This window comes from Streptomyces sp. CA-111067 (genome assembly GCF_050956065.1).
Classification (GTDB): Bacteria; Actinomycetota; Actinomycetes; order Streptomycetales; family Streptomycetaceae; genus Actinacidiphila.
In genome coordinates, this window is record NZ_CP192103.1 from 4,706,551 (window position 1) to 4,821,893 (window position 115,343).

A 115,343-nucleotide genomic window follows, 5' to 3' on the forward strand; every position below is an offset into this window, starting at 1 on the left:
AGATCTCGTCGGTCGAGACGTTGTCGCCGGTCTTGAGCAGCACGGGCGCGTCGAGGGCGTCCGGCAGCGGGTCGAGGTCGGGCAGCGCGGAGATGCCCGGGCCGCGGTCGAGCGTCACCCGCCGCGCCTCGTCCGGGGGCAGCGGCGCCTCCAGCATCGCGTCGTTCGCCGGCTCGCGGCGCAGCCCCCGTACGGCGGGCGCCTCCACGAGACCGGCCTCCTTCGCCCACTCCCGCGGGTCGGTGATGGCGCCGGTCAGCGCCGAGGCCGTCGCCGTCTCCGGGGAGCACAGCCAGACGGCGTCGTCCTCGGTGCCCGAGCGGCCGGGGAAGTTGCGCGGGAACGTGCGCAGCGAGTTGCGGCCGGCGGCCGGGGCCTGGCCCATGCCGATGCAGCCGAGGCAGCCGGCCTGGTGGATGCGCGCGCCCGCGGCGATCAGCTCGAACAGCGCGCCTGACCTGGTCAGGTCCTGGAGGGTGTCGCGGGATGTCGGGTTCACGTCGAAGCTGACGCCGGCCGGGGTCTGCCGGCCGGAGACCATCGCGGCGGTCATCGCGAAGTCCCGCAGCCCCGGGTTGGCGGACGAGCCGATCACCACCTGCCCGCACGGCTCCCCGGCCACCTCGCGCACCGGGACGACGTTGCCCGGCGACGTCGGCCGCGCGATCAGCGGTTCCAGCGCCGACAGGTCGATCTCGTCGGTCAGGTCGTACGTGACGTCCTCGGCGGCGGCGACCGGCCGGAAGGCGTCCTCGCGGCCCTCGCTGCGCAGGAAGTCCCGGACGGCCTCGTCGGCGGGGAAGACGCTGGTGGTGGCGCCCAGCTCGGCGCCCATGTTGGCGATCACGTGCCGGTCCATGGCGGTGAGCGCGGCCAGGCCGGGGCCGTGGTACTCGATCACCTTGTTGACGCCGCCCTTGACGCCGTGCCGGCGCAGCATTTCCAGGACGACGTCCTTCGCGCTGACCCAGTCGGGCAGCTCGCCGGTCAGCCGGACGCCCCAGATCTCCGGCATCGTGATCCGCAGCGGGCGGCCGGCCATGGCGAGCGCCACCTCCAGGCCGCCGGTGCCGACCGCGAACATGCCCAGCGAGCCGGCGGCGCAGGTGTGCGAGTCGGAGCCGGCCAGCGTCTTGCCGGGCACGCCGAAGTGCTGCATGTGCACGGGGTGCGAGACGCCGTTGCCCGGCTTGGAGTACCAGACGCCGAAGCGGTGGGCGGCCGAGCGGAGGAAGGCGTGGTCCTCGGCGTTGCGCTCGTCGGTCTGGATGATGTTGTGATCGACGTACTGGGCGCTGAGCTCGGTACGGACCCGGTCGAGGCCGATGGCCTCCAGCTCCTGCATGACGAGGGTGCCGGTGGCGTCCTGGGTGAGGGTCTGGTCGATCCGCAGACCGATCTCCTCGCCCGGTTCCATCCGGCCCTCGAGGAGGTGGTCGGCGATCAGGCGGTGGGCGACGCTTCCGTTGGTGGCCGGGGGGTGGGGGGTCTGGGGCGTGGCTTCGGGCGTGGCCTTGGGCGTGGCCTTGGGCGTGGCTTTGGACGTGGCTTCGGGCATCGGTACCTCCGCGCGCTGTCGGCAGCACACTGCGCGTACCCGAGGTGGGGGAGGTCACACGGGGGCGGCCGTGGTGACGGGCCGCCGGGGCCGGGCGGAGCTGGGCCGGGGGCGCCCCCGGGGGCTCCCGGCTGGTGGCTCGTGGCTCGCGGCTCAGCCGAGGCGGCGGGCGAGGCGGCGGGCCGCCGGTACACGGGTGAGCGCCGCGTAGCAGGCCAGCCCGGCCGCGGCGCCCATGCCGGCGCCGAACGCGACCGGCGGGATCAGGTCCGTGACGGCCGCGTTCCGCAGCGAACCCGCGTCCCACCGGGACAGCCGCTGCACCACTCCGGCCACCGCCGCCGCGCCGACCAGCACGCCGACGGCCGATTTGACCCGCCCCGAGAGCCGCGGCACCCGCTCGCCGGCCCCTTCCTCGTCCGCCTTGTCCGCCGCCTGGCGCAGGGCCCGCGGCACGTACCAGGCGAGCACGCCGAGCCCGGCGACCGAGCAGCCGGCCTGGAGCAGATAGAACAGCGGATGTCCGTTGACCGTCCGGTCGAGCACGGGCAGCAGCCGCACCCCGACCCGCCCGCCGTGCGTGAACGCGTCCCACGCCACATGCGTGGCCGCGCCGATCACCGCGGACAGCACGAACCACCCCACCGCCCCGGCATCCCGGCGCCGCCCGGACGGCGCCGTCAAGGCGTCGGCGGCATCGGCCCACCGCCCCGGCAGCAGCGCGACCAGCGGCTCCCGCAGCAGCCAGTGCCACCCGCCGACGAGCACGGCCGCGATCCCCACGTCAGCGGTCGCCACCCCCCACAAGCTGTGCGTGAAGGTCCCGTACTGATAGGTTCCGCGCACGATCGAGTCCGTGAAAAACGGCACGTCCGGCGCCATCGACCCGGCCACCAGCGCCCCCCCGACAAGCCGCCCCCGCCCCCGCCCGTCACGCAGCAGCGGCAGTACGACAGCAGGATGACTCAAAGTAAACGGCACCCCCCTATTCTCCCCACCCGCCCCCACCCGCGCGCCCCGCCGTCAGCCGAGCTTGTCCATCTGCGCGTGGACGATGTCATCGGGGATGACCGGGGTGGCCGTCGGATTGAGGGACGCGAAGGTCACCACGGTGGCACCCCTCCGGACCACCAGGACACCCAGCGGAATCACCAGACTCCGGCCGCCGTCGGCGACCTCGCTCGCCTCGAAGGCGAGGGTCTCGTCACCGACACCGGGAGCTGTGCGCTGATAGGGGCTGTGGTACTCAAGGCCGTCGCCGGGATGGGACGCGGACGGGCGGATCGCCGCGGTCGTGCACCGGGACAGGGCGGCGCGCAGCTCGGTCATCACCTGTTGGGCGTCGTCGGCCCGGTACGACGACAGGCCGACGCTCGCGTGCCGGCCCATCGCGTCGGAGGCATACACGACATCCTCCTCGACCTGGGCCGAGACACTGTGCAGGCTGCGCGACTCGGCGGCCGCGTAGATCGGCCGGCACTCCGACGGCGTGACGGCGCGGTACACCGCGAGCGGGCCGGGACCCACCGGGGCGCCCTTGCCCACGATGTCGGAAACGCGGTATCCGGGCAGGTCCCGGGCGTTCAACGCCAGCCGGTCGAGATCCCGCTGGCCGAGCACCTTCGCGGTCTCGCCCGGTGTCGCCGAGGCTGACGGCGTGGCGGGCGCGGCCTTCATGCGGACCGGGATGCTGCCGTCGTCGTCCGCGCCGCACGCGGCGGTCAGAGCCACTACGGACATGGCACCCACGGCCGCGACGCCTCGTACTGCGGCAGCACTGAAACCCATGATCCCCCACCCCCGACGCCCGGCCCCCGGGGACGTCCACAGAAGAAGCCCCGGGCCGCGCAACGGAGCCTTGACCGCACGGGATCCTAGCGGACGTACCACCGGGCCGGCCCGGCGCCGGCAGGTCGCGTCTCCGTTGCGGGTCAGTGGCCGCGGGTCAGCCATTCCTGGACGTGGGGGGACTCCGACGCGATCGTCGTCGGTTCGCCGTGGCCTGTGCGGACGGTGGTCTGCGGGGGGAGGGTCAGGAGGCGGGTGGTGATCGAGGTGATGATCGTCGGGAAGTCGCTGAAGGAGCGGCCTGTCGCGCCGGGGCCGCCGGCGAAGAGGGTGTCGCCGGTGAAGACCGTGGCGAGGGCGGGGGCGTAGAAGCTGACCGCGCCGGGGCTGTGGCCGGGGGTGTGCAGCACCGTCAGCTCCGTGCCCGCCACCGACAGCCGCTGGCCGTCGTGGAGTTCGGCGTCGGGTGCGCGGTCGGGGTGGGTGAGCTGCCACAGCTCCGTGTCCGCCGGGTGCAGGAGGACGGGGGCGCCGGTGCGGGCGGCGAGGGCGGGGGCCGCGTCGATGTGGTCGTCGTGGGCGTGGGTGCAGAGGACGGCGACCAGGCGGCGGTCGCCGAGCGCCTCGGCGATGGCCTCGGCGTCGTGGGCCGCGTCGATGACCACGGCCTCGCGGTCGTCGCCGACGATCCAGACGTTGTTGTCCACCTCCCAGGTGCCGCCGTCCAGGGAGAACGTTCCCGAGGTGACGAGGTGCTCGACGCGCGCGGCGGGGGTGGACGTCATCGGGCCGCCCCCGTCATCCCCGTGGCCGCCGTACCCGTCATGTGCTGCTGCGCCATCGCAACGCGTCCTTCCGTCGCTCGCCGGACCGGCCGGCTCTGATCGGGTCCCGGCCCCCGGTCCGTCTGATCCGGTCGTGACGATACGGGGTCGGTACGGGCCGCGGCCCGTCCGCCGCTCCCTGCCGTGCGGAGCCGCCCGCCCCGGCTGAAGATGGACATATCTGTATATCGACGGCCGGACGTCCCCCCTCCGGCCCGCGAAAGGCGGCGCGCCATGACCGAACACCTCGGCGAGGTACCGGGAGTACCGGGGCCCGGCAGTCCGCTCGCCGCACTCAGGAAGTCCGCCTGGCAGGTGCTCCTGGTCGCGTCGATCGTCGCGATCGTGCTGGGGATCTGGGTGCTCGCCTGGCCGAGCGAGACGCTCCGGGTGGTCGGCGTGCTGTTCGGCATCTACCTGGTGATCAGCGGTGTGCTCCAGCTCGCCGCCGCCTTCGGGCCGCACGTGCCGGGCGCGATGCGGGCGCTGCAGTTCGTCACCGGCGCGCTGAGCGTCCTGCTGGGACTGATCTGCTTCCGCGGCGCGGCCGAATCGCTGCTCCTGCTGGCGCTGTGGATCGGGTTCGGCTGGCTGATGCGCGGGCTGATGATGCTCGGGATCGCGCTGTACACGGAAGGGATGCCGGGGCGGGGATGGCAGGCGTTCTTCGGCGGGATCACGCTCGTCGCGGGTGTGGTGATGATCGTGCTGCCGTTCCACTCGCTGGCCGTGCTGACGCTCATCACCGGGCTGTGGCTGCTCGTGCTCGGCGTCGCCGAGCTGATCCACGCGTTCCACCTGCGCTCGCTGGCGAACCGGCGGCCGCCGGCTCCGCCGCACGCGCCCGTGTCGATGCCTTGAACGTTCACTCGTTCGAGGCGCCCGGCTCGTTCGAGGCGCCCGGCTCCTCCGAAGCGCCCGGCTCCTTCGAGGCGGCCAGTTCCTTCGCCGCCCAGTTGGCCCACTCCTCGTACATGGTGAACAGCCGCAGCCCGTACTCCAGGGCCAGCCGGCCGTTGACCGTCACCATGCCGTCCTCCTCCCAGTCCACCGTGTCCTTCAGTTCCTGGAGGCGGGTGTGGGTGGCGGCGGCCTGCTCGGCGAGGCCGGTCAGGTAGCCGCGGGCCTGCTCGGGGGTGAGCACGCTCAGGAAGAAGACCCGCAGCACGGCGTCGTTGTTGCGGACCCGCTTGGGCTCGGTCTCGGTCAGCCACCTGCGCAGCTCGGCCAGGCCGGCGTCGGTGATCGTGTACTCCTTGCGCCCGCGCGGGCCCTCGGCGGCGACGTCGATCAGGCCGGCCGCGTCCAGCCGGGCGAGCTCGCCGTACACCTGGCTCTGGGTTGCGGGCCAGACGTTCGCCAGCGAGGTGTTGAAGCGCTTCATCAGGTCGTAGCCGCTGGCGGGCTTGTCGACGAGGAGGCCGAGGACGGCGTGGCGGAGACTCATACCGCCATTCTACCCTCCATGTTTGACATGTCGGTGTGTGAGGTTCTATTTTTCACCGGTCTTCATTGGAATATCGGGCCGCGGGACGACGTACGACCCGCCCGGAGCGGGTGTACGACCGCCGGAGCGTAGGGGAACCGCCAGGTCATGAGCACGATGAGCCGAACGACCCAGGAGCAGGTCGACGAACGCGCGACGGGACGGCTGTTCGGGCTGGCCGACGGGGTGTTCGCCATCGCCATCACCCTGCTGGCGCTCGACCTGCGGGTGCCGGACCTCGGCGAGCACCCCACCGACCACGTGCTCCGGCACGCGCTCGCCGACCAGCGCGGCCGCTACCTGGCCTTCCTGCTCAGCTTCTACGTGATCGCCAGCTACTGGCGGCGGCACAACACCGAGATGCGCACGGCGCGGGCCGGCCACCCGGCACTCGTGGGGCGCACGCTCCCGCTGCTGCTCGTGGTGTGCGCGCTGCCCTTCGCGGCGAACCTGCTCGGCACGTACGGTGGCCGGGACGGCATCGCGATCGTCGTCTACGCCGCCCTCAACCTCTTCGCTGTGATCGCGCTGCTCCGGATCCGCCGGGAGGTGCGGCGGCACCGGCTGTCCCCGGAGACGGGGCCGGCGGCCGACGATCTGGAGCTGTGGATCGACGTGGTCGCGCTGGTGCTGGCCTTGCCGGTGGGGTACGTGTTCCGGCCGCACGGGCCGGTGGCGCTGGTGGTGCTGATGTTCCTGAGCGGGGTGGTGGGCTCGTACACGACGCGGAGGCGCCGGCGGGCGGGGATCGGGGGGTAGGGGGGTAGGACGTGATGAGCGGGTCGGCGTCGCCGGAGTTGTTCGGGCGGTGCGAGCGGGAGGCGGGGGAACTCTTCGACGGGCGGATGGGGGAGGAAGAGTTCCGGGCGCGGCTGGAGGGTTCGAGTGCCGCGTGGGGGATGGACTTCGCGCTGTTCGCGGGGCGGGTGAAGGGGGTGATCGCGATCGCGCTCTTCCGCGCCTGTCGGGAGCGGGGCGCGGGGGCGGGTGGTGAGGCCGCCGGGGTGGCGCTGGCCTGTTTACGGGAGCTGGGCCCCGTCGAACTCTTCGGCGTGCTGCCGGCGGAGGTCGTCGAATCGTCCCCCGTCATCAGGCAGTTGCGGATCTACTCGATGGGGCTGACGGGCAAGTCCGCCGTTCTGTGGGAGCGGTTGGCGGCGACCGCTCGGAACGTTCTCGATCCGGACGTGGTCTTTCCGACCGAGGAGGACCTGCTGCGGGAGGCGGCCGAGGGGGCGTCCGGGGATACTTGGACCTTCGTTCGGGTCGGCGGAAGGGGTGCGGGCGTGGGTGGGAGTGCGCTACTGGTCATGGACGTCCAGCGGGATGTCGTGGACATCGTCGGTGACCGTTCGGGATACCTTCAGCGGCTGCGGGGGGCGATCGACGGGGCCCGGGCGGCCGGGATCCCGGTGATCTACGTGGTCATGCGGCTCACTGCCGGTGATCCCCCGGTCAGCGCGCGCAGCAAGGTCGGCACCAACGTGGTGCAGGCCGGACTCTTCACCGAGGGCGCCCCCGGCACGGAGATCCACCCCGAGATCGCACCCGAGCCCGGTGAGGTGGTGGTCGTCAAGCGGCGGGCGAGCGCTTTCTCGGGCAGTGACCTGGATCTGGTGCTTCGGGCGCGGGATATCGACCGGGTTGTGCTTGCGGGGATCGCGACGAGTGCGGTGGTGCTTTCGACTGCGTGTCGCGCGATTGACATGGACCTCGGGCTCACGGTGCTGGTGGATGGGTGTCTCGACACGGACGCGGAGTTGCACCGGGTGATCACGGAGAACCTGTTCCCCCTGTGGGGGAACGCCCTCACCATCGACGAGTGGCTCGCCTCAATCGCCCCGTGAGCGGGGCGGGCCTCTCGGAAGGGTCGCGTCGTCGGCTGCGGGCCCGCTGTGGCTTGTCGCGCAGTTCCCCGCGCCCCTTGAAAAGCGCTCCGCTCGCCTCGGGTATTACCCGGCGAACCGGGCCCCGATAGGGGCGCGGGGAACTGCGCGCGCAACCACGAGCGGCGGTCAGCCGACGATGCAACCTCAGGGGGCAGCCTCTCAGGGGCGCGGGGAACTGCGCGACGAGCCACCGCCGGGCCGCAGGTCGGGGGATACGGGGCGGGACCCGGGCCGGGGCCGCTTACCCGCTCAGCTCGCCGCAGGCGTTATGTGAGGGATATCGTGCCCGACGCCTTCAACCCTCCCGACGTGACCGTCAGCGTCACCTCGCCCCGGCGCACAGCCGTCACGCTCGGCGCAGCCGTCAGATCCAGGATCGCCAGCGTCCGCGAACGACGCCGCGCCGACCTCACCTCCGCCTGCGATCGGCAGATCGCCACCCCCGCGTCGCCGGACCACGTCACCGTCGCCGGGAAGCGCAGCGGAAAACGCAGGCCGAACTCGCTGGTGATGCCCGTCGCGGCCGGTGCCGCGCTCGCGCCGACCGCGAGCTGGGGCGGGACCGCCAGGTCGATTCCGTCGATCAGGGGGCGGCTCTCCGCCTGGAGCCAGTCGCGCGTCTCGGGGCTCGGCGCGCCGGGGCGCACCCGAGCCGGGTGCGGGTCGACTCCGATGTGCATCCAGCCGAAGAAGCCGCCCTGGTCGGGGGAGCTGTAGGGGGTCTTGCCGACCGCCGGCGTGGTGACGTCGAGCACGCCGTCGGTGCGGGTCACCGACGCCGTGTGGGCGTGGCCGGTGAACAGCGCGACGGGCTTGCCTGAGGTCTCGCGGAAGTCGGCGAGCCAGCGCTTGAAGAGCCCGGCCTCCAACTGGTCGGAGAGCTGGGACGCGCCCGCCCCGGACGGGTCCACGAGCGGGTGGTGGAACGACACCACCACCCCCGTCACCGACCGGTCCTTCGCCGCCTTCGCCAACTCCGCCTGGAGCAGCGGCACCTGGTCCCAGTCCGAGGTCCGCATGTCCCCGGTGTGCGAGTCGAGCAGGATGAACCGGGTGCCCTTGTGGTCGAACACCTGCCGGTTGGGGCGGCCGGTCACGGACAGGAACGCGTCGAGGCCGCCGGTCGCCGACAGGCCGGCCTCGTGGTTGCCGGGCGTCCAGTAGACCGGCAGGCCGGCCGGTACGTGGTCGGCCAGCAGCCCGTCGGCGAGTTCGAAGTCCTCCGGGTTGTTGTTGTCCACGAAGTCGCCGTTGATGAGGATGAAGTCCGGCTTGCCGGCGACGACTTGGCCGAGCGCGGCCACCGCCTGCCGGCCGGAGAACGAGTCGAGGCCGGCCGCCGCGCTGATGTGCAGATCGGACAGCACCGCGAACGTCCAGCGCCGGCCGGGCAGTTCGCCCTGCTCGACGACGTACGGGTCGGGCTGCGGCGGCTCCGCGGCGTCCGGCTGCTGCCCGACCTGGGCGGCGAGCCCGTCGAAGTCCAGCTGCCCGGCGTTCTTGTTGGTCTGCGAGGTCTCGGCGAGGTAGATCCTGGCCAGCGTGACGGGTTCGGAGAAGCCGTCGGGGATGTCGCCGACGACCCGCCGCCAGCCCGTCCAGTCCACGACGGTGGCGAAGGTGAACGGCACGTTGGTGGTGCCCTGCGAGGAGAGCATCGCGCGCAGCCAGTGGTTCTGGCCGTCGCCGTTGACCCACAGCGCGAGCTTCTTCGTGCCGGTGGGCAGCGTGATGGGGCCGGGTCCTGCCACCGCGTAGGCCGCCGAGGTGCTGGCCTGGCCGGTGAAGTCGTAGGTCAGCCGCAGCGCGTGGTTATCGGCGGCGGCGCCGGGACGGTCGGCGGCGGCGATCACCGAGACCGAGGCCGTACCCCGCGCGGAGGTCGCCGTCCAGGTCTCGCCGGGCTCGAACTCGGCCAGGGACACGTCGATCAGGCCGACCGACACCGGCAGCTTCGCCGTCACGCCCTGCACGGTCGCGGTGACGGTCGCCGCCTTGCCGCCGGCGTCCGCGCCGCCGGTGAGCGTGAAGCCGGACCTGGCCGCCGTCACCGTCAACACGGCCTTGTCGTAGTCGAGTCGGACGTCACGCGGCGCGACCGGGGCGTCGAAGCCGTCCGCGTCCTTCCCGATCAGCGATACGGTCGCCGACGCGCCCGGGTCGATGGTCACCGCCCGCTGCGAGAAGGCGAGTTGGTGCAGGTCGCCGAGCACCCGCAGCTCGTGCTCGCCGGACGCGGAGCCGGAACGGGCCCGCAGCACACCGGCGCCGGGCCGGTCGGCGCGGAAGACCCCGTCGCGCTCGCGGCCCAACGAGCCAGGCGAGGCTGACCACTTGACGTGCCGCTCGTCGGTCGCGGCCGGCGACCAGCTCTCGTCGTAGCCGGCGACGCCGAGGTCCACGGTCAGGCCCGGCACCACCCGGTCGGCGCCCGGCCGCACGTCCAGCCCGCGCACCCGCCCGGAGCCCTTCCGGCCGAACAGCCCGACACCGTCAGGCACCGGCCGCTCCGCACCGTCCGAGGGCGTGTTGACGACGCTGACCCCGACATCGCCGGCCCGCCGCGCGACCAGTTCGGTGGAGCCGCCGCCGTCGAGCATCAACGCGTCGGTGACGCCGAGGCGTACGAGCAGCGTGGCCATGTCGTCGAAGCTGAGCCCGGCGGAGAAGTTGGCCGAGCCGTCCACCGCGACGAGCAGCAGCCGGTGGCCGCCGTCCAGCCAGCCGATGGCCGTACGGGGCTTGGGCGCGTCGTTGCCGGTGCTCGGCGGGAAGTCGATCGCCGTGCCGTTCTTGACCAGCACGGAGCCGCTGCCAAGTGCCGTACGCAGGGCGGTCGGTGCGTCGGTCTGCGGGGCGAACGTCACGCTGACGGCGTCGCCCGGCTTCGTACCGGCCAGCGCGGAGGCGGCGGCGCCGCGGCCGATCACCACCCAGCCGTCGCCGGGCACGGCGGTGTCGGTGAGCTGCGCGTTGACGGCGGTCACCCGGCCGCCGGACACCACCAACTCCGTGTACGGGCCCGGGTCCTGGAGCAGCGTGCGCTGCCCGGCTCCCCACAGCGGGGTGAAGACGGCGACGCCGTCGGCGGGCGTGACAGGGGAGTTGAGGGCGGCGAGCGGCTTCCGCGCACCCGCGACCGTGACGGTGCCGGTGAGCATCAGGTCCGCGAGCCGGGCGACCCGGTCGGCGCCGATCGAGGCGACCGTGGACGGCTGGTTGGTCCCCTTGCGCAGCTGCCCGTGCTGGAGCTCCGGGCCCTCGGCCGCGTACGTCTCGGTGATGTCGAAGTAGTCGCCGTTGACGGCGGCGACGGCCTGCTGCCCGTCGGCCGCCTGCGCCAGCGGACGCGCCTGGCTGACCTGGCCGGTGATCAGGTCCACCCCGACCGACGCGTCGCCGAGATCCGCGTTGAGCACGTGCACGCGCGTCCAGCCGGTGCGGCCGAAGGTGTCGAACGAGGTGAGCACGATCCCGGGCGCGACCGGGCGGTCCACCCGGTCGCTCTCGACCGACTCACCGGGCACGGTCACCTGGTAGGAGGGGGTCGGGTAGCCGGGGAAGCGGGGGCCGCGGGTCGTCGTCGCGGGGGCGTCCGCCGGTCTGGGCCGGCCGGTGGTGGTGCCGGTGCCCGTGTCGGCGACCGCCGTTCCGCCGGTGGCGGCGAGCCCGGCGGCGACCGCGCCGACGATGAGGCCGCGCCGGGTGATGTCCGGGGTGCTGGGGTTGTCCGTGGTACTCGGTGCCGTGTCTACCGCGTTGTCCATGGCGCTATTTTCCTGATGTTCCATGGTCGATGACGGTAGTTTCCGTGGACGACGCGGAGGTGAACCCCGTGGTGAGTACAGATGTCGTGCGGTGGGGGCGGGTCTGGCGGGGTTTGGCGGGCGGTGGGAGGCGGTGGCGGGCGGGAAGCCGGGGCGGCTGGGGCGGAGAATCGGGGCCGCCCGTTTCGGGACCCGCGGGCGTAGCCTGGTGTGGGCCGCACGAATCGCCCCCAGGGAGGTCACCATGTTCAACCTCATGGACGAGTTGTTCGTGCCGAGCCGCAAGCACACCGAGGACGAGCGCAACCGGCTGGCGCTGACCCGTGAGGACGAGGGCAGCAGCGATCCCGCGCGCGGGCCGATAGATTTCGCGTCCGGGCGGGTGACGGTACGGCCGCCGCGCGGTGCGGAAGCGCCGGTGGCGGACGAGGCGGAGGGTACGGCGGAGGCGTAGGTGCAGGCGGGGTTCAGCTCCGCGGCGCCACCGCGGCCGCGATGACCGTCGCCACCACCTTGTGGACGGCCTCCGCGTCCGGCGGAGCGCTCTCCCGGTCCGCGAACAGCAGGTGCCCCGTGCCGACGAGGGTGGGCGCGAGGGTGTTGACGTCGGTGTCGGCCGCGATCCGGCCCAGGTCCCGTTCCGCCGTGAGGTAGCCGGCGATCATCGCGGTGGCCTCCATCAGCAGCGGGACGCCGGTGGGCGTGGTCTGCCGCAGCCGGGCGCGCAGTTCGTCCCGCGAGATGACCAGGCCGACGATCGCGATCGCGACGGACGCGAAGAGGGTCGTCAGGGCTTCGGTGAGGTGGCCGGCGACGGTGCCGGTCCCGGCGCGGGCGCGGAGGGCGGCGGACTGGGCGCCGATCCGGGCGATGCGGTCCTGGACGAGCTCGGCCAGGAAGGCGTCGAAGTCGGCGAAGTGCTTGTGCAGGACGCCTTTGGCGCAGCCGGCTTCCGTGGTGACCGCGCGGCTGGTCAGCGCGCTCGGGCCGTCCCTGAGCAGGACGCGCTCGGCGGCGTCGAAGAGCTGCTCGCGCGGGTCGCGCAGGGCTACTCCGGTGGGCAAGGTGGCAACTCCCCGTTGACGAGTGGGCGACCGCCCACTCATAGTGGGCAGATGACCACTCTACCGCCGGGCGGCCCGGGCGATCCCGGCGCGCGCCCCGTTGCCGAGTCGTTCGGTTCCGCGCCCGAGCGCTACGACCGGGCCAGGCCGCGCTACCCCGAGGCGCTGGCGGGGCGGGTCCTCGCGGGGTGTCCCGGAAGGGACGTGCTGGACGTGGGGATCGGGACGGGCATCGTGGCCCGGCTCTTCCGGGCGGCCGGCTGCCGGGTGCTCGGCGTCGACGCGGACCCGCGGATGGCGGCTTACGCGCGGGGCGAGGGGTTCGAGGCGTCGGCGTCGAGGTTCGAGGACTGGGACCCGGCGGGGCGGCAGTTCGACGCGGTGGTGTCCGGCCAGACCTGGCACTGGCTCGACCCGGTCGCCGGGGCCGCGCAGGCGGCGCGGGTGCTCAGGCCCGGCGGGCGGCTCGCGGTCTTCTGGAACGCGGATCGGCCTCCGGCCGGGTTGGCGGCGGCGTTCGGCGAGGCATACGGCCGGTTGCTGCCCGAATCGCTGTCTGCGCGGAGGTGGACGACGGCCTCGTCGGTGGCCGGTTACGCGCGGCTCGCCGCGAAGGCGGCGGAGGGGATGCGGGGGGTGGGGGGTTTCGAGGAGCCGGAGGAGTGGCGCTTTGCGTGGCAGCGGCCGTACACCCGTGAGGAGTGGCTGGACCAGGTCCCCACCACGGGGGACCACACGCGTTTCCCGCCCGAACGCGTGGCCGACTTGCTCGGGGCGCTCGGCGCCGCGATCGACGCGGCGGGCGGGACGTTCACGATGCGCTACACGACGGTGGCCACCACGGCTACGCGCACGCTCCCGCGAGCATGAGGTTCTAGCCGGTTGCCCACCGGCCGGGGGCCCGGCAACTGCCGCAAGTGGCTGCGCAGTCGGCCGCCTGCGGGCGCGCTCTGGCTGGTGGCGCAGTTCCCCGCGCCCCTTTGGGGCGCCCCCTGGCCGGGGGCAGCCAGCCCATCGCCGGCCGGGGGCCCGGCAACTGCCGCATGTGGCAGAGGGAGTCGGGTGGGGGGACCTCAGGGGGAGCCGGGAAAGCAACAGATTTGGACAGTGTGGCACCGGAGGCTCCCGGGAAAGGAAACAAATATTGACGCAACCAATCAGCGCGCGTAACTTCCGTCCTCGTAGCCCCCCACAGCGCTCAACTCCCCGCTCCCACCCCCCATCCAGGAGCACACATGCGCCGCATCCGTTCCTCCGCCGCGAGAGCCTTCCTGGGCGCCGCGGCTGTCCTCGGGCTCCTTCTCGGTGCCTTTCTCACGCTTCCGGGGGCCGCGCAGGCCGCCGGGTCGCAGCCTTGCGACATCTATGCCGCGGCCGGGACTCCCTGCGTGGCCGCGCACAGCACCACCCGTGCACTCTTCTCGTCGTACAACGGGCCGCTCTACCAGGTCACCCGCGCCTCGAACGGGGGCACCGCCGACATCGGGGTGCTCGCCGCGGGCGGGTACGCCAACGCCGCGCAGCAGGACTCGTTCTGCGCGGACACCACGTGCCGGATCAGCAAGGTCTACGACCAGACCTCGCGGCACAACGACCTCTACCCCGGGCCCGCGGGCACGGCCGGCGGGGTCGATCGCGGGGCGGACGCCGCCGAGTTGGCGGTCACGGCCGGCGGGCACAAGGTCTACGGGATCTGGATCTCGCCGGGCGTCGGCTACCGCTCGCACGGCGCCGCCTCGGGCGCCGCGGTGAACGGGCAGCCTGAGGGCGCCTACATGGTGGCCAGCGGCACCCACGTCGGCTCCGACTGCTGCTTCGACTACGGCAACGCCGAGAGCACCCCGGCCGACACCGGCAACGGCCACATGGACGCCGTGAGCATCGCCACCACCTGCTACTTCGCGCCGTGCAACGGCTCGGGCCCCTGGGTCGAGGCCGACATGGAGAACGGCATGTTCCAGGGCGACAACGGCTCCAACACCGCCAACGCCGGCAACAAGAGCGCGTTCGTGACGGCCGTGCTGAAGAACAACGGGCAGACGACGTACGCGCTCAAGGGCGGCAACTCCCAGTCCGGCGGCCTGTCCACGTGGTGGAACGGCGGGCTGCCGACCAGAGGCGGCTACCGTCCGATGCACCAGGAGGGCGGCATCATCCTGGGCACCGGCGGCGACAACAGCAACCGGAACATGGGCACGTGGTTCGAGGGCGTGATGGTGGCCGGCTACCCGACGGACGCCGCCGAGAACGCGGTGCAGGCCAACGTCGTCTCGGTCGGCTACTCCGGCGAGACCAACGTCCCCAACGGCCCGCAGGGCACCATCACCGGCCCCGGCAACCAGTGCGTGGACGTCGCCGCCGACGACACCGGCGGCAACGGCTCGGCCGTCCAGCTGTGGAACTGCCAGTCCTACGCCGAGGACCAGTTCTGGACGCACCACACCAACGGCTCGCTCAGCACGATCGGGCGCTGCCTCGACATCAACGGCAACGGCACCGCGGCCGGCACCCAGGTCGAGCTGTGGGACTGCAACGGTGTCGGCGGCCAGGTCTGGCAACAGCGGTCCGACGGTTCGCTGTTCAACCCGCAGTCGGGACGCTGCCTGGACTCGCCGAGCGGCGCCACCGGCAACGGCACCCGGTTGCAGATCTGGGACTGCAACGGCTCCGCGGCCCAGAAGTTCACCCTGCACTGAGCCCCCGCGGGGGACCTGAGTCCGGCTGACGCCGGCGCCGTTCGATCAACCGGCGCCGGCGTCAGCCGTGTTCGCTGCCGCGCTGTCAGCGGGGCGAGCGCTGGATCAGCTCGTACGTCGCCGAGGTGGCCTCGCCGACGATCAGCTCGTAGCTGCCCACCGACCAGAACCGGCCGGTCGAGCCGATCGGCGCCAGGCCCGTCACGTCGTAGGACTGGGTGACGCCGCCGGGCACGGTGTCGCCCGGCACGGACGTCCACACGCCGTGCCGCAGCCGCCAGTAGACGGCCGGGCCCTCGTAGCCGTTCGGGTCGCCCGAGACCCAGACCGTGCCCTTGCCGTCGCCGCTGATCACACTGGAGCCGAGGTCGAGCCGCGGCCCGGTGGCGTCCAGCCAGCCGTGGCCGTCCCAGTGCAGCACCCGGGTCTGCTGCGGGGTGTCCTCGGTGGCCGTGGTGACCGCGGTGGCCCACACGCTGCGCGCCGACTCCTGGTACACGTCGGTCAGTTGGAGCCCGGTTCCGGTCGGCGAGACGTCCTGCCAGGCGTGGCCGTCCCAGTGCAGGGCCACCGGGCGGGAGGTCAGCCCGCTCACGGTCTGCCCCACCGCCCAGGCGTCGGTGGCCGAACGGGCCTGTACGGAGCTGACGAAGGTGCCGGCCGGCAGCGCCGTGCTCGTCCAGGTGCCGCCGGAGTACGCGGCGACGGCGGAGTCGGTGGCCACCCACAACGTGCCGGGTACGGCCGCGAGTTCGGCGAAGCCGTAGATCTGCCCGTCGGGCAGCGCGGGCAGCTCGACGTTCTTCCAGCGGGTGCCGTCGTAGTGCGCGAGCGTCTCGCGGGTCTGGTCCCAGCCGTACGCCCACACGTCGTGCGCCGAGGCCGCGCTGACCGCCTCCCAGGTGGCGGTCGCCGGGACGCCCGGGGTGGCCTGCCGCCGCCACGCGGTGCCGTTCCAGTGCAGGATGACGCCCTGCGTGGCGCCGCCGTCCACGGTCTGGATGCCGACCGCCCAGGCGGCGTCCGGGCCGGCCGTGGTGACGTCGAACAGGTCGGCGGTGCTGGTCAGTTGGCCGGCCCGCACGGTGTGCCAGGCCGGGGCCGCCGCCGGTGCCGCGCCGGCTCGTGCGGTGTGGGCCGCCGGTGCGGCGACCGCGGCCGGAACGCCGGCGGCGGCGGTCGCGGTGACGACGGCGGCGACGGTCAACGTACTGAGATGAAAACCCGCTCGCATGGTCAAGTCCCCCTTCTCGGCGGGGGAGACCCCAAGATCCCGTGCCCCACCCGCGACTGATCCCGCCCCTTAGACCAGCCGCCGAGCGGAACGGTTGTGCGTCAGTCGGTCGGGTACCAGGTTGCCGCGTTCGGCAGACACAGGGTGCCGACGGGCTTCACGATGGTGACAGGAGAGACCATTGCCTAATACCTCCGTGCGGAAGGAACGTGCGCGAGCTGACCGCCGTCTTGCCGGCGGGGCGGCCGGTTCGCCCGGTCGCACGGCGCAGCCTGAGCCAGGGATCTGAGCGTTTTCTCAATGACTTCTCAATGACCCGGCTGGGGCGCCTGAACGCCCAGGTCAGCGGCTCGACGCCGAGGCGACTCGCGCCCCGGCCCCTCAGCAGGCGCTGCCCGTCGCCAGCCGGGCCCGGATCCTGCCGGCCTCGGCGTCGCCGAGTTTCTCGAAGAACTCCGCGGCCCGCGACCATGCCTCGCGCGCCGCGGCCTCGTCACCGGCCGCCAGGTGCGTCTCACCCAGCCTGACCAGCGTCTCCGCGGCCCCGTGCAGGTCGTCGCAGCCGCGGAACAGCTCCACCGCCCGCTGGAAGCCGGCCACCGCGCCGGCCGGGTCGTCCTTGCAGCGCAGCACGTAGGCCACGCTGTCCCAGGCGTGCGCCTCGCCCTGGGCGTATCCGAGTCCCGCCAGGATCCGCTGGGCCTGCCGGCAGTCCGCGAGCGCCGCGTCGTACGCCCCGGTCTGGGCGCGCAGCCAGCCCGCGTTGTTCAGCGCCCTGGCCTCCGCGACGCGGTCGCCGGCCTGCCGGAACAGGTCGAGCGCGTGCAGGGTGTGGCGCAGCGCCTCTTCAGGCTGCTCGCCCAACTGCCCGACCAGGCCCATCAGTACGTGTGCCTGGAGCACCGGTTCGCCGAGGTCCTTGTGCAGCTCGATCGCCTGCTGGAAGTGCTCGACGGCCTGCCGTTCGCGTCCGCACCGGTGGTGCGCGCGGGCGATGCTGTTGTGGCAGCGGGCCTCGGCGAGCCGGTCGCCGAGCCGTACCGCCGCGTCCAGCGCCACCATGTGCACCCGGACGATCTCCTCCCACAGGCCGCGGCGCTGCATGAACTCCGCGAAGGCCCACGGCAGTTGCCAGGCGTGCCGGTCGAGTCCCGCCTCGGTGGCCGCCGTCAGCAGGGCGGGCAGCGCCACCGACTCCTCGGCGTACCAGCGCAGTCCCTCCGCCGGGTCGGTGAACCGCTCGACCAGGGCGCCTGGTTCGGGCGCGTCGAGGTCGAGGCTGTCGCGGTGCGGGTAGCACAGGTCGTTGGCGGCGCACGCCGAGTGCAGGTAGTAGTCGAGCAGCCGGCTCACCGCCGCGTGCCGGACCGCCGGGCCGTCGGCGGCCTGCCCCTGCTCGGCCGCGTACGCGTGCAGCAGCCCGTGCAGGTACAGCCGTCCCGGCGGCCGGATCTCGACCAGATTGGCGCCGTCGAGCTGCGCGGCCTGCTCCCGGGTGCGGCCGGCCGTCCAGCCGGCCAGGCTCGCGGCAGCCGCCAGCGGCAGGTCGGGAGCCGGGTGCTGGCCCAGGCGGCGGAACAGCAGCGCGGCCGGCTCCGACAGCTCCCGGTAGGAGCGCCAGAACACCCGGCGCAGGTCGATCGACGGGTCGCTGTGGGCGAACGGTTCCAGGTCCGTGCCCGACTGCTCCAAGTCGTCGGCGACCTCGGCCAGTTGCAGGTCGGTGCGGCGGGACAGCCGGGCCGCGACGATCGCCAGCGCCAGCGGGAGCCGGCCGCAGCGCTCGATGATCCGCTCGGCCGCGGCCGGTTCGGCCGCCAGCCGCCCCTTGTCCAGCCAGGCCGCGAGCAGTTGGTGGGCGTCCTCGGCCGTGAGGACGTCCATCTGCACCAGGTACGCGCCCGCCGAGATCGCCAGGCCCGACAGCTCGGAGCGGCTGGTGACCAGCGTCAGGCAGCGCGCTCCCGTCGCGAGCAGCGGCCGCACCTGGCCGGCACCGTGCGCGTTGTCGAGCACGACCAGCACCCGGCGCGCGGCCAGCATGCTGCGGTAGAGCCCGAGTTGGGCGTCCAGCCCGGAGGGCACCTTGTTCTCGGGGACGCCGAGCGCGCCGAGGAACCGGGACAGGACCACGCCCGCGTCATCGGGGTCGACGGTGCTGAGGTCGGCGTAGAGCTGGCCGCCGGGGAAGCGGTCGCGGCGCAGGTGCGCCCAGTGCAGCGCCAGCGAGGACTTGCCCACCCCGGGCGGCCCGGATATCGCGCAGACCGCCGCCGGGCCGGGCCGGTCGTCGGCGCCGATCGCGGCCAGCCGGCCGAGCTCCGCCTCCCGCCCGACGAAGTGCCGCGAGACCATGGGCAGTTGGAGCGGTACGGGGCGGGCAGCGCCGGTGGCCGGCTCGCCCGAGCGCAGCAGCATCCGGTGCACTCGGCGCAGCGACGTACCCGGCTCGACCCCCAACTCCCGTGCCAGCGTGCGGCGTACCTGCGCGAAGTGGGTCAGCGCCTCCGCCGTACGGCCCCTGGCGTGCAGCGCCTCGATCAGCGCGGCCGACACCAACTCGTCGAGCGGGTACTCCTCGGCCAGCGGCGACAGCGCCGACACCACGGCCGCGGCGTCCCGGTCGCCCACCGCCCGCGCCCAGTCGAGCAGCGCCTCCTTGCGCTCGTCGCGCAGCCGGCGGCCGGCCCGCTCCGCCCACTCGCCGGGCAGCCCGGTCAGCGGATCGCCGCGCCACAGCGACAGGGCCTCCGCCAGGCCCGGCGCCGGATCGGCCGCGGACATCGCCGACTTGGCCAGGCGGCGGAACCGCAGCACGTCCACCGCGGACTCGTCCACGTCCAGCAGATAGCCGCCGAGCCTGCGGACGACGTCGCCGTCGCCGTCCAGCACCTCGCGGCGGATCCGGGTGATCACCGTGTACAGGGTGCGGCGGGCGCCGGCCGGCACCTGCTCGCCCCAGACCCTGGACAGCAGCGACTCCACCGGCACCACCCGGCCGACCTCCCAGGCCAGCGCGGTCAGCGCGAGCGCGACCTGAGGCGGGCCGACCGGCCGGCTCTGCCCCGAACGCTCCACTTCCACCGGCCCGAGCAACCGGATCAGCACAGCGGCCACCCCCTTGCGTGTGGGCCACCGAGCGTAACGCGCCGTGCCTGGCGGGCAGCGCGCGGTACCCGGAACGCGGAGGTGCGGGTCAGTTCTGGGTCGCGAAGACGATCAGGTTGTCCACGGGGTGGCCGTTCGCGTCGAACGCGCCGTCGCAGGTGATCAGCCGCAGGGCGTGGGCCGGGGTCGGCCCGTAGACCTGCTGGGTCGGGAACGCCTGCTTGCTGACGCTCTCGGTGGAGGTGACGGTGAAGTGCGAGGACTCGCCGCGGGCGTCCGTCACGGTGATGTCCGCGCCCTTGGAGATGTCCTTGAGGTCATGGAACACGGCGCGGCCGTACCGGGTGGAGTTGTGCCCGATGATCACGGCGGGCCCCGGCTGCCCCGGCATCGGCCCGCCGGTGTACCAGCCGGCGGTCATCCCCTTGTCGGGGGGCGGCACTTCGACGGTGCCGTCGGATTGGAGGCCGAGGCGCATGAGGGAGGCGGAGATGTGGATGGAGGGGATGACGATTTTCGCGGGGGCGGCGGGGGGAGCCGACGCGGTCGACGCGTCGGGGGCGGCGGGGGTGGCCGGGGTGGTGCCGGCCGGCACCGTGGCGGGCACCGTGGCCGCGGTGGTGGCGGTGCCCGAGGTGGAGGAGCAGCTCGCCAGCGCGGCGAGGGTGGCGGGTACGAGCAGAAGGACGGCGGTGGCTCGCCGTGCGGCGGGCTTGAAAGGTGACACGGCTGGCTCCGGTACGGCTAGTCGAAGATCAACGGGCCCGCGATCGCACCGCCCCACCGGCCGGTGGGTTGGGCTGCGACCGCAGCCCGTTGCGGTGGGTGGGCTTGTGCGGGCCCGCTGTGGCTGAGCGCGCAGTTCCCCGCGCCCCTTTAAAACGCGGTCCGCTCGCGTCGGGCGTTGCTGGCGCGGCTTGGCGTGCGGTCCGCTCGCGCGGTGGGCGCCGCCACGGGGGCGGGCGGCACCCACCTGTCGGTGGGTTGGGCTGCGACCGCAGCCGTTTGCGGTGGGTGGGCTTGTGCGGGTCCGCTGTGGTTGGCGGCGCAGTTCCCCGCGCCCCTTTACATGCGGTCCGCTCGCGCGAGAGGGGTTTCGCTGACGGTTGGCGTCAACGGGCGCCCCTTACATGCGGTCCGCTCGCGTCGGGCGTTGCTGGCGCGGCTTGGCGTGCTTTCCGCTCGCGCGAGAGGCGTTTCGCTGACGGTTGGCGTCAACGGGTGCCCCGTCAGGGGCGCGGGGAACTGCGCGACCAGCCCCCACCGGGCGGTGGGTCGCGGGCGACCGCAACCTGTTGCGGTGTTGGGGCCGTCCGGCGCCGGCGGCCGGTGGCCCCAACTGCGGTCGCGCGCCCCCCACGGCGAGTGGGTCAGTTCGCCTCGTGGGCGGTGGAGCGGCGGCGGAGGACGATCGTGCCCGCTCCGGCCAGGAGCAGGGCGGCGGCGGAGGAGGCGATCAGGGTTGACGTCGTGTTGCTGCTGCCGCCGCCCTGGGTCGCGGGGGCCTCGCCCGCGGCCACCGGGCCGCGGGGCATCGTCTTGGTCGGGGCTGCGCCCTTCGCGGCCTTCGCGGCCTGCGCGGCCCGGTCGGCCGCGGCCTTCTTCTCGGCGACGGCCTTGTCGCGGGGGGAGGACGCGGCGGCGGACGCCGTGGGAGTGGGCTTCGGGGTCGAGTCGGCGACGGCCACTGCGGCCGGGAGCAGCATCGTGCCGGCCGCGACGGCGGTGAGGACGGCGAAGCGGAGGCGGAGGTGGCGGGACATGTGAGGCTCCAGTTCCAGCCCGGCCGGTGGTACCTGTCTGCCGGGTGGCAGCAGGCTCCGGGCGTGCTCCCAGACTGGCAACGACCTGTGAGGAACCTGTTAGGAAGTCATAGTGATCGCATCATCCGTGGGGCGGGTGTGACGACCCGGCCGCCTCCGGCCCGTCCTCAACTTCCCCCGGGCGCCCCGCCGTCGGCAGCCGCAGCGTGAAAACGGAACCCTCGCCCACCGTGCTGGTGACCCCCGCCGTCCCGCCGTGCGCCTCGGCGAGCTTCAGCACGATCGGGAGGCCGAGGCCGCTGCCTCCCGTGCTGCGCGTCCGGGACTTGTCGGCGCGCCAGAAGCGGTCGAAGACGTGCGGCAGGTCCTGCGCGGAGATGCCGCTGCCCGTGTCGGCGACCTCGAGCACGATCTCGCCCGGCGGCCCCGCGGCCCGCGCGCGAAGCGTCACCGTCCCGCCGGGGGGCGTGTGGCGCAGGGCGTTGGAGACCAGGTTGCTCACGGCCTGCCGCAGCCGCACCGGGTCCGCGTCGAACGTGTCGAACTCCGCCGGCCACGCGCCCCCTTCGGGCGGCCCGGCGACCACCAGCGTGACGCCGGCCGTCTCCGCCCGGCCCTGGTGCGCCGCGGCGACCTGGCCGAGCAGCTCGTCCACCCGCACCGGCTCCAGGTGCAGCCGCAGCGCGCCCGCCTCCGCCGCCGCCAGGTCCTGGAGGTCGTCGATGATGTGCTGCAACTGCACCGCCTCTTCGAGCAGCGACGCGACGAACGCCGGGTCGGGCTCGGCGAGTCCGTCCTGTGCCGCCTCCAGCCAGCCGCGGATGTTGCTCAGCGGCGTACGCAACTCGTGGGCCACGTCGCTGACCATCACCTTGCGCTGCTCCTCCAGCCGCGAGCGGTGCAGCGCCATGTCGTTGAAGGTGGCCGCCAGCCGGCCGATCTCGTTGTCCGCGCCGACCGGCACCGGCTCGGAGGCCAGCCCGTCCCGCATCCGCTGGGCCGCGCCGGTGAGCGCGTGCAGCGGGCGGACCAGCCGTACCCCGGCGATCACCGAGGCGCCGACCGTGAGGACCAGCACCAGCGCCGTGACCCCGGCGATCCGGGCGGTGTTGGACGGCGACAGGTCGAATCCGGGCACGCTGACCGCGCCCGGCGAGTCGATGAACAGCAGGGCGGGCGCGGCCACGTACGCGGTCAACTGCTCGCGCCGGGCGCTGTCCACGCAGGAGCCGATGGCCCGGTCGTCGGCGCTGTTGAGGGCCTTGGGCAGCGGCGCGGTCAGCGGTTTGCCCGCGTCACTGGGCGACCGCTCCTTCTCCTGGGCAGCCTTGGCCTCCGCGGCCTTCTTCGCGGCGGCGGCGGACCGGTTCTGGGCGGCCTGCTCGTCGGCGGCCCGCTTCTTCTCGGCGCGGGCGGCGCTGATGTCTCTCGTGCCGGACGTGGGGGCGGCGGCGGGATCGCCGGACGGGTACGGGTACGGATACGGCGTCGGACTGGCGGTGGCCGGCTCCCCGCCCGTCGCGGGGCTCTGGCCGGCCCGCGTCGCGTACCCGCGGTCCCAGGACAGATCCGGGTTGAGCTTGAGCTTCACCGCCGGGCGCCCCTGCCGCTTCAGGCAGGCGTCGGCCAGCTGGTCGAGCGCGCCGAGCGCCTTCTTCTCGGTCGCGGTGGGCGCGTCCGCGCCGGTGTCGCGGCACTTCTCCTCGGTCAGGGTGTCGGTGGAGTCGCCGACGAACTGCACCCGGGGCCGGCCGCTCGGGCCGATGGCGACGTCCGCCGCGATGCCCAGACTGCTGAGGCAGCTCACGCTCCGGTCGGCGGCCTTGCGCAGTTGCGCGACCTCGCTCGCGGGCAGCTGGAACGGGCCGACCGCCCGCGGATCGACCCGGTCCGCGCCGGCCTCGGCGGCGTCCGGCACCAGGGCGGTGTCGACGGACAGCGGATCGACGACCGCGGCGGACTGCGCGGGCAGCGGGGTGGTGGCGGACCCGCCGGACGATCCGGCCGATCCGGTGGCGGAGTCGAAGATCGGGCGGCGGTCCTGGGTGGTGAGGGCGATCCGGCGGCCGGACTGCCGGGCCAGGTTCCGTACGGTGTCGCCGACGCCGTCCCAGTCGGGGTGGGTGGCCGCGTAGCCCATCAGGGCGTTGTAGATCTCGGCGTCGGCGCTCAGGGTCTGGCCCTGCTCCTGGTGGATCGCGCCGGTGGTGGTCTGCACGGCGAGCCAGGCGGTGGCGGCGACGGAGCAGGACGCGACGAGGGCGGAGACGATCAGGAGGCGGCCGAGGAGGCTCTTGCGGAGCGGCATCCGGGCGCGGCGGGGGGTCTTGGCGGGGCGGGGGCTCCGGGGCGGGCCGGGTGTGCGGGCCGGGCGCGGTGTCCAGGTCCGGCGCGGTGTGCCGGCCGGGCGGTCAGGGCGTCGCACGGCGTATGTTCTTCGCGTCGCTCTTGGCCGGGTCGGTCAGCTTGTAGCCGACGCCGAACACGGTGATCAGCCGGGCCGGCCGCCGCGGGGTCCGTTCGATCTTCTTGCGCAGGTGCATGACGTGCACGTCGACGCTGCGGTCGCTGATGTACTTCTCGAAGCCGTGCAGCTCCTCCAGCAGGCGCTGCCGGGTGAAGACCCGGTCCGGCTCGGTCGCCATCGCCGCCAGGATCCGGAACTCGCCCGGCGTGCAGACCACGGGCGTGCCGTCCACTGACACCTCGTGCCTGGCCGGATCGACGCTCAGCGCGCCGACCGACAGCGGGCCGTCCTCGTCGGCGACGGCCTGGACGGGTTCGGGAGCGGGGGCCGCCGGCGGGCGGCGGCGGCGCAGCAGCGTACGGACCCGGGCCATCAGCTCCCGCGGGCTGAACGGCTTGGTCATGTAGTCGTCGGCGCCGAGGTCGAGGCCGAGCAGCAGGTCGTCCTCGGTGCTGCGGGCGGTGAGGATCAGCACGGGCACCTCGCGGCGCTCGGCGCGCAGGATCCGCACGACGTCCAGGCCGTCGGCTCTGGGCATCATCACGTCGAGGACGAGCAGGTCGGGCTCCGCCCGCCGCACCCCCTCCAGCGCCGCCATGCCGTCCTCGACGACGGTGACGGTGTGGCCCTCGTGCTCCAGGTAGCGGCGGACCAGTTCGGCCTGCTTGGCGTCGTCTTCAGCGACCATGATGTCTGCGCACACACCCTGAGGGTAGCCAGCGCGGGGTGCGGCGCCAGGGGCGTTCGGGGCACTTGGTGTGCCTGTTGCGCCCGGGGCGGCGGTCACACGTAGTCGTCCAGCCGGGCCACGGTGAAGCCCTGCGCGGCGATCGACTTCAGCATGATCCCCACCATCTTCGTCATCGACTCGCCCTTGAGCTGGGACGGTCCGCGGAAGTGCGCGAGGACGATGTCGCCGGGGTGGAACTTCTTGGTCGGGTCCTGGAACGTGACCCGCTTGATCTGCATGGTCTCCCGCCACAGGATGGCCGCGCGCAGGCCGCCGCAGGATTTCGCGGCGGCGAGGGTGGCGGCGTTCCAGTCGCCGTACGGGGGGCGGAACAGGCCGGGGCGGACGCCGTACTCGTGCGTCAGCTTGGCCTGCTGCGTGCAGATCTCGGCGCGCTGGCCCGCCGCCGAGTCGGTGGGGAGGTCGGCGTGGGTGAGGGTGTGGTCCTGTATGGAGTTGCCGAGGGCCTGGAGCGGCTTGAAGTAGCCGTAGTCGCTCTTGATGATGTCGTCGGTCAGGAACATCGTGAACGGGATGTCCAGGTCGCGCATCATCGCGACGAAGCGGGGGTCTTTCTCGGCGCCGTCGTCGAACGTGACGAAGACGATCTTCTGGGTGGTGGGTATCCGGCTGACGACCGGCATCAGCCCGGGGCCGGTGCGGACGGGTTTGACGGCGGGCGGGTGGGGCGGCAGCGGGAGGAGGGGCACGCCCCATTTGTGGAACGCGGCGGCCCGGTCGGCCCCCGGGGCCTTGGCCGCGTGCGTCGCGGCGGGCCGGACGGGGGCGGGCGAGCCGGTCGGCGGACCGGCGGCCGCGCTCGACCCGGAGCACCCGGTGGCGGCGGCCATCACCAGCCCGGCTGCCGCCGAGGCCGCCAGGACGGCCCTGGCCCACTTCCCGGGCCCTGATCTCACGCGCATCACGTCTCGTCCCGCCTCACCGCTCGCCGGCGACCGCCGGGGTTCACCTGGGATGATGCGGATCCGGTTCCCGGGGTTCCCTCTGCGACCGCAACCGGTCGCGGCGGTCGGGCTTGTGCGGGTCCGCTGTGGTTGGCGGCGCAGTTCCCCGCGCCCCTAAAAGCGGTCCGTTCGCGTCCGGCGTGAGGAATGCGCCCCGACAGGGGCGCGGGGAACTGCGCGACCGGCCACGACGGGGGCGGGTGCCGGGGGCGGCCGGATGGGGCTGGGCGGGGGCTCGCCTGTAGGGCGTTCTGTTCGCGTCCGGCGTGAGGAATGCGTCCCGACAGGGGCGCGGGGAACTGCGCGACCGGCCACGACGGGGGCGGGTGCCGGGGGCGGCCGGATGGGGCTGGGCGGGGGCTCGCCTGTAGGGCGTTCTGTTCGCGTCCGGCGTGGGGAATGCGCCCCGATAGGGGCGCGGGGAACTGCGCGACAAGCCACGACGGGGCCGAGGGCCGGGGGCGGCCGGATGGGGCTGGGCGGTGGGGGCCCCGGCCGCCGCGTTACAGAGGGGTGCTCGCCTGTTTGAGGGACTGGCGGAGCCAGCGTTGGGCGGGGTCGGCGTCGAGGCGGGCGTGCCAGAGGAGCCTGACGTCCAGCTCGGGGAGGGGAGCGGGGATCTCGAACCACCGGATGGCGAGCGTCCGGCTGTACTGCTCGGCCAGGCGCCGGGGGACCAGGCCCACGTACGGGCTGGACGCGACCAGCAGCGTGGCCAGGGCGAAAGCGGGGACCACCGCCGCCACCCGGCGTTGCAGGCCGGCCGCGGCCAGAGCGTCGTCCAGCGGGCCCCTGGTGCGCCCCCGGCGGGAGGCCGACACGTGGGGGTGACGGCACAGCTCCCGCAGGCTCGGGCGGCGGTGGCGGCCGAGCGGGCTGTCCGCGCGGACGATCCCGACGACCCGCTCCCGGTACAGCAGCGCCGAGCGGATGTCGGGCGCGACCACGTCGTTGACCCCGATGTCCAGGTCAACCGACCCGTCGCGCAGCGCCTCCACGCTCTCGTCGCCCTCGCCGACGAACCGCAGCACCACCCCGGGCGCGACCGCCGCCGTCGCCTCGACGGCCGCCACCGCCAGCGTCGCCGCGACCCCGTCGTTGATCCGGATGCTGAAGGTCCGTTCGAGGTCCCCGACGCTGACCTCCCGATCCGCGCTGATCAGCGCGGACGCCTCCTCCAGCAGCGACCGCACCCGCGGCGCCGTGCGCAGCGCGAACGGCGTCGGCGCCATCCCGCGCCCGGCCCGCACCAGGATCGGGTCGCCCATGGCCCGCCGCAGGCGGCCGAGTGCGCGGCTGGTCGCCGGGACCGACAGGTGCAGCCGCTCGGACGCGGCCGTGACGCTGCCGTCCTGGAGCAGCGCGTCGAACACGCGCAGCAGGTTGAGGTCGAGCTGATCCGCGGCAGGCATAATTGCATCCTACGCAATAACTCCTTGCCAAAGTTGCGTGGCGCGAACAGGTAAGCCGAACCTAACGTCGTCGGCATGGCTACCAACGACCTGATCCGCGCCCCCGCCGTGCGCGACGAGCCCCCGCCCGCCCCGCACCGCGCCCTCCTCGCGCTGATGTGCGCCTGCGTCGTCCTCGTCGTCGGCATGGTCGCCGCGATCAACCTCGCCGTCCCGATGCTCGCGGCCAGCGCCCTGCATCCGTCCGCGTCGGCACTGGTCTGGATCGTGGACACCTACGTGATCTTCTTCGCGTGCCTGGTGATCCCCGGCGGCGCCGCCGGCGACCGCTTCGGCCGCAAGGGCGTGCTGCTGGCCGGCCTCGGGCTGTTCGCGGCCGGCGCGATGCTGTCCGCGGTCGCGCCGGACGTGCCGCTGCTGCTGGTCGGCCGGGCCGTGACCGGGGCCGGGGCCGCCGCCGTCCTGCCCAACACCCTCGCCGTCCTGCTGCACGCGGTGCCGGCCGCCCGCAAGGGCCCGACGATCGCGGTGTGGGCGTCGATGACCGGCATCGGCGGCGTCATCGGCAACGTCGGCGGCGGCGCGGTGCTGTCCGGCGGCTCGTGGCGCTGGCTGTTCGCCGCCGCCGTGCCGATCGCGCTGCTGCTCGCCGCGCTGACGGCCCGGATCGTGCCGGTGTCCGCGCGGCACGACCGCCGGCTCGATCCCGTCGGCGCGCTGCTGCTCGTCGGCGCCTGCGTGGCGCTGCTGCTCGGCATCGTGCAGGGCCCCGAACAGGGCTGGGGCAGCCCGCTGGTGATCGGCGGCTTCGCCGGCTCGGCCGCGCTGTTCGCGGCCTGGACGCTGGTCGAACTGCGCGTCGAGCACCCGCTGTTGGACCCCCGGCTGTTCCGCGTCCCGGCGCTGCGCAGCGCCTGCCTGGGCATGACGGCGATCTTCTTCGGGATGTTCGCGCTGTTCTACGTCAACGCCTCGTTCCTGCAGTACGGCAAGGGCTTCAGCGTGCTGCGGACGGGTCTGGGGATCATCCCGCTGACCGTCCCGATCATCCTCGGCGGCCGGTACGTCGGACACCTGGTGCGGCGGATCGGCATGGACGCCACGATCGCGCTGGCCTTCGCCTTCGTCGGCTGCGGGCTGCTCGGCCTGTCCACCGTCGGCGCGCACACGCCCTACCCCGGATACGCGGGCTGGCTGGTGCTGACCGGCATCGGCGTGACGCTGTCGCTGCCGACGCTCTCCGGTGCGATCTCCGGCGCGCTGCCGTCCGCGCAGGCCGGCGTCGGGGCCGGACTCCAGTCCACCACACGGGAGTTCGGCAGCGCGCTGGGCGTCGCGGTGATCGGTACGGTGCTCACCGCGCGGTTCGTCGCCGCGCTGCCGCCGGACCTCCGCAGCGGCCACCACCACCCGCACACCGTGGCGCAGGCGCTCGCCACCACCCCGCCCGGCCGCGCCCACGACATCGTCACCGCGTTCGTCTCGGGCGCGGACAGCGCGCTGCGGGCGATCGGCGTGACCGTCCTGGTCCTCGGCGCCCTCGTCCTGCTCCAGTCGCTGCTGTCCCGGCGCGGCGCCGGAACCCCGGCCGACGCCGCCAACTGACCACCCCCGTAAGCCCTCACGCTCACCAGAAGGAAGACAGACATGCGGATCTTCGTCACCGGAGCCACCGGCTGGATCGGCTCGACCGTCGTGGACCAGCTGCTCGACGCCGGGCACGACGTCACCGGTCTTGCCCGTTCCGCCGCCTCCGCCACCGCACTTGAGGCCAAAGGCGCGGCGGCGCTGCGCGGCGACCTCGACGACCTCGACGGGATCAGGGCCGGCGCCGCCGCCGCGGAGGCCGTCGTGCACCTCGCCAACAAGCACGACTTCGCCAGCCCGGCGCTCAACAACAAGGCCGAGCGGGGCGCCGTGCAGGCCATCGGCGACGAACTCGCCGGTTCCGACCGGCCGTTCGTGCTCGCCGCCGCCATGTTCCGGCTCGCGCCGGGCCGGGTGGCCACCGAGCAGGACCGGTCACCGTTCCACGGGATCGACTCGATGCGCGGCGGCAGCGAGAACCTGGCGCTGGAGTTCGCGGAGCGCGGCGTCCACACGATCGTCACGCGGTTCGCGCCGACCGTGCACGGCGACGGCGACAACGGGTTCACGGCCGCGCTGGTGGCCACCGCCCGCGCCAAGGGCGTCTCTGCGTACATCGGCGACGGCGCCAACCGGTGGGCGGCGGTCCACCGTCTCGACGCCGGGCGGATCGTCCAACTCGCCCTCGACAAGCGGCTGTCGGCCGGCACCGTGCTGCACGCCGCCGCCGAGACCGGCGTCCCGACCCGCGAGATCGCCGAGGCGATCGGCCGCGGCCTCGGCATTCCGGTTGCCTCCGTCCCGGCCGACCGGGCGGCCGAGCACTTCGGCTGGCTGAGCCGGTTCTACGAGACGGACATGGCCGCGGCCTCCGAGGCCACCCGCGCGGTGCTCGGCTGGACACCGGGCGGACCGACGCTGGCCGGGGACCTCGGAAGCGGGTGCTACTACCGCTGAACGGGGCCGGCGTCGCGCGTCAACTACCGCCGGACGGGGGCGGATCGGCGGGGCCGGCGTCGGCAAATGTCGGTAAAGCAACGGCCCCGTTGCGGCAAAGTGCGGGTTCCGCTGCCATCTCGCCGTTTCCGGGACGGCCCGCCTCCCGGTGCGGGACACTGACGGCGTTTCCAGGGGGCGAGTGGCAACGGGTCGCGCCGGACCGAGTCCGGCTGCGCGGCCCGTGAGGGGGCGGGGTGCGGACTCCGATAAGTGATCCGCTGATGGTGGGGCCGTACCGGATCGTCGGCCGGCTCGCCTCCGGCGGCATGGGCTGGGTGTACCTCGGCAGGTCCGCCAGCGGGCGGGCGCTCGCGGTGAAGGTGGTGCGGCCGGAGATCGCGTCCGACCCGCAGTTCCGCGGCCGGTTCGCCCGCGAGGTCGACGCCGCCCGCGCGGTCAGCGGCGCGTTCACCGCGCCCGTCGTCGACGCCGACCCGACCGGCGACCCGCCGTGGCTCGCGACGCTCTACGTGCCCGCGCCCTCGCTCGCCGACGCGGTACGGGCCGACGGGCCGCTGCCCGAACCCGCCGTGCGGGCGCTCGCGGCCGGGCTGATCGAGGCGTTACAGGCGATCCACGCGGTCGGCGTCGTGCACCGGGACCTCAAGCCCGCCAACGTGCTGCTGGCCGAGGACGGGCCCCGGGTCATCGACTTCGGCATCTCGCTGTTCGGCGCCCCCAGCACGATGACGCAGGTGGGGACGGTGATGGGCACGCCGCCCTTCATGTCGCCCGAGCAGTGCGCGAGCCGGCCGGCCGGGCCGTCGAGCGATGTGTTCTCGCTCGGCGCGGTGCTCGCCTACGCCGCGAGCGGGGTGCCGCCGTTCGGGTCGGGCGCCGGGGTGATGTACCGGATCAGCCATGAACTGCCCGTCCTTGACGGGGTTCCGGCCGGGCTGCGCGGGCTGGTCGAGAGCTGCCTCGCAAAGCGGGCGGAGGAACGGCCGGGGCTCGCCCGGCTGCTGGAGCAGATCGTCGGCCCGGACGGGGAAGACGAGCCCGCCACCGTCACCGGACCCGTTGCCTCTGAACAGCCGTGGCCCGCGCCCGAGTTCGGCACCCAGTGGCCGCCGCCGACCGTCGTGGACGACATCCGGCAGCGCAACGAGGACCTGGCGGCCCGGGTCGACACCCGCTCCTCGGCGGCGGCGGTGCCGTCCTATCTGCTGCTGCACGCCCGGACGCTGCTCGACGCGGGGCTGACCGACGCCATGGTCGCCGGGGCGGTGCGCCGTGTCTGACCCCGAGGCCGCAGCCGACGAGCAGCTCGAACTCGGCCCCGACTGGCGGACGCTGGTCAACTCCTGGGCGCAGCAGGGCGGTTATCCGGCGACCGGCGACGAGGACTCGCTGTCCCTGGAGTTCGACCTGCCGGCCACCGGCCGCCGGATCACCATCCGCTTCATGACGGCCAGGGACCTGCTGGTCGCCTTCATGACCGACGGCAACACCCTGCGCCCCGACCAACTGGCGATCGGCGCCGCCGCGTCGAACGCGTGGAACACCGAGCAGCTGCTCCCGATGCTGTCGGTCTGGGACGTGCGCGGGCCGAGCCCGTGTCTGGCCGGGGTCTGCGTCCTGCCGCTCACCTGCCGGATGTCACGGCGGGAGTTCGGCGTGCTGGCCGACAGGTGGGCCGAGCACGCACGCCAGATGTTCACCCGGTGCCACCGGGTGTTCCAGCTCTAGCCGGAGGGGCCCCACGTGTCATCCGATACGGCACACCGCTCGTCCGACCCGGCACGCCGGGGCCGCCGCCGCCCGGTCGCCGTGACCATCGCGGCCATCGCGGCCACCGGGCTGGCCGGGCTGCTGGCGTTCGGCCTGGCGGCGGCCGGTCCCGCCGCGGCCGACACCTCGCCGCGCCCCGCCACGACGACGACCGCCTGCCCGCAGACGCCGACCCCGACCCCGACGCCCAAAGCCGGCGCCACCACCCCGCAGTCGTCCTCGAACACGATCACCGTGGTCAAAGTGTCCGGCAGCAAGGAGAGTTCGAGCGGGAAGGACGGAAAGAAGAAGACCGCCTCGCCGAGCCCCTGCCCGGGCACGTCCACAGGCGGCGGCCACGGCTGGCTGGTCCCCGGCGCGATCGCCGCCGGCCTGCTGGTGCTGTGCACAGCGCTCGGCACCGCGATCCGCCGCTCCGGCCGCACCTCGCACCCGCCGGCCCACACCCCGGCCGCCGTCCCGTACGCCCACCGCGCGTCGGCGGGCCCGGCGACCAGGCGCCCGCCGGCCCCGACTCCGGCCCCGACCACGGCCGAAGCCCCCGTCCCGCCCCCGCGCCGTACCGCCGCCACCCCGCGCCCGCCCGGCCTGCGCCCCGCCACCGTCAGCACCCATCTTCACCCCCAGGGCTACGTCGCCATCGACGACTGCCTCTACCGGGCGACCTGGGCGGAACCCGGTGAACTCCCGCCAGGCCCGGGCGAGTCCGTCGCCGTGGCGCACCCCGATCCGCACGACGACTCGCGGGACCCCGGCGTCCTGCTCGCCTTCCCCGCCGACCCGCCAGCTCCAGGGAGACACCATGCGCGATGACACCCACCCCAGAACCGTCCTGAACAACCCGCAGGCCGCGGCGATGCCGCAGCAGTACGCCGACATCGAGATCGAGAACAACGCGCAGCGGCTGCCGCTGGTGCTGTGCCTGGACACCTCGCACTCCATGTCGGGCGCCCCGATCGCCTCGCTCAACGAGGCGCTGCGCGCCTGGACCAGGGAGCTGCACGACGACGTGGCCCTCAGCTACAGCGTCGAGGTCGCCGTGCTGACCTTCGGGGACAACGGCGTGAACGCGTGGCAGGGCCCGACGGTGCTGCCGCCGAACAGCCCGGTCAGCCCGTTCGTGCCCGCCCACCGGTTCCAGCCGCCGCAGTTGAGGGCGGCCGGGGTGACCCAGATGGCCGAGGCGCTGGAGCTGGCGATGCAGGTGGTGGCGGCCCGCAAGGCCGAACTGCGGCAACTCGGCCTCCAGTACTACCGTCCGCAGGTGTGCCTGGTCACCGACGGGCTGCCGACCGACGCCACCGGGCACCTCAGCGACAGCTGGCAGCAGGTGGTGCCGGTGGTCACCGAGGCGCAGCAGGCCAGGCGGTTCCGGCTCTACGCGATCGGCGTCGGCAGCATCACCGACCGCGGCGAGGCCGTACTGCGGGCTTTCGCACCGACGTTCAACGCCCGCCTGCAGGGGTTCCCGTTCCGCGAGCTGCTCCAGATGATGTCGGCCAGCGCCAACGCCGAGCAACGCGGCGCGGGGGACGAGGTCTTCGAGAAGATCTTCAGCCAGTTCAAGACACAGCGCCCCGCCTGGGAAGCCTGAACCACCGCTGGTCCGAGGGACTTTGGGGGACGACGATGGCAGGTATCACATCCACCGCCGGGCGGTCCGGCGTGACGGCCGGGCCCTGGCGGGTGCACGGCGTCAGCGTCGAGGGCTACCGGCACCGGCGGACCGGCACGCCCTGCCAGGACGCCTGGCGGCACGAGGTGTCGGGCCCGCCCGGCGCACGGGTGACAGTGCTCGCGGTCGCGGACGGCGCAGGCAGCCGCTCGCGCTCCGACGAAGGCTCCGCGCTCGCCGTCCAGTTGGCCGTCGAGTGCTTCGCGCGCCGCGCGGCCGGCTGGCCGCAGACCACCGCCGGGGTGCGGGACGGGCTGCGGGACGGATTCCTCGACATCCGCGCCGAGTTCCTGCGCAGAACCGGGGACGAGGCGGCGGAGTTCGCGACCACGCTCACCGTCGTGGTGCTCGCGCCCGACTGGACCGGGCACCTCAGCGTCGGCGACGGCTTCGCGGTGCTGCGGGCCGGATCGGTGGACGGGGTACGGCAGTTCCACCTGCTGCCGCAGCCGGCGGCGGCCAGCGAGTACAGCAACGAGACGGTGTTCCTGACCTCCGCGGAGGCCGACCGGTGGATCCGGGTGGACTGCGTACGCGACCCCGGCGTCGACGGGGTGCTGCTGTCCACCGACGGCCTCGCGCAGATCGCGCTGACCTGGGCCGACGGCGCCCCGCAGCAGCCCAGCCAGTCCTTCGTGACGGCCGTCCTGCAGAGCCTGGACGCGCCGGGCGCCGACCCCGACCAGGACCACGAGGCGCTGGCGGCGCTGCTGCGCTCGGACCGGCTGACCCAGGTCAACGCCGACGACAAGACGCTGCTGCGGGCGGTGCGGCCGTGAGCGGGCGGCGGATCCTGCTGAACGGGCGGCCGGCCGAGCTGTCCGAGCAGCCGCTCAAGAGCGGCGGCGAGGCCGCGGTGTTCACCGTGGCCGGTGACGACGGCGTCGTGGTCAAGCTCTACCGGGACACCCCAGGACCCGAGCAGGAGCGGCGACTTGAGCGGATGCTGCTGATGAACCCGCTCGGCGGCCGGCCGGTCGGGTCGTCCCAGCCGTCCGAGCTGGCCTGGCCCACCGCGTCGGCCCGCGGCCTGGACGGGGACTTCCTCGGCTACGCGATGCGGCGGTTCGGCGAACCCCAACACGTGCGGCTGATCGGGCTGTTCACCCGGGCGCAGCGGCTGCGGCTGTTCCCCGAGCACGCGGACTGGCGGTTCCTGCTCGGGGTGTGCTGGAACCTGGCGTTCATGACCGCGCGGATGCACGCGGAGGATCTGGTCGTCGGGGACTTCTCCAGCAACAACGTGGTGGTGGACGGCAACGGCTACGTCACCTTCCTCGACTGCGACTCGATCGCGTTCACCGACCCCACGACGCGGGAGTCGTTCCCGTGCCTGATGCAGACCGCCGACTACTGCGCCCCCGAACGGCAGAAGGGCGGCCCGGCGACCGCCGCCACCGACGACTTCGCGCTCGCGGTGCTCGTGTACCAGCTGCTCACGGTGGGCAACCACCCCTTCGGGGGCGTGCCGCACGACAGCGACTCGCAGGCGACGGTCAAGGACAACATCGCGGCGAGCTGCTCGTACGTGGTCCAGCCCGAGCGGCTGATCGTCCCGCGCGGCGCGCTCGACCCGGCGGTGCTGCCGCCCCCGCTGCTGACCCTGGCCCGGGCGGCGTTCGGCCCCGGCGTGCTCGACCCGGCCGCCCGCCCGTCCGCCGAGCAGTGGCTGCGCGCCCTGGACCAGGAACGCGCCCGAGTCCGCCGCTGCCCGGCGCGGCCGCACCACGCTTACGGCTCCCACTTGGACGGGTGCCCCTGGTGCGAACGGGAGCGGCGCACCGGCCAGGACGATTTCAACCTGCCGGTACCCCCGCCGCCCCCGCGGCCCCCGGCTGCCCCGGTGCGGGCGCACCAAGGCCGTACGGCGCTGATCGCGGTGGTGGTTCTGCTGCTGATCGTGATCCTCCTCGTGGTGGCAAGCTGACGCGACCTGCCGCGTCGCCCGGGCCGCACGTTGCTCCCGGCCCGCAAGGGCGCTCTCCAGGGGCGCGGGGCTGTGTCTGATGTGCGGCTCCGCCGCGTGGGCGCGACTTACCCCGGCATCACCAGGGGCGCGGGACTGTATTCGATTTGCGGCTGCCGCCGCGTGGGCGCGACTTACCCCGGCATCACCAGGGGCGCGGGGAACTGCGCCACCAGCCCACCGCCGGCCTGGGGGCACCCCCGGCCGAAGGTTGGGGGAGGTCGGGAAACAACAGGACCAGCCCCTTCGGGCCGGTGGTAAGGCGCGCCACCGTCGTGGCTTGTCGCGCAGTTCCCCGCGCCCCTGGTGATGCCGGGGTAAATCACTCGATTGGCTCACGCGAATGTCCCGCGCGGCGGGAAGCGCGGAGGGTGGGGGGCATGCGTCCGCATACCTTCAGGCGGGTGCCGTATGCGGCGGCACTGGCCTTCCTCGCGACCTGCTCGGCGCCCCTGCACCCGGCGCACGGGCCGGACACCGAGCGCCTGCACGCCGTGTCGCTGCGCCCGGCGCTCATCACGCGGGCGGCCTGGCACGCGGACCAGAAGGACGTACGCGGCGGCCTGCTCTACGACGCCTCGGCCACCGCCGTGTTCGTGCACCACACCGACAACCCCAACGCGTACACCTGCGGCACCGACGTGCCGGCCATGCTGCTCGCGCTCGAACAGCGGCACATCGCGCTGGGCTGGGACGACCTCGGCTACAACTTCGTCGTCGACCGGTGCGGCGGCATCTACGAGGGCCGCACCGGCAGCGCCGACCGTGACGTGCGCGGCGCGCACACCGAGGGCTTCAACGCCGGCACCGTCGGCATCGCCGCCCTCGGCACGTTCGGGCCCGGGCAGATCCCGCCGCGCCCGATGCTCCAGTCGATCGCGGCCATAGCGGCCTGGAAGCTCGCCCCCGGCGTCAACCCGCTGGGCCAGGTCAGGCTGGTGTCGAGCAGCGACGACAGCCGGTACCCGAAGGGCACGGCCGTGCAGATGAACGTGATCTCCGGCCACCGTGACGCGTACCAGACCGACTGCCCCGGCCAGTCCCTCTACGACGACCTGCCGTGGATCCGGCAGACCGCCGCCCGGCTGCGCGAACAGGCCGCCCGGGACGGCTGAGAAAGCGGACCGGACCGTTCCGGTGGCGGTCGGATGAACAGCAGGTGGGGCCGGGTTTCCGCGTGTGCCGGGAGGGGCTACGCTGCCCTTCCAGCGCTCCGCCGTCTGCGGATGCTGCTCATGACCTGTGGGGGGTCCACACGATGCGCATGACGCGCACTCGGCGGCGTGCCGTAATCGGCGCCACCGCCATCATCATGTCCGCGAGCCTCGCCGTCGCCGTCGCGCCGGCCGCCTTCGCGGACTCGAATCCCGGCTCGGTGTACCAGGTCGTCACCAACGACGACGGCACCGTGAGCTTCTACACCACCGGTGAAGTCCAGGACGGCTCGGTGGAGTTGAGCGTCCGGGCGTCCACCGCCGACGACGCGCCCGTCCTGGCCACGGTCGACGCGTCCGGCTTCACCGGCACGCACACCACCGACGCCCTCGAGCTGCCGTCCGGCACCGCGTACGGCGACTACCCGATTGACGTCAACTGGAAGCTGAGCGACGGCACCCAGGAGCACACTGCCCACCTCGGCTCGCTCAACTACCGCAAGCACGCGTCGGTCGAGGACGTGACGACCGACCGGACGAGCACCGACTTCACCCACCGCACCGTCACCATCGGCGGCAAGGTGAACGTCCTCGACCCGGCCACCGGGAAGAACACCCCGGCCGGCGCGGGCGTCACCGTCCGGCTGGTCTGGTGGGACGACGTGTCCCCGGCCTCCCGGGTGTCGCGCACCGCCACCGTCGACACCGACGGCGGCGGCGGCTTCACATTCCCGGTGACGCCCGGCGGCACCCTGATCAACGGTTCCGCGCAGGTGGTCGGCACGTCCGACACCATCCCGACGCGGACCGCGGGGACGGTGCCCGACGTCGACGTCAGCTCGGACTCGTACTCGATCGCCGTCACGTCGACCCCGGCCACCGTGCACAAGGGCCAGTCGATCACCGTCAAGGGCAAGGTGTCGCGGTACGACTCCGCCAACGGCACCTACGACCTGCCGTTCGCCGGCGCCCCGGTGGTGACCACCTCGGTGGACCCGGACAACTACGCCTACACCGTCCCGCACCGGCTGACCGGCGCCACCACGGCCGCCGACGGCAGCTTCTCGTACCAGATCACGGCCAACATGACGACGACGCTGCACACGTACCTGGCGCCGTCGCCGTACCTGCCGTACATCAACGAGAAGCAGAACACCGTCAACGTGCCCACGGCGACGAGCGTGACGCTGCCGGCGTTCTCGATCGACGAGTACGGGCTGGTGAAGACCACCGGGCGGCTGACGGGGAACTCCTCCAACCAGTCGCTGTGGCTGCAGTACTCGCCGAACGGCAAGTCCAACTGGAAGAACCTGTCGCACATCACGACGGGCTACACCACGTCCACGTACACCTCGTTCTTCATGCAGGCGTACGGCTACACCGACGGCTACTACCGGGTGATCCACTTCGAGAGCCCGCAGCTGCTCGGCTACGCGCAGCCCGCGCACCGGCTCAACCGGATCGACACGCAGATGTCGATCGCGGCCAGCACCACCCGGCCGGCCGGCGCCAACTCGAAGATCACCTTCACCGGTGTCACGATCGCCATGTCGTCCAAGGGCTGGATCCACTACAACCACGCGCACGTGGTGCTGGTGTACCGCCCCAAGGGCGACACGCAGTGGTACTGGGTCCAGAAGGGCTACACCAACTCCGCGGGCAAGTACAGCTTCACCACTCCCGCGTACGGCGACGGCACCTGGGGCACGTACCTGGACACCGACGCGCACCACTTCTACAGCCAGTCCAAGAACGTGAACGAGGACGTCCGTTGACGTCCCGGATTACGTCCCGGACGGCGGACCGGATGGCGTCTCGGATGACGTCTCGGGTCTGAACACCCGTTCCTGAACGGCCGATACGGCCGCCCCGGCGCGAACTTCCGCCGCCGGGGCGGCCGTCGGCGTTTCCGGGCCTGGCGTTTGCAGGGCCCGTGCCGGGCCGGTCAGCCGCTGACGACGACCTGCCATACGATGGCCAGCCGGGGCGCCTCCAGCAGCACCCAGTGCGCGTACATGCCCGGCATCACCTCCGCGCGCAGCCCGACGCCGTCCGGCGTCCCGACCCCGACCGCGGACGCGTCCGCCAGCCGGTCGAGCGCCTCATGGATCTGCTGCTGCCGCTCGGCCCCGTACGTGCCGAGCTCCATCGCGACCTCAGCCGTGGTCGTCACCCGTACCCCGCTCACCGGCCCACCTCTTCCGTCCGCTTCCGTCCGCCGCGGTCGCCGCCGCGCCCGTCTCCTCCACCGTTGTCTCCCGGACCCGCCTGCCCGCGAACCGCCGGGACAGACCCGCTGGTCGGCGCGGGCGGGCCAGGTGGGGGAATTCCCGGATGCGCCGGGCGATGGCGGGCAGGCTCCTGCACGACGAGACCCATGAGGAGGCGTCCGTGCCGGAGACCGAAGCGCCCGAGGAGGCAGACAGGAGCGAGGCGACCAGTCCGCCGCTGGACGGCGCCGCCGCCGCGCAGGCCGAGAGCGACGACGGCGGCGCGCCGCGGCCCCCGTACCGGGCTCACGCGTCCCGCGACGGTGAGCAGTGGCACTTGACGGTCAGCGGGCTGGACGACCACCCCGACCGCGGCGAGGTGGACGCGGTCGTCATCACGGTCACCCCGGACTCGCCGGACTCTCAGGACCCCCAGGACTCGCCGGACGGCTTCCCGGCCGCCGAGCTCGACCGCACCCTTGACCAGTGCGGCTTCGCCCGCGACGGCGAGTGGACCCGCGCGGACGGCCGGTGGACGGCCGGCTGCCGTCAGCCCGACATCCACGCCGCGCCGCCGGCCCCGCCGCTGCCGTCCGAGTGACGTACGGGTGACGTTCGAGCGACGTCCGCGTGAGGTGCGAGTGGGGTCCGCTCAGCCCGTCGAGGCGGCCGGGCCGCTCTGCGCGAGCAGGGTCGTGACCAGGGCGCGGAGGCCCGCCGGGTAGGTGTCGCGAACCGCCAGCGCGTGCCAGCGGGGGCCGATCGCCGCCAGGTGCGGGACCTGGGAAGGGTCGAAGGAGTCGCGGAACGCCGGCCGGTCCTTGGCCGGGCGGCGGCGGGCGGAGTGCGCGCGGACCAGGATCTCGCCCACCGTGAAGTACCAGACGCTGCGGAAGAGGTCCACGGACTGCTCGGGCGTGCAGCCGTGGTCGTCCGCCCCGGCGATGATCGCCTCGACCATCCACAGCGCCGACTCGTCCAGCAGCCCGACGAAGCCGTCGGTGGTCAGCACCTCCGCCGCCCACGGCCAGTCCGCGAGCGCGTCGTGCATCGCGGTCGCGGCGAGCACGATCCGGTCGGCCGGGTCGGCGGGCAGGACCGGGCGCTCCAGCAGGTCGATGTGGTGGTTGAGGACCTGGATCAGCAGGTCGTCCTTGTCCTGGATGTGGTGGTAGAGCGTCGTCGCGCCGATGCCGATCTCGGCGGCGAGCCGCCGGATCGTGAGCTTCTCCCAGCCGTCGCGGTCGATGAGCAGCCGGGCCGCGGTGAGGATCGCGTCCCGCGAGGTGACGGGAGGCCGCCCGGTACGGCCGCCGGGCGCGGGCGGGCGGGATTGCGGGCGGTCGGACGGTCGGGCGGGCGGTCGGGGCATGGCCCCCATCATGCCGCGACGGCGGGGCTGCGGGGCTGCGGGGTTCGCGGTATGCCGGCGGGGGTGCGGGGTTCGCGGTGTGCCGCGCGGGCGGCGGTGCGGGGTTCCGGGACTGCGGGGTTCGCGGATGTGCCGGCGGGGGCTCGGGGTTCGCGGTATGCCGGCGGGGCTGCGGGGTTCGCGGTGTGCCGCGCGGGCGGGAGCGCGGGGTTCGCGGTGTGCCGCGCACGCCCGGCCGCCCCGGCGTGCGGCGGCCTTGCCGGCGTCCGGCCACCTGTTGTGCGGGCCTTCGTCGGCGTCCGGCCACCCCCTTCTCCACCCGTGTGCCGCCGACCCCCGCCCCTATCGGCGTGGACGAGCGACTGCTACCGGTGCTACTTTCGGAACATGTTCCGAAAGTCGAGACGAAAGAGCGGGTCGCGTGATGACGAATAGTTCTGGTGGGCCGGCGGTGCGGCCGGGTGAGGAGCCGGCGGTGCCGCCGCCGGACGGGTCGGCGGTGCGGCCGGGGCGCACCCTGGCCGTGGTGGCCGTCGTGCAGTTCATGGTGTCGCTGGACCTGTCCGTCGTGAACGTCGGACTCCCGCGGATCGCCGCCGGCCTCGGCTTCGGCCCGGTCGGCCTGACCTGGGTGATCCACGCCTACGCCCTCACCTTCGGCGGGCTGCTGCTGCTCGGCGGCAAGGCCGCCGACCGCTACGGCCGCAAGCGGGTGCTGCTGCTCGGGCTCGGCCTCTTCGGCCTCGCCTCGCTGGCCGGCGGCCTCGCGCAGGAACCCGGCCAGCTGGTCGCCGCCCGCGCGGTCCAGGGCATCGGCGCCGCCTCGCTCGCGCCGGCCGCGCTGGCCCTGCTGACCACGGCCTTCCCCAGCGGCCGGCCGCGGGTCCGCGCCTTCGGCGTGTGGAGCGCGATGAACGCGGCCGGCGGGGCGCTCGGCGTCGTGATCGGCGGTCTGCTCACGCAGTACGCCAGCTGGCGCTGGGTGATGTTCGTGAACGTGCCGATGGCGGCGGGGGCGCTGGCGCTGGCCTGGCGCGGGGTCGCCGACCGGCCGCGCACCCGTGACGCCGGTGCCGCGCGCGGCGGGCGGCCCGACGTGCTCGGCGCCGTCCTGGCCACCGGCGGCATGACGCTGCTGGTGTTCGGCGTCGTCCGCACCGACCAGCACGGGTGGACCTCGGCGGTCACCCTGGCGACGCTCGCCGTCGCCGTCGTGCTGCTGGCCTCGTTCCTGTACGTCGAACGGACCACCGCGCGCGAACCGCTGATCCGGCTCGGCCTGTTCGCCAACCGGTCGGTCGCCGCGGCGAACGGCTACAACCTGCTGGTCGGCGCGGCCATGACGCCGGCGTTCTACTTCGTGTCCCTGTACCTGCAACGTGTGCTCGGCAAGGGGCCCGCGGTGACCGGTGTGATGTTCCTGCCGTTCACGTTCGCCCTGATCGCGGGCTCGGTGCTCGCCGTCAAGCTCGGCTACCGGCTGCCGCCGCGCACGCTGCTCATCGCCGGCGGGCTGCTGACGGCGGTCGGCCTCGGCTGGTTCGGCCTGATCAGCTCCGACGGCTCATTCGCCGCGGACATCCTCGGCCCCTCGATCATCGGCGGCGCCGGCTTCGGCCTCTGCCTCGGCCCGGTCGTCTCCATCGCCACGGCCGGGGTGGCCCCGCACGAGACGGGCACGGCGTCCGGCCTGCTCAACAGCTCCCGCCAGATCGGCGCGTCGCTGGGCCTGGCCGCACTGGGCACGGCGGCCCAGCACCGCACCGGCTCGCTCACCACGCCGGCCACGCTCAACGCGGGCTACGGCCTGGGTCTGACGCTGGGAGCGGCGCTCCTGGTGGCCGCGGTCCTCATCGCCGCAACGGTGCTCCGCGGCACCCGCCCGCAGATCCCCGCCCCGACCCAATCCGGGCAACGGGACCTGCTCCCGGCGAGCGACTAACCCCCCGGGGGTGTGGGGCTGTCGTTGGTGTGCGGCTCCGCCGCGCGAGCGTGTTGCCCCGGCCGGGTTGCGCCCCGTAGGGGCGCGGGGAACTGCGCCACCAGCCACAGCGCGCCTGCAGGCGGCCGACCGCCTAGCCACTTCCGGTAGTGCCGGACCACCCGGCCGGTGGTGGGCTGGTCGCGCAGTTCCCCGCGCCCCTGGGGAAGCCGGGGTAAGTGGCGCCCGCGCGGCGGAGCCGCATGTCAGATACAGTCCCGCGCCCCTGGGGAAGCCGGGGTAAGTGGCGCCCGCGCGGCGGAGCCGCATGTCAGATACAGTCCCGCGCCCCTGGTGATGCCGGGGCACATCGCGCCCGCGCGGCGGAGCCGCATATCGGCAGCAGTCCCGCGCCCCTGGGGAAGCCGGGGCACATCGCGCTCACGCGGCGGAGCCGCATATCGGCAGCTGTCCCGCGCCCCGGGGGAAGCCGGGGCGCAGCCCGTCGGCGGGGCCGGGTCACGGGGTGAGGATGACCTTGCCGGCCGCGGTGCCGGACTCCGCGAGGCGGATCGCCTCGGGGGCGGCCGTCAGGGGGAACGTCGCTGCGATCTGGGGGGTGACCTCGCCGCGGGTCACCGCGGTGAAGACGTGGGTGAGGTCGGTGCGGAGGCGGGAGCGGAAGCGGGGCTTTGAGAAGGCGCGGCCGGCCCAGACGTTGAAGAAGTAGGCGCTGCGGCGGTTGGGGAGGGCGTTCCAGAGCCAGATCCTGGCCAGGAGCTTGAACACCGGCCACTGCTTCGAACCCGCGTCATCGCGCGTCGCCGCGCTCCCGTACGACACGAGCGTCCCGCCGGGCGCGAGCAGCCGCCAGGAGTCGGTGATGCCGCGACCGCCGACGTGGTCGAACACCGCGTCCACCCCGCCGGGGGCGAGCGCGCGGACCTGCGCGGGGATGTCGCCGGTGCGGTAGTCCACCGGGCTGACGCCCCGTTCGCGCAAAGCATCGTGATGCCGGGCCGACGCCGTACCGATCACCTTCACGCCCGCCGCCTGCGCCAGCTGCACCAGGACCGAGCCGACCCCACCGTTCGCACCGTGCACCAGGATCGTCTGCCCCGCCCGCACCCGCGCCTTGCGGTGCAGCATCTGCCACGCGGTGATGCCGTTGACCACCACGGTCTCGGCCTCCGCCGCGCCGATCCCGTCCGGCACCGGCACCGTGTCGGCCGCCTCGACCAGCACGTGGCTGGCCCAGCCGCCGACCTTGACCAGCGCGGCGACCCGCTGCCCGGCCAGCGCGGGGTCCACGTCCTCGCCGGTCGCCAGCACCGTGCCGACCAGGTCGTAGCCGGGCACGAAGGGGAACGGCGGCTGGTCGTAGTAGCGCCCGCGGCGCATCTGCTGCTCGGCGAACGAGACCCCGGTGGCCTCCGTCCTGATCAGCACCTGGCCCGGTCCCGCGGTGGGGACGGCCCCGTGCCGGATCTGGAGCCCCTCCGGCTCCACCGTGCCCGGCAGGACGACCTCGGTCAGTTCCTCGGTGACGGTCCGGGTGTTCATGGCGACCTCCGCTGGCTAGCTGTTATTGCGTTCGTTAGAAGTTATAACTCCATCGCTCTGTGAGAGTCAATAGCTCGCGTGATAGCCTCTAACTCGCTGGACCGAAGGTGGTCATCCCGGTGGGGAAAGGTGCAGGTCATGGCGGAGACGGCGACCCCGCGCGAGCGCTACCGCACGCAGGTGCGGGCGGAGGTCAAGGAGCGGGCCTGGGAGCAGATCGCCTCGGCGGGGGCGTCCGCGCTCTCGCTCAACGCGATCGCGAAGCAGATGGGCATGAGCGGCCCGGCGCTCTACCGGTACTTCGCCGGCCGCGACGAGCTGATCACCGAGCTGATCCGGGACGCGTACCGCAGCCTGGCCGACACTTTCGTCGCCGCCGCGGCCTCAGCGGCAGATCCGGCCCCAGCCCCGTCCGGCCCCGACCCCGTCCCCGACCCGGGCCCGTCCGCCCCTGTCCCGGGTCCGTCCGCTCCTGTCCCGGACCCGTCCGGCGCCGGCCCCGCCTCCGTCCCGGGCCCCGCCGGGACCGACCCCGGCGCCGTCCTTACCGCCCTCGCGCGCTCGCTCCGCGCCTGGGCCCTCGCCGACCCGCACCGCTACTTCCTCATCTACGGCACGCCCGTCCCCGGGTACCACGCGCCCGAGGACATCACCGGGATCGCCCGCGAGATCATGACGTCGCTGCTCGACGCCGTCGTCGGCCTGCCCGCCACCGCACCCGCGACCCCGTTCGCCGTCCACCTCGAAACCCACCGCCCGTGGGCCGAGGGGCACCCCGCGCCGGCGTCAGCGCTGCACCGGGCCCTGACCTTCTGGACCAGGCTGCACGGCGTCCTGTCCCTTGAGCTTGCGGGCCACTTCACCGGTATGGGGTTCGACCCCGGGCTGCTCTACGCCGCCGAGCTGGACGCCCTGCTCACGGGGGCTGAGACGGTCTAGCGGGCCTCCGGCCCAGGTTCCGTGCGCCTTCGCCGTACCGCCGCCGGGCGTGCCCGCCTCCGGCACGGGTGCCGCCGAGTGCCGCAGGCAGGAGACGACCACCACGACGGGCCACAGCGCCTGCGCGCAGGTCAGCACCCGTTCGGCCACCCCGGCGGCCCCGTTGACCTGGATCTCGACCAGGAACCAGGCGGAGCCGGCCACCATCAGCGCGGCCGCCGCCAGCGACGGCACCGGCCGCAGCCCCCACGGCCCGTTCCCGCTCCGGCTGGACGCCAGGATCGGCCACATCGTCATCAGCGAGAATCCGACGGCGACCACGGTGCCGTGCGAGAGCGAACCGCCGGTCAGCGGCGCCGGCACCCACGCCAGCACCATCGCCGCGATCCCGGCGGCGCCGAGCGCCACCCGTCCGGCGGGTTTGGCGGCCCGCAGGCCCCAGGCGGTCGCCAGGTAGCACACGCCCAGTGCGATCAGCGTCGCGGTCAGCGCCCAGTAGGCAGCGGTGTTGCCCGCCGCCAGCACGCTGATCGTCTGCCGGACGGGGTTGTAGGTCGGCCCCTCAACCACCGTCGCGATCGTCGAACCACCGATCAGCAGGACAGGAGCGCAGCTGGACGAGATCACGGCCCACCACGAAACAGGTCCCATTACTCCACGGTAAATCGGCTCGGCCGCGCTTTCCTGCTGACCGGGTCCGGCCGGGGTGCGGCCCCGGAAAACCGCCGGGCCCGCCCACCGAAGTGGACGGGCCCGGTTGCATACGTGCTCAGGTCGCGGAATCCGCGCAGGTCAGCGCGTCAGCACAGGCCAGCGGCAGGTCAGCGGACGCGAATCGTCACCGTCACGGTCTTCAGGACCGCCGGCAGCTTCGTCGTGTCGACCTTCAGGATCTCGCCGCTGTCGGTCGCACCGGTCGGCGGCAGCACCTTCTGGTGGACGGTCCACTTGCCGTCGGGGTCCACGGCGATCGTGTCGATGCCGAAGTCGTCGTCGTTCGACAGGTAGACCGTCTTGCCGGCGTCCGTCGTGGCGACGCCCTCGACCTTGTCGTGCGCGAAGAACGTGCCGCTCGGGTCGAGCTGGCTGACCAGCGTCCCGACGTTCAGATACGGCTGCTTCTGCGCGACGTTCACGCCGGCGGCGGTCAGCGCGGCGAGCGCGTCGTTGGTGCCGTCCTTGCCGACGAACGCCTCGGGCGACTTGCCGCCGATGGTCAGGCCGCTGACGTCGGTGGCGCCGTTGGTGTCGACCTCGTAGAGGTTCTTCTGCGCGAACGGCTGGTAGTTGCCGTCCCGTTCGTCGATCAGGAACTTCGTGCTGCTCAGCGCGGTGATCTCGCTGTTGGCGTCACCGGTGTCGTCCGGGTCGTCCAGCAGGTAGAGGTACTGCTTCGCCTGGTACGTGCGGAGGTTGATCGTCACGATCCGGGTCGGCGAGGTGTTGCCGGCCTTGCTGCTCAGGTCCGGCTGCTGGAGCGCGGCCTGCATGACGCCCACCAGGGTCGACCCGTCGGGCGTGATGGTCAGGCCCTCCATGCCCTTGTTCGTCAGGCGGTTGGCGAGCTCGGCAGGCAGGTACCCGAGGATCTTGTGATAGGCGTTGTCGGGGCTGTCCCGGTAGGGGGTCAGCCGGCCCAACTCGTAGCCGTCCCGGTCGAAGTGCGTGATGTACGGGCCGTACTCGTCCGACACCCAGAACGTTCCGTCGGGCTGGGCGACCAGGCCCTCGGAGTCGTAGCCGTACGGGTCGCGCTGCACCGGCACGGGGGTGCCGCCGTTGGCGTTCGTCGCGTTGACGTCGTCGATCGTCTCTTTGGTGTCGTGCGGCGGACGGCCGCTGTACGGGACGCCGCCGAGCCCCTTCGGGCCCTTCAGGGTGACCTTCTTGACCAGCTCGGCCTTGCCGCCGACGAGCTTGAACTCGCCGATCTGCGGGGTGAATCCGAGCATCATCTCGGACTTGTTCCCGTCGGGCGCGTCCGCGTTCGGGCCGCGGTCGGTGAGGCCGTAGAAGTAGCCGGAGTGGCCGGGCACCGGGGCGAGCGAGGAGCCGTAGCCCTCACCGGAGATCTGCGTGGTGGTGCCGCCGGGGCCGGCGACCTTCCCGAGCGGGGGCAGCGGGGCCCCGTTGGACTGCGCGTCCTTGAACAGCTGGACGGCGTCGGTCGTGGTGTACGTGAAGGTGTCCGTGCCCTTGAAGCCGGACGCCGGGGTGTACGTGAACGAGCCGTCCGCGTCGACCGTCGCGGTGCCGTGCGACGGGTCGGTGTGCCGTACGACCGCGGTGGCGCCGCGGTCGTTGCGCATCACGTTGCCGGTCACGGTGCCGTGCCCGGAGAAGGAGTCGGCGCTCGCGCCGAAGTCGTGCGTGGGCGCGGACAGCCACCCGTGTGCCTGCGCGACGGCGGTCCCCGCGCCGACCACGGCGAAGGAGGCGACGATCGCGACGGCGATGCGGCTGCGCTTGCGCGAGAAGGGTCGTGAAGTCATAGCCCTGAACTTGACGTTCCATGATGAACGCCGCACCGCGCCTTGGTGAACGCTCGCCACGAACCAGCGCCTGTTTCCACCACTTCGGGTGGGGGCGTTTCGCGTGATCGGGGTGGGGCGGCTGGGGTCCCAGCGGTGGCCCTGCGGGCGGCTGGGCAGGGAGGTCGGGGGTCCGGGGGCGGCCCGGCGGCCTCGGCCGGGGGCGCCGGCTGCCGGTGGGGCTTGCCGGGTGGCCCGGCGGGGGTGGGGCTTGCCGGGTGGCCCGGCGGGGCAGGGGGTGGGGGTCGGGGCCAGGGGGCAGGGTCTGCCGGGCGGCCCCGGCGGGGCGCGGCGTCTGCCGGCGGGGCTTGCGGGGCGGCCCGGCGCGGCGAGCCCGGTGGGGGCGGGGTCTGCCGCGGCCAGGCCGGGGTGGCGTCTGCCGGGGCGGGCCGGGCTGGCTGCCGGTCGTGACGGGCGGGTCAGTCTTTGCGGCGGTAGGACGTTCCGCCGATCAGGAACAGCAGGAGGCCGACTGAGAAGGCCATGATCACCAGGGCGGTGCCGATCGTCTCCAGTGCTCGCATCGTGACGTCCTCCTCACCGGGCGCGGCGGGCGGCGGGCCGGGGGCGGCCCGGGGTCGCGCGGTCCTTGTGATCACCGTCTCACGGCTGCGGGGAGTCGGCAGATCGGCGGCTGACGTGGGGGTTGGTCCGCGGGGCGGGCCGGGCCGGGGCAGCGGGTCGCGGGTCGCCCGGGGGCCGGGTGCGGGGCGTGCCGGGGGCCTGCCGCGGGGCGGGGACCGGGAATCGTAACGACTGCGGTACCAGTGTGCGACAGCCTGTCCGCATTGCCCGGCTCGCCCGTAGGTTGTGCCGCATGCCGAGAACCGTGCGGCTCAGTCCGCTGCTTGAGGAGCACTCCCGGGCGCTGGGAGTGGACCTGGTGTTCTTCATCGTCCTGTACGGGGTGGTGGTGTTCGGTACGGGGTCCGAGGCGCGCGGGCCGGGCGCGTTCGCCGTGATCGGGGCGGTGGTGGTCTTCCACTGGCTCCAGATGCGCTTCCTGGTGAAACTGCGGTTCGACGAGGACGGGATCACGGTGGTGCGGGTGCCGCGCCGCCGGCGGGTGCTGTGGTCCGACATCGCCGGCCTCGTCTACACCGAGCGGGGCTCAAGTGCCCCGAACTCGGGCACCACTTACCAGCTCCGGCTGGTGCTGCGGGGCCAAGAGCCGCCGCTCGGGCGGTTCTTGACCAAGGTGCAGCGGCAGGATCTCAGCCGGGGCCCGTTGCTGATGGCGCTGCCGTCCCTCGACGACGACGGCGAGACGAAGGGTGACCACCGACGGCGGCTGGTGCTGCGGGAGTTGGCGGAGCACGGCTTCCCGGCGCCCGAGCCGAGGGCGTGGGAGTTCCGCACCCCGCTGTTCAGCCCGAGGGCGCTGACCGCGTCCATCGCGATGGACATGCGCGGGGCGCGGGCCGTTGCCGTACAGCACGGGACGGACGTGTCCGCGGAGCAGCGGACGCTGCTCGACAGCACCCTGCCGGAGCTGGCCGTCGCCCACGGCGGAGCGGAAAGCGCGCTGCGCGAACCGGACTTCACCAGCTTCTTCTTCGAGGGGCCGGAGAAGCGTGCACACGCCGGCGCCTTCCTGACCGCCGCCCGGGCGGCCGTGCCCGCGCAGTGGCAGGTCTCGGAGGGCACGCTGCCGCAGCAGCCCGGGGCGGACGGGGCGCGGGCCGAGGCCGGCGCCGTCGGGGACGCGCGGTGAGCCGGCCGGCGCCCCGGTGGGCCTGGGGTTTCGTGGCCGGCGGCGTGGCCGCGTTCCTGGGCCTGGTCACGCACTGGTACAGCACGGTGCCGCCGGGCTCGGCGGGTTGGGACAGCACCGGTCACAGCTACGGGGCCTTCTCCGTGGAGTGGCTGGGCGCGGCCGGCCCGGTGTTCATGCTGCTCGAAGCGGGCCGCTGGTTCGGCGCGCTGAGGGAGTGGTGGCGGGTCCCGGCCCTCGCCGACTGGCGCCGCGGCCGCACCGCACCCGCCGACCCCGAACCCGGCGAGGGAGCCGGCCCCGGCGCGCTGATCGGCCTCGCCTCCCTGGCCCTGCTGGGCATCTGCCGCGCGGCCGTCCCCACCCATCACGTCCTCATCACCTTCGGCGGCACGGGCTCGGGCCGCCGGAACATCAGCTACGCCGTCCACGTCGACTTCGGCTTCTGGTGCATGCTGGCGGCGTGCGCGCTTTTCGTGGTGAGCGGGTCGATCGGCTGGTTCACAAGAGAACGCATCTTCCTCCCCGGCGGCCCGGCCGCCCCGGGCCAGACAGCACTCGGCCCGCTGGGCCCGGGCCCAGCGGGGGACGGCCGGGCGTGACGGGTCGGGCGGTTCCGCTGGCGGCGGCGTGAGGGGTACGCCGGGGGGTCGGACCCCGGCCCCGGCTGTCGGCGCTGCGGCCAACTAGCCCCCGCCGCACGGCGGTTGTGCGGGTCCTGCCGCCGACCGGCGTTGGCCCGGGCCGCCGGGGTCGTTCGCGTGGCCCGGGTGCGTTCAGTCCTCGCCGCCGACCAGGGCTGGCCCGGGCCGCGCCCCGCCGCGTTCAGCCCTCGTCGCCGCCGCGATGGCCCCTGCGGGCGTCGTGGTCGAAGATGCCCAGCGTCTCGCACGGGCCGCCCTCCGCGCCGATCGCGTGGGGCAGCATCGTCGGGAACTCCGCTGCCTGGTTGGTCTCCACCCGGAAGCGGCGGTTGCCGAGCAGCAGTACCGCCGTGCCCGAGAGCACCACGAGCCACTCCTTGCCCGGGTGGGCGCGCATTCGGGACGGGTTGTCGGGGGGCGGGTTCGTCATCCGCTGCCGGACGACGATCACGCCCGGGTCGGACTTCATCGGCCACCGCATCAGGCCGTGCGCCGCGTCGATCACCGGGCTGGTGACGACGTCGTCCGCAGCCGTCTCCACGAGCTGGTCGAGCGTGGTGTCCAGCGCGCGGGCGAGGGTGACGAGCTGGTCGAGCGCCAGCCGCCGCTGCCCGTTCTCGATCCGGCTCAGCGTGGACTGGCTGACCCGGGCCCGGCCGGCCAGTTCCTCCAGCGACCAGCCCTGCGCGACCCGCAGCGCCCGGATCCGTTTGCGTACCAGGCTGTCCAGCTCGCCATCCTCTTGCGTCATAGGCAACATTGTATGCCCGAGCCGCAAGCTGTGCCTATCGTCGGGAGCACGGCACCCGGAACGACCGGGGCCCGCGCGAAGGAGAGGTACGACGCCATGGCTGCGACCAACGGGACGCACGGCGCTCACGGCGCTCACGGGACCCACGGGAGCACCGCGCCCACCGCGCCCACCGCGCCCTCCGCGCCCTCCGCCCTCGCGGCCATCGCCGCGTTCGCGAGCGACGAACTGCCCGGCGGGACCGTCGACGCCGTCGTGATCGGCGGCGGCGCCGCGGGCCTGAACGGCGCGCTGATGCTCGGCCGCTCCCGCCGCTCGGTCGTCGTGGTCGACAGCGGCACCCCGCGCAACGCCCCCGCCCACGGCGTGCACGGCCTGCTCGGCCACGACGGCATCGCGCCCGCCGAGCTGCTGCGCAAGGGGCGGGAGGAGGTACGCGGGTACGGCGGCCTGGTCGTCACCGGCGAGGTCGCCTCCGCGGCCCCGGCCGCCCCCGCCCCGGACGGGGACCCGCGCTTCACGATCACCCTCACCGACGGCCGGACGGTCACGGCCCGGCGCGTGCTCGTCGCCACCGGGCTGCGGGACGTCCTGCCCGACGTCCCCGGGCTCGCCGCGCACTGGGGGCACGGCGTGGTGCACTGCCCGTACTGCCACGGGTGGGAGGTGCGGGACGAGCCCATCGGCGTCCTGGCCGTCGGGCCGGCGTCGGTCCACCACGCCTTGCTGTTCCGCCAGTTGACCGACGATCTCGTCTACTTCAGCCGGGGCACCGAGCTCGACGAGGAGACGCGCGCGCGTTTCGCCGCGCGTGGCATCACGGTGGTCGACGGGCCGGTGGAGGAGGTCGTGACCGACGGGCACGGCGCCATCGCCGGCGTCCGGCTCGGTGACGGGACGGTGGTGGCCCGGCGGATTCTCGCGGTGGCGACGCTGATGCAGGCCCGAGCGGAGGGCCTGGCCGGCCTGGCCTTGCCGACGGAGGAGCTGCCCGGCGGGATGGGCCGCCGGTTCGCCACGGGGATGGCGGGGACGACGGACGTGCCGGGGGTGTGGGTGGCCGGCAACGCGACGGACCTGACGGCGCAGGTGGGGGCGTCGGCGGCGGGCGGGGCGATGGCGGGGGCGCACCTCAACGCGGACCTGGTGGCCGCCGACACGGACGCCGCTCTTGCCGCGGCGGGGTCGACCCGCACCTCCGCATAGGCCCTGGCCGCCCACCGGCTCCGGCCCTGCCCCGGCGGGTTCGTTGCCGTCTGCCGGCGCGCTGTGGCTTGTCGCGCAGTTCCTCGCGCCCCTTGCGGGGCCGGTCTTGCCCCCGGCTGGGCCGTTGCCGGGCGCGGCGCCGTCGTGGTTTGTCGCGCAGTTCCCCGCGCCCCTATCGGGGCCGGTCCTGCCCCGGCGGGTTCGTTGCCGTCTGCCGGCGCGCTGTGGCTTGTCGCGCAGTTCCTCGCGCCCCTTGCGGGGCCCGTCCCTCACGCTCACCCGAAAGGAACCCTCATGAGTACGAACCGGGCGCCCGGCGCCGCCGGGCGGCGGGCCATCTTGCTGGCCGTGTGCGTCGCACTGATGGCCGTGATCGCCTCCGTCTCCGGCCTCAACGTCGCCCAGCCCGACCTCGCCCGCACCTTCGGCGCGTCCCAGAGCGCCGTCCTCTGGATCATCAACGTCTACACCCTCACCCTGGCCGCCCTGCTGCTCCCGCTCGGCGCCCTCGGCGACCGCCTCGGTCGCAAACCGATGCTGCTCGCCGGGCTCACCGTGTTCGGCGCCGCCGCCGTGCTCGCCGGGCTCGCGCAGTCCACCGAAGTCATGCTGGCCGCACGGCTGCTGAGCGGGGTCGGCGCGGCGATGATCATGCCGATCACGCTCGCCGTGATCACGTCCACCTTCCCCGCGGAGGAGCGCGGCCGGGCCATCGGCGTGTGGACGGGGGTCGCCGGGGGCGGCGGGATCCTGGGGATGTTCCTGTCGGCCGCGCTGGTGGACGTGGCGAGTTGGCGGTGGCTGTTCGTCCTCCCGGTCGCGCTCGCGGCCGTGGCTCTCGTCATGACGCTGCGGTCCGTGCCCAACTCCCGCGAGCGCTCGGCGCGTTCCTTCGACACGGTCGGCGCGCTCAGCTCCGTCGTCGCCGTCGTCGGCCTGATCTTCGTCCTGCAGGAGGGGCCCGAGCGGGGCTGGACGTCCCCAACGGCCCTGGCGGGCCTGGCAGTCGGCCTGGCCGCCGCGGCCGGCTTCACCGCGTGGGAGCTGCGCCGCCGGGACGGGGCCCTGCTGGACGTGCGACTGTTCCGCGAACGCTCGCTGGCCGGCGGCTCGTTGACGCTGCTGGCGGTCTTCGGCGTGCAGGCCGGCGTCTTCGTGGTCCTCTTCCCGTTCCTCCAGGTCGTGTTGGGCTGGTCGGGGCTGCTGGCCACGCTGGCGCTGATGCCGATGGCCGTCCTGATGATGGCGGCGTCCGGTCTGGCCCCGAAGGCCGCCGCCCGCTTCGGCGGCCGGTCCACGATGGCGGCCGGGATCCTGCTGACGGGCGCGGGGCTCGCCGTGATGGCCACGTTCGTCTCGGTGGACGGCGGCTACCTCTCCGTGCTGCCCGGGCTGCTCGCGATGGGGCTCGGGATGGGGCTGTCGATGACGCCGTCGACCGAGGCGATCACCGGTGCGCTGCCCCGCGAGCGCCAGGGCGTCGCCTCCGCGCTCAACGACGTGACCAGGGAGTTCGGCACCGCGCTCGGCGTCGCCCTGCTCGGAGCGCTGCTCTCCTCGGGCTACCGCGGCGCGATCGACTCCCGCCTCGACGGAGTCCCGCGCGGCACCGCCGACACCGCACGCGAGGGCGTGGCCAACGCGGTTGAGGCCGCCCACGCGGCGGGCGGCCCGCACGCCCACACCTTGATCCGCGCCTCCCAGGAGTCGTTCGTGGACGGCTGGCAGCAGGCGATGTGGGCGGGCGTCGCCGTGATGGCCGTCCTCCTCGCCTACGTCCTCACCCGAGGCCCGCTGTCCCCGGCCGGGGCCCCGAACCCGCAGGACCAGTCGGAGGACAACGAGCCGCAAGGTGCCGAGCGCGCTACGACGTGACGGTGATGCTGTCGACCCAGGTGTGCTGGCCGCCCTTGACCATCCAGATGTCCATGTTGTACTTGTGCCGCTCGGGCAGGTTCCCCGACGCCCATTTCGACGTGTAAGGGGAGTTGTGGCCCGCGGTGGTGGCGATGCGGAAGTTGGAGCTGCTGATGTCCAGGTCCGCTTCGACGCCGTAGCCGTCGGCCCAGGAGTCCGTCACCCGCATCGAGTCGCCCGGGTCGCCGCCCGAGGGATCCTGGCTCCACTCGACCCAGCCCGCGGTCGTACCGCTGAGGTCGGGGAAGTCGATCAGGTAGAGGATGTTGCCGGACGCCTGCGGTTGCACGATGACCCGCGGGGTGCCCGCGGGGTGCCCGCGGCGGGCCCGGCGCCGGGTGCCGCCGCCCCCGCGCTGCCCGCGCCGACGGTGAGCATTCCACCGCCGAGTACGACGGCCGTCGTGAATAGCGAAATTATCTTTCGGCGAACATCGCGGTTCATGTTTTGCCTTCTTTCATTCGGCGCCTGTCGCCATTGCGCATAACTTATGCGAGGCGCTCAACGCCCCCTCGACCGGCCCCGAATTCGATTACCGGGCGACCGGACAGGTCGGAAGAAAAGCAGAACGGGGTGCCCGGCAGTCAGTGGTGGGGGCGGGGGGACACCCCGGCCTCCTGGGCGGTGGCACCCAGGGTGCCGAGGTCGCCCAGGAGGACCACGTGGAGGACCGCGCCGGCGAAAGCGGCCACGAAACGGGAGATCTTGCGGGTGCTGCGCATGGGGGATCACCTGTCGGATCGGTTCTGCGGGACGCTGGACACTGCTGCTTGGGCCGTCTGACGTGCGGTGGTGCGGTAGCCGGTGGTGCGGGGCCGGGTGGGCCCGGGGGTCACCAGGCCAGGGCGTCGGTCATCGACTGCTGCCAGTACGAGGTCGTGAGCGAGTCGTCGATGTGGACGCCGTTCGAGGGCAGCGACGGGTGGCCGCCGGTGCCGACGTTCTCGCTGCCGCCGGAGGGGCCGGTGAAGTAGACGGTCAGCGACTTCGCCGTGCGGCCGTTGGTGCCGCTGCCGTCCTTGGCGTTGGACAGGGCGACGGAGGCGTAGCCGGACTGGCCGGGGCTGAGGGTGACCACGGCCTGCGGCTTGGAGTCCTCGAAGGCCGGCGGCACGGCCTGGGCGCCGGTGAACTGGAGCTCCGGGTAGCCGTAGAGGTAGCACGTCTTGCTGCCGGTGTTGGTGACCGTGATCAGCATGTGGTTCACCGGGCGCTGCAACGGCGCCGCCACCGTCTTGGTGTTGGAGCCCTCGCAGGTGGCGGTCTTGCTGCCGCTGCCGCCCGACGCCCGCTTGGCGGCCTCGGCGGCCGCGTCCGAGCCCTTGGAGCCGGAGGAGCCGGAAGAGCCGGAGGTGGCGGAGGAGCCGTCCGAGCCCTTCGTGTCGCTGGGCTCCTTGCCCTTGGAGCCGGCGGAGTCCCCTGACGAGTCCGCGGTCGACGGCACCGTGGGCGGGGCGTCGGTCGGCGACCCGCCCTTGGCGGTCGCCGTGGACGAAGGCGTCAGCGACTTGGACGTGGGACCGGCACCCTCGTCGCGGGCCCCCGACGCGTCACTGCAAGCGGTCAGGGCGAGCGCGGCGAGTGCGGCGGTCGCGGCGGCGGCGAGCAGACGGGTACGAGTACGGGTACGGGAGTTTCGCATGCTGGACATGTGGACCTGCCTCTTTAGCTGTTCCGGCTGGTGTGGTGCTTGGATGGCTTGAGCTTGTGGGGCGATCCGTCCCAGCCGCCACGGTCGGCGGCCAGTTGGGGACGCTGGAACGGCAAAACCCCCTCTGACCAGGGGGGATTCGATGCCCCTGGAACGCGGGAACGGGACGCGCCGGGACGGCGGCGGGATGGAGGAACAGGTGTCGGGGTCATCGGGGTCGGCGGACGGGCGGGAGGCCGAGGAGTTCGCGAGGCTGCTGCAGCAGCTCAAGGACCGCTCGGGACTCAGCTACGGGGCACTGGCGACCCGGCTGCACATGAGCACGTCAACGCTGCACCGGTACTGCCACGGCACCGCCGTCCCGACCGACTACGCGCCGGTGGAGCGGCTCGCGCGGCTGTGCCGGGCGACCCCGCAGGAGCTCGTCGAACTGCACCGGGCCTGGATCCTGGCGGACGCGCAGCGCGGCGTCCGGGCCGAGCCGGCCGCCCCGAAGCCGGACGCGGGCACGGACGCGGGCACGGACGCGGGCACGGGCCAGGGCCCGGTTCCGGCGAACGCCGACCCGGCCGCATCGTCCTGGAACGCTGACCCGGCCGCCGGCAGCGGGATGCCCGGCGGTGCCGCCGCGCCCGGCCCCGGGGGCCAGGAACGCGAACCGGCCGGACGTGAACCGGCCGGACGCGAACCGGCCGGACGCGAACCGGCCGGACGTGAACCGGCCGGCCCGGACGAACCCGTCGTCGTCCGCGTCACCCCGCACCCCTCCGCCCCGCGCCGCCGCCGCACCGCGATCGTCACCTCCGCCGCCGTGGCCGCCGTCCTCGTCGCCGCGGGCCTCGCCGTCGCCCAGCCGTGGAACGGGGGAGGGGACAACGCGGGCGACCAGCGGGCCGCCGGCTCCACCGTCACCACCGGCCCGGCCGCCATGGACCCGACCGCCACCCCGTCCACCAGCGGGCCGAGCCGTACGCCGTCCACCTCGCCCGCCGCCACCCACCCCACCAGCACCGGGACCACCGGCACGCCGGGCAGCCCCGAGCACGGCGCCCCGGCCGGCCCCACCGGCGGCAGCCAGACCACCGGCAGCTCCGACGCCGTCCCCTTCACCGTCCGCACCCGTCCGTACGACTACGACGACGAGGACGGCAACCCGTGCAGCCAGCACTTCCTCGTCAACAGCCCGCCGGGGAAGGTCGGCCCGCCGGCGGCCGAGGCGGACGCGCAGCGCTGGGCCGCCGCGAACAGCGCGGTGTCGGCCGGCGAGCAGCGGGTGGCGCTCACCGTGCAGGGCACGGGACCGGAGACCGTCGTCCTCGAGTCGCTGCACGTCAACGTTGTCGCGAGCGGCGAGCCGCTGCCCTGGAACGTCTACGCGATGGGCGACGGCTGCGGCGGGCCCGTGGACATCAAGTCGTTCGACATCGACCTGGACAAGGGCAGCCCCTCGGTCGGCGTCACCGGCGGCCAGCGCGACTTCCCCTACAGCGTCAGCGAGTCCGACCCGGAGGTCTTCTACGTCGTCGCCCACACCACGGCGCACGACGTGCGCTGGCAGCTGACGATGGACTGGTCGAGCGGCAAGCGCAGCGGCACGATGCGGATCGACGACGACGGGACGCCGTTCCGTACGAGTGCGGAGACCGGCCGGCCGCATTACGTCTATCCGCTCGGCGGGACGGAGTGGGTCACTCCGCTGGACTGATCGGCGGGCCGGGGCCGGGGCTGGACGAGGGCGTGGACGCGGTTTCGACGTTCCCGTTTCCGGCGCTCCCGTTCCTGACGTTCCCGTTCCCGACGTTTCCGGGTCCGATGTCCGTGACGCCCAGGGCGGCGAGTGCGCGCTGCCCGTCCGGGGTGACCGTGATGCTGCGCGGGACGCGGCCGCGGGTGATCCAGCCGAGCTCGAAGCAGCGGTCGGCGAACGCCGTGCCGAGCGGTCCTGCCAGGTGGTGGGCCTGCTCGGTCCAGTCGACGCAGTAGCGCAGCGGACGTTCCGTGGACAGCGCGCCCGGCGCGATCCCCCATGCCGCGAGCGCGTCGGCGCCCGCCGCGGTGAGCCGGTACCGGGTGCCCTTCCCGGGCGCGGAGAGGCGGTCGCCGCTGGTCGCGGGGTGGTGCAGGCCGTCGCCGCCGGTGATCCAGCCCGCGTCGAGGAACCCGCTGAAGACGCGGACGCCGAGCCGGCCGGCGAGGTGGCGGTAGCAGGTACGGGCGCTGCGCAGCGCCGCGGCCCGGGTGTGCTCGCGCAGCGACGTGACCGGTGCGCGGGGCGCCAGCTTGGCGAGGGCTTCCAGGACGCCTTCGACCTCGCTGCCGGCCAGCCGGTAGTACCGGTTGCGGCCCTGCTGTTCGACGGTGACCAGGCCGTGGTCGCGCAGCACGGCGAGGTGGTTGCTGATGGTGGACGCGGCGACCCCCGCCTCCTCGGCGAGCCGCCCGGCCGGCAGCGCGCGCCCGTCGGCGAGCGCGAACAGCACGCGGGCGCGGCGCGGGTCCGCGAAGGCGGAGGCGACACGGGCGATGTCCGGCTCGCCGAGCGCGGCTGGTTCGCGCGGCGCGAGCTGAGGCCCCGATTCCGCTCGCGCCCCCGGTTCCGCTCGCGCTCTTCGCATTGCCCGGTTGTCCATGCTTTCGATCGTAGGAGCGAAACGCTTCGACGTCGCGTGAAGTATTCCGGGCCGAATATCGAAGGCATGGAACGCCTGGAACGGCCCGAACGACCCGAACCCACGGCACGCGCGCCACGCAAAGGACGGGATCGGCCCCGTCTGCTGCTGACGGCCGCACTGTGCGCCGGCTATTTCCTCGTCCTGCTCGACGTGACGGTCGTCAACGTGGCATTGCCGCAGATCGGCTCCGACCTGCACGCGGTCGGGACGGGGACGGCGTGGGTGGTGGACGCGTACGCCGTGCCGCTGGCGGCGCTGCTGCTCGCGTCGGGCGCGATCGGGGACCGGCTCGGACACCGCCCGGTCGTCATCGCCGGTTTCGCCGCCTTCGGCGCGGCGTCGGTGGCGTGCGCGCTCGCGCCGACCATCGCGGCCCTGGTCGCCGCCCGCGCGGTACAGGGCGTCGGAGCCGCGCTGATGCTGCCGGGCACCCTCGTGCTCCTGGTCGAAACCACCCCGGACACGGAGGCGCGGGCCCGGCTGGTCGGCGTGTGGGCAGCGATCGGCGGAGCGGCCCTCCCGGCGGGCCCGGTGCTCGGCGGCCTCCTGGTCCAATCCGCCGGCTGGCGCGCGGTCTTCTGGCTGAGCGTCCCGGTGATCGCCCTGGCGCTGGTGCCTGTGGTGCGGCTTCCGGGGGCGGGCCAGACCGCGCGGGCGGACGATGACGCGGATCGGTCGGATGCGGCGCCGCTGCCTGGCGTGCGGTTCCCGGGACCGGGCAACGCCGGGCGGGGTCCGGTCTCGGGTCAGACCGCGCGGGCGGACGTTGACGTGGATCGCGCGGCGCCGCCGCCCGTCGGGCAGCCTCCGGGTCCGGGCAACGCCGCGCGGGCGGAGGGGTCCGTGGATCGGGCGGGTGCGGCGCTGCTCGTGGTGGGGTTGGGGTGCGCTGTGACGGCGATCATTCAGGCGCGGGGCGCGCTGCTGCCCGCAGCGCTGCTCGCTCTCGGTGCGCTCTGCGCGGGCGGGGCGTTCTGGCGGGTTGAGCGGTCGGCCGCGCGTCCGCTCGTGGATGTGCCGCGCGGTGTGCGGCGGATGTTGGGGGCGGCGTGCCTGGTCGGCGGGGTGATGAACCTGTGCGTGCTCGGCAGCCTGTTCCTGTTGACGCAGCTCTTTCAGGACGTGCGCGGGCTCAGCCCGTTGCAGGCCGGGCTCGGCACGCTTCCGGCGATGCTGCCCCTGCCGCTGCTCGGCGCCCCGGCCGGCCGGCTCATCGCGCGGATCGGGGTGCGGCGCACCAGCGCGGTGGGGCTGCTGGGCGCCGCCGCCGGCTTCGCCGGGATCGCGGTCACCGTCTCCGGCGCCGGCTACGTCTGGCTGCTGTGCTCCCTCGCCTTGTGGGGCGCGGGACTTGCCGTCCTCACGCCCGCGATCGTGTCCGCCGCGCTCCAAGCGGCGCCCGGGGCACCGGGGGTGGCGTCCGGTGCGAGCAACACCAGCAGGCAGACCGGCGGCGCGCTCGGCGTCGCGATCTTCGGCGCCGCCGCGGGAGCCCCGGCCGCCGCCGGGTTCGCGGGCAACGCGAGGGGCCTCTTCCTCGCGGCGGCGGCCGTCTTCATCCTGACCGCCGTGCTGTACCCGGCGGCCACCCGCTCCACCCGCTCCACCCACCGGCCCGCTGGGGGACGCGCATGACACCGCCCAAGTCCAGCCCCCAGCCCAGTGGTTGCGGTCAGGCCGTCGCCGTCGCCGGGTCGCTCGTACTGGGCGCACCGGTCTCCACGTGCGCGGCGAACCGCCGCACGTAAGCCGCGTCCGTGCTGGACGTGACCGTCACGTCGTACCAGTGGTTGGCGGACGACACGCCCCAACCGGGCACGCTCCGCGAGGCACCCGCCTGCACGGTGTACGTGTAGTGGTCGTCGGGCGCGTACGCGTCGGTGGCGGTGAACGTGACCGCGCCCGGCCCGGGGTTGCTGAACACCAGCGTGGCCTGGCCCGTTGAGGCGTCGTGCCGGGCGGTCACCTCGGGGCCGACCGAACCCGCCGTGCCGGCCATCCGGCGCAGGAAGCCGTTCGGCCCGTACACGGAGAAGTCGTAGCGGTCGGCCGCGGCGGGCATCGCCCACGTGTCGGCGAGGGTCTTGCCGGCCTCGACGGTGTACGGCCAGGGGCCGTCGGAGCGCACCGCGGACGTGACGAGGAAGGCCGCGCCCGCCGCGCCGAGGTTGCGGAACGTGAACTGCATCCGCCCGTCGACCGGTTGGCTGTCGGCGGCCAGGTCGTACGGCAGCGCCCGGGCACCGCGCAGGCCCGGTTCCTGCGCCGGCACCGTCCCGGTGGACGGCGGAGCGGGCACGTAGCTGCCGGGGTTGTCGTGGTTCGGCGGGACGTAGCCGCCGGTGCCGGGCAGCGCGGGCGCGGACGCGTTGCTGCGGGTGAAGTCGAACGCGGCGGTGAGGTCGCCGCAGACCGCGCGCCGCCACGGCGAGACGTTCGGGTTGTGCACGCCGAACCGCTTCTCGACGAACTGCACGATCGAGGTGTGGTCGAAGGTCTGCGAGCAGACCCAACCCCCGGTGCTCCAGGGCGAGATGACCAGCATCGGCACCCGCGGCCCGAGCCCGTATGGACCGGCCGCGTACCCGGAGAGGCCGCCGGTGTAGAGGTCCTGGGTCACGTCGGCGGTGGACAGCCCGCGGGCGGCGGAGGCGGGCGGGAACGGCGGCACCACGTGGTCGAAGAAGCCGTCGTTCTCGTCGTAGGTGAGGAAGACGGCGGTGCGGCTCCACACGTCGGGGTCGGCGGTGAGCGCGTCCAGCACCTGGGAGACGTACCAAGCGCCGTAGTTCGCGGGCCAGTTGGGGTGCTCGCAGAAGGCTTCGGGCGCGGCGATCCAGGACACCTGGGGCAGCTTCCCGGCCAGCACGTCGGCCTTGAGCTGGTCGAAGTACCCTTCCCCGCCCTGGGCGTCGGTGCCGGTGCGGGCCTTCTCGTACAGCGGGCTGCCGGGCTGCGCGCCCTGGTACTGGTCGAAGTACAGCAGCGAGTTGTCGCCGTAGTTGCCGATGAACGCGTCTCCCGTCCAGCCCCAACTGCCCGCCTTGTCAAGGCCGGTGCCCGCGTCCTGGTAGACCTTCCAGGAGACACCCGCCTGCTCCAGGATCTCCGGGAAGGTGGTCCAGCCGTACCCGGCCTCCTCGTTGCCGAGCACCGGGCCGCGGCCCTTGCCGTCGTTGCCCGCGTAACCGGTGTACAGGTAGTAGCGGTTGGGGTCGGTGGAGCTGAGCATCGAGCAGTGGTACGCGTCGCAGACGGTGAACGCGTCGGCCAGCGCGTAGTGGAACGGGATGTCCTCGCGGGTGAGGTACGCCATCGAGGTCGTCGTCTTCGCCGGGATCCAGCGGTCGTAGGCGCCGCCATTCCACGCCTGGTGGGTGCCCGACCAGCTGTGGTCGAGGTCCTGGATGAACTGCAGCCCGAGGTTGTCGGCGTCCGGCCGGAACGGCGGCGTCTCGTGCCCGGCCGCGTCCGCCTGGTGGAACACCGACTTTCCGCTGGGCAGCGTCGCCGGGCGCGGGTCGCCGAAGCCGCGGACGCCCCGCAGGGTGCCGAAGTAGTGGTCGAAGGACCGGTTCTCCTGCATCAGGACGACGATGTGCTCGACGTCCTTCAGCGTCCCGGTGCCGGCGGCGGCCGGGATCGAGGCGGCTCTCGCGATGCCGCCGGTGAGGACGGAGGCGGCGGCGGTGGCTCCGGCGAGCTGGAGGAACCTGCGGCGGTCGACGTTGGGCACGGGTGCTTCTCCTGACGGTCCGGTGGGGGCGGGCGGCTCAGGCTGAGACGGCGGGCGGCTCAGGCTCAGGCTCAGACGGCCCGCGCCTCGGGCTGAGACGGCGGGCGGTCTGCGCGATCGTGCGCGTTGGGGCGGGGTTTGCGACATCTCCGGGCAGGGATGACGCGCACAATGGTGGTGAGGCGGTAGTAGTGGTGTCAATGGGGCGCGCGGGGCCCGCGCCCGGCGCCGGGGGCGTTGGCACGCCGGGCCGGCACCGGGCGCGGAGCACGCGTCCTACCGCGCGGTCAGGAACTCCGCTGCCCGCAAGGGCCTGTTGACGATCCGGATGTCGCCGACGTTGCCGTGGAAGACGATGTCCACCGCGCCCGCGTACTCGTGGCCGCCCACCAGCCACGGCAGCCCGAGCGAAGTGAGCCCCGTCGAGACCCGGTCGGGGTTGTCCACGACCGGCGCGCCCTCGACGTAGAGCTTCGTGTGCCGCCCGTCGTTGACCACCGCCAGGTGCCACCACCTCAACTCCACAAGACCGTGGCCCCAGTTGGTCGTCGGGTACGTGTCGTTGAGCGGGTAGTGGTTGAACTGCGGCTCGCGCCCGTTGTTGGAGATCGCGAGCTGGAGCACCGGCTCGCCCGGGTCGGTGTTCTCGCCGTGCTTGCCCGCCGCCCCGGCCGAACCGCGGCGGCTGAGGATCGCCGCCCAGCCGTTGTTGCCGGCGTCCCAGTCGAGCGGCATCATCACGAACGTCTCGATGGTGTAGCCGCTCCTGAACGTCTCGCCGTTCAGCGGGGCCTTGTCGCCGGTGGTCAGGTACGCCCCGTGCAGCGGGTTGCGGCCGCCGACGAACTTCAGGCTGGCGTGCCCGGGTTGGTCGGGGTGGTGGTCGGCGGACCAGGTGAGCGCGTCGGCGGCGGTGCCGGGCGTGGTCGCCACCGTCAGGTCGTTGCCCTTGCCGGACAGGTCGCGGACGGTCTGGCCCGCGCCGAGCGGGGTGCCGGCGGCGCCCTGCCCGTCGAACCGCCAGTACGCGACCGTGCCGCGTACCAGCTCCTTGCTGGCCGGGCGGGCCGGGCGCACCGGCACCGGCACGAAGCCGCTGAACCGCTGCTCGAAGTCGACCGGCATCGAGAAGTTGTCCACCGGGCCGGTGATCCGGGCGTGCTCGGCCGCCAACTCCGAGCGGGATTCGGGGTCCTGGGCCAGGATCCACGGGTTGATCGTCTCGACGTCGATCGTGTTGCGGACCAGGTCGAAGTGGTAGAGCCGGATCATGCCGCCGCCGCCGAAGTAGCGGTTCTGGTAGTTGGTGATGTGCAGGAACACGTCATTGCCGGCGGCGTTCTTCTTGGTCATCCGCCCGGGCGGCCAGTAGTGGCCGTTGAGGGTGAGGAAGATCTGATCGTTGGCGTCGATCAGCTTGTCCCACATCGTCTGCCCGTTCTCCGCCATCACGGCGTTGTTCTCCGGGTCGCCGGACTCGTACGGGAAAACGTTGTCATCGTAGGGGGAGGCGACGATGTCGTGCGAGGTGAGGATCACCGGCATCTTCGGGTGCGCCTTGATGACCGAGTTGGCCCACTCGTAACCCTGGTCGGTGGTGCGCCAGTCGAGCGCGAGCACCAGCCAGGAGCGGCCGGCGGCCTGGAAGATGTGCGCGGTGTTGTAGCCGGTGGGGTCGGCGCCGGCGAAGGTCTTCGCGCGCTTGAAGCGCTGCGGGCCCATCGTCCGCAGGTACGGGGTGTCGCCGCGGCTGTCGTCACCGGTCACGTCGTGGTTGCCGGCCAGCACGCTGTACGCGGCGCCGCTCGCGTCCAGCATGGCGAACGCCTTGTCCACCTGCTGGAACGAGGAGGGGTCGGCGTCCTGGGTGAGGTCGCCGAGGTGCGCCATGAAGACGATGTTGCTGTCGGCGACACCGCTGTTGTCGATGATGTAGCGGAACGACTCCTCCTGCGGGGTCCGGTTCACGCTGTCCTGGCTGCCCCAGTAGAGGAACTGGGTGTCGGGCATGACGGCCAGGGTGAACTGGAGGGCGGTGGGGTCGGGGTTCCAGCGGCCGGCGTGGCCGCTGCTGTGGGCGGTCGCCGTATCGGTTGCGCCGGCGGTCGAGGCGTCGGCGGCGGAGGCGGGCGCGGCGCCGAGCACGCCCCCGCCGACGCCCACGGCCGCGGCCCCCGCCCCGGCCAGCGCCGCGTTCCGCAGAAACCCCCGCCGGTTCTGACCGGTCGGTTCCTGTGACGAACTGTCACCGTGAGTACACATTGGGGCCCTCTTCCCGAGTCGATGGCGTCAAGCCCGAACGACGCTAGCCAGAAGGGGCCGGAGCTGGGCAGACGCGAGATGAAGTCGGGCGATCGAGTGCCTGTCCTGGTTGGAAAGCGCGCGCCACGCGGTGGCGGGGGCGCCCCGTGATGAACGGACAGTCACCGGTGCCCGTCGCTCCCGGTGACCCCTTCGGCCCCGCGCGGAAAACACGTTGGCCGCCGGGCGCCGGCCCGGGATGATGCGGGGGGTGTCGGTGGACGTGTTCGTATGCGCGGGGTGCGGCGCGGAGTTGACGGCGCCGGTGTCGCGGGTGGCGCTGCCCGTCCACACCCACCAGCACTGGGGCCACGACCTGCTGCCCGCGCTGATGCAACCGGGCACATACGCCGTGGACTTGGAGCCGTCCGGGCCGCCGTGGCGGCTGTGGAACGAGATCGACCCGGACGAGGCGGCGGCCCGGGGCGTGTTCGCGCCGGTCGCTGCGCTGTCCTTCGGGTCACCGGGAGCGAGCGTCGTCGCCCCGGGCGACATCCGGGGCACCGTCCTGATCCCCGAGCGATGTGACGGTTACTGCCTGGGCCTGGACGGGCGGGACGGCCCCAACCTGGCCTGCGCGCGCTGCGGCCGGCCGGTGGCGACCCGGATCGACGACTGCTCGTTCCGGCAGGCGGTATGGCTCGCCCCGGACGCGGTGCGCCGCCTCCCCACCGGCAACCCCGTTGACCCGCCGGTCAGTTGGGACGCGCTGGCGGCGGAGCCTGGCACACCGCCGGTCGAGCCGTACGGGGGGTGGAGCGCCCGATGGGAGGCGGCGGCCGGGGCGGCGCTGGCGCACCTGCTGGCGGCGTCCGGGGGTAGGCGGGTGGTCCTGGCGGACAGCCTGAACCCGTACTTCCTCGGCCGCGGGCTCGACGCCCTGCTCCCGCCGGGCCAGCCGGACAAGCGCGCGGCCCTGGCCGGCCCGGGTCTGCCCGGCTCCGCACCCGACATCGCGCTGGTCCCCGTCCACCCGGTGACGGGAGCGGTGTGGCAGCCGCCGGACGGCGGCGAGGTCGTACCGCTGGCAGCCGAGGTGTGGTCGTATCTGGCCTTCCCCTACGAGGAGTTCCCCCTCCCGGCAACCGGCGGCCTCCCCGCGGGCTTTTTCCAGGACTACCCGCGCCCCCTCCACCCGATCTTCCCGTTCCGCCCCGACAACGAGGTGTTCCTCCACACCCTGTCCCGGCTCCCGGCGGTCCGCGCCCCGTGGTTGCGCCAGATCCACACCCGCGCGTACGCCCGCCCCAGCGCCTATCCGTTCTGACCCGAATCCACATGCTGGATATGCGTGTCAGTATATGGACGGCCCCTAGGTTGGTGATCATCATGTGGGCACCATGCCTGTCATGACGAGTACCGAGATCCGCACCGCGTACCTGCAGGCCGCTGAGACGGCCGCGCACCTTCTGGCGGAGGGAGCGGTGGCAGACCGCTGGCAGAAGGAGTCCGTGCTGCCGGGGATGTCGGTGGGCGGGTTGGCCGGTCACCTCGCGCGCAGCGTCCTGCAGGTCGAATGGTTCCTTGACGGCCAGGTCGAGGGCGCCGAGCCGGTGACACCTGTGCACTACTACGCCAGGCTCAAGGGCACCTCCGCACCCGACTCCGAGCTCAACGTCGGCGTGCGTGCGCGCAGCGAGGAAACGGCCACCGCCGGCCCCACCGCCGTGGCCGAGCAGGCGCGGGCCGCATGGCAGCGGCTGTCCGAGCGGCTGACAGGGGAGCCGGCCGACCGGCGAGTCGCCATCCTCCACCGACCGGGAGAGGAAATGCTCCTCGACGGCTACCTGCACACACGGTGTGTCGAACTGGCCGTCCACTGTGAGGACTTGGCCCTGAGCGTGAACGCCCGCACCCCCGTCCCCGAAGCCGCCCTCGCCATCGCGATCGACGTACTCGTCGCGGCCGCCCGCGAACGCCACGGCGACCAGTCCGTGTTGCACGCACTGACCAGACGCGAACGTGACACCGACGACGCCTTGCGGGTGCTGTAGGCGTACCGGGGATCCGGTGAACTCCCCCCTTTCCGGCCACCGGGAGCAGCAGGACGAGGACGCGGAGGGCGAGGATTCCCCTCGCCACGCGGTGGCTCGCGCCCGCGCGATCGTGCAGGATGGCGCGGTGATCGAATCGCCCCCGCCCGCGGAAGCGCTCGCCTGGGCCGCTCAGGTCGTCGGCCCAGCCGCTTCCGCCCGTACCGTGCGGCGCCTCGCGGGCGGCACGCATGCCGCCACGCATCTGCTGCGAACCGAGCGTCCCACCCGCGAACTGGTGCTGCGGCGCTTCCCGCCCGGTGACGAGGCGGCGGCGCGGGAGGCGCGGGTGCTCGAGGCGCTCGACGGGCTGGACGGCTGGGCGCCGCGCCTTGTCGGTGCCGATCCCGACGGGAGCCGGATCGGCGAACCCGCCACCCTGATCACCCGGTTGTCCGGTCACGCCGACGTCACACCGGCTGACCCGGACACCGCGGCGGCCCAACTGGGAGCCGCGCTCGCCCGTATCCATGCCGTCCCGATCTCCCGGCTCGCCGGGTTCCGCGACGTCATGGCAACGGCCTTCCCTCTTGACGTCCGCGACGCGGGCCCCGCCGCGCCGAGCCTGGCCGCTGCCGGCCGCCGCCTCGCCGAGCAGCAACCGGTGCTCACGCACTACGACTTCTGGTCCGGCAACGTGCTGTGGCAGGACGGCGAACTCACCGGCATCGTCGACTGGTCCGGGGCGTCACTCGCGCCCCGGGGCTTCGACGTGAGCTGGTGCCGTCTGGACCTGGTGCTGCTGCACGGGCCGGCCGTAGCCGACACGTTCCTGGACGCCTACCAGGAGGCGGCGGGAGAGGCGCCGGGCGAGCCGGCCCTGTGGGACCTGTTCGCCCTCGCCAACTCCCACCGCTCCGTGGAGACCTGGCTGCCCAACTACCACGACCTCGGCCGCACCGACCTCACTGCCGCCGGCCTGCGCCGACGCCACACCGATTGGACGGCCGCACGCCTCGCCACCTGGTCCGCCCGCACGTAGCGCCGGCCGCACCGCCGAACTCCCGCCCCGGCCCGTCGACTTCACCGCGTTGCGCTAGCCGGTTCGGGCGTAACCAGGGGTGTGGGTGGGGAGGGAGGGAATTCAGGTGGGGTTGTGGTTCGCGTCGCTCGCGCTTTGCAGAGCCGGGGGAGGGTCTTCGGGGAGCAGCGCAGTGCGAGCACGGTCCGGACACCGGCTGAGAGGAACTCCGACATGAAGGTCATCCGCAGGTCGCGACACCGCAGCGTCGCCTTGGGGGGCGGGGTGGCCGCCGTCCTGCTCGCCGCTTCCGGGCTCGCGCTCGGCGCCTCTCCCGCCGTCGCGAGCGGAGCGCAGGCGCACCCGGCGGCCGGGGTCACCGTGTCGCGCGGTGGGGCGCCGCGGATCGTGCCGGTGGTCGTGCGGCAGACCGGGGAGGCCGTCGTCACGCTCAACTCCCGCGCGCCCGGGGTGTCCTGGGGGACGGCGGGCAGCGAGTCCGCCGTCGTGTCGGCGTACGTGGACGGGCGGTACGCGACCGACATCGTGATCCCGTCCGACCAGCCGATCTCCCGCAGCTTCTCGCTCGGGCACCTGAACCGCGGGCTGCACCTGCTGACGTTCCGGTTCGCCGCCGACCGCTCGCCGAAGGGTGCCGCCCGCGCCCAACTCAGCGACGTGGACGTCCAGTCGTACGGCGAGAACACCGACGAGGCGCTGGTCCTGCGCAACGCGCCCGTGCTCTACGGGCGCGACCTGCCCGAGTTGGGCAGCGCCTTCCAGAGCAGCACCACCGACAGCCCGCTCTTCGAGTACCACGAGATCCTTCCGGCGACGGCGCCCGGCCACAAGGTGATCCAGTACACCGTCATCTGGACGAACGAGGACGGCGGCACCGACTCCCCGGCCCTGATGGCCCGTTGGGGCCGGACCACCGACATCGAGTGGGCCTACCGGGTCGAGGTGGACGCCAAGGGCGAGCCGGTTCCCGGCAGCGGGGTGTACCAGGCGGCCAACCACCAGACGCTGGCCTTCGCCGGCCGGCTGGAGGGCGACCGGCCGCGGCTGGAGACCTGCACGTCCAACAACAACCTCTGCGACACCGTCGACGACAGCATGCGGTTCTCGCTCGCGCCGACCCAGTCACTGCCGGCCGGCCAGCCGCGCGAGCACATGATGGACGTCAACCCGTGGCTGTACCCGGTCATGGCGCAGGAGATGACCCGGGAGGGCAAGATCGAATCCCCCTCGGACCCGGCCACCCCCGAACTCGGCGACCAGCGCGCCTACTTGTACCTCGCCGTCACCCACACCGCGGCCCCGTCCGCCGACGCCGCCGACGTGGGCCTGTCCATCGGCGTACGCCTGAAGGGCGACCCGACGCTGTACCGCTCCGACCACGCCATCCCGACCTCGTCCATCACCCGTGAGGGCGCGGCGGCCACCACCGTCGAACTCCCGCCGGGTACCCAGGAGTCGGACGTCGCCGAGGTCGTCGCGCTGCGCACGCCCGTCGTGGAGACCGGTGCGTCCCTGACCGTGACGGGCGTCAGCCGCGCGTTCCTCCTCCAGCAGGACTACCTGCCGGCCGACTCGTTCATCACCTGGACCGGCAGCACGACCCTCACCCAGCAGACCCCGACCGCGACCCTGTGGTCCGCCACCGGCTGACCCGGCCCCACCCCGCCACGTACCCGGGCGGTGCCCGCCAACCGGCGGGCACCGCCCAACTGCCGCCCCGCGCAACCCAGCCGGCGGCCCGCGTCGGTCAACTCGTCAGCCCGCTCACCGCGTCCCCCATGTACTTCGCTCCGAGCACCGCCAGCAGCGTCATCATGATCGCCGCGTTGTGGGCGGACATCCAGGCTTTCCAGCCGCCCAGCACCTGGGCCGAGCGGGTGCCGCCGAGGAGGTACACCGACAGCGGGACGATCGTGCAGAGGGAGCCGATCAGCACCATCACCACCGCCGCGACCGTACGGCCGCCGGGTGAGCCGCCGCTTCCGGCGATGGACAGGGCGCCGCCCACCGTCAGGACGAGGTTCTTGGGGTTGGCCACGGCCAGTGCGGCGGCCAGGCCCGCGGCCTTGAGCGGGGTGAAGGTGTCGAGCGCCTTCATCCAGCCGGGGGTCGAGGCGGGCTGCCCCTCGGCGGGACGGCCGCGCCACTGGAGCACGGCCATGGCCAGGAAGAGGACGCCGAGGCCGAGTTTCACCCAGAGCGTCCAGGTGGCCGGGTCGCCGTCGCCCGCGGAGGCGCGTCCGCCGGAGGACGCCAGGAGTACGGCGGTCACGACGACGCCGAGCGCGACCGCCCAGGCCGCGGTGAACGCGAGCCCGTTGCTACGCGCGCGAGGCGTGGCCAGCATCAGGACCATGGCGATCAGCGGGACGGGGCTGATCGCGATACCGACCGCCGAAGCCAGGATCTGCCCGATCGCGTCGCCCATGAGCCACTCCCGGTGGAAAAGTGCAGGTCAGGTCAGTCAACGGGGTGGGCGCCGGCGCCGCGCGCCGGGCCGAGCCGTACGGGTGAACGTCGCCGGGTCCATGACATCCCGGCCGCCGCACCCGCACCCGCGCCCGCGCCCCCCCGGCCCCACCCCCGCGTCCGCCCGCCCCCGCCCCCGCCTCCCCAACCCGCCCCCGGATGGACCACCCAAGTGGCCGCCCCACCCCCCATCCGTCAGCGTGGCAGTGCCCCAGCCCGCGCCGCCGACCACGAACAGCGGCGCCGCGAACCGCAAGCCGCCGGGGCCGAAACCGCAAGCCGCCGGACCAGCCGCACCCCGAGGGAGCCCACCATGGCCGAGCCCACCGACCCCAAGACGGCCGACTCCAAGGCGGCCCAACCGGGCGTCGCCACCGGCAACGCCGCCGTCCGCGACCGCTACCCCTTCGACGACACCCAGGACTTCGACGACGCCAAGCGCGGCTTCATCGGCACCGCCGACGACCCGACCGTCCGCGGCAGCGACGGCAGCACCGTATGGGGCCTGGACTCGTACGGCTTCCTCGACGACGACTGCCCCGACACCGCCAACCCCAGCCTGTGGCGGCAGGGCCGGCTGGTCGCGCAGCACGGCCTGTACGAGGTGGTCGAGGGCGTCTACCAGGTGCGCGGCTTCGACCTGTCGAACATGACGCTGGTGGAGGGCGACCGCGGGGTGCTGGTGATCGACCCGCTGATCAGCGCGGAGACGGCCGCCGCCGCCCTGGCCCTGTACCGGCGGCACCGCGGCGAGCGGCCGGTGACCGGGGTGCTGTACACCCACAGCCACGTCGACCACTTCGGCGGCATCAGGGGCGTGATCACCCAGGACGACGTGGACGGCGGGGTGCCGGTGATCGCCCCCGAGGGCTTCCTGGAGCACGCGGTCAGCGAGAACGTCTACGCCGGTACGGCGATGGGTCGCCGTGCCGCGTACATGTACGGTGCCGCGCTGCCCAAGGGCGCGCGCGGCCAGATCGGCGCCGGGCTCGGCCAGACGACCTCCACCGGCTCGGTCGGGCTGATCCCGCCGACCCTGGACGTCACCGCCACCGGCCAGACCGAGACCGTGGACGGCGTCCGGATGGTCTTCCAGCTCACCCCCGGCACCGAGGCGCCGTCCGAGCTGAACGTCCACCTGCCCGACCACAAGGCGCTGTGCATGGCGGAGAACGCCACCCACAACCTGCACAACCTGCTGACCCTGCGCGGCGCCCAGGTCCGCAACCCGCACGTGTGGGCGCACTACCTCACCGAGACGATCGCGCTGCACGCCGGCTCCGTCGATGTCGCCTTCGCCTCGCACCACTGGCCGGTCTGGGGCCGCGAGCGGGTGCTGACGTTCCTGTCGGAGCAGCGCGACCTGTACGCGTACCTGCACGACCAGACGCTGCGGATGCTCAACCAGGGCATGACGGGGCTGGAGATCGCCGAGGAGATGACGGTCCCGCCGGCGCTGGAGCGGGCCTGGAACACGCACGGCTACTACGGCTCCGTCAGCCACAACGTCAAGGCGGTCTACCAGCACTACATGGGCTGGTTCGACGGCAACCCGGCCCACCTGTGGGAGCACCCGCCGGCCGAGTCCGCCAAGCGCTACCTGGACTTCATGGGCGGCGCCGACGCCGTCGTGCGGCGCGCCCGCGAGTCGTTCGCGGCGGGCGACTACCGCTGGGTCGCCCAGGTGATCAACCACGTGCTGTTCGCGGAGCCGGACAACGCCGACGCCCGCGCCCTCCAGGCCGACGCGCTCGAACAGCTCGGCTACGGCAGCGAGAACGGCACCTGGCGCAACTTCTTCCTGATGGGCGCGCTGGAGCTGCGCAAGGGGCCGGTCGGCACGCCCACCGCCGTCGTCGCCCCCGACCTGCTGGCGGCCCTCACCCTCGGCCAGCTCTTCGACTCCCTCGCCATCAGGGTTGACGGGCCCCGCAGTTGGGACGCCGATCTCACCATCCGGTTCAGCCTGCGCGACGGCGATCCGGCCGTCCTGCGGCTGCGCAACGGCGTGCTCGTCCACATCACGGGGACCACCCCCGAGGCGCCCGAGCCCGACCTCGACATCGCCCTCGCCGAGGCGGACCTGCGGGCCCTGCTCCTCGGCACCGTCCAACTCGACGCCCTGACGGCCCAGGGCCGCGCCGAGACCACCGGCGACCCCGGCAAGCTCGCCGAACTCCTCGGCCACCTCAGCGCCCCCGACCCCGACTTCGCCATCGTCACCCCCTGACCGGCTCAGGAACGGCCCCGCGCGGAGGAGGCAGCTGATGCCGGACGACGTGCCCCCCGGCAACGTCCCGTCCAGTGACGTGCCGCCGGACGACGTGCCGCCCGGCGCCCCCGGGCGGCGGAAGGTCGACGGCGGCAACCTCCGCACCACCCTGGCCAACGAGCGCACCCTGCTGGCCTGGTCCCGTACGGGCCTGGGCCTGCTGGCCGCCTCCTTCGCCGTCGTCAAGCTGACCGGCATCACCCCGAGCGGGCTGCGCCTGGCGCTCGGCGCCTACCTCGTCGCCCTGGCGACGGGCGTCACGGCGGCCGGCTACGTGCAGTGGCGGAACCGGCAGGCGCGGATCGGCGGGCCCGAGCCGCTGACCAGCGGGCTGGGCGCGCTGCTGGTCACCGTGGCGATGTTCCTGCTGGCCGGCTTCGTCGTCGCGGTGATCGTGGTGGCGCCGTGAAGCGGGGCACCGCGCTCAGCGGCCTGGGCAGGCTGGGCAGGCTCGGCGGCCTCGGCGGCCTGAGCGGGGACACCGCGCGCGGCGACATGCTCGGCGCGCTCACCGCGTGGGCGCTGATCGTGCCCGAGTGCGTGGCCTACGCGCAGATCGCCGGGGTGCCGCCGCAGAACGCCTTCTACGCCGCGCCCGTCGCGCTGGTCGCGTACGTCCTGCTGGGCCGCTCCCGGTTCCTGATCATCGGGGCGACGTCGGCGGCGGCCGTCCTGTCCGGGGCCACCGTCGCCGACGTCAGCTCCGACCCGAAGCAGGCGGTCGGGCTGTCGGCGGCGCTCGCGGTGATCGCCGGCGGTGTGCTGCTGGCCGCCGGGATCGCCCGGCTCGGGTTCGTGACGAACTTCCTGGCCGAACCGGCCCTGTACGGCTTCCTGTTCGGGATGGCGCTGACCATCGTCGTCCGGCAGGCCGCGAAGATCGTCGGCGTCTCCAGCGGCGACGGCCAGTTCTTCCCCAGGCTGTGGACGGTGCTGCGGCACGCCCCCGACTGGTCGCTCGCCTCGCTCGCGGTCGGCGCGGTGGCGCTGGCCGCGCTGTTCGCGCTCGAACGGTTCCTGCCCCGGATCCCGGCCTCGCTGGTCGTGCTGGTGCTGGGGCTGGTGGTGTCGGCGGCGGCCGGGCTGAAGGACCACGGGGTCGACGTCGTGGGGAAGATCCCGTCGGCCGTGCCCGTGCCGCACCTGCCCGGCATCACCGCGGGGGACTGGTGGAAGCTGGCCGCCGGGGCGTGCGGGGTGGCACTGGTGGTGTTCGCCGAGGCGTTCAGCATCGCCTCCCGGTTCGCCCGCGAGCACGGCGACGAGGTGGACGCCAACCGGGAGATGGCCGCGGTCGGCGTCGCGAACATCGCCGTCGGGCTCTTCCGCGGCTTCACCGTCTCCGGCAGCGCCTCCCGCAGCGCCGCCGCCACCAAGGCCGGCGCCCGGTCCCGGCTGACGTCGGTGATCGCCGCCGGTCTGATCCTGCTGACGGGGGCGTTCCTCACCCCGCTGTTCACCGACCTGCCGGAACCGGTGCTCGGCGCGATCGTCATCGTCGCCGTCCGCGGCTTCCTGTCCACCGCCGAGCTGCGCCGGTACGCGGCGGCGGACCGGGCGAGCCTGTGGGTGGCGCTGACCGCGCTGGTCGGGGTGCTGCTCTTCGACTTGCTGCCGGGGCTGCTGCTGGCCGTCGCGCTGTCGCTGGTGCTGTTCATCGCCGCCGCGAGCACCACGCACCTGTCGGTCCTCGGCCGGCTGCCCGGCAGCCGCCGGTACGGCGACACCGAGCAGCACCCCGACGCGACCACCGTCCACGGCGTGCTGGCCGTCCGCCCCGACGGCGCCCTGTTCTTCGGCAACGTCGACCGCACCCGCCGGGACGTGCTCGCGCTGGCCGCCGCGATCCACCCGGCGCCGCGGGTCGTCGTCCTCGACCTCAGCGGGACGTACCACCTCGGCATCCCCGTCCTCGACACCCTCGACGAGCTGCGCGACAGCCTGGACCGGCAGGGCACCGAACTGCACCTGGCCCGGCTGCGGGCCCGGGCCCGGCGGGAGTTCGACCGGCACCACCTGGCGGGGCGGTTCGCGCCCGGGGCCGTGCACGCGAGTGTCGAGGACGCGATGACGGCGGTGGGCGGGCCGCCTGCGGGCGGGCGGGGGTGACGGGGTGATGCGCGGCTTCGGATCGTCCGGGCGCGGCGACCGCGCGTCCAGGCGGGGCCGCCGCGGCTACCGGCGCGCGGCACGCGCCGCCTGGCCCAACCGCGGGCTGGCCCTGCTCCTCGTCGCCGGCGGTGCGCTGCTGGGCTGGTGGCTGCCGCACGCCGAACGCTCCCGCCACCTCGGCGGGCTGTCGTACGACCCGTCCGCCGCGCAGGCCACCCTCGGCGCCATCGCGTCCGGCGTGATCACCCTGACCGGTTTCGTGCTCACCGCGGTCACCCTGGTCGTGCAGTCGGTGCAGGCCATGTCGCCCCGACTGGTCGGCGTGCTGGGCTACTTCGAACGCTCGCTGGTGCTGTTCGGCGCGCTGACCGGTACGGCCGTCTACGCGCTGGTCGTCCTCGCGCAGGTGAGCGACGAGCATGTGCCGCGCCTGTCGGTCACGTTGGCGATCGTCTTCGTCGTGCTGTCCAGCGGGGCGATCCTGCGCAGCCTCGCCGAACTGCGCGAAGTGGTCACCGGCGGCGGCCTGGTCCGCACGGTGGGGCTGCAACTGCACGCCGCTCTGGACCGGGAGTGGCGCGAGCCGGAGGGCCCGGCCGCCGGTCCGGGGAACGCCGACGGCGAGATCGCCGCGGACCAGGCGGGTGTCGTCCAGCGCGTCGACGGGGCCGCGCTCGCCGCGACCGCCGCCCGCCTCGGGGTCCGCGTCACCGGCCTGGTCGCCGTCGGCAGCTACACCGAACCCGGCGCGCCGCTGCTCCGCGTCAGCCCCGCCGCACCGGCCGCCGGCGCCCGCGAGCTGGCCCGTGCCGTGCGTGTCGGGCCGGCCCGGCACATCGAGCACGACCCCGCCTACGGGCTGCGCCTGCTGGTGGACGTCGCCATCCGCGCGCTGTCGCCCGCCGTCAACGACCCCACCACCGCCGTCCAGACCCTCGACCAGATCGAGTCCGTCCTGCTGCGGATCGCGACCCGCCCGCTGGGCCCCGCCGTCATCCGCGACGCCGACGGCACCGCCCGCGTCACCCTCGCCCGCCCCGGCTGGGACGTGCTCCTCGACCTCGCGCTCGCCGAGATCCTGCTCTACGGCGCCGACTCGCTCCAGATCCAGCGCCGCCTGCGCGCCCTGCTCGACACCCTCACCCGCGCCGCCCCGCAGCCCCGCGCCACGTCCTTCGCCGCCTACCGCGCGGCCCTCAACCGCACCGCCCAAACCCTCCCCGACCCCTCCCTGACCACGACGGCAACCACCCCCGACCCCCAGGGCCTCGGCGGCCCGCCGCCGTCCGACCGGGCCTGACCGGGGGACTGCCCGGTGCTTAGGCGGCGAATCTCATCCACTCGGTGATTCCTCTGATGCTTCATGGAGGGTCGCACCGATGCCGTCAACGATGGCGGTGGTGACAATGGACTGGATCACGAGGTGATCGGTGATCTGCTCCATCGACGGCACAATGACATGCTCCGCATTGTTGCGCCGCAGGAAGTAGACGAGATCTGACACGTTCGTCGTTCCGTCGCCGTACTCATAGTGGGTTGCCATGATTTCGAGCTGCTGCGAAACGGCGTACTCCTCCATCCGGCGCTCGATGACCTGGATTTCCTCGTCCTCCATGGCACGGGGAACGCGCATGTACCCGTAGGCCACGGCCCGGCCGGTCGCCGTCATGCCGCCGACCCCGACTCCGGCGTCAGCTTGGCCCAGACGACCTTGCCACCCGTGTCAGGACGGTGAACGCCCCACTTCTCGCTGACCGCTCGCACCAGGAAGAGGCCACGGCCGCACTCCGCGTCGTCCGACTGCTCCGGCACGGCCGGCCTGCCGTCGCCCCTGTCCCAGACCTCGATGAACAGGCTGCCGTGCAGCAACCGCAGCTGCACCCCGATGACGTGATCTGCCGTGACCGACTGCCACTTCGGGCACGGCTCGGCGCTGCCGGTTGCCCTGACGGCGTTGGTGACGAGTTCGGAGACGATCAGCTCGGCGCTGTCGGTGAAGTCCGCGAGCTGCCACGTACGCAGCATCTGCCGGACGAAAGCCCGCGACATGCCGACGGCCGTCGGCGTCGCGGACAGCTGAATGCGCGAAACGCAGAGAGTCGTAGGCGCCGTCACCGCACGTCCACCTCGGACAACTGGATGTCGGCGCAGTGCACCTGGTAGGCGGTCAGGTGTTCCCGCAGAACCCGGCCCGTTCCGAAGTGCTCGGTGGACGGCACCAGCACGGCGGTGTCACCGACGAGTCGAAGCTCGGTGAGGAGTTCGGTCAGGACGGCGGTGCTGCCCTCCTCCACCTCCTGGTAGATGACGGCCAACTCGTAGCCCTCGTTCTGGGCCCAGCGGAACAGCCGTAATTCGTCCTTCATGGTCTCGGATTCCGGTGTCGCCTCATACGCGCGCATGTAGCCGTAGATGGGTCGCCCCATGTCTCGCCTCCCTGGTGAGTGGGCGCGGGCGACGGCGTTCCGTCCAAGCCCGTGCGCGCCCGAGGTGACGAACCGTGCAGGTGCTGTTTCGTCACGTCACTGAGTGAAGCACCGTCAGCCGGGTTTCTGCAAGACTACATTTAGAGTCATCATCAGAGAATTATCGAACACTAATATCAGTATTGTGAATCGGATGTTGGGGTGCTTTCATATCGAGTGAAAGAGTGCCCCGAAGGAGAAGGGTGGGACGTATGCCGGACGGAACGACGGGATCGACCGTGCCGCGCAGGCAGCTCGGGCGGCACCTTCGCGAACTGCGCAACCAGGCGCGGCTGACCGTGCGGGCGGCGGCCAAGGAACTGGAGTGGTCGGAGCCCAAGATCTGGCGCATCGAGACCGGCCAGACCTCGCTGCGCAGCCTCGACGTCGAAGCGATGTGCAAGATCTACGGGGCGCCGGCGGAGCTGGCCCAGGGGCTGATGGGGCTGGCCAAGGAGACCAAGGGGCGCGGCTGGTGGCACTCGTACGGTGACGTGATCCCCGAGACCTTCGACCTCTACATCGGGCTGGAGGAAGCGGCGGAGCGCCTGCAGCAGTACAGCGCGGAGTTGGTGCCCGGCCTGTTCCAAACTCCGGACTACGCACGCACGTTGATCCGCGAGGACAACCCCGGCGTCGAGGACACGGAGATCGACCGCCGAGTGCACGTGCGGATGGCCCGTCAAGCGCTGCTGACCAGGCTCACCAGTCCGGTTACGATGAAGGTGGCGCTCAACGAAGTCATCCTGCGTCGGCCGGTCGGAGGTCGCGAGGTGATGGCCGCACAGCTTGAACATCTGCTCGAACTGGCGGCTCTGCCTCACGTCTCCATCAGGGTGGTGCCGTACGAGGCGGGTCTGCATCACGGCTTGCTGTCCGGGTCGTTCACGATGCTGCGTTTCCCGCTCGGCGGCGACGGCAAGCCGACAGAGCCGCCCACGGTCTACGTCGACGGCTTCACCGGCGACCTCTACCTCGACAAGCCGAACGAGATCGAGCGCTACGACGGGGCGTTCCAAGCAATCTGGGCGCGTTGCCTGGAACACGAGGACACCATGCGTCTCCTTCAGCAAGCAGCAAGGGAGCTAAGGCAGTGAAGAGTTCCGACCTGGTAGGGGCGGTGTGGCGCAAGTCCAGCCGCTCGGCGAACAACGGCCAGTGCGTCGAGGTCGCCTTCCTCGAGGACGGTCGTGTGGCGATGCGTGACAGCAAGGACAACGGGAACGGCTCCGCTCTCGTTTTCACCGCCGGTGAGTGGGCGGCGTTCGAAGGCGGCATGCAGGACGGCGAGTTCAAGCGGGTCTAGCCACCCGGCGTCGCGGATCAGCCGCCGACCTTTCCGGCGGCGATCTGCTGGCCCCGTACGGCGTCCACCACGATCGGGACGCCGTCGGGGACCTGGCCTTCGAGGTCGTGCAGCAGGTCGCCGACCGGCGGCAGGTCACCGGGGCCGCGGACGTGCACGTACACCGTTCTCGACTGGGTGTCGACGCTGGTGACGGACGCGCCGGGGGTGTGGGCGAGCCACTTCTCGGCCGCGTTCTTCGTCCGCGAGGTCCAGGTGTCGAGCAGCACGGTGGTGACGGTGTTGGCGACCAGCGGCAGCAGCACCGCCGTGAACAGCAGCCCGAGCATGACGTAGGCCCGGCGCGGGCCGTGCCGCTCGCCGGCGCGCTTGAGCCCGAGGGCGGCGAAGACCACCATGCCCGCGAAGACCAGCGCGAACAGGTTGGACAGGAAAAGCACCAGCGCGCCCAGCGCGAGCCACCACGACGTCTGCCCCGCGCACACACCCGTGACCACCAGCGGCGGCACCAGCGAGATCGCGATGGCCACCCCCGGCAGCACCGCGGCGACGTCCTTGCGGGACAGCGCCACCGCGCCGGCGAACCCGGTGGCCAGCGCGGAGATCAGGTCGAGCAGCCCGGGCGACGTACGGCCGGAGATCTGGCCGTTCGACAGCAGGTCGTAGGTGCGCGGCACCACCAGCGACGCCCCCGCCCCGACCAGCACCACCAGCAGGCACCCCAGTGCGACGAAGGCGGCGGCAGTGGTGCGGCGGCGCTGCACCGCGCCCAGCGCGATGCCCATGATCGGCGTGGACAGCGGTGCGATGATCATCGCCCCGATGACGGTGGCGGTGGAGTCCGTGAGGATCCCGCCGGCCGCGATCACCGAGGACAGCGTGAGCATGGCCCAGAACGCCGACTGCTTGGACCTGCTGTCCCCGGACGACAGATCCAGATCCTCCCGCAGCTCCGCCGGCGAGCGTCGCTGGCGGTCCGGCAGGACCCAGTCGCGGAAGTGGCCGAGCATGCGCCCAGTATCCGGACCGGGAGCGGCCGGGCGGCGCAGGGACACGGCACACATTTGGCCGGGTTTCCGGGGGTTCGGGGCCCCCGGAAACCCGACTGCTCGTGGTGCGCGCCCGAGAGCGCCGGTCAGGTGCAGGTCAGGTCACGAAGTGCCGGTCACGTGCACGTGCCCGCCGGGCGGTCGCGCTTGACCAGGTTGGTCCAGCCCGTCGTGCCGTCGAGCCACAGCACCTGCGTGCCGTCGCCCGCGGCGGGGAAGAGCTGGTCGCCACGGTCGCAGGAGACCCGCTGCGGGCCGCCGGTGCCGTCCGCGGCGAACTGGTAGAGCTTCGGCAGCGTGTCGTTGGCCCAGGTGGTGGCCGGCGGCACGCTGAGGACGGTGACCGCGGCGTCGGAGGCGGTGAGGGAGTAGCTGTAGAGGGCGGTCCCCCGGGTCTCCGGGTCGAGGGTGACGGGGCCGGAGCCGTCGAGGTTCGCCCGGTCGACCGAGAGCTTGCCGCCGTCGGTGGGGTCGGTGTCGGCGAGCCAGTAGACGCTGTTGGAGGTGACGGCGGTCTGGCCGATCCCGAGGGTCTTGTTCTTGTCGACGGGCATCAGGGTGACCTTGCCGGTGTTCAGGTCGGTGGTCTCCACGCCCAGCTTGTAGCCGTCGGACTCGGGCCAGAGCTTGGCGTAGGCGATCACCCCGGCGTGCACGGAGGGCAGCGCGGTGCCGATCTCGTACCGGCCGCCGTCCACCCAGGTGCCGTCGCCTGTCTTGATGTTGCGGTAGCCCACGTGCTGGCCGCCGAACGGGTCGGTCTCGGTGAACACCACGTAGTCGCCGTCGATGGCGACGGAGGTGATGTCCGTGACGGACCCGTAGACCGTCTTCACCGGGCCGCCGGCCAGCGGGCGCACCTTGATCGTGACCGAGGTGGGGCCGAAGTCGGCCCAGGCGACGTTCTTGCCGTCGGTGTCCGGATAGACGTTGTAGTCACCGTTGTTGGGGCTGACCAGGGTCGGGCTGCCCTTGCCGCTGGTGTTGCCCGCCCACACCGAGTACGGCTCGCTGCCGTCCTCGTTGCTCAGCGAGACCGCGTACTTGCCGCCGCCCGCGCCGAGGGTCGTCCCGACGGTGTTGACCTTGCCGACCAGCGTGTCGGCGTCCACGCCGAGCGCGGTCTCCCAGCCGGGCACGATGCCGTGCGCGGCGAACGCCCGCTTCACCGACTGCAACTGGGCCTTGGTGACGCCGAGTTCCTGCGCGGCGGCGATGACCGCGGCGCGGCCCTGGGTGAAGCCGTCGAGCGGGGTCATGTAGGCGGTCAGGGCGCGGTAGACGATCTGGTCGGCCAGGTCGCCGCCGAGGTCCTGGCGGATGTCCCACAGCGCGCCGGAGAAGATGGTGGAGTTCTCGTGCACCCCACCGTCGTCGTTCTGGAAGCTCGCGCCGACGAAGTTCTTCGACGTGGTCGCGCCGTCGTTCAGGTCGCGCAGCGCGCAGTCGCGCGGGGAGGCGGTGACGCAGAGGTCCTCGCCGAGCAGCGACGCGTCGGGGTCGGTCATCGGGATGTGGTTGGCGTCGTCGTCGATGGCGTTGCCGAAGTAGTCGGCGAGGCCCTCGTTCATGGCGCCCGACTGGCCGGCGTAGACCAGGTTCGCGGTGTTCTGGATGACGCCGTGGGTCATCTCGTGGCCGACCACGTCGGTGTCGGCGGAGAAGGTCCGGTAGTCGCCGCCGCCCTGGCCGTACACCATCTTGGTGCCGTCCCAGAAGGCGTTGTTGTAGGGCTGGCCCTGACTGACCACGCCGACCAGGGAGTAGATGAAGCCGCCCTTGCCGTCGAGGCCGTCCCGGCCGAACTTCGTGTGGTAGTAGTCGTAGACCTGACTGGCGCCCCAATGCGCGTCCACCGCACCGGAGTCGGTGTACTCGGGGCCGAGGTCGGTGGTCGGCGGGCTGAACGTCTTGATGCCGCTGGGCCAGGCGCCGGACGCGGCGGTGACCTCCGTGCCGCGGGCGTCGTACGTCGCCAGCATGACGTTGGTGCCGCCGGCGGCCCGGAAGCCGTAGTCGATCGTCTGGTAGGCGCCGTCGGTGCCCTGGTAGAGGTTCAGTTCGGTCTGCCGGCCGTTGTAGCGGACGCCGGTGCCCTTGACGACGAGCTGCTGCGGGACGGTGGCGGGGGCGGCCGGGGTGCCCGGCTGATCCGCCGGGGTGCTCGCGGCGGCGCCGGTGGTGGTGTTGGCCGCGGCGAACGTCTGGAGGGCGCTGTACTGGAACGCCGGGTAGCCGGAGTGCGCGTCCACGTACACCTCCTGGCGGACCGGTTCGCCGGTCCGCGGGTTGGTGCCGCTGACCGTGATGTGCCGGGTCAGCACGCCGTCGCCCTGGGGCAGTACGGCCAGGCCGTCGGCGGTGCCGGTGAGGGCCGGCCCGGCCCCTCCCACCGGCGCGGCGGCCAATGTCAGCGGGGCGGCGCCCAGTTGGCCGGTGACGGAACCGACCGCGCGGGTGATCGCGGTGCTCTCCGAGACCGCGGGCGTCGTGGTGGCCAGGTCCAGGTCGGAGAAGTACTCGCCGGAGGTACCGGTGACGGTGCGCTTGCCCGCGCCCGTCGTCATCCGCACGACGTACTGGCCGCCGAGCACCGGGATGCCGTCGTAGTCCTGCTGGAGGCGGACGGTCTCGTCGGTGCCGCGCTTGTCCGTCGACACCGTCTTCAGGTCACGCGCCGGATCGGCGATGTGGTAGCGGCTCTTCTTCCCCGCGAGGTGGCCGCGCGCGGCGTCGGCGGCGCTCGCCTTGGCGTCGGCCGCGTCGTGCAGTCCGGTGACCAGTGCCGGGGTCTGGGTCCGCGCGCCGGGGACGACGGAGGGGGCGGCGGACGGGGCGGCGGCGGGCCCGGAGTCCGCGTGGGCGGCCGGCATGGCGGTCATCACCAGTCCGGCCGCCGCGAACAGCGCCGCGAGGCCCTGGCCGACGGCCTTACCCCGCTTACCCCTTGTTCCCCTAGGGCCCGTCCATCCCCGCGACCGGCGTGCTCCGCCCGGCTCTCCCCCTGCCGCCGCCACGGATCTCCTGCGTGCTCGACTGCCCACGGTGTACCCCTCGGATGCCGGTGGTGCGTGAATGGACACCGTCATGCAAGTGGCCGCAGTGGCTGGTGAACAAGGCATCACGGCTGCCGACTTGTGGACGTACACACTTGTGTGGCCTGCGCGAACGGGCGAAGATCAACGGAGTGAGCGGCAACGGAACCCCCGCGGACTGGCAGGCTCTCGGGCTGGGAAGCGACGAACTCCGGGTCTACGAGGCGCTGTGGGACACCCCCGCGCCCTCCTCGGCCGACGCCGTCGCCCAGGCGCTCGGCCTGCCCGCCGGCCGGGTCGCGGACGCCCTCGGCCGACTCGGCGCGCACGGCTTCACGTTGCCCGCCGCCCGCGACTCCGAGCTCCCCCGCGCCGTCCCGCCGGCCACCGCGCTGCGCAACCTCGTCCACCAGCGCCAGTCGGAACTGTTGCGGAAGTCGGCCGACGTCGAGGCGCTGGCCGGCTCCGTCGACCGGCTCGCCGCCCAACTGCTGAGCACCGTACGGTACGCCCCGGCGCTCGGCATCGAGGCCGTGCACGGCCGGCAGGCCATCGCCGAACGGGTCAACTCGCTGCTGGCGTCGGCCAGTCACGATCTGGCGCTGCTCGACCGGCCGCCCTACGCGGCGAGTTCACCGGAGGGCACGCCCGCCCCGCTCGCCGTCACCGACGCGGTACGGCGCGGGGTGCGGGTGCGCACGGTGGTGGACCGGGACGGCCTGGACTTCCCCGGCCGGGCCCGCGGTCTCAACGAGCTGTCCGCGCAAGGGGTGCACATCCGGGTGGGCGTCGCGCTGCCCACGAAGCTGATCACCGCGGACCGGCGGGTGACGCTGCTGCCGCCGACCGACGCGGCCGACCCCACCGCGTCGGCCCTGGTGGTGAGCGACTCGCTGCTGAGCAACGCCATCGTGCCGCTGTTCGACGCGGTCTGGGAGCGCGCCACCCCCATCGGCTCCGCCTCGTACGGCGAGATCAGCGAGCAGGACCAGGAGCTGCTGACGCTGCTCACCTCCGGTCTGAAGGACGAGGCGATAGCCCGCCGGATGGGGCTGCACGTCCACACGGTGCGCCGCCGGATCAGCCACCTGCTGCGGGTGCTGAACGCCGAGACCCGCTTCCAGGCCGGGGTCCAGGCGATCCTGCGCGGATGGCTCCCGGTGTGAGCGTCCGCGCGTGCGCTTCCGAGAAGCGCGGCAATTGTCCCGATATGGGCTAGCGTCTCGCTTACGGTTCCCAGGTCCCCCGCCGTACCGGAGGTGTTCGCCGATGACGTCCGCGACCGATCGCTATCAGCAACTGGCCGGGCTGCCGCTGCCCGGGGGGTATCCCACCGAGGAGACCGCGCGGACGCTGGAGGACGAGCTGTTCTTCCAGCGGGCGGTGCAGGCGTATCTGTGGGCGCTGCCGGCCGTCAACGCGTGTGCGATGCGGGACGGGCTCGGGGCGGCGTTCGGCAGCGGGTACCACGTGATGTCGGTGTTCGAGAAGCGGCTGAAGCCGGGCACGCTGATCACCACCCCGAACTGCGACGTGATCTACGGGATGGCGTTCGCCGACCTCGGGCGGACCGGGCCGCTGGTGGTGGAGGCGCCGCCCGGCATCCAGGGACTGGTGGACGACTTCTGGCACCGGCCGCTGCACGGCCCGCTGATCGACGGCGTGCGGTTCCTCGGGGACATCGGCCTGCCCGGGCCCGACCGCGGCAAGGGCGGCCGGTACCTGATCGTCCCCGAGGGCGACGAGCCGCGGCGCGACGGCGAGTGGGACGACTACTTCGTCTACCGCAGCCCCACCGACAACATCTACTTCCTGCTGCGCGGCTTCTTCAGCTCCGTCGACGACCTCTCTCCCGGGGTCGCCTCGATCGAGGGCGTCCATCTGCACCCGCTGCACGGCGACGCGACGCCGATGCGCTTCGCGCACGCCTCGGACACCCCGGCCGACGCGCTGTACCCGCGCGACCTCGGCTTCTTCCACCTGCTCGACGCGTTCATCCAGGCCGACCGGGTCGATCGCACCGACCCCTACATGCACGGCGTCCTCGCCGCGCTCGGCATCCGCAAGGGGCAGGACTTCAGCCCGACACCCCGCGGGCGCGAACTGCTGGACCTGGCCGCGCGGACCGGCTGGAAGACGGCCAAGACGCTCGCCGCCGGCTTCGACCGCGAGCCGGGCGCCCTGTGGTGGGCCGACCGGCAGTGGGTGGCGCACGCCAAGACCGCCCAGGACGACTTCTGGCACACCCTGCTCGACGAGGAGTTCCGCGACCGCGCCACCGGCCACACCGACGTCAACGCCAAGGCGCACATGTTCGTCAACCACTACTCGATCAGCACCGGAATGATGAGCTCCGTCGTCGGGGCCGGCGCGAAGTACGCGAACACCTACCGCGACCACGACGGCGAGCTGCTGACCGGGGAGCGCACGTACCGGATCGACCTTCCGGCCGACCCGCCGTCCCGGCTGTTCTGGTCGCTGACGTTGTACGACGCCGAGACCGCCGCCGAGGTCGACGCCGAGGGCCAGACGTACTCCTCGCTCAACGGCATGAACGACATCGTCTTCAACGCCGACCGGTCCGTCACGATCCATGTCGGACCCGAGCGGCCCGAGGAGGCCGGCAACTGGATCGCGTCGGTGCCCGGGCGCGGCTGGTTCGCCCTCATCCGGTGGTACGGCCCCGATCAGGCGTTCTTCGACCGGCAGTACAAGCCGGGCGACTTCGTCAAGTCCGGTGACGGTCAGCCGGGTTGATGCCCGCGGTCTGCGGCTGACGTGAAGGGGCCGGCGGCGCTGGGTGCGCTGCCGGCCCAGGGGGTCAGATCCGTGCGCGCCACTCGGGAGTGCGCGCGCACGGAACCGGGGTCACCGCATCGTGCTCAGGGCCTTGTCCACTCCCGCGAGGGGGGAGCCGAGGCCGGTCACCGTGTCGTAGCCGGGGCCGGCCGTGCACTGGGTGCCGCACTCGCCGTTGGAGCCGGTGGTCACGTCGTTGAGCGAGCCGCCGAGGGCGTAGACGTCACGGTGGGCGGTGTCGCCCGCGGGGCCCGCGACGGCCAGGTGCGGCTTGCCGGACGTGGCGCGCAGCTGGTCGGCGGCGGTCAGGATGGCCGCCCAGACCGGCGCGGACAGGCTGGTGCCGCCGACCTCAAGCCACTCGGGGGTGCCGAGCGCCGAGGTGTAGACGGCCACACCGGTACGCGGGTCGGCCACGAAGCTCACGTCGGGGGTGGCCCGGTAGCGGGACGACTGGACGCCGTTCTGGTACGCCGGGCGCTTCTCGAAGTAGCTCAGGCCGCCGCCGGTCGAGGACCAGGCCGTCTCGCTCAACGTCTGGCCGGAGGCGTCCAGTTGGAGGCTGGTGCCGCCGATCGCGAGGGCGTTCGGGTTGGTGCTGGAGTAGCCGGCCGGGTAGCCGGCGTCACCGGTGGACTGGGTGCACACCGAGTCGGCGAGATCGCAGTGGCCGTCGTAGAAGGACTCCTCGGAGAACTCCGACATGCCCCAGCTGTTGCTGACGACCGCCGGATGCAGCGAGGCGGCCTTGTCCACGCCCTGGTAGAGGCCGGCCGCCGAGGCGTCGGCCGCCTCCACCAGCACGATCTTCGCGTGCGGCGCGACGGAGTGCGCCCACTCGATGTCGAGCGCGGCTTCCTCGTTCCAGCCGGCGTCGGCGGCCGGCTGGTGGCCGTCCGCGTAGACCTGCTGGAAGTCGAAGCAGTCGGTGCCCGCGGCGACGCTGTCGCAGGTGGGCGGCAGGTCGAAGTGCGCGGCGAAGTGGTTGAGGTCGTCCTTCGCCGCCGGGTAGTCGTAGGCGTCGACGATGGCGATGGTCTGGCCGGTGCCGTCACCGGTCAGGCCGAGCCGGGTCTTGATCTGCTGCGGGGTGTAGCCGGGCGCGGTCTCGGTGTCGTCCGCCGGGTTCACCTTGTACGTGGTCTGGACCCGCAGGTCGGGGGTCGCGGTGCCGCTGGGCAGCGCCGGGTTCTTGACGGCGCGGGCCGTCGGGTCGGTGGTGGACTTCGGGTCGGTGCCGGGCTGGGCGCCCTTGCCGAGCGGGGACTTGAGCTTCGCTGAAGGCGCCGCCGCCGCGTCGCCCACCCGCTGGACGGTCACGCCGTGCTGGTAGCTGTCGGTGGCGATGACATCGGCGCCGTACCCGCCGAGCGCCTCGTTCACCGCGTAGGCGGTCACGTCCTCCGGCAGGCCGATCAGGTCGGTGCCGGTGCCCTTGCCGAGCGCGGCGGGAGTGACGGAGCCGGCGTTCAGCGAGAAGCCGGCGGCGCTGGCGTCGAGGTAGGTGTCGAGGCCGAGGTCCGGGAAGGGCTGCGCGAACTGGTACAGGCCGCCCGCGGCGCCGACGAACGTCTCGTTGCCGCCGGTGGTGGTGGCGAACACGCCCTGCTGGAGGTTCTCGTTGACGCGGTCCCAGAAGGGGGCGCTGCCGTCGGCCGGGTGCACCGTGGCCGCGTAGGCGTGCATCTCGATCAGGCCGTACTTCTGCGAGGCGGCGAAGCCCTGGAAGGTGGCGGCGCCGACGGACACGTCCGTCGAGACGACCTTGCCGGTGTCCCCGTCCACGATCTGCACCAGGTGCGAGGAGGTGGGCTTGTCGCCGCCCCAGGCGAAAGCCACCCCGTGGCCGCCCGCGCCGGGGACGCCGGGACTGGCGAGCACGCCGCCCTGCGCCTCGATCCAGGCGGAGTTGGTGCCGCTCGGCCGCTGGTCCCACAGCTGGGCGCCGGTGGTGGCGTCCAGGGCGACACCGGTCGGGGCCGGGTCGCTGGCCCCGGTCGAGAACTCCGTGCGCGCGCCGCCGTATTCGAGGAAGACGCGGCCGTCCCCGTCGGCGGACGGCGTGGAGTACGTGACCTGCTTGCCCTTGGTGCCCGCGGGCTTGTAGGTCCACCGGGTGGTGCCGTCGGCGGTGTAGGCGCTGACTCCCTTGGTGCCACTGGCGATCACGCTGCCGCCGGTGACGGCGACGCCGAACTGCATCGCGCCGGTGCTGACTTGGGCGGTCGCCCGCCCCTGGTGCGGGTCGAGCACGGCGAAGCCGGTGGAGGTGGCCGCGACGAGCCGCTGCGCGGACTTCCCCTGCTTGTCGGCGACCGTCGCCAACTGCAGCTGGTGGACGGCCCCGTTGACGGCGCTGTGCCACAGGACGCGCGGGGTGGGCTTGTCGAGGTCGCGGCCGTCGAGGGCGAAGACGCCGTGGCTCTGGCCGCCGACGATCAGGTCCTTGACGCCGTCGCCGTTGACGTCGGTGGCCGCGGCGGCGTACTGGTCGCCGAGCAGCGGCATCGCGGTGCTGTCACCGCTCTTCGGCTCGGTGGTCCAGGCGTTGAGGTCGTAGCCGACGGTGAGCAGGCCGCCCCGGTAGGGCGTGACCTGGTCGGCGGCGACATCGCCCTCATGGCGCCAGGCGATGTCGCCGTCGCGCGCGTCGAGTGCGATGAGCTGGCTGTGGTAGATGCCCTCGGGCGCGTCCGGCGTCACGTAGGTGGGGTCGGCCACGGCCGCGACGACCTGGCCGTGCCCGCTCGGGTCGTAACTCAGCGACATGGTGGGCGCGTTGGCGCCGCCCACGGTGCTGGCGGTCTGGTAGTGCCAGACGGTCTCGCCCTTGTCGTCCCAGCCGGAGACGGTGCTCTGGCCGTCGCTCAGGTCCACCGGGTCGATGCCGAGCTCGGCCACCGCGTAGCGGGCCTGCTTGCCGTGCGCCTGGCCGTTGACGAGGAACGCCTCGGGGATGGTGCCCTCGCGGGAGGCGAGCACCTTGCGGGCGCCGGTGCGGGCGTTGACCGCGGTGAGGTCCCAACGGACGGCGTCGTAGGGATCGTTCTGCTCGGCGACCAGGACCCGGTCCGAGCCCGGGTCCTGGTGCAGGATCCGCGGGTAGCCCGGGGTCTTGGTGTCCACGGTGACCTGCCCGCCGGCGGCGTCGAGCACCATGACGTGCCCGGCGGCCGGACGCGGGCTGCCCAGGCCCATCGGGGTGTCGGTCCAGCCGACGGTGATCCGGCCGCCGGTCAGCGCCTCGACGTCGGTCCAACTGGCCCAGGGCGCCTTGGTGTTGTACGTCCAGGCGGTGCGGGCCTTGAGCTTCCCGCCGGCGGCCGGGGTCAGCGTGTAGGCGAGCAGCGAGCTACGGCTGTCGCCCTGCGCCGGCACCGGGTTGGCGTACCAGTCCGGGCCGGTGCGGTCGGCGACGATCAGCTTGCCGTCGGTGGCGAGCAGCGAACCGACGTACCCGGGCAGCAGCTGGTGCCACAGCATCGCGCCGCTGCGCCCGTCGAGCACGCTGACGAAGGTGCCCGACTGGAGCGTGGAGTCCGGGGTGGTGAAGTCGCGCGCCGGGCTGTCGCCCACGGAGTAGGCGACGGCGATGTCGGCCACCCCGTCACCGTTGAAGTCGGCCTGCGCGTAGGGGTGGGTGCCGATCGAGGACGGCTGGTACGGGTCGTAGCCCTCGTACAGGACCGGGGTGAACTCCTGGGCCTGGTACGGGATCACCGGCTTGACCTGCCAGTCGGTGTAGAGCGAGTGGCTGGTGCGCTGCCAGACCGGGTCGCCCTTGGCGTCGTAGCGGGTCACCGTGCCGCCGGAGAACACCGAGACCCAGTCGCCGGTGCCGCTGAGCGCGAGCGTCGAGGCGGCGCCGCGCGCGGTCTCCCAGCCGGCCGTCTGGTCGATCGCGGGGGTGGTGGCGGCGGGCGCGGCGGCTGCCGTGCCGGTCTGACCGGCCCCGGTGGCCGGGTCGGACCCGGCGGCCGGAGCGGCGGTGGAGCGCTCGGCGGTGGCGACGATGCCGGGTGTGCCGTCGCTGCGCGGGGTGTAGCGGTCGCTGAGCTTGGCCAGTTGGGCGGCGGTCAGCCGCAGCGGGGGCTTCTCCGCCGGGTCGGCATGGGCGGCGGGTACGGACAGTACGGCGGTCGCGGCGGCGAGTACCGCTGCCACCGCCACCGTACGTATGCCGGATATTCCGGATCTCATCGAGGCTCCGTCACTTGGTGGTCATCACCTTCGGGGGTGCTCGTACTGTTCCAGCCGGGCCGCCACTGAGGGGAGTGTGAGCGGTGGCCACCTGCGGCCAGCGGCCACTGGCGGCCACGAGCGGTAGGCTGCGGCGCTGCGACAACGCGGGAAAAGGGGTCCGGAGTGCTCGAATCGGTCGGTCTTGACGAGTCAACGGAGCGGGTCTACCGGCTGCTGCTGCGCCATGAGTCCCTCGCCGCGGGAGCGCTCGCGGAGCAACTGGGGATACGGCCGGCCCGCGCCCGGCAGATCCTGGACGCGCTGGTCGCGGCGGGACTGGCCACCTGCCGCCCCGGCCGGCCCGCCCACTACCTGCCGGTGGACCCGCGCACCGGCCTGGTGCGGTTGGTCCGCTCCCGGCAGGCCGCCCTGGAGAGCGTGCTGAGCTCGGCGGACGCCTACGCGGCCGAGTACCACGAGCGCCGGCTGCGGACCGACCCGCGGCTGCTGGTGGAGGTGGTCGAGGGGCCCGCGGAGATCTCCCGGCGGGTCCGCGAACTGACCGTCAGCGCCGAGCACGAGATCCTGGCCTTCGACGCGCCCCCGTACGTGACCCCCGACGGCACCGCCTCGGACTCCGAACGGACCGTGCTGGCCAGGGGCGTGAGCGTACGGGCCGTCTACGCCAGCGAGGTGCTCACCGTGCCCGCGCTGGCCGAACGGCTGCGCGGGCTGGTCGCGGCGGGCGAGCAGGCGCGGGTGCTGCCCAAGGTGCCGATGAAGATGGTCGTGGTCGACCAGCGCGAGGCGGTGCTGCCGCTGACCGCGAGCGAGGAGGGGACGCGCACGACCGCCGCGTTCGTCCGCAGGTCCCGGCTGTGCGACGCCCTGGTGGAGCTCTTCGAGGCCAACTGGGTGCAGGCCACACCGGTGTTCGACACCCCGGCCGCCGAGTCCGCCCCGCACCCGGAGATCTCCGAGACCGACCGCGCCCTGCTGCAACTCCTCAACGCCGGCCTGAAGGACGAGGCCATCGCCCGCCAGCTGGAGATGAGCCACCGCACCCTGCGCCGCAGAATCGCCGACCTGGTCAGACGCCTGGAGGCCACCAGCCGCTTCCAGGCCGGCACCCAGGCGATGCGCCGCGGCTGGCTGTAGCCCGCCCGGCTACCCGCGGCTGGCTGTAGGCCGGGCTACCGGCGGCGGCGCCGTACGGTCAGGTTGCGGCGGAGGTCTACGCGTCAGCGCGCGGTCCTGCTGACCGCCGGGGGCCGCCAACTGCCGTCGAGCGCAGCCTCGTCGGGCCAGTACGCGCGCAGGTACAGCGAGAAGCGCCCGTCGGGCGCGGGCAGCCAGTTGGCCTCGTCGCCGTCGGCCGGGGGACGGGCCCCGGCGTACAGCGTCAGCGAGCCGTCGTCGCCGTGGCTGAGGCTCTTGTTCTTGGTGCCAAGCGAGTAGCGGTGCAGCTCGTTGCGGTGGAAGAAGTGGTGCTCGTTGTACAGCGTCACCGACCAGAAGCCCCGCACCGGGGGGAGCGCGCCGGCCGGGAAGGTGAGCCGGTAGCCGTGCTCGCCGGTGAGCAGTTCCCCGCTCTCGTCCTGGTCCTGGTAGAAGTACGCGGTCTCGGTGGGGGTGTTGACGAAGATGTTCGCCTTGCCCATGGCGGTACGGCTCAGGTAGTCGCCGCCGAAGGCCGCGCCGTTGCGCTGGGTGCTCCAGTGGTGGTCGAGCGGCACCCCGATGTTGCGGAACTCGAACAGCTCCCGCACCAGCGTGGTGTCGGCGTCGGCCGCCGCGTCCCGCAGCACCTTCGCCGCGCTCTCGTCCTCGGCGGCCCGCGCCACCAGCGACCGGAACACCTCGTGCAGCGCCTCCTCACCCGGGCGGGCGGGGACCTCGTCGAGGATCGCGGGGAGCGCGTCGAAGAAGGCCGCGGGATCGACCCACTGGGTCTCCTGCTCGCCGCCGGTCGCGTCGCCCGCCGGGAAGGACGGCGCCTGCGACCAGTCCGTGCTGCGCGGCTGCCCGGTGTACTCGGCCAGCGGGTACATCATGACCTGGTCGACCAGCGGCTGGACCGCGGCCCGGTCGGCGTCGGTGTCGTTCATGAAGACCCGCGGGATGCACACCGCGATCCGGGTGTCGAACCGGAACACCCCCGCGATGCCGTCGGGCACCTCGCCGTCCCAGCCCTCGGCCGCCAGCAGGTAGCAGCCGGGCTTCGTGCCGTACATCGAGCCGAGCCGCGCGAAGGACTCGGTGCGCTGGTCCACCACCTGGTAGACCCAGAACCGGTCGGCGAAGTCGGGCACCTGGATCACCGAGGGCCCGCGCCGCGCGTCCATGATCCCGAAGCCGTAGACGACGTCCTGGTTCGGGCAGGCCACGATCCGCTCGTCCGGCGCGATGTAGTCGTGCAGCATGCCCACCGTTCCCGGCGGCCCGGCCGGCACGACCCCGCCCAGCAGCCCGGGGACAGGCAGCTTCTCCATGATCGTCAGCCGGTTGTGCATGTTCACCAGTGGCCAGCCCCACAGGTAGGCGACCCGCCCCATCGTGCGCAGGTACTCGTCGGTCATGCGCGATCCGGGAACGGGGCCCGGCAGCGGGGCGGCGGCGTCAGACGCGGAGGGGGACATGAGGCCACGGTAGGAACGCCGCCGGGCCGGTGCCCACCCTGGCTGGGCCGTACGGGTGGACTCTCCGAGCCGCAGGAGATGGCGTTCATTCTATAGAGCATTTACCTGCAAATATGCCGAAACAGATGTTATTGCCCAGGTCAGTGCTCAGGTGAATAGCGAATGGGGTTCCGTATGCGGCGGGTCGTTCCCTTTTCGAGCGTCCGGTCGGGTTCTGGACCCTCGTCAGTGCTCGCGGTGTTGCTCAGCGCGGTGCTCGGTCTCGGCGGCACGGCCGCCTCAGCCATGGCGGACGCGGCGCCCGCGGCGCAGCATGGGCCGGCGGGCAAGGGCGCGCACGTGCGGAGCGTGGCCGGGGCCCGGGAGGGCAACCGCGCGGCGCCCGCGCCCGCCGCGCCGGCCGTCGTGTTCACCGAGGACTTCCAGAACACCTCAAGTGACGTGCCGGTGCCGCTGGCGGACTACACCGGCGCGAACGGGGAGCAGTACACCGCCGACCCGGCGTGGCTGAGCGACTGCAACGGCGAGATCCTCAACTACACCATGACCGCGCTGCCCGCGAACTGCGCCGCGGGCCCGGCGGGCATGAACAATCTGCGGCCCATGGCGTACGCGCTGGGCGACCTGCGCGGCGCCGCCGACCCGACGCAGAACGACGCGCTGTCGGCGTACACCGACACGGGCAACAACATCCCGGTCGATCCCGGGGCCGGGAAGGTCCAGTTCCAGACCGTCCAGCCGATCGACCTGCCCTCCGGCACCGGCAAGCACTACATCCTGTTCGGGGTGGACGCCGGAGCGGTCAACTGCCCCGACCGCCCCCCGCTGCTCCGGTTCAACCTGGTCAACGGCTCGGACGTGACTCCGGTCGGTGCTGACATCGACACCTGCACGGACCCGCGCGGCCGGGACATCGCGGTGCCGTCCCCGGCCGGCGGCACCACCAACGTCCACACCGGTACCTACACGACGTCGGCGGCCCTGCCGTTCACCGGCTCCTCGCTGTCCCTGCAGATGATCAACGATCAGGCCTCGGGCAACGGCAACGACAGCGCGGTCGACAACATCAGCCTGATGGACGCGACCCCGACGGTGAGCAAGTCCTTCTCGCCGACCCCCGTCGCGGTCGGCGGCACCTCGACGCTGACCTTCACCGTCACCAACACCACCGACCTGACGGCCAAGCCGGGCTGGTCGTTCACCGACACGCTGCCCGCCGGCCTGACCGTGGCGGATCCGGCGGCGACGTCCACGACCTGCACGAACGGCACGATCAACACGACGTCCGGCACGGCCGGCATCGACATGGCCGGCGACCTCGACAACGGTCAGACGTCCTGCACGTTCACCGTCGACGTGACCTCGGACACCGCGGGCACCTACCAGAACTGCGCATCCAACGCCTCCAACCTGAACGGCGTGAACCCGCCGGACTGCGCGGACGTGGTCTTCGCCGTGCCGCGCTACACGATCGCCAAGACCTCGGACCCGGCCGACGGCGGTTCGGCCGCCCCGGGCAGCACGGTCGCCTACACCCTGACGTTGAACAACCCGGGCAGCGTCCCGGCCCCCGCGAGCATCGACGACGACCTGACCAAGGTGCTCGACGACGCGGACTACAACGGCGACGCGGCGTCCAGCTCCGGCGCCGCGCCCGCCTACACCAGCCCGCACCTGACATGGTCGGGCACGCTGGCGCCCGGCCAGACGGTCACGATCACGTACTCGGTCACGGTGAAGGACCCGGACCCGGGCGACGAGGTCATGACCAACGTCGTGACCGGCGGAGACGACTCCAACTGCGTGGACGGGACCGAGGCCGGCTGCTCCGACACCGTCTACGTGCCGCATCTGACGATGAAGAAGTCCTCGGACGTCAGCACGGCGCTGCCCGGGCAGCAGGTCAACTACACCGTCACGATCACCAACGACGGCAAGGGCACCTACCCCGACGCCTCGTTCACCGACGACCTGTCGAAGGTCCTGGACGACGCGGCGTTCGGCGATGACGCTTCCGCTTCCTCGGGGACGGTGTCGTACACGGAGCCGGTGCTGTCCTGGAGCGGGGACGTCGCGGAGGGCCAGACGGTGACGATCACCTACTCGGTCACCGTGGACAAGCCCGACGCGGGCGACGGCAAGCTGACCAACGCCATCGTCGGGCCCGGCGGTTCGAACTGCGAGACGGGTTCGAGCGACCCGGACTGCTCGGACGTCGTCCCGGTCACCGAACTCCAGGTGGCGAAGACCTCGGACGCCAAGTCGCCGGTCAAGCCCGGCGACAAGATCACCTACACGGTGACGGTGCAGAACCCCGGCACCGTCCCCTACACCGGCGCCTCCCTCTCGGACGACCTCACCTCCGACCTGGACGACGCGGCGTACGACGGGGACGGTGCCGCCACGGCCGGGACGGTGTCGTACGCGGCTCCGGTCCTGTCCTGGAACGGGGACGTGCCGGCCGGCGGAACGGTGACGATCACCTACTCCCTCACCGTGCACAACCCGGACACCGGCGACAAGAACCTGGCGAACGCCGCGGTGGTGCCGGACTCCAACTGCTCGGCCGGCTCGACCGACCCGGCGTGCGCGACGGACGACGGCATCGCGGCGCTGCGGATCTCGAAGGCGTCCAACGCGCCCAATCCGGCGAAGCCGGGGGACAAGGTGACCTACACGGTGACGGTCGAGAACACCGGCACCGCGGACTACCCGGGCGCTTCGTTCACCGACGACCTGTCGAAGGTGCTGGACGACGCGGCGTACGACGGGGACGCTTCCGCCACGGCGGGGACGGTGTCGTACGCGGCTCCGGTCCTGTCCTGGAACGGTGATGTGCCGGCCGGTGACACGGTGACGATCACCTACTCGGTCACCGTCAACGACCCCGACAAGGGCGACCGGGCGCTGGACAACACGGTGGTGGGCCCGCCGGACTCCAACTGCGCGACCGGTTCCAAGGACCCGGCCTGCTCCGGCGACGTGCCGGTCGCGGACGTGCAGATCCGCAAGCACGCGAGCCCGTTCCGGGCGAAGCCGGGCGACAAGGTGACGTACACGGTGACGGTCAGGAACGTCGGCACCGCGGACTACCCGGGCGCTTCGTTCACCGACGCCCTGTCGAAGGTGCTGGACGACGCGGTGTACGGCGATGACGCTTCCGCTTCGTCGGGGACGGTGTCGTACACGGCCCCGGTCCTGTCCTGGAACGGCGATGTGGCGGCCGGTGACACGGTGACGATCACCTACTCGGTCACCGTCAACGACCCCGATGAGGGCGACCGGGTGCTGGACAACACGGTGGTCGGCCCCGCGGACTCCAACTGCGGCCCGGGTTCCACCGATCGGGCCTGCTCGGGCAATGTGCCGGTCGCGACGATGGCCATCACCAAGACGGTGAAGGCACCGAGCCCGGCCAAGCCCGGGGACAAGGTCGCCTACACCATCACGGTGACCAACACCGGTGAAGCGACCCTGCTCGCGGCGCACTTCACCGACAACCTGTCCGGCGACCTCGACGACGCCGCCTACGACGGGGACTTGGCCGCCAGTACGGGGCGCGCGGTCTACCGCGCACCGGTGGTCGGCTGGACCGGCGTGCTGCGGCCGGGCGCGAGCGCGACCATCACCTACTCGGTCACGATCAACAACCCCGACAACGGCGACAAGCGGCTCTCCAACACCGTCGTCGGCCCCGACACCTCGAACTGCGCGACCGGCTCGGACGACCCGGACTGCTCCACGGACGTGCCCGTCGCACAACTGAGGATCGCCAAGCGCTCCGTGGCGCCGCACCCGCTGAAGCCGGGTGACAAGGTGACGTACACGGTGACGGTCAGGAACACCGGCACCGCGGACTACCCGGCCGCGTCGTTCACCGACGACCTGTCGAAGGTGCTGGACGACGCGGCGTACGACGGGGATGCTTCGGCTTCGTCGGGGACGGTGTCGTACGCGGCGCCGGTGTTGTCCTGGAACGGCGATGTGCCGGCCGGCAAGACGGTGAGGATCACGTACTCGGTCACGGTTGACGACCCCGACAAGGGTGACTTGAAGCTGGCCAACGCGGTGGTCGGGCTGGCGGACTCCAACTGCCCGGCCGGCTCGACCGATCGGCGCTGCGCGACCCACCACCACGTCACGCCCCCCGCTCCGCCGACCCCCACCCCGACCCCGACGCCCACGCCCCCGGGGCCGACCCCCACTCCGCCGCACGGCCACGACGGCGGCCATGGCGGCCACCTCCCCGACACCGGCGTCCAGGGCTGGACGATCGCCGCCCTCCTGATCGCCGCGCTAGCGGTGGCAACCGGCTTCACCTTCCGCACCCTCACCCGCCGCCGCCGCGCCGGCTAGCCCCCGGCGCGGGGGCGCCCCCGGCTGAGGGGCGCCCCGGCGAGGTTGCGCCCCGTAGGGGCGCGGGGCTGTGTCTGATGTGCGGCTCCGCCGCGTGGGCGCGGTGTGCCCCGGCATCACCAGGGGCGCGGGGCTGTTGTCGATGTGCGGCTCCGCCGCGTGGGCGCGACTTACCCCGGCATCACCAGGGGCGCGGGGAACTGCGCCACCAGCCCACCACCGGCCGGTGGTCCGGCAACTGCCGGAAGGGGCTTGGCGGTCGGTCGCCTGCGGGCACGCTCTGGCTGAGCGCGCAGTTCCCCGCGCCCCTACGGGGCGCATACCTCGCCGGGGTCCGCCGCGCGCCTCACGGGGCGCACACCTCGCCGGGTGCCCCGTGCGCCTCACGGGGCGCGACCTTGCCGGGGCAATAGTGCAGCGAGTGCGGGTCGCCTCCCGTTCCCCGAACGTTCAACTCTGCTTCCGTACCCCCGTCTTACCGCCTCCCTACAGTCTCCGTAGGTGCTGGGAGAAGGGTCCTATGGATACGCAGCAGGCCGTCCGCGCGCGGGAAATCACCAAGTGCTTCGGGGAAGTCGTCGCCCTCGACAGCATCGACCTGGATGTGTCACGGGGGCAGATCCATGGTCTCGTCGGGCCGAACGGCGCGGGGAAGACCACGCTGCTCGGCCTGCTGCTCGGGCTGGCCGTCGCCGACGGCGGCGAGCTGGAGATCCTGGGTGCGCCGGTCGGGCGGGCCTACGCCGCTCCTGACGGGGTGGCCGGGTTCGTGGACGGCCCGGGCCTGTATCCCTCCCTCACCGCGCGGCAGAACCTCGCCGCGCTCGCCGCGCTGCGCGGCAGCGACCCGGCGGCCGCGGGGATCGACGCCGCGCTCGCCGAGGTCGGGCTCACCGACGTCGCCGACGACCGGGCCCGCGGCTTCTCGCTCGGCATGCGGCAGCGCCTCGGCCTGGCCGCCGCGCTGCTCACCAAGCCGCGGCTGCTCGTGCTGGACGAGCCGTCCAACGGCCTCGACCCGGCGGGCAAGCGGCACGTGCACGGCGTGCTGACCCGGCTCGCCGCCGAGGGCACCGCCGTGGTGCTGTCCAGCCACCGGATGGACGACCTGGAGGCGCTGTGCTCCGAGGTCACCATCCTGTCCGTCGGCCGGGTGGTCTTCTCGGGCCCGCTCGGCAAGCTGGTCGCGGAGAACCGCGAGCTCGACTACCGGCTGCTCACCTCCGACCCGGGCAAGGCCCGCCTGCTGGCCGACGCGACCGACGGGATCGACGTCGTCGAGGACGGCGTGGAGTGGCGCGGCGCGCAGGCGCTGATCGTCCGCGCCCGGACCCCCGCGCTCGACGAACTCGTCTCGCGCCTGGTGCGCGACGGCATAGCGCTGCGCGAACTCGCGTCCGTCGTCTCGCCGTTGGAAGCCGCGCTCCTCGCCCTGACCGAACAGCAGGAGACCGCCCGATGACAACGACCGCACCTCCCAGGGCAGTTGAGGACGACGAGGCGGCCGTGCGCGTCGGCCCGGTCTCCGTCCCCCGCGCCTACCGCTTCGAACTGGTCAAGCAGTTCTCCCAGTGGCGGATCCGCCTCCTGGTGCTGGCCTGCTGGATCGCGCCCGCGCTGTTCGTGGCCGCGGTGAGCCAGCAGAGCACGCTGCCCACCGACACCCTCTTCGGCCGCTGGATGCACGCCACCGGCTGGGCCGGACCGCTGGTGGTGCTGGGCTTCTCCGGCACCTGGGCGCTGCCGCTGCTGACCTCGGTGGTCGCCGGCGACGTCTTCGCCTCCGAGGACCGGCTCGGCACCTGGCGGCACCTGCTGGTCGCGGTCAGGTCGCCGCGGCGGATCTTCGCCGCGAAGGCGCTGGCCAGCCTCACCGTCATCCTGCTGATGCTGGTCGGGCTCGCCGCCTCCGGCTCGGTCGGCGGCCTGCTGGCTGTCGGCAACCGGTCGCTGGTCGGCCTGGACGGCCATCTGCTGTCGCCCTCGCACGCCGCCGGCGAGGTCTTCCTCGCCTGGGCCTGCGTGATCGCGCCCACGCTGGCGCTCGCCGGCATCGGCCTGATCGGCTCGGTCGCGCTCGGACGGTCCCCGATGGGCCTGCTGCTGCCCGCGGTTGCGGCGCTGGTGATGCAGCTCGCGCAGATGCTGCCGCTGCCGGTCGCGGTGCGGATGGCGCTGCCCGGCTACGCGTTCATCGCCTGGAACGGCCTGTTCACCGCCCCGGGGCAGACGAAACCGCTGCTGATCGGCATCGTGATCAGCCTGCTGTGGGCGGTACTCGCCACGCTGATCGCCTATCTGCTGTTCCTGCGCCGCGACTTCACCAACCTCACCCACGACAACTCCGGCCGCCGCGCCGTCATCACCGGCTTCGTGCCGCTGGTGGCGCTGGCCGCCGCCACCGTCGCGGCCATCGGCCTGGCGACCCCGTCCACGGGGTCGGGCATCGACAGGCCGAAGGTCGAGGCGTCGCTGTCGACGGTGTTCGGCCACCTGTACCGGATGCAGACCGCCGAGCTCAACCGCCCCGCCGTCACCGAGGCTCAACTGCGGGTGTCGGCGGCCTGCGACAAGGGCGGCGACCGTACCGACGACGAAGGCGCGGGCAACGACTGGCGCTGCGTCGTCACCTGGCACCTGCCCGGCGTGCAGGTCGCGGGCACGGCCGTCTACCAGCTCGACATCACCTCTGACGGGCGGTACGTCGCCGACGGCGACGGACCGAAGGAAGTGAACGGCTACTTCCAGGTGCGCACCGCACACGGCGACGCACCGAACCCGCTGTGGCAGTTCGACGGCAATGTCGAGCTGCTTCACACCTCCTCGAAGGGACAGGGATAACGCGATGCAGGTCAAAAGGCAGCGGCGGATCGACGAGAAGCCGCAGATCAACCTGCTCGGCCGGCATGTCGGCCGGAGAGGCGCCCTGGTGACGGCATGCATCGCGGTCGCCCTCGGCGTCACGGGCACCGCGGTCGCCTCGACGCAGCAGTTCGGCACCCAGCAGGTCGGCCAGACCACCCGCAACGGCCAGGTCGTCGCCGACGACCAGTACATCAAGCCCTACGGCACCCGCAGCGTGATCAACGACGGCAAGATCATGTCGTCCGTGGTCAGCCCGGACGGCGCCACGATGGCGGCGGCGGTCACCGACGGTGACGCGGCGCTGGTCATCGTGGACCTCAAGTCCGGCCAGGTGAAGCAGAAGATCGGCACGAACGCCGCCGACGGCCTGCGGATCACCAGCGTCGCCGTCGGCCAGGAGGGCCCGACGTACTCGCCCGACGGCAAGCAGCTGTGGCTCGGACAGGCCGACGGCTACACCAAGTTCACGGTGAACGCCGACGGCACGCTGGCCGCCCCGGTGGCCGTGCCGATCGCCGCCGACGGCAGCAAGCAGGCGCTGGTCGGCGCCGCGGTGTTCGCCGCCGACGGCTCGACCGTCTACTCCGCCGTCAACGGCCAGAACCGGGTGGTCGCGATAGACGCGGCCACCGGCGCGATCAAGCAGAGCTGGACGGTCGGCACCGCCCCCCGCGGCCTCGCGCTGGTCGGCGGCAAGCTCTACGTCAGCAACGAGGGCGGCCGGGCGGCCAAGGCCGGCGACACCACCATCAACTCCTACGGCACCGATGTGCCGGCCAACCCGAAGACCGGCGCCTCCACCACCGGCACGGTCAGCGTCATCAAGGTGACCGACCCGTCCGCCACCGTCGGCACCATCGACGTCGGCCTGCACCCGACCGCGGTGTACGCCAGCAAGGGCACGGTCTTCGTCACCGACACCGCCGACAACAAGGTGTCGGTCATCGACAGCCGCCGGGACCGGGTCGTGCAGACCATCTCCACCCAGCCGTGGCCCGAGGCGTCGGTCGGCTACGAGCCCAACGCGGTGACGCTCACCGACGACGGCCGCCTGCTGGTGACCCTCGGCCGCGCCAACGCCGTCGCCGTCTACCGGTACTCCGGCGCGCAGCAGCCGGTCAGCTACGTCGGGCTGCTGCCGACCGACTACTTCCCGGCCGAGATCACCACGGTCGGCAAGAAGGTCGTGGTCTCCAACACCCGTGGCATCGACGCCCTGCGGCCCACCACGGCCGCCGGGCACGGCACCCACGACACCACGTCCAGCCTGACCCAGTTCACGCTGCCCAGCGACCGGGTGATCAGGGACCAGACGGCCAAGGTCTTCCAGCAGAACGGCTGGGACCGCGACTCCGTCGACACCGCCTCGGCCACGTCCAAGAACAAGGGCAAGGGCCACCAGCCCAAGCCCGTACCGGTGCCGGCCAGGATCGGCGACCCGTCGACGATCAAGCACGTCTTCCTGCTGGTCAAGGAGAACCGGACCTACGACCAGGTCTTCGGCGACATGCCGCAGGGCGACGGCGACCCGGCGCTGACCCAGTTCGGCGCGAACGTGACGCCCAACCAGCACGCGCTGGCGGCGCAGTTCGGGCTCTACGACAACTTCTACGACGTCGGCACCAACTCCGCCGAGGGCCACAACTGGCTGATGCAGTCCGACAACCCGGAGTACACCGAGTCCTCCGCCGGTGAGTACACCCGCAGTTACGACACCGAGAACGACGTACTCGGCCACCAGAAGACCGGCTTCATCTGGACCGGCGCGCAGGCGGCCGGCAAGTCCGTGAAGGACTACGGGGAGTTCCAGTCGCTGGAGAGCAAGCCGGCCGGCGCGACCTGGCAGAACCTGTACTGCGACACCAAGACCATGGACAGCACCGGCGCCCCCAGCGCCTACCCGATCAAGACCGGCTCCGCGATCCCGTCGCTCAACGACGTGTCGGTGCCCGGCTTCCCGCTGTTCGACCTGGACGTGCCCGACACGTACAAGGAGCAGGTCTGGAAGCAGGACTTCCAGAAGAGCGGCGCGGCGGACCTGAACATGTTCTGGTTCTCCAACGACCACACCGGCGGCCCGACCAGCCCGGCCGCCGCCGTCGCCGACAACGACCTCGCGGTCGGCAAGATGGTCGACCAGATCAGCCACAGCAAGGACTGGAAGGACTCCGCGATCTTCGTCGTGGAGGACGACTCGCAGGCCGGCCTGGACCACGTGGACGGCCACCGCGCGCCGGTCCAGGTGATCAGCCCGTACGCCCAGCACGGCACGGTGGACAACCACTACTACTCGCAGATCACCATGGTCCGCACCATCGAGCAGATCCTCGGGATCAAGCCGATGAACCAGAAGGACAGCGCGGCCACCCCGATGTTCAGCGCGTTCACCAACAAGCCGGACTACACCCCGTTCAACGCCGTCCCCAACAGGACGTCGCTGACCGACGGTCTGAAGACCGCGCCGACCTGCGGCGTCGACACCCCGGCCGCGCAGGACCCGAACGCGGCCCCGGTGCCGAAGACGCTCTCCGTGCCGGCCCCCGAGGAGGGCATCGCGGCGCAGTGGAACAGCTGGAAGTCGCACCAGCGGCTGACCGGCCCCACCGCCGTGCCCGACTACGCCAACCCCGAGCAGATGGACCGCTTCACGTGGTACCAGACGCACAACTGGACGACGCCGTACCCCGGTGACAGCAAGATCCTGGCGCCCGACGAGGTGCCGGGCGCGTACATCCCGTCGGCGGAGAACGACGGCTGACCCGTTCTGCCCGCGGGCGGACGATCACACCTCGATGTTCGAGCCCATGATGATCGTCCGCTCGCGCGGCAGGCTGAAGTGCTCGGCGGCGTCCGCCGTGATGTAGGACGTGGCGATGAACAGCCGTTTGCGCCACGGCCGCAGCTCGTTCGCCGGGCCGCGGTGCAGCTCGATCTTCGACAGGAAGTACGACGCCTCGCCGAGGTCCAGCGGCCCCTCGGTCCGCGCCGGGTCGAGGGCGGCGAGCGCGCCGGGCACGTCGAGGCTCTCCATGTAGCCGTACCTGGCGGTCACATGGATGATCCCGTCGTCGCTGTACCCGAGGTCGTCGATGAGGATCCGGTCGGCCTCCGGCACCCGCGGCACCGGCTTGGTCTCGATCGACAGGATGACGACCTGGTCGTGCCGTACGTGGTTGTGCTCGACGTTGGCCCGCATCGCCAGCGGCGTGGTGCGCTTGTCCCGGTTGAGGAAGACGGCCGTGCCGGGGACCTGGAGCACCGGCGTCGGGCTGTGCCGCAGCTCCTCCACGAACTCCCGCAGCGAGCCCTCGCGTTCGGCCCGCTCCCTGGTGACCATCTGCCGGCCGCGCTGCCAGGTGGTCATCACGGTGAACACGCACAGGCCGATCAGCAGCGGCAGCCACGCGCCGTGGATCAGCTTGGTCAAGGTGGCGGCCACGAACAGCAGGTCGATGACGAGCAGGACGGTCGCCCCGGTGACCACCAGCCACAGCGGTCTGCCCCACTTGGTGCGTGCCACGTAGAAGAACAGCAGCGTGGTGATGGCGATGGTGGCGGTGACGGCCATCCCGTAGGCGGCGGCGAGCGCGGTGGAGCTGCGGAAGGCGAAGATCAGGGTGAGGACCGAGACCATCAGCAGCCAGTTGACCAGCGGTACGTAGATCTGGCCGATGGTCGACTCGGAGGTGTGCGCGATCCGCAGCCTTGGCAGATAGCCGAGTTGGGCCGCCTGCGAGGCGACCGAGAACGCGCCGGTGATCACCGCCTGCGAGGCGATCACCGTGGCCGCGGTGGCCAGGAACACCATCGGCAGCCGGCCCCAGTGCGGCACCAGCAGGAAGAACGGGCTGCTGACGTTGTGCTCGTCGGCCAGCACCAGCGCTCCCTGGCCGAAGTAGCTCAGTACCAGGGCCGGCAGGACGAGCAGCGCCCACGCGCGGGTGATCGAGCGGCGGCCGAAGTGCCCCATGTCGGCGTACAGCGCCTCGGCGCCGGTGACGGCGAGGACCACCGAGGCCAGCGCGAAGAACGACGTGCCGAAGTGGCCGAACAGGAAGCCCAGCGCGTACGTGGGCGACAGCGCCTTGAGGATGCTCGGGTGGTCGACGATGCCGTTGATCCCGCAGGCGCCGATCACCGTGAACCAGAGGATCATCACCGGCCCGAACACCCGTCCCACGGCGGCCGTTCCGCGGTGCTGCACCAGGAAGAGCACCACGATGATCGCCGCCGTGATCGGCACGACGGCCTCGTGCAGGGACGGTTCGACGACCTTCAGCCCCTCGACCGCCGACAGCACCGAGATCGCCGGGGTGATCATGCTGTCGCCGAAGAACAGCGACGCGCCGAAGATCCCCAGCGCGACCAGGACGAGGGCCGTGCGCCGGCCCCGTTTCGCCTTCCCGCGGCGCAGCAGGGTGATCAGCGCCATGATGCCGCCCTCGCCCTCGTTGTCGGCGCGCATCGCGAGGAGGACGTAGGTGACCGTGACGATGACGGTGACCGACCAGAAGACGAGCGACACGACGCCGTAGACGTTGCGCTGCGAGACCGGCACGGGGTGCGGGTCGTCCGGGCTGAACACGGTCTGGAGGGTGTACAGCGGGCTGGTCCCGAGGTCGCCGAAGACGACGCCGAGCGCGCCGACCACCACGGCGAGCCGCGCTGCCTCATGCTGCCGTTCGGCCATCTCGATCCTCTCCCCGCGGGGCCCCGGCGGGCCCTGTCGCCTGGTCGGCGCGTCACCACTCCGGACGATATCCCGATCATCGCGCGCGTCATCGGCACGCGCCGGGGCGCGGGGGCGTCGGGCTGGGGCGCCGGCGGCCGGGCCGGGGGTGGGCCGGGGCCGGCCCGGGTCCGTCACTTCGGGTCGCGCTGGAACACCGCCTTCGACCAGCGGTAGCCGAGCACCGTCAGGCCCGCGCACCACACGAGGGCGATCCACCAGTTGTCGCCGATGTCCGTGCCGAGCAGCAGGCCGCGCAGCGTCTCGATGGCCGGGGTGAACGGCTGGTACCGCGCGATCGGCTGGAACCAGCCCGGCATCGCGTGCACGGGCACGAACGTGCTGCTGATCAGCGGCAGGAAGATCAGCGGCAGCGCGTTGTTGCTCGCCGCCTCCGCGCTCGGGCTGATCAGGCCCATGCCGACCGCGATCCAGGTGAGCGCCACCGTGAAGAACACCAGCAGCCCGAAGGCCGCCAGCCATTCCAGGACGCCGGCGCCGGTGGAGCGGAACCCGATCGCCACCCCGACCGCGCCGACCAGCACCACGCTGGCCACCGCCTGCATCACGCTGCCGACGACGTGTCCGACGAGGACGGAGCCGCGGTGGATGGCCATGGTGCGGAAGCGGGCGATGATGCCCTCGGTCATGTCCATCGAGACCGACACGGCGGTCCCGATGGTGGTGCTGCCGACGGTCATCAGCAGCAGGCCGGGGACGAGGTAGGCGATGTAGTCGGAGCGGTCGCCGCCGCCGATGCCGGCGCTCATCGTGTCGCCGAAGATGTAGACGAAGAGCAGCAGCAGCATGATCGGGGTGAGCAGCAGGTTCAGGGTCATCGACGGGTAGCGGCGGGCGTGCAGCAGGTTGCGGCGCAGCATCGTGGTGGAGTCGCGTACGGCGAGGGCGAGGGTGCTCATCGGGCGGCGTCCTTGGGGTGGTTGGGGACGGTGCTGGGGTTGTCGGCGGGGCCGGTGCCGGTGCCGGCCGGGCTGTTCGGGCCGGCCGGGCCGGCCGTCAGGGCGAAGAAGACGTCGTCGAGGTCGGGGGTGTGCACGGTCAGTTCGTCGGCCTCGATGCCGGCGGCGTCCAACCGGTCGAGCAGCGTGCGCAGTTCGCGCTGGCTGCCGTCGTTGGGGACCTGGAGCGCCAGCGCCTCGTCGTCCCGGCTGACCTCGCGCAGCGCGGAGGCGGCGGACTCGTACGCGTCGGGGTCGGTGAAGCGCAGCCGGACGTGGCCGCCGGGGATGAGCCGCTTCAACTCCTCGGCGGTGCCTTCCGCGGCGACCCGTCCGTCGTGGAGCAGGGCGATGCGGTCGGCGAGTTCGTCGGCCTCGTCCAGGTATTGGGTGGTGAGGAAGACGGTGACGCCGCCGGCGACCAGCTCGCGGATGATGCGCCAGGTGTTGTGCCGGGAGCGGGGGTCGAGGCCGGTGGTCGGCTCGTCGAGGAAGATGATCCGCGGGCTGCCGACCAGGGTCATGGCGATGTCGAGGCGGCGCTTCATGCCGCCGGAGTAGGTGGAGGCGGGCTTCTTGGCGGCGTCGGTGAGGTCGAAGCGGTCCAGGAGTTCGGCGGCGACCCGCCGCCCGTCCCGGCGGGGCAGGTGGTGCAGGTCGGCCATGAGGAGCATGTTCTCCTCGCCGGTGATCAGGCCGTCCACGGCGGAGAACTGCCCGGTGACGCCGATCGCGGCGCGCACCCCGTCCGGGGAGCCGGCGACGTCATGGCCCGCGACCTGGGCGTGGCCGCCGTCGGCGGTGATGAGCGTGGAGAGGATCTTCACGGCGGTGGTCTTGCCGGCGCCGTTCGCCCCGAGCAGGGCGAACACGGAGCCGGCCGGGATACGCAGGTCGAGGCCGTCGAGGACGGTCTTGTCGCCGTAGGACTTGCGCAGGCCGATCGCGGAGACGGCGGCGGGGGCGTGCGGTTCGGTCGGTTTTCTGGACGTGGGCATGACAGATGAAGGCATGGGTGTGTCCGTTTCGAGAACGAAGTGGTGGGGGAGTCGGGATGGGGCGCGCGGGGCCGTGCTCGGTCTGCGGCTGCCGCCGCGCGGGCGCGCGGTCAGCCGCGACGGGGCCGCGCTCCGCCACCGGCCCGGCGGGGCAGATCGGTCCGCTCAGGACCACCGGGCCCGGAGGGCGGAAGCGTCAGACCTGTTGGGCGCCGGCGTGCAGGATGTCGATGGTGCCCCAGTTGGAGCGGGCGTGGATCCTGACCGTGTCCTCGGCCTGCTCCGGCGCCTCGGACGCGTCCAGCCGGTTGCGCACCTGCCCGCGGCTGGAGCTGACGTCGAGCCAGGCCGCGACGCCGTCCCGTACGCCGACCTCGATCGGCCCGTTGGACGTCTCCAACTGCACCTCGCCGGCGCCGACTTCGGCGATCCGCAGGTGCCCGTTGGTGGTGGTGCCGGTGACGGAGGACTCGGCGCGCGCGACGTCGATGCCGCCGTTGGTGCCGCTCACCCGCAGCTCGCCGGTCACGGTGCCGATGGTCGTCGTACCGTTCGAGTTCTTCAGTACGGCGGTGCCGCCGATGTGCCCGACCCGCAGGCTGCCGGTGCTGGTGGTGATCTCCGCCGGGCCGTCGATCCGGTTGATGGTGATCGAGCCGTGCGAGGAGGTCATGTGGAGCGGCCCGGTGGTGTCGAGGCGGACGTCCTGCGACGAGGTCTTCACCCGCACCTCGCCGAGCCGGCCCTCGCCGAGCACGTGCGTCCACGAGCCCGTCACCTCGACGTGCGAGCCGGTGGGCAGGTCCACGGTCACGTCGACCGAGCCGGAGGGGCCGATGAGGTAGCGCTCCTTGGTCCTGATGGCGAGGGTGCCGCCCGCGTACGTGACCTCGGTCTGCTCGGCGGCCCGTACGTCCTTGTCCCGCTTCGGGTCGCTGGGCCGGACCTCGACGACGGTGTCGGCGCGGTCGGCCGCGGTGAGACGGATGGAGCCGGCGCCGATGTGCGCGGTGGTGGTGATCGGTCCGGGGGTGTCGAAGGTAGGCATGGTCGTCCCGTCCTCTTGGGTCTGCTGGCCGTCCCCGCTGGTCAGGGACGTGAAGGGGTTCGTCTGAAGCTGTGGGGCGGGTGCCGGGTGCGCGGCTAGCGCGCCCAGCCCGTGAAGCTCTGGCCGATGGTGCGGGTCTTCTCCGGCGGGCGCGGGCGCGTACCGCCCTCGACGGCGGCCGACACCGCCCGCACCAGCCACGCGTTGACCGACAGCCCCTCGCGCCCGGCGGCCTGCTCGGCCCGCGCCTTGAGATTGGCGGGCAGCCGCAGATTGACGCGAGCGGTGTTCCCCTCGTCCCCGTCGGCCGGCGCGGCGGCGAGCGGTTCGACGGGCGCGGCGGCCGGCCCGCCGGAGGGCGCCGGTGTCACCACGAAGTCGGGGTCGAGCCCGCGCAGCCGCAGGTCGACGGAGCCGGGCGCGAGCTCGCGGGTGATCTCGTCCATGGCGGCGGAGAGCACGTTGAGCATGGTCAGACGGGTCGCCGACTCCAGCGGAGCGGTCAGCCGCTCCGCCAGCTCGCGCGCATCGTCGCCACCGGCTTCCGCCGCCACCGCGAGCTCGCGGCGCAGGGCGTCGACATACGGGGTGAGGTCCATGCCTTGATGATGGCACCACCATGGCACCACGCGCAACCCTTAATGGCACCACATGGCACTATGCGGTGCCACGCCGACACCACGCGGGCACCACCGGGGCTGCCACCGGGCCCCCGGGCGGGGCTGCCCGCGAGAAACCGCCTGCGTGCCCCGGACCGTCATGGCAGGCACCGCCGCCGGACCGATGAGTTCCCCCACCCGGGCCGGTCACCCCACCGGCACCGGGGTGCGCCTCCCGTCCCCCTGCCCGTCTCCCGGGGCTCACGGGGCTGCCCCGGGGGACGCCCCCACCGGCCGCCGGCCCTGCTTCACCGATGTACACCCGTGGAACGGCCTCCGGCGTCGGCTGGTGGCGTGGCCGGCTGCGATTCACCCGGTCGGGCTCGGGGTCGCCGCCGCTGTGGTGGCCGCCCTTGCGGCTGCCTGGTGCGCCGACTTCCTGAACGAGCGCGCCGAGCGGGCCGCGTCCTGTCCGAAGTGCCGACGCGTGCCGGTGGCACCGACTCGCTAGCTCCGGCAAAGAGTTTTGACGAAGTTAGTCAAAAGACCCTCGGTTTGGCCGGGGTTTGCGCCCGTCCCCGCGCATAGGGGCTGCCCTCCGGCGCAGGCCGGGGCCCCGGCGGGGTCGGGCGCTCCCGAGACGGGGGGAACGGGCAGCTATCACCCCGTTTGAGCGGGTCGAGTGGGCGAACGCGCGCCCCTCCCCGTCCGTCCCGACAGGCGGATATCCGTGTCACGCAAACAAACTGACGCCCCGTGCGACTCAGCGTGAGCCCTGAAAGATCTCTTGACTTTTGTTCATTGCAAGCTAAACAGTGTGTTCGCCAGTTCTCATCCGTTCGGTGGGCGACCGCTCGCGCCGTGCCTCGTGCGCGGAGCGCGAAGGAGGACAACGATGTCGGCTCCACGGTTCAGCCGGTTCAACCGGCCCAGCGGGACCGGGCCGCGCGACCGGGTCGCGCCGACACCCCCGGGTCCCCACCCCCAGCGATCGTGCACCCCGTGCGGACCCCCCACCGGGCCCGCGTACTCCGCATGAACCTGCGCCCCCACCCGCGCGTGACGTGAAGGAGACAACCATGCGCTCCCGCAGACTCAGAACACCCATCACACGAGCGACCGGACGAGTGCTGGCCGCCGCGGTGGCGGTGACCGTCGTGGCCGGCCTGCCGGCCGTGGCGCAGGCGAGCCCCCAGCCCGCCGGGCGGTCCGCCGCCGCGTCGAGCACGCCGATCTACCTCAACACGCACTACACGTTCGCCGAGCGCGCCGCCGACCTCGTCTCGCGGATGACGCTCGCGGAGAAGACGGCGCAACTGCAGACCAACAACGCGCCCGCGATCCCGCGGCTCGGCGTCCAGCAGTACACGTACTGGAGCGAGGGCCAGCACGGCCTCAACCGGCTCGGTGCCGACACCGAGGCCGGCGGGCAGGGCGAGCTCGACGTGACGGCGACCAGCTTCCCGGTCAACTTCGCGTCCACGATGTCCTGGGACCCCGACCTGACGTACCAGGAGACGACGGCGATCTCCGACGAGGCGCGCGGCGTCCTGGACAAGTCACTCTTCGGGAAGGGCCAGAACAACATCGGCCCGTCCGTGTCCGACTACGGCGACCTCACCTTCTGGGCGCCGACGGTCAACATGGACCGCGATCCGCGCTGGGGCCGTACCAACGAGTCGTTCGGCGAGGACACTTACCTCGCCTCCACGATGGCCGGCGCGTTCGTCAACGGGTACCAGGGGCAGACGAAGAGCGGCAAGCCGATGACGCCGTATCTGAAGGTCGCCTCGACCGCCAAGCACTACGCGCTGAACAACGACGAGAACGCCCGCCACACGCAGAGCGCGAACACCACCGACGCGAACGTCCGCGACTACTACACCAAGCAGTTCGCCAGCCTGGTGGAGGACGCGCACGTGTCCGGCGTGATGACGTCGTACAACGCGGTGAACGGCACGCCGGCGCCCGCCAGCACCTACACCGTCAACGAACTCCTCCAGGCCACCTACGGGTTCGGCGGCTACACCACCTCCGACTGCGGTGCCATCGGCGACGTCTACTCCTCCGGCGGCCACAATTGGGCGCCGCCCGGCTGGACCACCAACGGCACCACGTGGACGAACACCAGCACCGGCAAGGAGGTCCCGGCGGCGGCCGGCGGCCAGGCGTTCGCCCTCCGGGCCGGCACCCAACTCAACTGCGCCGGGGGTGAGTTGACCTCGGCGAACATCGACGCCGCCATCTCCATGGGCCTGTTGACTCCCGGCGTGATGGACAGCGCGCTGACCAAGCTGTTCACCGTCCGGTTCCAGACCGGCGAGTTCGACCCGGCGAGCAAGGTCGCGTACACCAAGATCACCAAGGACCAGGTCGAGTCGCCCGCCCACCAGGCGCTGGCCGAGAAGGTCGCCGCGCAGGACCTGGTGCTGCTGCAGAACAACAAGGTCTCCGGCACCTCGGTCCCGCTGCTGCCGGTGAACCCCGCCAAGCTGAAGAACGTCGTCATCGTCGGCAACCTCGCCGACACCACGACGCTCGGCGGCTACTCGGGGCAGCCGACGCTGAAGGTCGACGCCGTCCAGGGCATCACGGACGCGGTCAAGGCGGCCAACCCGTCGGCGACCGTCACCTTCGACGCCTGCGGCACCTCGACCACCGCCACCACGCCGGCGGCGTGCTCGGCCGCCACCCAGAGCGCCGTGAAGGCGGCCGACCTGGTGATCGTGGCCGTCGGCTCCGACATGGCCGTGGCCGACGAGGGCACCGACCGCCCGGCGCTCGCCATGCCCGGCAACTACGACTCGCTGATCGACCAGATCTCCGCGCTCGGCAACCCCCGTACCGCGATGGTCATGCAGGCCGACGGCCCGTACGACATCAAGGCCGCGCAGAAGGACTTCCCGGCGATCGTGTTCAGCGGCTACAACGGCGAGAGCCAGGGCTCGGCGCTCGCCAAGGTGCTCTTCGGCGCGCAGAACCCGTCCGGGCACCTGGACTTCACCTGGTACGCCGACGACTCGCAGATCCCGCCGATGGACAACTACGGGCTCACCCCGTCGCAGACCGACGGGCTCGGCCGTACGTACATGTACTCCACCACCACGCCGACCTACCCGTTCGGATACGGCCTGTCCTACGCCGACTTCAGGTACTCGCACGTACAGGTCGGACCCGGCTCGGTGTCCGCCGACGGCAAGGTGAACGTCCGCTTCGACGTCACCAACACCGGCAAGTCGGCGGGCGCGACGGTCGCCCAGCTCTACGCGGCGCCGCAGTTCACCGTGCCCGGAACGGAGTTGCCCAAGCAGCAGCTCGTCGGCTTCAAGAAGACCTCGGTGCTCGCGCCGGGACACACCGAGCACGTCAGCCTGTCGGTCAAGGCGGCCGACCTCAGCCAGTGGGACGAGAACGCGCTGAAGCAGGTCGTGCACGACGGCGCCTACCAGTTCCGGGTCGGGCCCGACTCCGCGACCGTGGCCGGCTCCGGCACGGTGCGGGTGCACGGCGCCATCACGCCGAAGGTGAAGTCGGTCACCGTCCAGCCGACCGGCACGGTCTTCACCCCCGGTGACAACCTCGACCTCACGGCCAAGAACCCGTGGATCGCGGCCGACACCGACCCCACGCTGGAGCAGAAGCACGCCGCCGCCGACAACATCGTCGAAGCGGCCGACAACGACCAGTCGTTCGCCGATCTGTCCCGCGCCCACGTCACCTACCGCACCAGCGACCCGCGGGTCGCCACGGTCAGCCGCAGCGGCGTGGTCACCATGAAGGCACCCGGCGCCGCGACGATCGAGGTGACGGTGAACGGCGTGACCGGCACCGCGCCGATCGTCGTCCAGGACCCGTTCACGCTGGACGCGACCGGCATCGTCAAGCCCGACACGACGATCACGGCGACGGCCTCGTTCACCAACACCGGCAAGGACACCGTCCGAGGGCTCACGTTGGGCCTGACTGCGCCCACCGGGTGGACGGCCAAGGCGAGTTCACCGGTCACGCTGTCCCGGGTCGCCCCCGGTCAGAAGGTCACGGCCACCTGGAACGTCAGCGTCCCGGCGAGCGCGAGTCCGGGCGCCAAGGCCGAGTTGGACTCCACGGCGGAGTTCACCGGCGGGGCCGGCGCGTACTCCGAGGCGGCGGTCAGCCCGCTGACCGTGACCTCGGGCGCCACCCCTGACCAGGTCACCCCGATGGTCACGGGGACCGACCCGGCGGCCGGTTCGCTCAAGGTGGTCCTCACCAACCCGTCGGACACGCCCACTTCGGTGACCGGCGTCAACTGGAAGCTCGGCAGCCAGTCGGGCACCCAGCCGGTCAGCGCGACCATCGCGCCCAACGCGACGGCCACGGTGGACGTTCCGGTCACCGGCATCACCTTCGCCAAGCAGTACCCGTTCACGGTGACGAGCGTGATCTCCGGCGACCTGTCCTCCGAGGCGTTCTCCGGCCACGTCACGTTCCTCCCCGTGGTCAACAAGAGCCTCGGCAAGTCCTGGACGCTCGACCAGGTCCAGGACGGCCCCGCGGTCGACCTCGCCACCACCGCCGACGGCAACTGGCAGTCGCTGGACGCCGCGCAGCCGTACGGCGGCGCGCCCGACCTGTCGGGCAAGGTCTGGCTCAACTGGGACGCCGACAACCTCTACATCACGGCGAACCTGACCGACGACGTCCAGTCCCAGCCCGCCGCCGGCGCCGACATCTGGCAGGGCGACAGCCTCCAGTTCGCCGCCACCTCGGGCGTCCCCGGCTCCTCGGCGACGGAGACCACCGCCTCCGTCAACGGCCACTACGAGTACGGCGCCGCCCTCACCGCGACCGAGGCCCAGCTGTACCGCTGGATCGCCCCGACCGAGGGCGCCGGCCCGGTCACCGACGCGACCGTCAACGTGACCAGGGACGACACGGCCCACACCACCCTGTACGAACTGGCCGTCCCCTGGACCGACCTCACCTCGGTCCAGCCCACCGCGAACACCGTCTTCTCGTTCTCGATCGACGTGAACGACAAGGACACCGGAGTCCGCAAGGGCTACGACCAGTGGGGCGAGGGCATCGGCTCGAGCAAGGACGTGGCGGGCTTCAACATGGCCCAACTGATGCCTCCGACGGCCTCATGACCCCCGTCCCGTAGTACCGCACCTCCCCGCAAGATCACGCCGCGTGCCGGGCGAACCAACCCCCGGCACGCGGCGCTTGTGTGCGAGCGGACTCAGCCGCCGATCAGGATCGAGAGCTGGTTGTCGCCGTCGACAGCGCCCGTCCACAGGTCGAGCGAGCTGACGCTGCCCGGGAAGTAGGAGCCCCAGCTGCCGTTGAGGTACGCCTTGCCGACCGTGAGGTCCCCGACGCCGGCCACCGGCGTGAAGGGCACGGTGGACTCGTTGTTGCCACCGATGTACACCGACGCGGTGCCGTCCTGGGCGTCGAAGACACCGGCCACCTGGACGGGCGTGGCGGCGGTACCCGGCTTCCACACCGTGAGGTTCGACTGCGCACCGGTGAATGTTCCGTCGTCAGCGACGCGGCCGACGAGCCACCTGGTGTCGGGCACGGAGATGAGGTTGCCGTCGTCGTCGATGGTGTGCGAGTGGCCGGCGAGCTGGAACCACACACCCCATGCCGAGCCGTCCGCCGAGCTCTGCCCCGCGACCTGGGCTGTCCACCCGTCGGGCTTGTCGGCGATCACTGACATATCGGGCTGTACGACGGCGCTGACGGTGAAGGACCCGCTGCTATCGACCACCGGGCCCGGCGTGCTCGCCGCGTCGTCCACGCCGTCCAGTACGAGTGCCCCGCCGTCGAGTCGGGCGCCGCCCTCGGTGGTGAGGGTGCGGCCGTAGCCGGTCGTGGTGTCGGCCAGGGTCGTGCCGCTGGCGCCGGTCGCGTTCCAGGCGGCGACGTGCGCGACGTCGAACCAGGCGCGATCCGGCTCCCTCAACCGCGCGTCCTCAAGGGCGTCGGCAGCGGACAGGGTCCGCTGCCAGACCTGCACCTCGTCGAGGTGGCCGTGCCAGTAGCCGCCGTAGGTAACGGGGCTGCCGGGGACCGTGTTCCGGCCGAACTCCAGTTCACCGGAGGCGGCTTGGGCGGCTGCGGTGGACGGCAGGGCCGTCGGGGTGCCCTGCGGCAGCCCGTTGACGTAGAGCGTGAGGGTGTGCGCGGCGGAGTCGTAGGAGCCCGCGAGCTGCGTCCAGACCCGCTCGCCGCCGGCCGGAGCCTCGGCGTACGCGACCTGGCGGGCGCCGCTGCCGTCGGTCCAGGCGTACGAGAAGCGCCACGCCTGGTCGGCTTCGGCGTAGCCCAGGGTGAAGCCGGAGCCATCGGCGCCGGTCTGCGAGAGCACCGTGCGGTCCTGCGCCAGGTCGGCCGGGAAGGCCCATGCCGACACGGCGAACGACGAGGCGGGGTCGATCACTTGGCCGTCGGTGGTGGCGTGGCCGGAGCTGCCGTCCAGGGTAAGGGCCTCGTCGCTGACGCCGTCGATCGAGCCGCCGCGGCCCAGCGCCGTCCAGTCCGCGCCCGTGCCCGAGAGCACAGCCGCGTGCCGGTCGCCGGGGCCGGTCGCGGTGTCGGCCGCGGCCGTCGAGGTATCACCGGGCTGCCCGTCGGAGAAGTGCCACCGTCCGACGGAGGAGGCGGGCGGCGCTACCTTGAAGCTGACCTGGGTCCACGCGCCCGAGCGGCCGGTCGCGTCCTGCGCCCGCACCTCCAGCGTGACCAGTCCCTCGTTCTGCGGGGTGAGCGTCACGGTGGCGGGGGAGCCGGGAACGCTGGTCGGCGCCGCGAAGCCGAGCTGGTAGTCGTACCCCACCACGCCCGTGTCGCCCTCACCCGGTGCGAAGGTGAAGCTGCCCGGTACGCCGGGGCCGCCGTGCGCCACGCAGTCGTCGGCCGTACACGCGGTGTACGGCGCTCCGATGGTCACGGTCGGCGCCAGCGGCCCGGTCGGGTCCACGGTGAAGTAGCACCAGCCGCCGGCGGCGGAAGTGCGCGGCGAGGCCACGTGCTGGGTGCCGTCGCTCGTGAACGACCAGGTGGAGGCAGCCAGTCGGTAGAGCGTGCCCGCGGCCAGCGGGTCGGTGACCAGGGTGGTCACGACCTGGCCGTCGGTCGCCGAGACGGGCGCAGCCGGCTGCAACTCGGTGGCCGCGGCGGTCCACTTGCCCGGGGCCTGCCGGGCCTGGATGTCGAAGTGCGCCCGCAGGTGCTGCGGTTGGGTGCTGCCGGCCGCGGCGTGCACGGTGGCGCTCAGTTGCGGGTTCGGGTCCCCCACAACGGTCGGCGCGGCCTTGTCAGTTGAGCAGAGCAGACCGCCCGCGGCCCGGATGCCGAGCGCGGTCGGCACGGTCGGCGCCGGCACGTCCGGCTTCCCGGCGGCCTGCGCGCCGGCCGCCGTCACCGGCAGCACCGCGAGCAGCGCCCCCGCGGCCAGCGCGGCGGCCCACCCTCGGAATCGCCCTTTGAACCGACTTCCGGGCATGCCGGACCGCCACAGTTCCGTACGTCTCAAGATCCCCACCCCTACGCAGTGCGAACACGTGTACGCATCAAGTTAGCAGTTCGCTGTGCGCGCGGGGCGGGTTGGGCGGTACGGCCGCGAGGGCCCTGAGGGCCGTGGGCTACTTGCCCGCGCCCACGGGGTCCACGGTGATCGTGGGGCCGGTGGCGTCGGCGGTGGCGGGGATGTTGATCGAGAGGGGGATCGTTCGGGAGTGGGTCTCGTTCGGCGGGGTGACCAGGAGGGTGGTGAAGGTGACGCCGGTGCCGCCGGAGTTGTTCGGGGGGTAGTGGAGGGTGAAGCGGGTCGCGTCGCCGGGGTGGAGGGTGACGTCGGGGGCGTTCAGGTGGCTGCGGGCGGCGCTGACCGTGCCGTCCTGGCCCTTGAGGTCTACGCCGGGGAAGCCGTGCATCGTGCAGGTGGACGAGCTGCTGTTCGTGAGGTTGATCAGGATCTCGCCCTCGGCCATGCCGAACGAGTGGGTGAACGTGAGGTTCGAGGTCTGGCAGGCGGCCACCTGGGCCGTGCCGGGGGCCTTCGTCGGTGAGGGGTTCGGCCGCGTGGGCGAGGTCGAGTCCGGGGAGCCGGTACCGCCGCTCTGCGAGGTCGGGGCGGCCGGGGGAGCGGGGGGCGTCAGGGAGGACGAACTGGGCGCGGGGGAAGAGTCGTTACCGCTGCCGCCGTCGCAGGCCGTGAGGGACAGGCCCGCGGCCACCGCGACGAGGGCGACGGTCGAGATCTTCCGGATGCGCATGTCTTCTCCTCCGCGAAACGGGTGCCCGCCCGTATCGGGTGAGCCCTACTGCCCTTCCAGACACCGCCGCCACCAGCGCAGTTGCCGGTGAGGCGAGGCCAGGACACCCCTGTGACACAAGCGGAACGGGAGCCCGCCCGCGGAGGGACGGGCTCCCGTCGTGCCAGCTGGCGGCCGCGTCCCGCACGTGAAGAATCGGCACAGCTTCCTCCTCCTTATGCTCATCCGCCCCTCCAGGACCACCGCGATGCTGTATGTGATGATCGGGAACGCATCGCATCGCAGCTACCGGCGGAGGATGAGGGATCTTGGGTCACAGGCGCAGATCGAAGCGGATGCTGGCGACGTACGTCGTGAGCGCGGCGACGTCGGTCATCGTGGGGTGTGCGGTGGCGCCGGCGGCGCTGGCCGACCAGCCGGGGACCGTCACCGGGTCGGGCTCGAACACGGCCTCGGCCGTGTCCTCGTCCGCGTCCTCGGGCGAGCAGCAGGACTTCGCGTACGCCGCGCACGAGTCCGGCGTGCCGGAGGCCGTGCTGATGGCCGTCGCGTACCAGGAGTCGCGGTGGGACGACCACCAGGGCCACAACACCAGTGGCGGATACGGGCTGATGAGCCTGACGGACGTCACGCCGTCGATGCTCGCGGACGGCGGCGCAGGCATGGCGGGCCGGGCGGAGGCGGCGTCGGCCGCGGCCGACCCGTCGCTGCACACGCTGACCGCGGCGGCGAAGCTGCTCGGCGTCCCCGCGCAGCAGGCGCGCACCGACCGGCGGACCAACATCCGTGCTGCGGCAGCCCTGTTGGCCTCGTACGAGACGGGCATCCACGGGGACACCCCGAAGGACCCGGCGCAGTGGTACGCCGCCGTCGCCCGGTACAGCGGGTCACCCGACCAGAGCGCCGCCGCGGACTTCGCCGACCACGTGTTCGGCACGATGACGTCGGGCGCGGACCGTACCGCCACCGGAGGACAGCGCGTACGACTGGCGGCTGACCCCTCGCTGCGGGCGGACACCAGCGGTCTGACGGCGCTGCACCTGAAGAAGACCACGTCCACCGGCACCGACTGCCCGGCCCGGCTGGACTGCGAGTCGGCGCCCGCGGCGACGACCAACTACCAGGTCGCGAACCGCCCCGCCGACGGGATGACGATCGACTACATCGTCATCCACGACACCGAGTCCTCCT

Annotated in this window: 86 protein-coding genes and 1 pseudogene (2 of these 87 only partly in view); 44 read left to right on the top strand and 43 right to left on the bottom strand. The window is 72.8% G+C overall.

The features are described 5' to 3' along the window. The 4 genes from ACQPW6_RS20570 to ACQPW6_RS20585 form a co-directional block, all read right to left on the bottom strand. On the bottom strand, positions 1-1,558 hold the 5' portion of the coding sequence (locus ACQPW6_RS20570; protein ID WP_433891121.1) for an aconitate hydratase. 509 nt of this gene lie to the left of the window's left edge; only the first 1,558 of its 2,067 coding nucleotides appear in the window; it begins with the start codon at positions 1,556-1,558; its stop codon lies off the left edge, out of view. A 153-nt stretch (positions 1,559-1,711) separates the two neighbouring features. Further along, positions 1,712-2,566 (bottom strand): DUF4184 family protein, encoded by an 855-nt coding sequence (locus ACQPW6_RS20575; protein ID WP_433891122.1) that lies wholly within the window; start codon positions 2,564-2,566, stop codon positions 1,712-1,714. A gap of 15 nt (positions 2,567-2,581) precedes the next feature. Next, positions 2,582-3,298 carry a hypothetical protein gene (locus tag ACQPW6_RS20580; RefSeq protein ID WP_433891123.1) on the bottom strand — a complete coding sequence of 239 codons (717 nt, stop codon included), beginning with the start codon at positions 3,296-3,298 and terminating at the stop codon, positions 2,582-2,584. A gap of 191 nt (positions 3,299-3,489) precedes the next feature. Beyond that, positions 3,490-4,131, bottom strand: a complete 642-nt coding sequence (locus ACQPW6_RS20585) for an MBL fold metallo-hydrolase (protein WP_433891124.1) — start codon at positions 4,129-4,131, stop codon at positions 3,490-3,492. A 273-nt stretch (positions 4,132-4,404) separates the two neighbouring features. On the opposite strand from ACQPW6_RS20585, the gene ACQPW6_RS20590 reads away from it, so the two are divergent. Beyond that, the gene (locus tag ACQPW6_RS20590; RefSeq protein ID WP_433891125.1) at positions 4,405-5,031 is read left to right on the top strand and encodes an HdeD family acid-resistance protein; all 627 of its coding nucleotides are present in this window, start codon (positions 4,405-4,407) and stop codon (positions 5,029-5,031) included. Between the two features lie 4 nt (positions 5,032-5,035). On the opposite strand, the gene ACQPW6_RS20595 is transcribed toward ACQPW6_RS20590, so the two are convergent. Next, positions 5,036-5,617, bottom strand: a complete 582-nt coding sequence (locus ACQPW6_RS20595) for a PadR family transcriptional regulator (protein ID WP_433891126.1) — start codon at positions 5,615-5,617, stop codon at positions 5,036-5,038. A gap of 147 nt (positions 5,618-5,764) precedes the next feature. On the opposite strand from ACQPW6_RS20595, the gene ACQPW6_RS20600 reads away from it, so the two are divergent. Together ACQPW6_RS20600 and ACQPW6_RS20605 are read left to right on the top strand one after the other, a co-directional pair. Then, positions 5,765-6,415, top strand: coding sequence for a TMEM175 family protein (locus tag ACQPW6_RS20600; RefSeq protein ID WP_433891127.1), 651 nt, complete (start codon positions 5,765-5,767; stop codon positions 6,413-6,415). A gap of 527 nt (positions 6,416-6,942) precedes the next feature. Next, complete coding sequence (locus ACQPW6_RS20605) at positions 6,943-7,503, top strand: cysteine hydrolase family protein (protein WP_433894604.1); 561 nt, start codon at positions 6,943-6,945, stop codon at positions 7,501-7,503. Positions 7,504-7,811: 308 nt separating this feature from the next. Here ACQPW6_RS20605 and ACQPW6_RS20610 read toward each other — a convergent pair whose 3' ends face one another. Beyond that, entirely contained in the window at positions 7,812-11,312 is a 3,501-nt protein-coding gene (locus ACQPW6_RS20610; RefSeq protein WP_433891128.1) for a phosphodiester glycosidase family protein, read from the bottom strand. Positions 11,313-11,556: 244 nt separating this feature from the next. On the opposite strand from ACQPW6_RS20610, the gene ACQPW6_RS20615 reads away from it, so the two are divergent. Then, entirely contained in the window at positions 11,557-11,766 is a 210-nt protein-coding gene (locus tag ACQPW6_RS20615) for a DUF6191 domain-containing protein (RefSeq protein WP_433891129.1), read from the top strand. Between the two features lie 13 nt (positions 11,767-11,779). On the opposite strand, the gene ACQPW6_RS20620 is transcribed toward ACQPW6_RS20615, so the two are convergent. Continuing rightward, entirely contained in the window at positions 11,780-12,376 is a 597-nt protein-coding gene (locus tag ACQPW6_RS20620) for a TetR/AcrR family transcriptional regulator (RefSeq protein ID WP_433891130.1), read from the bottom strand. A gap of 51 nt (positions 12,377-12,427) precedes the next feature. On the opposite strand from ACQPW6_RS20620, the gene ACQPW6_RS20625 reads away from it, so the two are divergent. Continuing rightward, positions 12,428-13,246 carry a class I SAM-dependent methyltransferase gene (locus ACQPW6_RS20625; protein ID WP_433891131.1) on the top strand — a complete coding sequence of 273 codons (819 nt, stop codon included), beginning with the start codon at positions 12,428-12,430 and terminating at the stop codon, positions 13,244-13,246. 365 nt (positions 13,247-13,611) lie between these two features. Then, complete coding sequence (locus ACQPW6_RS20630) at positions 13,612-15,072, top strand: arabinofuranosidase catalytic domain-containing protein (protein ID WP_433891132.1); 1,461 nt, start codon at positions 13,612-13,614, stop codon at positions 15,070-15,072. Between the two features lie 85 nt (positions 15,073-15,157). Here the strand turns inward: ACQPW6_RS20630 and ACQPW6_RS20635 are convergent, their stop codons facing one another. The 8 genes from ACQPW6_RS20635 to ACQPW6_RS20670 form a co-directional block, all read right to left on the bottom strand. Further along, positions 15,158-16,312 (bottom strand): hypothetical protein, encoded by a 1,155-nt coding sequence (locus ACQPW6_RS20635; RefSeq protein ID WP_433891133.1) that lies wholly within the window; start codon positions 16,310-16,312, stop codon positions 15,158-15,160. Between the two features lie 375 nt (positions 16,313-16,687). Continuing rightward, positions 16,688-19,423: a BTAD domain-containing putative transcriptional regulator gene (locus ACQPW6_RS20640; RefSeq protein ID WP_433891134.1), complete on the bottom strand. Its 2,736-nt coding sequence runs from the start codon at positions 19,421-19,423 to the stop codon at positions 16,688-16,690. 79 nt (positions 19,424-19,502) lie between these two features. Further along, positions 19,503-20,141 carry a class F sortase gene (locus ACQPW6_RS20645; protein WP_433891135.1) on the bottom strand — a complete coding sequence of 213 codons (639 nt, stop codon included), beginning with the start codon at positions 20,139-20,141 and terminating at the stop codon, positions 19,503-19,505. A 643-nt stretch (positions 20,142-20,784) separates the two neighbouring features. Then, positions 20,785-21,177: a hypothetical protein gene (locus ACQPW6_RS20650; RefSeq protein ID WP_433891136.1), complete on the bottom strand. Its 393-nt coding sequence runs from the start codon at positions 21,175-21,177 to the stop codon at positions 20,785-20,787. Positions 21,178-21,298: 121 nt separating this feature from the next. Further along, positions 21,299-23,485, bottom strand: coding sequence for a sensor histidine kinase (locus ACQPW6_RS20655; protein ID WP_433891137.1), 2,187 nt, complete (start codon positions 23,483-23,485; stop codon positions 21,299-21,301). A gap of 103 nt (positions 23,486-23,588) precedes the next feature. Further along, entirely contained in the window at positions 23,589-24,347 is a 759-nt protein-coding gene (locus ACQPW6_RS20660) for a response regulator transcription factor (RefSeq protein WP_433891138.1), read from the bottom strand. 80 nt (positions 24,348-24,427) lie between these two features. Beyond that, entirely contained in the window at positions 24,428-25,297 is an 870-nt protein-coding gene (locus ACQPW6_RS20665; protein ID WP_433891139.1) for a polysaccharide deacetylase family protein, read from the bottom strand. A gap of 545 nt (positions 25,298-25,842) precedes the next feature. Beyond that, a complete protein-coding gene (locus tag ACQPW6_RS20670) occupies positions 25,843-26,751 on the bottom strand; it encodes a LysR family transcriptional regulator (protein WP_433891140.1) in 909 nt (302 codons plus the stop codon). A 75-nt stretch (positions 26,752-26,826) separates the two neighbouring features. Between ACQPW6_RS20670 and ACQPW6_RS20675 the strand changes: the two genes are divergently transcribed. From ACQPW6_RS20675 to ACQPW6_RS20720, 10 genes are all read left to right on the top strand, one after another. Further along, on the top strand, positions 26,827-28,356 hold the full coding sequence (locus ACQPW6_RS20675; RefSeq protein WP_433891141.1) for an MFS transporter: 1,530 nt from the start codon (positions 26,827-26,829) through the stop codon (positions 28,354-28,356). A gap of 42 nt (positions 28,357-28,398) precedes the next feature. Next, entirely contained in the window at positions 28,399-29,295 is an 897-nt protein-coding gene (locus ACQPW6_RS20680; RefSeq protein WP_433891142.1) for an SDR family oxidoreductase, read from the top strand. Positions 29,296-29,531: 236 nt separating this feature from the next. Beyond that, positions 29,532-30,578 carry a serine/threonine-protein kinase gene (locus tag ACQPW6_RS20685; RefSeq protein WP_433891143.1) on the top strand — a complete coding sequence of 349 codons (1,047 nt, stop codon included), beginning with the start codon at positions 29,532-29,534 and terminating at the stop codon, positions 30,576-30,578. Continuing rightward, positions 30,571-31,026: a hypothetical protein gene (locus ACQPW6_RS20690; protein WP_433891144.1), complete on the top strand. Its 456-nt coding sequence runs from the start codon at positions 30,571-30,573 to the stop codon at positions 31,024-31,026. Before ACQPW6_RS20685 ends, ACQPW6_RS20690 begins: the two co-directional genes overlap by 8 nt. 15 nt (positions 31,027-31,041) lie before the next feature. Beyond that, complete coding sequence (locus ACQPW6_RS20695) at positions 31,042-31,881, top strand: hypothetical protein (RefSeq protein WP_433891145.1); 840 nt, start codon at positions 31,042-31,044, stop codon at positions 31,879-31,881. Further along, positions 31,871-32,662, top strand: a complete 792-nt coding sequence (locus ACQPW6_RS20700; protein ID WP_433891146.1) for a vWA domain-containing protein — start codon at positions 31,871-31,873, stop codon at positions 32,660-32,662. The genes ACQPW6_RS20695 and ACQPW6_RS20700 overlap by 11 nt, the downstream gene beginning before the upstream one ends. 35 nt (positions 32,663-32,697) lie before the next feature. Next, entirely contained in the window at positions 32,698-33,522 is an 825-nt protein-coding gene (locus tag ACQPW6_RS20705; RefSeq protein WP_433891147.1) for a PP2C family serine/threonine-protein phosphatase, read from the top strand. Beyond that, positions 33,519-34,670, top strand: a complete 1,152-nt coding sequence (locus ACQPW6_RS20710; protein WP_433891148.1) for a hypothetical protein — start codon at positions 33,519-33,521, stop codon at positions 34,668-34,670. Before ACQPW6_RS20705 ends, ACQPW6_RS20710 begins: the two co-directional genes overlap by 4 nt. 419 nt (positions 34,671-35,089) lie before the next feature. Further along, positions 35,090-35,824 carry an N-acetylmuramoyl-L-alanine amidase gene (locus ACQPW6_RS20715; protein ID WP_433891149.1) on the top strand — a complete coding sequence of 245 codons (735 nt, stop codon included), beginning with the start codon at positions 35,090-35,092 and terminating at the stop codon, positions 35,822-35,824. 149 nt (positions 35,825-35,973) lie between these two features. Next, entirely contained in the window at positions 35,974-37,638 is a 1,665-nt protein-coding gene (locus tag ACQPW6_RS20720) for a hypothetical protein (RefSeq protein ID WP_433891150.1), read from the top strand. Between the two features lie 170 nt (positions 37,639-37,808). Here the strand turns inward: ACQPW6_RS20720 and ACQPW6_RS20725 are convergent, their stop codons facing one another. Continuing rightward, positions 37,809-38,051, bottom strand: a complete 243-nt coding sequence (locus ACQPW6_RS20725; protein ID WP_433891151.1) for a hypothetical protein — start codon at positions 38,049-38,051, stop codon at positions 37,809-37,811. A gap of 158 nt (positions 38,052-38,209) precedes the next feature. Here ACQPW6_RS20725 and ACQPW6_RS20730 point away from each other — a divergent pair, with 158 nt between their 5' ends. Further along, positions 38,210-38,674 carry a hypothetical protein gene (locus ACQPW6_RS20730; protein WP_433891152.1) on the top strand — a complete coding sequence of 155 codons (465 nt, stop codon included), beginning with the start codon at positions 38,210-38,212 and terminating at the stop codon, positions 38,672-38,674. Between the two features lie 51 nt (positions 38,675-38,725). Here the strand turns inward: ACQPW6_RS20730 and ACQPW6_RS20735 are convergent, their stop codons facing one another. Further along, the gene (locus ACQPW6_RS20735) at positions 38,726-39,445 is read right to left on the bottom strand and encodes a TetR/AcrR family transcriptional regulator (protein WP_433891153.1); all 720 of its coding nucleotides are present in this window, start codon (positions 39,443-39,445) and stop codon (positions 38,726-38,728) included. 424 nt (positions 39,446-39,869) lie between these two features. Between ACQPW6_RS20735 and ACQPW6_RS20740 the strand changes: the two genes are divergently transcribed. Continuing rightward, entirely contained in the window at positions 39,870-41,387 is a 1,518-nt protein-coding gene (locus tag ACQPW6_RS20740) for an MFS transporter (RefSeq protein ID WP_433891154.1), read from the top strand. Positions 41,388-41,885: 498 nt separating this feature from the next. Here the strand turns inward: ACQPW6_RS20740 and ACQPW6_RS20745 are convergent, their stop codons facing one another. After that, positions 41,886-42,929: a medium chain dehydrogenase/reductase family protein gene (locus tag ACQPW6_RS20745; RefSeq protein WP_433891155.1), complete on the bottom strand. Its 1,044-nt coding sequence runs from the start codon at positions 42,927-42,929 to the stop codon at positions 41,886-41,888. A gap of 138 nt (positions 42,930-43,067) precedes the next feature. On the opposite strand from ACQPW6_RS20745, the gene ACQPW6_RS20750 reads away from it, so the two are divergent. Then, entirely contained in the window at positions 43,068-43,868 is an 801-nt protein-coding gene (locus ACQPW6_RS20750; RefSeq protein WP_433891156.1) for a TetR/AcrR family transcriptional regulator, read from the top strand. Between the two features lie 105 nt (positions 43,869-43,973). Here ACQPW6_RS20750 and ACQPW6_RS20755 read toward each other — a convergent pair. Beyond that, positions 43,974-44,519, bottom strand: a pseudogene (locus tag ACQPW6_RS20755) (DUF998 domain-containing protein); the annotation flags it as partial. 170 nt (positions 44,520-44,689) lie between these two features. Further along, entirely contained in the window at positions 44,690-46,360 is a 1,671-nt protein-coding gene (locus ACQPW6_RS20760) for an esterase-like activity of phytase family protein (protein WP_433891157.1), read from the bottom strand. An 856-nt stretch (positions 46,361-47,216) separates the two neighbouring features. Between ACQPW6_RS20760 and ACQPW6_RS20765 the strand changes: the two genes are divergently transcribed. Together ACQPW6_RS20765 and ACQPW6_RS20770 are read left to right on the top strand one after the other, a co-directional pair. Then, the gene (locus ACQPW6_RS20765; protein ID WP_433891158.1) at positions 47,217-48,113 is read left to right on the top strand and encodes a PH domain-containing protein; all 897 of its coding nucleotides are present in this window, start codon (positions 47,217-47,219) and stop codon (positions 48,111-48,113) included. Beyond that, complete coding sequence (locus ACQPW6_RS20770) at positions 48,110-48,715, top strand: hypothetical protein (protein ID WP_433891159.1); 606 nt, start codon at positions 48,110-48,112, stop codon at positions 48,713-48,715. Before ACQPW6_RS20765 ends, ACQPW6_RS20770 begins: the two co-directional genes overlap by 4 nt. A gap of 223 nt (positions 48,716-48,938) precedes the next feature. Here ACQPW6_RS20770 and ACQPW6_RS20775 read toward each other — a convergent pair whose 3' ends face one another. Further along, positions 48,939-49,517, bottom strand: a complete 579-nt coding sequence (locus ACQPW6_RS20775) for a helix-turn-helix domain-containing protein (protein ID WP_433891160.1) — start codon at positions 49,515-49,517, stop codon at positions 48,939-48,941. Positions 49,518-49,604: 87 nt separating this feature from the next. Here ACQPW6_RS20775 and ACQPW6_RS20780 point away from each other — a divergent pair, with 87 nt between their 5' ends. Both ACQPW6_RS20780 and ACQPW6_RS20785 read left to right on the top strand, forming a co-directional pair. Continuing rightward, complete coding sequence (locus tag ACQPW6_RS20780; protein WP_433891161.1) at positions 49,605-50,714, top strand: NAD(P)/FAD-dependent oxidoreductase; 1,110 nt, start codon at positions 49,605-49,607, stop codon at positions 50,712-50,714. Positions 50,715-51,008: 294 nt separating this feature from the next. Beyond that, positions 51,009-52,589: an MFS transporter gene (locus tag ACQPW6_RS20785; protein ID WP_433891162.1), complete on the top strand. Its 1,581-nt coding sequence runs from the start codon at positions 51,009-51,011 to the stop codon at positions 52,587-52,589. Here the strand turns inward: ACQPW6_RS20785 and ACQPW6_RS20790 are convergent. The 3 genes from ACQPW6_RS20790 to ACQPW6_RS20800 all read right to left on the bottom strand — a co-directional run bounded on the left by ACQPW6_RS20790 (position 52,579) and on the right by ACQPW6_RS20800 (position 54,282). After that, complete coding sequence (locus ACQPW6_RS20790) at positions 52,579-52,920, bottom strand: hypothetical protein (protein WP_433891163.1); 342 nt, start codon at positions 52,918-52,920, stop codon at positions 52,579-52,581. The two genes, ACQPW6_RS20785 and ACQPW6_RS20790, sit on opposite strands and share 11 nt — an antisense overlap. 295 nt (positions 52,921-53,215) lie before the next feature. Next, positions 53,216-53,353: a hypothetical protein gene (locus ACQPW6_RS20795; protein ID WP_433891164.1), complete on the bottom strand. Its 138-nt coding sequence runs from the start codon at positions 53,351-53,353 to the stop codon at positions 53,216-53,218. Between the two features lie 110 nt (positions 53,354-53,463). Continuing rightward, the gene (locus ACQPW6_RS20800) at positions 53,464-54,282 is read right to left on the bottom strand and encodes a DUF4232 domain-containing protein (protein WP_433891165.1); all 819 of its coding nucleotides are present in this window, start codon (positions 54,280-54,282) and stop codon (positions 53,464-53,466) included. A 187-nt stretch (positions 54,283-54,469) separates the two neighbouring features. Here ACQPW6_RS20800 and ACQPW6_RS20805 point away from each other — a divergent pair, with 187 nt between their 5' ends. Continuing rightward, positions 54,470-55,987, top strand: coding sequence for a helix-turn-helix domain-containing protein (locus ACQPW6_RS20805; RefSeq protein ID WP_433894605.1), 1,518 nt, complete (start codon positions 54,470-54,472; stop codon positions 55,985-55,987). Here the strand turns inward: ACQPW6_RS20805 and ACQPW6_RS20810 are convergent. After that, the gene (locus tag ACQPW6_RS20810) at positions 55,971-56,912 is read right to left on the bottom strand and encodes an ArsR/SmtB family transcription factor (RefSeq protein ID WP_433891166.1); all 942 of its coding nucleotides are present in this window, start codon (positions 56,910-56,912) and stop codon (positions 55,971-55,973) included. The two genes, ACQPW6_RS20805 and ACQPW6_RS20810, sit on opposite strands and share 17 nt — an antisense overlap. A 66-nt stretch (positions 56,913-56,978) precedes the next feature. Between ACQPW6_RS20810 and ACQPW6_RS20815 the strand changes: the two genes are divergently transcribed. After that, positions 56,979-58,589 carry an MFS transporter gene (locus ACQPW6_RS20815; RefSeq protein ID WP_433891167.1) on the top strand — a complete coding sequence of 537 codons (1,611 nt, stop codon included), beginning with the start codon at positions 56,979-56,981 and terminating at the stop codon, positions 58,587-58,589. A 37-nt stretch (positions 58,590-58,626) separates the two neighbouring features. On the opposite strand, the gene ACQPW6_RS20820 is transcribed toward ACQPW6_RS20815, so the two are convergent. Both ACQPW6_RS20820 and ACQPW6_RS20825 read right to left on the bottom strand, forming a co-directional pair. After that, positions 58,627-60,690, bottom strand: a complete 2,064-nt coding sequence (locus ACQPW6_RS20820) for a phosphocholine-specific phospholipase C (protein ID WP_433891168.1) — start codon at positions 60,688-60,690, stop codon at positions 58,627-58,629. A gap of 276 nt (positions 60,691-60,966) precedes the next feature. After that, positions 60,967-62,952, bottom strand: coding sequence for a LamG-like jellyroll fold domain-containing protein (locus ACQPW6_RS20825; protein WP_433891169.1), 1,986 nt, complete (start codon positions 62,950-62,952; stop codon positions 60,967-60,969). Positions 62,953-63,193: 241 nt separating this feature from the next. Between ACQPW6_RS20825 and ACQPW6_RS20830 the strand changes: the two genes are divergently transcribed. The 4 genes from ACQPW6_RS20830 (at position 63,194) to ACQPW6_RS20845 (ending at position 67,656) form a co-directional block, all read left to right on the top strand. Further along, positions 63,194-64,258, top strand: coding sequence for a hypothetical protein (locus tag ACQPW6_RS20830; protein ID WP_433894606.1), 1,065 nt, complete (start codon positions 63,194-63,196; stop codon positions 64,256-64,258). Positions 64,259-64,340: 82 nt separating this feature from the next. Beyond that, a complete protein-coding gene (locus ACQPW6_RS20835) occupies positions 64,341-64,985 on the top strand; it encodes a maleylpyruvate isomerase N-terminal domain-containing protein (protein WP_433891170.1) in 645 nt (214 codons plus the stop codon). Between the two features lie 16 nt (positions 64,986-65,001). Further along, entirely contained in the window at positions 65,002-66,006 is a 1,005-nt protein-coding gene (locus tag ACQPW6_RS20840) for a phosphotransferase family protein (protein WP_433891171.1), read from the top strand. Between the two features lie 213 nt (positions 66,007-66,219). Further along, on the top strand, positions 66,220-67,656 hold the full coding sequence (locus ACQPW6_RS20845; protein ID WP_433891172.1) for a hypothetical protein: 1,437 nt from the start codon (positions 66,220-66,222) through the stop codon (positions 67,654-67,656). A 97-nt stretch (positions 67,657-67,753) separates the two neighbouring features. Here ACQPW6_RS20845 and ACQPW6_RS20850 read toward each other — a convergent pair whose 3' ends face one another. Then, positions 67,754-68,434 carry a GAP family protein gene (locus tag ACQPW6_RS20850; protein WP_433891173.1) on the bottom strand — a complete coding sequence of 227 codons (681 nt, stop codon included), beginning with the start codon at positions 68,432-68,434 and terminating at the stop codon, positions 67,754-67,756. A 354-nt stretch (positions 68,435-68,788) separates the two neighbouring features. Between ACQPW6_RS20850 and ACQPW6_RS20855 the strand changes: the two genes are divergently transcribed. From ACQPW6_RS20855 to ACQPW6_RS20870, 4 genes are read left to right on the top strand one after another with little or no spacing between them, the layout of a single operon-like run. Continuing rightward, entirely contained in the window at positions 68,789-70,705 is a 1,917-nt protein-coding gene (locus tag ACQPW6_RS20855) for an alkyl/aryl-sulfatase (RefSeq protein WP_433891174.1), read from the top strand. 37 nt (positions 70,706-70,742) lie between these two features. After that, positions 70,743-71,156 carry a YidH family protein gene (locus ACQPW6_RS20860; RefSeq protein WP_433891175.1) on the top strand — a complete coding sequence of 138 codons (414 nt, stop codon included), beginning with the start codon at positions 70,743-70,745 and terminating at the stop codon, positions 71,154-71,156. Beyond that, a complete protein-coding gene (locus tag ACQPW6_RS20865) occupies positions 71,153-72,856 on the top strand; it encodes a SulP family inorganic anion transporter (RefSeq protein WP_433891176.1) in 1,704 nt (567 codons plus the stop codon). Before ACQPW6_RS20860 ends, ACQPW6_RS20865 begins: the two co-directional genes overlap by 4 nt. 7 nt (positions 72,857-72,863) lie before the next feature. Beyond that, positions 72,864-74,159: a DUF2254 domain-containing protein gene (locus ACQPW6_RS20870; RefSeq protein ID WP_433891177.1), complete on the top strand. Its 1,296-nt coding sequence runs from the start codon at positions 72,864-72,866 to the stop codon at positions 74,157-74,159. Positions 74,160-74,192: 33 nt separating this feature from the next. Here the strand turns inward: ACQPW6_RS20870 and ACQPW6_RS20875 are convergent, their stop codons facing one another. The 3 genes from ACQPW6_RS20875 to ACQPW6_RS20885 are packed head-to-tail and all read right to left on the bottom strand — an operon-like array spanning position 74,193 to position 75,285. Then, the gene (locus ACQPW6_RS20875; RefSeq protein WP_433891178.1) at positions 74,193-74,528 is read right to left on the bottom strand and encodes a hypothetical protein; all 336 of its coding nucleotides are present in this window, start codon (positions 74,526-74,528) and stop codon (positions 74,193-74,195) included. Further along, the gene (locus tag ACQPW6_RS20880; protein WP_433891179.1) at positions 74,525-74,974 is read right to left on the bottom strand and encodes an ATP-binding protein; all 450 of its coding nucleotides are present in this window, start codon (positions 74,972-74,974) and stop codon (positions 74,525-74,527) included. The genes ACQPW6_RS20875 and ACQPW6_RS20880 overlap by 4 nt, the downstream gene beginning before the upstream one ends. Further along, positions 74,971-75,285: a hypothetical protein gene (locus ACQPW6_RS20885; RefSeq protein WP_433891180.1), complete on the bottom strand. Its 315-nt coding sequence runs from the start codon at positions 75,283-75,285 to the stop codon at positions 74,971-74,973. Before ACQPW6_RS20885 ends, ACQPW6_RS20880 begins: the two co-directional genes overlap by 4 nt. 251 nt (positions 75,286-75,536) lie before the next feature. On the opposite strand from ACQPW6_RS20885, the gene ACQPW6_RS20890 reads away from it, so the two are divergent. Beyond that, a complete protein-coding gene (locus tag ACQPW6_RS20890; protein WP_433891181.1) occupies positions 75,537-76,421 on the top strand; it encodes a helix-turn-helix domain-containing protein in 885 nt (294 codons plus the stop codon). Then, positions 76,418-76,630, top strand: coding sequence for a DUF397 domain-containing protein (locus ACQPW6_RS20895; RefSeq protein ID WP_433891182.1), 213 nt, complete (start codon positions 76,418-76,420; stop codon positions 76,628-76,630). The genes ACQPW6_RS20890 and ACQPW6_RS20895 overlap by 4 nt, the downstream gene beginning before the upstream one ends. Before the next feature lie 17 nt (positions 76,631-76,647). On the opposite strand, the gene ACQPW6_RS20900 is transcribed toward ACQPW6_RS20895, so the two are convergent. Further along, a complete protein-coding gene (locus ACQPW6_RS20900) occupies positions 76,648-77,640 on the bottom strand; it encodes a DUF389 domain-containing protein (protein WP_433891183.1) in 993 nt (330 codons plus the stop codon). Positions 77,641-77,795: 155 nt separating this feature from the next. After that, a complete protein-coding gene (locus tag ACQPW6_RS20905) occupies positions 77,796-80,561 on the bottom strand; it encodes a M4 family metallopeptidase (RefSeq protein WP_433891184.1) in 2,766 nt (921 codons plus the stop codon). Between the two features lie 305 nt (positions 80,562-80,866). Between ACQPW6_RS20905 and ACQPW6_RS20910 the strand changes: the two genes are divergently transcribed. Together ACQPW6_RS20910 and ACQPW6_RS20915 are read left to right on the top strand one after the other, a co-directional pair. Next, positions 80,867-81,880 carry a helix-turn-helix transcriptional regulator gene (locus tag ACQPW6_RS20910; RefSeq protein WP_433891185.1) on the top strand — a complete coding sequence of 338 codons (1,014 nt, stop codon included), beginning with the start codon at positions 80,867-80,869 and terminating at the stop codon, positions 81,878-81,880. 103 nt (positions 81,881-81,983) lie between these two features. After that, positions 81,984-83,471, top strand: coding sequence for a DUF1254 domain-containing protein (locus ACQPW6_RS20915; RefSeq protein WP_433891186.1), 1,488 nt, complete (start codon positions 81,984-81,986; stop codon positions 83,469-83,471). 111 nt (positions 83,472-83,582) lie between these two features. Here the strand turns inward: ACQPW6_RS20915 and ACQPW6_RS20920 are convergent, their stop codons facing one another. Then, positions 83,583-87,713 (bottom strand): S53 family peptidase, encoded by a 4,131-nt coding sequence (locus ACQPW6_RS20920; RefSeq protein ID WP_433891187.1) that lies wholly within the window; start codon positions 87,711-87,713, stop codon positions 83,583-83,585. Between the two features lie 165 nt (positions 87,714-87,878). On the opposite strand from ACQPW6_RS20920, the gene ACQPW6_RS20925 reads away from it, so the two are divergent. Next, positions 87,879-88,853 carry a helix-turn-helix domain-containing protein gene (locus tag ACQPW6_RS20925; protein ID WP_433891188.1) on the top strand — a complete coding sequence of 325 codons (975 nt, stop codon included), beginning with the start codon at positions 87,879-87,881 and terminating at the stop codon, positions 88,851-88,853. A gap of 83 nt (positions 88,854-88,936) precedes the next feature. Here the strand turns inward: ACQPW6_RS20925 and ACQPW6_RS20930 are convergent, their stop codons facing one another. Continuing rightward, positions 88,937-90,334 carry a DUF1254 domain-containing protein gene (locus ACQPW6_RS20930; RefSeq protein WP_433891189.1) on the bottom strand — a complete coding sequence of 466 codons (1,398 nt, stop codon included), beginning with the start codon at positions 90,332-90,334 and terminating at the stop codon, positions 88,937-88,939. 228 nt (positions 90,335-90,562) lie between these two features. Between ACQPW6_RS20930 and ACQPW6_RS20935 the strand changes: the two genes are divergently transcribed. From ACQPW6_RS20935 to ACQPW6_RS20950, 4 genes are all read left to right on the top strand, one after another. Then, on the top strand, positions 90,563-94,690 hold the full coding sequence (locus tag ACQPW6_RS20935) for a DUF7507 domain-containing protein (protein WP_433891190.1): 4,128 nt from the start codon (positions 90,563-90,565) through the stop codon (positions 94,688-94,690). Positions 94,691-95,210: 520 nt separating this feature from the next. After that, positions 95,211-96,152: an ABC transporter ATP-binding protein gene (locus tag ACQPW6_RS20940; RefSeq protein WP_433891191.1), complete on the top strand. Its 942-nt coding sequence runs from the start codon at positions 95,211-95,213 to the stop codon at positions 96,150-96,152. Continuing rightward, complete coding sequence (locus ACQPW6_RS20945) at positions 96,149-97,531, top strand: ABC transporter permease (RefSeq protein ID WP_433891192.1); 1,383 nt, start codon at positions 96,149-96,151, stop codon at positions 97,529-97,531. The genes ACQPW6_RS20940 and ACQPW6_RS20945 overlap by 4 nt, the downstream gene beginning before the upstream one ends. Before the next feature lie 4 nt (positions 97,532-97,535). After that, positions 97,536-100,313 carry a phosphoesterase gene (locus ACQPW6_RS20950; RefSeq protein ID WP_433891193.1) on the top strand — a complete coding sequence of 926 codons (2,778 nt, stop codon included), beginning with the start codon at positions 97,536-97,538 and terminating at the stop codon, positions 100,311-100,313. Between the two features lie 24 nt (positions 100,314-100,337). Here ACQPW6_RS20950 and ACQPW6_RS20955 read toward each other — a convergent pair whose 3' ends face one another. The 5 genes from ACQPW6_RS20955 to ACQPW6_RS20975 form a co-directional block, all read right to left on the bottom strand. Next, the gene (locus ACQPW6_RS20955; protein ID WP_433891194.1) at positions 100,338-102,245 is read right to left on the bottom strand and encodes a potassium transporter Kup; all 1,908 of its coding nucleotides are present in this window, start codon (positions 102,243-102,245) and stop codon (positions 100,338-100,340) included. 173 nt (positions 102,246-102,418) lie between these two features. Continuing rightward, positions 102,419-103,204 carry an ABC transporter permease gene (locus tag ACQPW6_RS20960; protein WP_433891195.1) on the bottom strand — a complete coding sequence of 262 codons (786 nt, stop codon included), beginning with the start codon at positions 103,202-103,204 and terminating at the stop codon, positions 102,419-102,421. Continuing rightward, positions 103,201-104,241 (bottom strand): ATP-binding cassette domain-containing protein, encoded by a 1,041-nt coding sequence (locus ACQPW6_RS20965; RefSeq protein WP_433894607.1) that lies wholly within the window; start codon positions 104,239-104,241, stop codon positions 103,201-103,203. Before ACQPW6_RS20965 ends, ACQPW6_RS20960 begins: the two co-directional genes overlap by 4 nt. Positions 104,242-104,437: 196 nt before the next feature. Beyond that, on the bottom strand, positions 104,438-105,289 hold the full coding sequence (locus ACQPW6_RS20970; RefSeq protein ID WP_433891196.1) for a DUF4097 family beta strand repeat-containing protein: 852 nt from the start codon (positions 105,287-105,289) through the stop codon (positions 104,438-104,440). Positions 105,290-105,384: 95 nt separating this feature from the next. Then, positions 105,385-105,888: a hypothetical protein gene (locus ACQPW6_RS20975; RefSeq protein ID WP_433891197.1), complete on the bottom strand. Its 504-nt coding sequence runs from the start codon at positions 105,886-105,888 to the stop codon at positions 105,385-105,387. A 1,079-nt stretch (positions 105,889-106,967) separates the two neighbouring features. Here ACQPW6_RS20975 and ACQPW6_RS20980 point away from each other — a divergent pair. Continuing rightward, entirely contained in the window at positions 106,968-111,017 is a 4,050-nt protein-coding gene (locus tag ACQPW6_RS20980; protein ID WP_433891198.1) for a glycoside hydrolase family 3 C-terminal domain-containing protein, read from the top strand. A 92-nt stretch (positions 111,018-111,109) separates the two neighbouring features. Here the strand turns inward: ACQPW6_RS20980 and ACQPW6_RS20985 are convergent, their stop codons facing one another. The 3 genes from ACQPW6_RS20985 to ACQPW6_RS20995 all read right to left on the bottom strand — a co-directional run bounded on the left by ACQPW6_RS20985 (position 111,110) and on the right by ACQPW6_RS20995 (position 114,600). After that, the gene (locus ACQPW6_RS20985) at positions 111,110-113,380 is read right to left on the bottom strand and encodes a LamG domain-containing protein (protein WP_433891199.1); all 2,271 of its coding nucleotides are present in this window, start codon (positions 113,378-113,380) and stop codon (positions 111,110-111,112) included. Positions 113,381-113,519: 139 nt separating this feature from the next. Beyond that, positions 113,520-114,152, bottom strand: coding sequence for a DUF4232 domain-containing protein (locus ACQPW6_RS20990; RefSeq protein ID WP_433891200.1), 633 nt, complete (start codon positions 114,150-114,152; stop codon positions 113,520-113,522). Between the two features lie 313 nt (positions 114,153-114,465). After that, a complete protein-coding gene (locus ACQPW6_RS20995) occupies positions 114,466-114,600 on the bottom strand; it encodes a hypothetical protein (protein WP_433891201.1) in 135 nt (44 codons plus the stop codon). A 10-nt stretch (positions 114,601-114,610) separates the two neighbouring features. Between ACQPW6_RS20995 and ACQPW6_RS21000 the strand changes: the two genes are divergently transcribed. Then, positions 114,611-115,343, top strand: partial view of an N-acetylmuramoyl-L-alanine amidase gene (locus ACQPW6_RS21000; protein WP_433891202.1) — the 5' portion only. 1,079 nt of this gene lie beyond the right edge of the window; 733 of the gene's 1,812 nt are visible here — the first part of the coding sequence; it begins with the start codon at positions 114,611-114,613; the stop codon falls past the right edge of the window.

Bases quoted from the DNA above. Each gene is read 5' to 3' on its own strand.
- ACQPW6_RS20580 (WP_433891123.1), bottom strand. From the start codon at position 3,298: ATGTCCGTAGTGGCTCTGACCGCCGCGTGCGGCGCGGACGACGACGGC.
- ACQPW6_RS20585 (WP_433891124.1), bottom strand. From the start codon at position 4,131: ATGACGTCCACCCCCGCCGCGCGCGTCGAGCACCTCGTCACCTCGGGA.
- ACQPW6_RS20590 (WP_433891125.1), top strand. From the start codon at position 4,405: ATGACCGAACACCTCGGCGAGGTACCGGGAGTACCGGGGCCCGGCAGT.
- ACQPW6_RS20595 (WP_433891126.1), bottom strand. From the start codon at position 5,617: ATGAGTCTCCGCCACGCCGTCCTCGGCCTCCTCGTCGACAAGCCCGCC.
- ACQPW6_RS20600 (WP_433891127.1), top strand. From the start codon at position 5,765: ATGAGCACGATGAGCCGAACGACCCAGGAGCAGGTCGACGAACGCGCG.
- ACQPW6_RS20610 (WP_433891128.1), bottom strand. From the start codon at position 11,312: ATGGACAACGCGGTAGACACGGCACCGAGTACCACGGACAACCCCAGC.
- ACQPW6_RS20615 (WP_433891129.1), top strand. From the start codon at position 11,557: ATGTTCAACCTCATGGACGAGTTGTTCGTGCCGAGCCGCAAGCACACC.
- ACQPW6_RS20625 (WP_433891131.1), top strand. From the start codon at position 12,428: ATGACCACTCTACCGCCGGGCGGCCCGGGCGATCCCGGCGCGCGCCCC.
- ACQPW6_RS20630 (WP_433891132.1), top strand. From the start codon at position 13,612: ATGCGCCGCATCCGTTCCTCCGCCGCGAGAGCCTTCCTGGGCGCCGCG.
- ACQPW6_RS20650 (WP_433891136.1), bottom strand. From the start codon at position 21,177: ATGTCCCGCCACCTCCGCCTCCGCTTCGCCGTCCTCACCGCCGTCGCG.
- ACQPW6_RS20655 (WP_433891137.1), bottom strand. From the start codon at position 23,485: ATGCCGCTCCGCAAGAGCCTCCTCGGCCGCCTCCTGATCGTCTCCGCC.
- ACQPW6_RS20665 (WP_433891139.1), bottom strand. From the start codon at position 25,297: ATGCGCGTGAGATCAGGGCCCGGGAAGTGGGCCAGGGCCGTCCTGGCG.
- ACQPW6_RS20670 (WP_433891140.1), bottom strand. From the start codon at position 26,751: ATGCCTGCCGCGGATCAGCTCGACCTCAACCTGCTGCGCGTGTTCGAC.
- ACQPW6_RS20675 (WP_433891141.1), top strand. From the start codon at position 26,827: ATGGCTACCAACGACCTGATCCGCGCCCCCGCCGTGCGCGACGAGCCC.
- ACQPW6_RS20680 (WP_433891142.1), top strand. From the start codon at position 28,399: ATGCGGATCTTCGTCACCGGAGCCACCGGCTGGATCGGCTCGACCGTC.
- ACQPW6_RS20700 (WP_433891146.1), top strand. From the start codon at position 31,871: ATGCGCGATGACACCCACCCCAGAACCGTCCTGAACAACCCGCAGGCC.
- ACQPW6_RS20705 (WP_433891147.1), top strand. From the start codon at position 32,698: ATGGCAGGTATCACATCCACCGCCGGGCGGTCCGGCGTGACGGCCGGG.
- ACQPW6_RS20715 (WP_433891149.1), top strand. From the start codon at position 35,090: ATGCGTCCGCATACCTTCAGGCGGGTGCCGTATGCGGCGGCACTGGCC.
- ACQPW6_RS20720 (WP_433891150.1), top strand. From the start codon at position 35,974: ATGACGCGCACTCGGCGGCGTGCCGTAATCGGCGCCACCGCCATCATC.
- ACQPW6_RS20730 (WP_433891152.1), top strand. From the start codon at position 38,210: ATGGCGGGCAGGCTCCTGCACGACGAGACCCATGAGGAGGCGTCCGTG.
- ACQPW6_RS20735 (WP_433891153.1), bottom strand. From the start codon at position 39,445: ATGCCCCGACCGCCCGCCCGACCGTCCGACCGCCCGCAATCCCGCCCG.
- ACQPW6_RS20740 (WP_433891154.1), top strand. From the start codon at position 39,870: ATGACGAATAGTTCTGGTGGGCCGGCGGTGCGGCCGGGTGAGGAGCCG.
- ACQPW6_RS20745 (WP_433891155.1), bottom strand. From the start codon at position 42,929: ATGAACACCCGGACCGTCACCGAGGAACTGACCGAGGTCGTCCTGCCG.
- ACQPW6_RS20750 (WP_433891156.1), top strand. From the start codon at position 43,068: ATGGCGGAGACGGCGACCCCGCGCGAGCGCTACCGCACGCAGGTGCGG.
- ACQPW6_RS20760 (WP_433891157.1), bottom strand. From the start codon at position 46,360: ATGACTTCACGACCCTTCTCGCGCAAGCGCAGCCGCATCGCCGTCGCG.
- ACQPW6_RS20765 (WP_433891158.1), top strand. From the start codon at position 47,217: ATGCCGAGAACCGTGCGGCTCAGTCCGCTGCTTGAGGAGCACTCCCGG.
- ACQPW6_RS20775 (WP_433891160.1), bottom strand. From the start codon at position 49,517: ATGTTGCCTATGACGCAAGAGGATGGCGAGCTGGACAGCCTGGTACGC.
- ACQPW6_RS20780 (WP_433891161.1), top strand. From the start codon at position 49,605: ATGGCTGCGACCAACGGGACGCACGGCGCTCACGGCGCTCACGGGACC.
- ACQPW6_RS20785 (WP_433891162.1), top strand. From the start codon at position 51,009: ATGAGTACGAACCGGGCGCCCGGCGCCGCCGGGCGGCGGGCCATCTTG.
- ACQPW6_RS20795 (WP_433891164.1), bottom strand. From the start codon at position 53,353: ATGCGCAGCACCCGCAAGATCTCCCGTTTCGTGGCCGCTTTCGCCGGC.
- ACQPW6_RS20800 (WP_433891165.1), bottom strand. From the start codon at position 54,282: ATGTCCAGCATGCGAAACTCCCGTACCCGTACTCGTACCCGTCTGCTC.
- ACQPW6_RS20805 (WP_433894605.1), top strand. From the start codon at position 54,470: ATGGAGGAACAGGTGTCGGGGTCATCGGGGTCGGCGGACGGGCGGGAG.
- ACQPW6_RS20810 (WP_433891166.1), bottom strand. From the start codon at position 56,912: ATGGACAACCGGGCAATGCGAAGAGCGCGAGCGGAACCGGGGGCGCGA.
- ACQPW6_RS20815 (WP_433891167.1), top strand. From the start codon at position 56,979: ATGGAACGCCTGGAACGGCCCGAACGACCCGAACCCACGGCACGCGCG.
- ACQPW6_RS20825 (WP_433891169.1), bottom strand. From the start codon at position 62,952: ATGTGTACTCACGGTGACAGTTCGTCACAGGAACCGACCGGTCAGAAC.
- ACQPW6_RS20830 (WP_433894606.1), top strand. From the start codon at position 63,194: ATGCGGGGGGTGTCGGTGGACGTGTTCGTATGCGCGGGGTGCGGCGCG.
- ACQPW6_RS20835 (WP_433891170.1), top strand. From the start codon at position 64,341: ATGACGAGTACCGAGATCCGCACCGCGTACCTGCAGGCCGCTGAGACG.
- ACQPW6_RS20845 (WP_433891172.1), top strand. From the start codon at position 66,220: ATGAAGGTCATCCGCAGGTCGCGACACCGCAGCGTCGCCTTGGGGGGC.
- ACQPW6_RS20850 (WP_433891173.1), bottom strand. From the start codon at position 68,434: ATGGGCGACGCGATCGGGCAGATCCTGGCTTCGGCGGTCGGTATCGCG.
- ACQPW6_RS20855 (WP_433891174.1), top strand. From the start codon at position 68,789: ATGGCCGAGCCCACCGACCCCAAGACGGCCGACTCCAAGGCGGCCCAA.
- ACQPW6_RS20860 (WP_433891175.1), top strand. From the start codon at position 70,743: ATGCCGGACGACGTGCCCCCCGGCAACGTCCCGTCCAGTGACGTGCCG.
- ACQPW6_RS20870 (WP_433891177.1), top strand. From the start codon at position 72,864: ATGCGCGGCTTCGGATCGTCCGGGCGCGGCGACCGCGCGTCCAGGCGG.
- ACQPW6_RS20875 (WP_433891178.1), bottom strand. From the start codon at position 74,528: ATGACGGCGACCGGCCGGGCCGTGGCCTACGGGTACATGCGCGTTCCC.
- ACQPW6_RS20885 (WP_433891180.1), bottom strand. From the start codon at position 75,285: ATGGGGCGACCCATCTACGGCTACATGCGCGCGTATGAGGCGACACCG.
- ACQPW6_RS20890 (WP_433891181.1), top strand. From the start codon at position 75,537: ATGCCGGACGGAACGACGGGATCGACCGTGCCGCGCAGGCAGCTCGGG.
- ACQPW6_RS20900 (WP_433891183.1), bottom strand. From the start codon at position 77,640: ATGCTCGGCCACTTCCGCGACTGGGTCCTGCCGGACCGCCAGCGACGC.
- ACQPW6_RS20905 (WP_433891184.1), bottom strand. From the start codon at position 80,561: ATGACCGCCATGCCGGCCGCCCACGCGGACTCCGGGCCCGCCGCCGCC.
- ACQPW6_RS20915 (WP_433891186.1), top strand. From the start codon at position 81,984: ATGACGTCCGCGACCGATCGCTATCAGCAACTGGCCGGGCTGCCGCTG.
- ACQPW6_RS20920 (WP_433891187.1), bottom strand. From the start codon at position 87,713: ATGAGATCCGGAATATCCGGCATACGTACGGTGGCGGTGGCAGCGGTA.
- ACQPW6_RS20930 (WP_433891189.1), bottom strand. From the start codon at position 90,334: ATGTCCCCCTCCGCGTCTGACGCCGCCGCCCCGCTGCCGGGCCCCGTT.
- ACQPW6_RS20940 (WP_433891191.1), top strand. From the start codon at position 95,211: ATGGATACGCAGCAGGCCGTCCGCGCGCGGGAAATCACCAAGTGCTTC.
- ACQPW6_RS20945 (WP_433891192.1), top strand. From the start codon at position 96,149: ATGACAACGACCGCACCTCCCAGGGCAGTTGAGGACGACGAGGCGGCC.
- ACQPW6_RS20950 (WP_433891193.1), top strand. From the start codon at position 97,536: ATGCAGGTCAAAAGGCAGCGGCGGATCGACGAGAAGCCGCAGATCAAC.
- ACQPW6_RS20955 (WP_433891194.1), bottom strand. From the start codon at position 102,245: ATGGCCGAACGGCAGCATGAGGCAGCGCGGCTCGCCGTGGTGGTCGGC.
- ACQPW6_RS20960 (WP_433891195.1), bottom strand. From the start codon at position 103,204: ATGAGCACCCTCGCCCTCGCCGTACGCGACTCCACCACGATGCTGCGC.
- ACQPW6_RS20965 (WP_433894607.1), bottom strand. From the start codon at position 104,241: ATGCCCACGTCCAGAAAACCGACCGAACCGCACGCCCCCGCCGCCGTC.
- ACQPW6_RS20970 (WP_433891196.1), bottom strand. From the start codon at position 105,289: ATGCCTACCTTCGACACCCCCGGACCGATCACCACCACCGCGCACATC.
- ACQPW6_RS20975 (WP_433891197.1), bottom strand. From the start codon at position 105,888: ATGGACCTCACCCCGTATGTCGACGCCCTGCGCCGCGAGCTCGCGGTG.
- ACQPW6_RS20980 (WP_433891198.1), top strand. From the start codon at position 106,968: ATGCGCTCCCGCAGACTCAGAACACCCATCACACGAGCGACCGGACGA.
- ACQPW6_RS20985 (WP_433891199.1), bottom strand. From the start codon at position 113,380: ATGCCCGGAAGTCGGTTCAAAGGGCGATTCCGAGGGTGGGCCGCCGCG.
- ACQPW6_RS20990 (WP_433891200.1), bottom strand. From the start codon at position 114,152: ATGCGCATCCGGAAGATCTCGACCGTCGCCCTCGTCGCGGTGGCCGCG.